Annotated in this window: 99 protein-coding genes, 1 tRNA gene and 2 pseudogenes (1 of these 102 running past the window's edge); 49 read left to right on the forward strand and 53 right to left on the reverse strand. The window is 66.8% G+C overall.

Annotated elements, in window-relative coordinates:
* The 3 genes from ACNJ7E_RS26985 to ACNJ7E_RS26995 all read left to right on the forward strand — a co-directional run.
* Positions 1 to 1,295, forward strand: a 1,295-nt coding sequence (locus ACNJ7E_RS26985) for an aspartate aminotransferase family protein (protein ID WP_418341392.1), incomplete at its 5' end; no start/stop codon positions are given.
* Positions 1,292 to 2,785 carry a gamma-aminobutyraldehyde dehydrogenase gene (locus ACNJ7E_RS26990; RefSeq protein WP_418341393.1) on the forward strand — a complete coding sequence of 498 codons (1,494 nt, stop codon included), beginning with the start codon at positions 1,292 to 1,294 and terminating at the stop codon, positions 2,783 to 2,785. The genes ACNJ7E_RS26985 and ACNJ7E_RS26990, both read left to right, overlap by 4 nt.
* 124 nt (positions 2,786 to 2,909) lie before the next feature.
* Complete coding sequence (locus tag ACNJ7E_RS26995) at positions 2,910 to 4,100, forward strand: TerC family protein (RefSeq protein ID WP_418341394.1); 1,191 nt, start codon at positions 2,910 to 2,912, stop codon at positions 4,098 to 4,100.
* A gap of 80 nt (positions 4,101 to 4,180) precedes the next feature.
* Here the strand turns inward: ACNJ7E_RS26995 and ACNJ7E_RS27000 are convergent, their stop codons facing one another.
* Positions 4,181 to 4,624 (reverse strand): SPW repeat protein, encoded by a 444-nt coding sequence (locus ACNJ7E_RS27000; protein WP_011597573.1) that lies wholly within the window; start codon positions 4,622 to 4,624, stop codon positions 4,181 to 4,183.
* A 167-nt stretch (positions 4,625 to 4,791) separates the two neighbouring features.
* Between ACNJ7E_RS27000 and ACNJ7E_RS27005 the strand changes: the two genes are divergently transcribed.
* Positions 4,792 to 4,950 carry a hypothetical protein gene (locus tag ACNJ7E_RS27005; RefSeq protein ID WP_280780789.1) on the forward strand — a complete coding sequence of 53 codons (159 nt, stop codon included), beginning with the start codon at positions 4,792 to 4,794 and terminating at the stop codon, positions 4,948 to 4,950.
* A 48-nt stretch (positions 4,951 to 4,998) separates the two neighbouring features.
* Positions 4,999 to 5,301: a hypothetical protein gene (locus ACNJ7E_RS27010; protein ID WP_418341395.1), complete on the forward strand. Its 303-nt coding sequence runs from the start codon at positions 4,999 to 5,001 to the stop codon at positions 5,299 to 5,301.
* A 27-nt stretch (positions 5,302 to 5,328) separates the two neighbouring features.
* Here ACNJ7E_RS27010 and ACNJ7E_RS27015 read toward each other — a convergent pair whose 3' ends face one another.
* The gene (locus ACNJ7E_RS27015) at positions 5,329 to 5,697 is read right to left on the reverse strand and encodes a hypothetical protein (protein WP_418341396.1); all 369 of its coding nucleotides are present in this window, start codon (positions 5,695 to 5,697) and stop codon (positions 5,329 to 5,331) included.
* Positions 5,698 to 5,886: 189 nt separating this feature from the next.
* Here ACNJ7E_RS27015 and ACNJ7E_RS27020 point away from each other — a divergent pair, with 189 nt between their 5' ends.
* Positions 5,887 to 6,633 carry an alpha/beta hydrolase family protein gene (locus ACNJ7E_RS27020; RefSeq protein WP_418341397.1) on the forward strand — a complete coding sequence of 249 codons (747 nt, stop codon included), beginning with the start codon at positions 5,887 to 5,889 and terminating at the stop codon, positions 6,631 to 6,633.
* A gap of 24 nt (positions 6,634 to 6,657) precedes the next feature.
* On the opposite strand, the gene ACNJ7E_RS27025 is transcribed toward ACNJ7E_RS27020, so the two are convergent.
* Together ACNJ7E_RS27025 and ACNJ7E_RS27030 are read right to left on the reverse strand one after the other, a co-directional pair.
* A complete protein-coding gene (locus tag ACNJ7E_RS27025; RefSeq protein ID WP_317567863.1) occupies positions 6,658 to 7,137 on the reverse strand; it encodes a chromosome condensation regulator RCC1 in 480 nt (159 codons plus the stop codon).
* A 110-nt stretch (positions 7,138 to 7,247) separates the two neighbouring features.
* Positions 7,248 to 7,778 (reverse strand): ester cyclase, encoded by a 531-nt coding sequence (locus ACNJ7E_RS27030; RefSeq protein ID WP_283351812.1) that lies wholly within the window; start codon positions 7,776 to 7,778, stop codon positions 7,248 to 7,250.
* Positions 7,779 to 7,929: 151 nt separating this feature from the next.
* On the opposite strand from ACNJ7E_RS27030, the gene ACNJ7E_RS27035 reads away from it, so the two are divergent.
* On the forward strand, positions 7,930 to 8,655 hold the full coding sequence (locus ACNJ7E_RS27035; protein WP_082764733.1) for an HAD family hydrolase: 726 nt from the start codon (positions 7,930 to 7,932) through the stop codon (positions 8,653 to 8,655).
* A 2-nt stretch (positions 8,656 to 8,657) separates the two neighbouring features.
* A complete protein-coding gene (locus ACNJ7E_RS27040; RefSeq protein ID WP_418341398.1) occupies positions 8,658 to 11,000 on the forward strand; it encodes a glycoside hydrolase family 65 protein in 2,343 nt (780 codons plus the stop codon).
* 12 nt (positions 11,001 to 11,012) lie between these two features.
* Here ACNJ7E_RS27040 and ACNJ7E_RS27045 read toward each other — a convergent pair whose 3' ends face one another.
* Both ACNJ7E_RS27045 and ACNJ7E_RS27050 read right to left on the reverse strand, forming a co-directional pair.
* Positions 11,013 to 12,428, reverse strand: coding sequence for a tyrosine-protein kinase domain-containing protein (locus ACNJ7E_RS27045; protein ID WP_418341399.1), 1,416 nt, complete (start codon positions 12,426 to 12,428; stop codon positions 11,013 to 11,015).
* Positions 12,429 to 21,332 (reverse strand): amino acid adenylation domain-containing protein, encoded by an 8,904-nt coding sequence (locus tag ACNJ7E_RS27050; protein WP_418341400.1) that lies wholly within the window; start codon positions 21,330 to 21,332, stop codon positions 12,429 to 12,431.
* A 185-nt stretch (positions 21,333 to 21,517) separates the two neighbouring features.
* On the opposite strand from ACNJ7E_RS27050, the gene ACNJ7E_RS27055 reads away from it, so the two are divergent.
* Both ACNJ7E_RS27055 and ACNJ7E_RS27060 read left to right on the forward strand, forming a co-directional pair.
* Positions 21,518 to 23,350 (forward strand): DUF4012 domain-containing protein, encoded by a 1,833-nt coding sequence (locus ACNJ7E_RS27055; RefSeq protein ID WP_418341401.1) that lies wholly within the window; start codon positions 21,518 to 21,520, stop codon positions 23,348 to 23,350.
* Between the two features lie 43 nt (positions 23,351 to 23,393).
* Positions 23,394 to 24,491 (forward strand): glycosyltransferase, encoded by a 1,098-nt coding sequence (locus tag ACNJ7E_RS27060; protein WP_418341402.1) that lies wholly within the window; start codon positions 23,394 to 23,396, stop codon positions 24,489 to 24,491.
* Between the two features lie 13 nt (positions 24,492 to 24,504).
* Here ACNJ7E_RS27060 and ACNJ7E_RS27065 read toward each other — a convergent pair whose 3' ends face one another.
* The 9 genes from ACNJ7E_RS27065 to ACNJ7E_RS27105 are packed head-to-tail and all read right to left on the reverse strand — an operon-like array spanning position 24,505 to position 34,419.
* Positions 24,505 to 25,788 carry an oligosaccharide flippase family protein gene (locus tag ACNJ7E_RS27065; RefSeq protein WP_418341403.1) on the reverse strand — a complete coding sequence of 428 codons (1,284 nt, stop codon included), beginning with the start codon at positions 25,786 to 25,788 and terminating at the stop codon, positions 24,505 to 24,507.
* Positions 25,785 to 26,432, reverse strand: a complete 648-nt coding sequence (locus ACNJ7E_RS27070) for an LbetaH domain-containing protein (RefSeq protein ID WP_418341404.1) — start codon at positions 26,430 to 26,432, stop codon at positions 25,785 to 25,787. Before ACNJ7E_RS27070 ends, ACNJ7E_RS27065 begins: the two co-directional genes overlap by 4 nt.
* Before the next feature lie 21 nt (positions 26,433 to 26,453).
* Positions 26,454 to 27,665 (reverse strand): Coenzyme F420 hydrogenase/dehydrogenase, beta subunit C-terminal domain, encoded by a 1,212-nt coding sequence (locus ACNJ7E_RS27075; protein WP_418341405.1) that lies wholly within the window; start codon positions 27,663 to 27,665, stop codon positions 26,454 to 26,456.
* The gene (locus ACNJ7E_RS27080) at positions 27,662 to 28,756 is read right to left on the reverse strand and encodes a polysaccharide pyruvyl transferase family protein (RefSeq protein WP_418341406.1); all 1,095 of its coding nucleotides are present in this window, start codon (positions 28,754 to 28,756) and stop codon (positions 27,662 to 27,664) included. The genes ACNJ7E_RS27075 and ACNJ7E_RS27080 overlap by 4 nt, the downstream gene beginning before the upstream one ends.
* Complete coding sequence (locus ACNJ7E_RS27085) at positions 28,753 to 30,102, reverse strand: hypothetical protein (protein ID WP_418341407.1); 1,350 nt, start codon at positions 30,100 to 30,102, stop codon at positions 28,753 to 28,755. Before ACNJ7E_RS27085 ends, ACNJ7E_RS27080 begins: the two co-directional genes overlap by 4 nt.
* The gene (locus ACNJ7E_RS27090) at positions 30,083 to 31,087 is read right to left on the reverse strand and encodes a glycosyltransferase (RefSeq protein ID WP_418341408.1); all 1,005 of its coding nucleotides are present in this window, start codon (positions 31,085 to 31,087) and stop codon (positions 30,083 to 30,085) included. The genes ACNJ7E_RS27085 and ACNJ7E_RS27090 overlap by 20 nt, the downstream gene beginning before the upstream one ends.
* Positions 31,084 to 31,797, reverse strand: a complete 714-nt coding sequence (locus ACNJ7E_RS27095; RefSeq protein ID WP_418341409.1) for an acyltransferase — start codon at positions 31,795 to 31,797, stop codon at positions 31,084 to 31,086. The genes ACNJ7E_RS27090 and ACNJ7E_RS27095 overlap by 4 nt, the downstream gene beginning before the upstream one ends.
* Positions 31,794 to 32,912, reverse strand: a complete 1,119-nt coding sequence (locus ACNJ7E_RS27100) for a glycosyltransferase family 4 protein (RefSeq protein ID WP_418341410.1) — start codon at positions 32,910 to 32,912, stop codon at positions 31,794 to 31,796. The genes ACNJ7E_RS27095 and ACNJ7E_RS27100 overlap by 4 nt, the downstream gene beginning before the upstream one ends.
* Positions 32,896 to 34,419 carry a sugar transferase gene (locus tag ACNJ7E_RS27105; protein WP_418341506.1) on the reverse strand — a complete coding sequence of 508 codons (1,524 nt, stop codon included), beginning with the start codon at positions 34,417 to 34,419 and terminating at the stop codon, positions 32,896 to 32,898. Before ACNJ7E_RS27105 ends, ACNJ7E_RS27100 begins: the two co-directional genes overlap by 17 nt.
* 526 nt (positions 34,420 to 34,945) lie before the next feature.
* Between ACNJ7E_RS27105 and ACNJ7E_RS27110 the strand changes: the two genes are divergently transcribed.
* The gene (locus ACNJ7E_RS27110) at positions 34,946 to 35,779 is read left to right on the forward strand and encodes a sulfurtransferase (RefSeq protein WP_418341507.1); all 834 of its coding nucleotides are present in this window, start codon (positions 34,946 to 34,948) and stop codon (positions 35,777 to 35,779) included.
* A 7-nt stretch (positions 35,780 to 35,786) separates the two neighbouring features.
* Here ACNJ7E_RS27110 and ACNJ7E_RS27115 read toward each other — a convergent pair whose 3' ends face one another.
* Both ACNJ7E_RS27115 and ACNJ7E_RS27120 read right to left on the reverse strand, forming a co-directional pair.
* Positions 35,787 to 36,800: a cation diffusion facilitator family transporter gene (locus ACNJ7E_RS27115; protein ID WP_418341411.1), complete on the reverse strand. Its 1,014-nt coding sequence runs from the start codon at positions 36,798 to 36,800 to the stop codon at positions 35,787 to 35,789.
* On the reverse strand, positions 36,797 to 37,204 hold the full coding sequence (locus tag ACNJ7E_RS27120) for an ArsR/SmtB family transcription factor (protein WP_280780768.1): 408 nt from the start codon (positions 37,202 to 37,204) through the stop codon (positions 36,797 to 36,799). Before ACNJ7E_RS27120 ends, ACNJ7E_RS27115 begins: the two co-directional genes overlap by 4 nt.
* Positions 37,205 to 37,321: 117 nt before the next feature.
* Between ACNJ7E_RS27120 and ACNJ7E_RS27125 the strand changes: the two genes are divergently transcribed.
* The 3 genes from ACNJ7E_RS27125 to ACNJ7E_RS27135 are packed head-to-tail and all read left to right on the forward strand — an operon-like array spanning position 37,322 to position 40,232.
* Positions 37,322 to 37,831, forward strand: coding sequence for a MarR family winged helix-turn-helix transcriptional regulator (locus ACNJ7E_RS27125; protein WP_016883656.1), 510 nt, complete (start codon positions 37,322 to 37,324; stop codon positions 37,829 to 37,831).
* Positions 37,828 to 39,771 carry an MDR family MFS transporter gene (locus tag ACNJ7E_RS27130; protein ID WP_280780767.1) on the forward strand — a complete coding sequence of 648 codons (1,944 nt, stop codon included), beginning with the start codon at positions 37,828 to 37,830 and terminating at the stop codon, positions 39,769 to 39,771. Before ACNJ7E_RS27125 ends, ACNJ7E_RS27130 begins: the two co-directional genes overlap by 4 nt.
* 5 nt (positions 39,772 to 39,776) lie before the next feature.
* The gene (locus ACNJ7E_RS27135; protein ID WP_005238131.1) at positions 39,777 to 40,232 is read left to right on the forward strand and encodes a GtrA family protein; all 456 of its coding nucleotides are present in this window, start codon (positions 39,777 to 39,779) and stop codon (positions 40,230 to 40,232) included.
* A gap of 32 nt (positions 40,233 to 40,264) precedes the next feature.
* Here the strand turns inward: ACNJ7E_RS27135 and ACNJ7E_RS27140 are convergent, their stop codons facing one another.
* Positions 40,265 to 41,677, reverse strand: a complete 1,413-nt coding sequence (locus tag ACNJ7E_RS27140; RefSeq protein ID WP_418341412.1) for an alkaline phosphatase PhoX — start codon at positions 41,675 to 41,677, stop codon at positions 40,265 to 40,267.
* Between the two features lie 192 nt (positions 41,678 to 41,869).
* Between ACNJ7E_RS27140 and ACNJ7E_RS27145 the strand changes: the two genes are divergently transcribed.
* The 3 genes from ACNJ7E_RS27145 (at position 41,870) to ACNJ7E_RS27155 (ending at position 43,732) form a co-directional block, all read left to right on the forward strand.
* Positions 41,870 to 42,187 (forward strand): ArsR/SmtB family transcription factor, encoded by a 318-nt coding sequence (locus ACNJ7E_RS27145; protein WP_005573288.1) that lies wholly within the window; start codon positions 41,870 to 41,872, stop codon positions 42,185 to 42,187.
* Positions 42,184 to 42,684: an SRPBCC family protein gene (locus ACNJ7E_RS27150; protein ID WP_061043870.1), complete on the forward strand. Its 501-nt coding sequence runs from the start codon at positions 42,184 to 42,186 to the stop codon at positions 42,682 to 42,684. The genes ACNJ7E_RS27145 and ACNJ7E_RS27150 overlap by 4 nt, the downstream gene beginning before the upstream one ends.
* Positions 42,685 to 42,745: 61 nt before the next feature.
* A complete protein-coding gene (locus tag ACNJ7E_RS27155; RefSeq protein WP_317567855.1) occupies positions 42,746 to 43,732 on the forward strand; it encodes a sigma-70 family RNA polymerase sigma factor in 987 nt (328 codons plus the stop codon).
* 3 nt (positions 43,733 to 43,735) lie between these two features.
* On the opposite strand, the gene ACNJ7E_RS27160 is transcribed toward ACNJ7E_RS27155, so the two are convergent.
* Complete coding sequence (locus ACNJ7E_RS27160; RefSeq protein WP_418341413.1) at positions 43,736 to 44,140, reverse strand: VOC family protein; 405 nt, start codon at positions 44,138 to 44,140, stop codon at positions 43,736 to 43,738.
* 96 nt (positions 44,141 to 44,236) lie between these two features.
* Positions 44,237 to 44,908 carry a type 1 glutamine amidotransferase gene (locus tag ACNJ7E_RS27165; RefSeq protein ID WP_418341414.1) on the reverse strand — a complete coding sequence of 224 codons (672 nt, stop codon included), beginning with the start codon at positions 44,906 to 44,908 and terminating at the stop codon, positions 44,237 to 44,239.
* Positions 44,909 to 45,242: 334 nt separating this feature from the next.
* Between ACNJ7E_RS27165 and ACNJ7E_RS27170 the strand changes: the two genes are divergently transcribed.
* Positions 45,243 to 46,634, forward strand: a complete 1,392-nt coding sequence (locus ACNJ7E_RS27170) for a WS/DGAT/MGAT family O-acyltransferase (protein ID WP_418341415.1) — start codon at positions 45,243 to 45,245, stop codon at positions 46,632 to 46,634.
* 2 nt (positions 46,635 to 46,636) lie between these two features.
* On the opposite strand, the gene ACNJ7E_RS27175 is transcribed toward ACNJ7E_RS27170, so the two are convergent.
* Positions 46,637 to 46,933, reverse strand: coding sequence for an Rdx family protein (locus ACNJ7E_RS27175; RefSeq protein ID WP_011597547.1), 297 nt, complete (start codon positions 46,931 to 46,933; stop codon positions 46,637 to 46,639).
* Positions 46,934 to 47,071: 138 nt separating this feature from the next.
* Between ACNJ7E_RS27175 and ACNJ7E_RS27180 the strand changes: the two genes are divergently transcribed.
* On the forward strand, positions 47,072 to 47,197 hold the full coding sequence (locus ACNJ7E_RS27180; protein ID WP_005257351.1) for a hypothetical protein: 126 nt from the start codon (positions 47,072 to 47,074) through the stop codon (positions 47,195 to 47,197).
* A 39-nt stretch (positions 47,198 to 47,236) separates the two neighbouring features.
* Here ACNJ7E_RS27180 and ACNJ7E_RS27185 read toward each other — a convergent pair whose 3' ends face one another.
* Entirely contained in the window at positions 47,237 to 48,010 is a 774-nt protein-coding gene (locus ACNJ7E_RS27185) for a serine aminopeptidase domain-containing protein (protein WP_280780760.1), read from the reverse strand.
* Between the two features lie 137 nt (positions 48,011 to 48,147).
* On the opposite strand from ACNJ7E_RS27185, the gene ACNJ7E_RS27190 reads away from it, so the two are divergent.
* The 5 genes from ACNJ7E_RS27190 to ACNJ7E_RS27210 are packed head-to-tail and all read left to right on the forward strand — an operon-like array spanning position 48,148 to position 54,272.
* A complete protein-coding gene (locus tag ACNJ7E_RS27190) occupies positions 48,148 to 49,125 on the forward strand; it encodes an ABC transporter permease (RefSeq protein ID WP_280780759.1) in 978 nt (325 codons plus the stop codon).
* The gene (locus ACNJ7E_RS27195; RefSeq protein ID WP_317567850.1) at positions 49,122 to 50,048 is read left to right on the forward strand and encodes an ABC transporter permease; all 927 of its coding nucleotides are present in this window, start codon (positions 49,122 to 49,124) and stop codon (positions 50,046 to 50,048) included. The genes ACNJ7E_RS27190 and ACNJ7E_RS27195 overlap by 4 nt, the downstream gene beginning before the upstream one ends.
* On the forward strand, positions 50,045 to 51,901 hold the full coding sequence (locus ACNJ7E_RS27200; RefSeq protein ID WP_418341416.1) for a dipeptide ABC transporter ATP-binding protein: 1,857 nt from the start codon (positions 50,045 to 50,047) through the stop codon (positions 51,899 to 51,901). Before ACNJ7E_RS27195 ends, ACNJ7E_RS27200 begins: the two co-directional genes overlap by 4 nt.
* A gap of 30 nt (positions 51,902 to 51,931) precedes the next feature.
* On the forward strand, positions 51,932 to 53,617 hold the full coding sequence (locus ACNJ7E_RS27205) for an ABC transporter family substrate-binding protein (RefSeq protein WP_280780756.1): 1,686 nt from the start codon (positions 51,932 to 51,934) through the stop codon (positions 53,615 to 53,617).
* Between the two features lie 49 nt (positions 53,618 to 53,666).
* Positions 53,667 to 54,272 (forward strand): hypothetical protein, encoded by a 606-nt coding sequence (locus ACNJ7E_RS27210; RefSeq protein WP_418341508.1) that lies wholly within the window; start codon positions 53,667 to 53,669, stop codon positions 54,270 to 54,272.
* Between the two features lie 4 nt (positions 54,273 to 54,276).
* Here the strand turns inward: ACNJ7E_RS27210 and ACNJ7E_RS27215 are convergent, their stop codons facing one another.
* The 7 genes from ACNJ7E_RS27215 to ACNJ7E_RS27245 all read right to left on the reverse strand — a co-directional run bounded on the left by ACNJ7E_RS27215 (position 54,277) and on the right by ACNJ7E_RS27245 (position 63,815).
* Positions 54,277 to 54,645, reverse strand: coding sequence for a hypothetical protein (locus ACNJ7E_RS27215; protein ID WP_280780755.1), 369 nt, complete (start codon positions 54,643 to 54,645; stop codon positions 54,277 to 54,279).
* A gap of 116 nt (positions 54,646 to 54,761) precedes the next feature.
* Positions 54,762 to 56,027, reverse strand: coding sequence for a zinc metalloprotease (locus ACNJ7E_RS27220; RefSeq protein ID WP_418341417.1), 1,266 nt, complete (start codon positions 56,025 to 56,027; stop codon positions 54,762 to 54,764).
* Positions 56,028 to 56,049: 22 nt separating this feature from the next.
* Positions 56,050 to 57,990, reverse strand: coding sequence for a DNA/RNA non-specific endonuclease (locus tag ACNJ7E_RS27225; protein ID WP_418341418.1), 1,941 nt, complete (start codon positions 57,988 to 57,990; stop codon positions 56,050 to 56,052).
* A gap of 83 nt (positions 57,991 to 58,073) precedes the next feature.
* Positions 58,074 to 61,031, reverse strand: a complete 2,958-nt coding sequence (locus ACNJ7E_RS27230; protein ID WP_418341419.1) for a CHAT domain-containing protein — start codon at positions 61,029 to 61,031, stop codon at positions 58,074 to 58,076.
* A gap of 12 nt (positions 61,032 to 61,043) precedes the next feature.
* Positions 61,044 to 62,444, reverse strand: a complete 1,401-nt coding sequence (locus tag ACNJ7E_RS27235) for a lipase/acyltransferase domain-containing protein (protein ID WP_418341420.1) — start codon at positions 62,442 to 62,444, stop codon at positions 61,044 to 61,046.
* Positions 62,445 to 62,567: 123 nt separating this feature from the next.
* On the reverse strand, positions 62,568 to 63,137 hold the full coding sequence (gene dcd, locus ACNJ7E_RS27240; protein ID WP_005238072.1) for a dCTP deaminase: 570 nt from the start codon (positions 63,135 to 63,137) through the stop codon (positions 62,568 to 62,570).
* 9 nt (positions 63,138 to 63,146) lie between these two features.
* Entirely contained in the window at positions 63,147 to 63,815 is a 669-nt protein-coding gene (locus tag ACNJ7E_RS27245) for a TetR/AcrR family transcriptional regulator (RefSeq protein ID WP_418341421.1), read from the reverse strand.
* 86 nt (positions 63,816 to 63,901) lie between these two features.
* Between ACNJ7E_RS27245 and ACNJ7E_RS27250 the strand changes: the two genes are divergently transcribed.
* Together ACNJ7E_RS27250 and ACNJ7E_RS27255 are read left to right on the forward strand one after the other, a co-directional pair.
* Positions 63,902 to 64,726 (forward strand): oxygenase MpaB family protein, encoded by an 825-nt coding sequence (locus ACNJ7E_RS27250; protein ID WP_418341422.1) that lies wholly within the window; start codon positions 63,902 to 63,904, stop codon positions 64,724 to 64,726.
* 96 nt (positions 64,727 to 64,822) lie between these two features.
* Positions 64,823 to 64,896 (forward strand) — tRNA-Gly (locus ACNJ7E_RS27255).
* Between the two features lie 462 nt (positions 64,897 to 65,358).
* Here the strand turns inward: ACNJ7E_RS27255 and ACNJ7E_RS27260 are convergent.
* The gene (locus ACNJ7E_RS27260) at positions 65,359 to 66,537 is read right to left on the reverse strand and encodes an ROK family transcriptional regulator (protein WP_418341423.1); all 1,179 of its coding nucleotides are present in this window, start codon (positions 66,535 to 66,537) and stop codon (positions 65,359 to 65,361) included.
* Positions 66,538 to 66,677: 140 nt separating this feature from the next.
* Here ACNJ7E_RS27260 and ACNJ7E_RS27265 point away from each other — a divergent pair, with 140 nt between their 5' ends.
* From ACNJ7E_RS27265 to ACNJ7E_RS27310, 10 genes are all read left to right on the forward strand, one after another.
* On the forward strand, positions 66,678 to 67,946 hold the full coding sequence (locus ACNJ7E_RS27265; RefSeq protein ID WP_418341424.1) for a DUF1479 domain-containing protein: 1,269 nt from the start codon (positions 66,678 to 66,680) through the stop codon (positions 67,944 to 67,946).
* 45 nt (positions 67,947 to 67,991) lie between these two features.
* A complete protein-coding gene (locus ACNJ7E_RS27270; protein WP_418341509.1) occupies positions 67,992 to 69,482 on the forward strand; it encodes a sugar porter family MFS transporter in 1,491 nt (496 codons plus the stop codon).
* 102 nt (positions 69,483 to 69,584) lie between these two features.
* Positions 69,585 to 71,111 (forward strand): aldehyde dehydrogenase family protein, encoded by a 1,527-nt coding sequence (locus tag ACNJ7E_RS27275; RefSeq protein ID WP_317567791.1) that lies wholly within the window; start codon positions 69,585 to 69,587, stop codon positions 71,109 to 71,111.
* A gap of 98 nt (positions 71,112 to 71,209) precedes the next feature.
* Complete coding sequence (locus tag ACNJ7E_RS27280) at positions 71,210 to 72,814, forward strand: GMC family oxidoreductase (RefSeq protein ID WP_418341425.1); 1,605 nt, start codon at positions 71,210 to 71,212, stop codon at positions 72,812 to 72,814.
* 272 nt (positions 72,815 to 73,086) lie between these two features.
* Entirely contained in the window at positions 73,087 to 74,133 is a 1,047-nt protein-coding gene (locus ACNJ7E_RS27285) for a LacI family DNA-binding transcriptional regulator (RefSeq protein WP_418341426.1), read from the forward strand.
* 81 nt (positions 74,134 to 74,214) lie between these two features.
* Positions 74,215 to 75,837, forward strand: coding sequence for an acyl CoA:acetate/3-ketoacid CoA transferase (locus tag ACNJ7E_RS27290; protein ID WP_418341427.1), 1,623 nt, complete (start codon positions 74,215 to 74,217; stop codon positions 75,835 to 75,837).
* Positions 75,834 to 76,670 carry an enoyl-CoA hydratase/isomerase family protein gene (locus ACNJ7E_RS27295; protein WP_418341428.1) on the forward strand — a complete coding sequence of 279 codons (837 nt, stop codon included), beginning with the start codon at positions 75,834 to 75,836 and terminating at the stop codon, positions 76,668 to 76,670. The genes ACNJ7E_RS27290 and ACNJ7E_RS27295 overlap by 4 nt, the downstream gene beginning before the upstream one ends.
* A gap of 50 nt (positions 76,671 to 76,720) precedes the next feature.
* A complete protein-coding gene (locus ACNJ7E_RS27300; RefSeq protein WP_418341429.1) occupies positions 76,721 to 78,160 on the forward strand; it encodes an MFS transporter in 1,440 nt (479 codons plus the stop codon).
* 29 nt (positions 78,161 to 78,189) lie between these two features.
* On the forward strand, positions 78,190 to 78,984 hold the full coding sequence (locus ACNJ7E_RS27305) for an HAD family hydrolase (protein ID WP_418341430.1): 795 nt from the start codon (positions 78,190 to 78,192) through the stop codon (positions 78,982 to 78,984).
* A gap of 122 nt (positions 78,985 to 79,106) precedes the next feature.
* Positions 79,107 to 80,117: a LacI family DNA-binding transcriptional regulator gene (locus ACNJ7E_RS27310; protein ID WP_317567784.1), complete on the forward strand. Its 1,011-nt coding sequence runs from the start codon at positions 79,107 to 79,109 to the stop codon at positions 80,115 to 80,117.
* Between the two features lie 62 nt (positions 80,118 to 80,179).
* Here the strand turns inward: ACNJ7E_RS27310 and ACNJ7E_RS27315 are convergent, their stop codons facing one another.
* Together ACNJ7E_RS27315 and ACNJ7E_RS27320 are read right to left on the reverse strand one after the other, a co-directional pair.
* Positions 80,180 to 80,983, reverse strand: coding sequence for a sugar phosphate isomerase/epimerase family protein (locus ACNJ7E_RS27315; RefSeq protein WP_418341431.1), 804 nt, complete (start codon positions 80,981 to 80,983; stop codon positions 80,180 to 80,182).
* Position 80,984: 1 nt separating this feature from the next.
* Complete coding sequence (locus ACNJ7E_RS27320; protein ID WP_418341432.1) at positions 80,985 to 82,142, reverse strand: dihydrodipicolinate synthase family protein; 1,158 nt, start codon at positions 82,140 to 82,142, stop codon at positions 80,985 to 80,987.
* Between the two features lie 130 nt (positions 82,143 to 82,272).
* Here ACNJ7E_RS27320 and ACNJ7E_RS27325 point away from each other — a divergent pair, with 130 nt between their 5' ends.
* The 3 genes and pseudogenes from ACNJ7E_RS27325 (at position 82,273) to ACNJ7E_RS27335 (ending at position 85,017) form a co-directional block, all read left to right on the forward strand.
* On the forward strand, positions 82,273 to 83,070 hold the full coding sequence (locus ACNJ7E_RS27325) for an SDR family NAD(P)-dependent oxidoreductase (RefSeq protein WP_418341433.1): 798 nt from the start codon (positions 82,273 to 82,275) through the stop codon (positions 83,068 to 83,070).
* Positions 83,067 to 83,900, forward strand: a pseudogene (locus ACNJ7E_RS27330) (aldo/keto reductase). The gene ACNJ7E_RS27325 and the pseudogene ACNJ7E_RS27330 overlap by 4 nt, the downstream one beginning before the upstream one ends.
* Positions 83,887 to 85,017, forward strand: coding sequence for a glycerate kinase (locus tag ACNJ7E_RS27335; protein WP_418341434.1), 1,131 nt, complete (start codon positions 83,887 to 83,889; stop codon positions 85,015 to 85,017). The pseudogene ACNJ7E_RS27330 and the gene ACNJ7E_RS27335 overlap by 14 nt, the downstream one beginning before the upstream one ends.
* A 669-nt stretch (positions 85,018 to 85,686) precedes the next feature.
* Here ACNJ7E_RS27335 and ACNJ7E_RS27340 read toward each other — a convergent pair.
* Positions 85,687 to 89,058, reverse strand: a complete 3,372-nt coding sequence (locus ACNJ7E_RS27340) for a choice-of-anchor I domain-containing protein (protein WP_418341435.1) — start codon at positions 89,056 to 89,058, stop codon at positions 85,687 to 85,689.
* A gap of 13 nt (positions 89,059 to 89,071) precedes the next feature.
* Between ACNJ7E_RS27340 and ACNJ7E_RS27345 the strand changes: the two genes are divergently transcribed.
* Complete coding sequence (locus tag ACNJ7E_RS27345) at positions 89,072 to 89,689, forward strand: hypothetical protein (protein WP_418341436.1); 618 nt, start codon at positions 89,072 to 89,074, stop codon at positions 89,687 to 89,689.
* Here the strand turns inward: ACNJ7E_RS27345 and ACNJ7E_RS27350 are convergent.
* The 3 genes from ACNJ7E_RS27350 to ACNJ7E_RS27360 all read right to left on the reverse strand — a co-directional run bounded on the left by ACNJ7E_RS27350 (position 89,668) and on the right by ACNJ7E_RS27360 (position 94,284).
* Positions 89,668 to 92,217, reverse strand: a complete 2,550-nt coding sequence (locus ACNJ7E_RS27350; protein WP_418341437.1) for a helix-turn-helix transcriptional regulator — start codon at positions 92,215 to 92,217, stop codon at positions 89,668 to 89,670. The two genes, ACNJ7E_RS27345 and ACNJ7E_RS27350, sit on opposite strands and share 22 nt — an antisense overlap.
* Positions 92,218 to 93,184: 967 nt before the next feature.
* Positions 93,185 to 93,526: an MmcQ/YjbR family DNA-binding protein gene (locus tag ACNJ7E_RS27355; protein WP_280780710.1), complete on the reverse strand. Its 342-nt coding sequence runs from the start codon at positions 93,524 to 93,526 to the stop codon at positions 93,185 to 93,187.
* On the reverse strand, positions 93,517 to 94,284 hold the full coding sequence (locus tag ACNJ7E_RS27360; protein WP_418341510.1) for a helix-turn-helix domain-containing protein: 768 nt from the start codon (positions 94,282 to 94,284) through the stop codon (positions 93,517 to 93,519). Before ACNJ7E_RS27360 ends, ACNJ7E_RS27355 begins: the two co-directional genes overlap by 10 nt.
* Before the next feature lie 164 nt (positions 94,285 to 94,448).
* Here ACNJ7E_RS27360 and ACNJ7E_RS27365 point away from each other — a divergent pair, with 164 nt between their 5' ends.
* Positions 94,449 to 94,805, forward strand: a complete 357-nt coding sequence (locus ACNJ7E_RS27365) for a nuclear transport factor 2 family protein (RefSeq protein WP_418341511.1) — start codon at positions 94,449 to 94,451, stop codon at positions 94,803 to 94,805.
* A gap of 59 nt (positions 94,806 to 94,864) precedes the next feature.
* Here ACNJ7E_RS27365 and ACNJ7E_RS27370 read toward each other — a convergent pair whose 3' ends face one another.
* Positions 94,865 to 95,287: a cyclophilin-like fold protein gene (locus tag ACNJ7E_RS27370; protein ID WP_418341438.1), complete on the reverse strand. Its 423-nt coding sequence runs from the start codon at positions 95,285 to 95,287 to the stop codon at positions 94,865 to 94,867.
* 339 nt (positions 95,288 to 95,626) lie between these two features.
* Complete coding sequence (locus ACNJ7E_RS27375) at positions 95,627 to 96,118, reverse strand: SRPBCC family protein (protein WP_418341439.1); 492 nt, start codon at positions 96,116 to 96,118, stop codon at positions 95,627 to 95,629.
* Positions 96,119 to 97,219: 1,101 nt separating this feature from the next.
* On the opposite strand from ACNJ7E_RS27375, the gene ACNJ7E_RS27380 reads away from it, so the two are divergent.
* Positions 97,220 to 97,660, forward strand: coding sequence for a hypothetical protein (locus ACNJ7E_RS27380; RefSeq protein ID WP_418341440.1), 441 nt, complete (start codon positions 97,220 to 97,222; stop codon positions 97,658 to 97,660).
* 383 nt (positions 97,661 to 98,043) lie between these two features.
* Here ACNJ7E_RS27380 and ACNJ7E_RS27385 read toward each other — a convergent pair whose 3' ends face one another.
* Together ACNJ7E_RS27385 and ACNJ7E_RS27390 are read right to left on the reverse strand one after the other, a co-directional pair.
* The gene (locus ACNJ7E_RS27385) at positions 98,044 to 98,466 is read right to left on the reverse strand and encodes an MmcQ/YjbR family DNA-binding protein (protein WP_105423485.1); all 423 of its coding nucleotides are present in this window, start codon (positions 98,464 to 98,466) and stop codon (positions 98,044 to 98,046) included.
* Positions 98,467 to 98,548: 82 nt separating this feature from the next.
* Positions 98,549 to 99,010, reverse strand: a complete 462-nt coding sequence (locus ACNJ7E_RS27390; protein ID WP_418341441.1) for an MFS transporter — start codon at positions 99,008 to 99,010, stop codon at positions 98,549 to 98,551.
* 59 nt (positions 99,011 to 99,069) lie between these two features.
* Here ACNJ7E_RS27390 and ACNJ7E_RS27395 point away from each other — a divergent pair, with 59 nt between their 5' ends.
* Positions 99,070 to 99,339: a GntR family transcriptional regulator gene (locus tag ACNJ7E_RS27395; protein WP_418341442.1), complete on the forward strand. Its 270-nt coding sequence runs from the start codon at positions 99,070 to 99,072 to the stop codon at positions 99,337 to 99,339.
* Here ACNJ7E_RS27395 and ACNJ7E_RS27400 read toward each other — a convergent pair.
* The 3 genes and pseudogenes from ACNJ7E_RS27400 to ACNJ7E_RS27410 all read right to left on the reverse strand — a co-directional run.
* Complete coding sequence (locus ACNJ7E_RS27400; RefSeq protein WP_418341443.1) at positions 99,327 to 100,238, reverse strand: hypothetical protein; 912 nt, start codon at positions 100,236 to 100,238, stop codon at positions 99,327 to 99,329. The genes ACNJ7E_RS27395 and ACNJ7E_RS27400 overlap by 13 nt on opposite strands.
* 92 nt (positions 100,239 to 100,330) lie before the next feature.
* Positions 100,331 to 100,483, reverse strand: coding sequence for a hypothetical protein (locus ACNJ7E_RS27405; protein WP_418341514.1), 153 nt, complete (start codon positions 100,481 to 100,483; stop codon positions 100,331 to 100,333).
* Positions 100,484 to 100,597: 114 nt separating this feature from the next.
* Positions 100,598 to 101,078: pseudogene (locus tag ACNJ7E_RS27410) on the reverse strand (hypothetical protein); the annotation flags it as partial.
* Positions 101,079 to 101,183: 105 nt separating this feature from the next.
* Between ACNJ7E_RS27410 and ACNJ7E_RS27415 the strand changes: the two are divergent.
* From ACNJ7E_RS27415 to ACNJ7E_RS27425, 3 genes are all read left to right on the forward strand, one after another.
* Entirely contained in the window at positions 101,184 to 101,963 is a 780-nt protein-coding gene (locus ACNJ7E_RS27415; protein ID WP_317570050.1) for an acetoin reductase, read from the forward strand.
* Positions 101,964 to 102,055: 92 nt separating this feature from the next.
* Positions 102,056 to 102,289 (forward strand): hypothetical protein, encoded by a 234-nt coding sequence (locus ACNJ7E_RS27420; RefSeq protein WP_105417380.1) that lies wholly within the window; start codon positions 102,056 to 102,058, stop codon positions 102,287 to 102,289.
* 471 nt (positions 102,290 to 102,760) lie between these two features.
* Positions 102,761 to 103,105, forward strand: a complete 345-nt coding sequence (locus ACNJ7E_RS27425) for a hypothetical protein (protein WP_418341444.1) — start codon at positions 102,761 to 102,763, stop codon at positions 103,103 to 103,105.
* A 94-nt stretch (positions 103,106 to 103,199) separates the two neighbouring features.
* Here ACNJ7E_RS27425 and katG read toward each other — a convergent pair whose 3' ends face one another.
* From katG to ACNJ7E_RS27455, 6 genes are all read right to left on the reverse strand, one after another.
* Positions 103,200 to 105,428, reverse strand: coding sequence for a catalase/peroxidase HPI (gene katG / locus ACNJ7E_RS27430; protein WP_418341445.1), 2,229 nt, complete (start codon positions 105,426 to 105,428; stop codon positions 103,200 to 103,202).
* A gap of 36 nt (positions 105,429 to 105,464) precedes the next feature.
* Positions 105,465 to 105,908 carry a Fur family transcriptional regulator gene (locus ACNJ7E_RS27435; RefSeq protein WP_005243590.1) on the reverse strand — a complete coding sequence of 148 codons (444 nt, stop codon included), beginning with the start codon at positions 105,906 to 105,908 and terminating at the stop codon, positions 105,465 to 105,467.
* A 115-nt stretch (positions 105,909 to 106,023) separates the two neighbouring features.
* Complete coding sequence (locus ACNJ7E_RS27440) at positions 106,024 to 107,040, reverse strand: hypothetical protein (protein ID WP_418341446.1); 1,017 nt, start codon at positions 107,038 to 107,040, stop codon at positions 106,024 to 106,026.
* Between the two features lie 266 nt (positions 107,041 to 107,306).
* Positions 107,307 to 107,462 (reverse strand): hypothetical protein, encoded by a 156-nt coding sequence (locus tag ACNJ7E_RS27445; protein ID WP_418341447.1) that lies wholly within the window; start codon positions 107,460 to 107,462, stop codon positions 107,307 to 107,309.
* 54 nt (positions 107,463 to 107,516) lie between these two features.
* Positions 107,517 to 108,185: a response regulator transcription factor gene (locus tag ACNJ7E_RS27450; RefSeq protein ID WP_418341512.1), complete on the reverse strand. Its 669-nt coding sequence runs from the start codon at positions 108,183 to 108,185 to the stop codon at positions 107,517 to 107,519.
* Positions 108,186 to 108,202: 17 nt separating this feature from the next.
* Entirely contained in the window at positions 108,203 to 109,378 is a 1,176-nt protein-coding gene (locus ACNJ7E_RS27455) for a sensor histidine kinase (protein WP_283330944.1), read from the reverse strand.
* Between the two features lie 180 nt (positions 109,379 to 109,558).
* Here ACNJ7E_RS27455 and ACNJ7E_RS27460 point away from each other — a divergent pair, with 180 nt between their 5' ends.
* Positions 109,559 to 109,975 carry a hypothetical protein gene (locus ACNJ7E_RS27460; protein ID WP_283330943.1) on the forward strand — a complete coding sequence of 139 codons (417 nt, stop codon included), beginning with the start codon at positions 109,559 to 109,561 and terminating at the stop codon, positions 109,973 to 109,975.
* Between the two features lie 22 nt (positions 109,976 to 109,997).
* Here the strand turns inward: ACNJ7E_RS27460 and ACNJ7E_RS27465 are convergent, their stop codons facing one another.
* Together ACNJ7E_RS27465 and ACNJ7E_RS27470 are read right to left on the reverse strand one after the other, a co-directional pair.
* On the reverse strand, positions 109,998 to 110,780 hold the full coding sequence (locus tag ACNJ7E_RS27465) for a TIM barrel protein (protein ID WP_283330942.1): 783 nt from the start codon (positions 110,778 to 110,780) through the stop codon (positions 109,998 to 110,000).
* A 5-nt stretch (positions 110,781 to 110,785) separates the two neighbouring features.
* On the reverse strand, positions 110,786 to 111,841 hold the full coding sequence (locus tag ACNJ7E_RS27470; protein ID WP_418341448.1) for a Gfo/Idh/MocA family oxidoreductase: 1,056 nt from the start codon (positions 111,839 to 111,841) through the stop codon (positions 110,786 to 110,788).
* Between the two features lie 142 nt (positions 111,842 to 111,983).
* On the opposite strand from ACNJ7E_RS27470, the gene ACNJ7E_RS27475 reads away from it, so the two are divergent.
* The gene (locus ACNJ7E_RS27475; protein ID WP_418341449.1) at positions 111,984 to 113,009 is read left to right on the forward strand and encodes a LacI family DNA-binding transcriptional regulator; all 1,026 of its coding nucleotides are present in this window, start codon (positions 111,984 to 111,986) and stop codon (positions 113,007 to 113,009) included.
* 15 nt (positions 113,010 to 113,024) lie between these two features.
* Here the strand turns inward: ACNJ7E_RS27475 and ACNJ7E_RS27480 are convergent, their stop codons facing one another.
* Together ACNJ7E_RS27480 and ACNJ7E_RS27485 are read right to left on the reverse strand one after the other, a co-directional pair.
* Positions 113,025 to 113,390, reverse strand: coding sequence for a VOC family protein (locus tag ACNJ7E_RS27480; RefSeq protein WP_283330940.1), 366 nt, complete (start codon positions 113,388 to 113,390; stop codon positions 113,025 to 113,027).
* Positions 113,391 to 113,399: 9 nt separating this feature from the next.
* A complete protein-coding gene (locus tag ACNJ7E_RS27485; RefSeq protein WP_317570044.1) occupies positions 113,400 to 114,320 on the reverse strand; it encodes a LysR family transcriptional regulator in 921 nt (306 codons plus the stop codon).
* Positions 114,321 to 114,442: 122 nt separating this feature from the next.
* Here ACNJ7E_RS27485 and ACNJ7E_RS27490 point away from each other — a divergent pair, with 122 nt between their 5' ends.
* Positions 114,443 to 115,343: the 5' portion of a CitMHS family transporter gene (locus ACNJ7E_RS27490; RefSeq protein WP_418341450.1), read on the forward strand. The gene runs 410 nt beyond the window's last position; only the first 901 of its 1,311 coding nucleotides appear in the window; its start codon is at positions 114,443 to 114,445; the stop codon falls past the right edge of the window.

The raw sequence follows: 115,343 nt of genomic DNA on the forward strand, positions 1-115,343 counted from the left end.
AGAACATCACGCCGCCGATCATCACCCGCGGTGAGGGCGCCCGGATCTGGGACACCGCCGGCAAGAGCTACCTCGACGGGCTGTCCGGGTTGTTCGTCGTCCAGGCCGGGCACGGCCGCACCGAGCTCGCCGAGGCCGCCGCCAAGCAGGCCGAACAGCTCGCGTTCTTCCCGCTCTGGTCCTACGCCACCCCACCGGCGATCGAACTCGCCGAACGCCTCGCCGGCTACGCCCCCGGCGATCTGAACCGGGTCTTCTTCACCACCGGCGGCGGCGAGGCCGTCGAAAGCGCCTGGAAACTGGCCAAACAGTACTTCAAGAAGGTCGGCAAACCCGGCAAACACAAGGTCATCTCCCGCTCCATCGCCTACCACGGCACCCCGCAGGGCGCCCTCGCCATCACCGGCATCCCCGCCCTGAAGGCCCCGTTCGAACCGCTCACCCCCGGCGCGTTCCGGGTCCCGAACACCAACATCTACCGCGCCCCCGAACCGCTCGGCTCGGACCCGAAGGCGTTCGGGATCTGGGCCGCCGACCGGATCGCCGAGGCCATCGAATTCGAGGGCCCGGACACCGTCGCCGCCGTCTTCCTCGAACCGGTGCAGAACGCCGGCGGCTGCTTCCCGCCCCCGCCCGGTTACTTCGAGCGGGTCCGGCAGATCTGCGACGACTACGACGTGTTGCTGGTCTCGGACGAGGTGATCTGCGCGTTCGGCCGGATCGGGTCGATGTTCGCCTGCGACGACTTCGGGTACGTGCCCGACATCATCACCTGCGCCAAGGGCCTGACCTCCGGGTACTCGCCGATCGGGGCGATGATCGCCTCGGACCGGCTCTTCGAACCGTTCGCCGACGGCACGTCGATGTTCGCGCACGGCTACACCTTCGGCGGGCACCCCGTCTCGGCGGCGGTGGCGTTGGCGAACCTGGACATCTTCGAACGCGAGGGCCTCAACGCCCACGTCGCCGAGCAGGCACCGGCGTTCCGGGCCACCCTCGACAAGCTCACCGACCTGCCGATGGTCGGGGACGTGCGCGGGGAAGGCTTCTTCTACGGCATCGAGCTGGTCAAGGACAAGGCCACGAAGGAGTCGTTCACCGACGACGAGGCCGAACGGATCCTGCACGGGTTCCTCTCCACCGCCCTGTTCGACGCCGGCCTGTACTGCCGTGCCGACGACCGCGGCGACCCGGTCATCCAACTCGCCCCACCCCTGATCTGCGGGCAGACCGAATTCGACGAAATCGAACACATCCTCCGCAGCGTCCTCACCGAAGCCTGGACCCTGCTGTGAACCACCAGGACCTTCCCGGGATGTACGTCGGCGGCCGCTACCGGGACGGCCGAGCGGCCGAGCGGTACGAGGTGCTCGATCCGGCCACGGGCGAGGTGATCTCCTCCCGCACCGAGGCGTCGGTGGACGACGTCGACGACGCGGTCGCCACCGCGAAGACCGCCTACGCGGAATGGTCGACGACGAGCCCGGGCGAGCGTTCCGCCGTCCTGACTCGATGGGCCGCCGAGCTCACGGAGATGTCCGACGACATCGCACGCACCGAAACCCGGCAGACGGGCAAACCGATCAAACTGTCGACCGAGTTCGACGTTCCCGGGTCGATCGACAACGTGTCGTTTTTCGCCGGCGCGGCCCGCAACCTGGAGGGAAAGGCGTCGGGCGAGTACTCCCCCGACCACACGTCCACCATCCGCCGTGAACCCGTCGGGGTGATCGGCTCGATCGCGCCGTGGAACTATCCGCTGCAGATGGCGGCGTGGAAGATCCTGCCCGCGGTCGCCGCAGGCAACACCATCGTGCTCAAACCGGCGGAGATCACTCCCCTCACGTCGCTGCTGTTCGCGGAGGCCGCGTCCCGAGCCGGAATGCCGGACGGCGTCGTCAACGTGATCACCGGCCGCGGCGTGACGACCGGCTCGTCGCTGGTGTCGCACCGGGACGTGAGCATGGTGAGTTTCACCGGCTCGACACCCGTGGGACGGCAGATCGCGGGCGCCGCGGCGGGCAAACGACTCCACCTGGAACTGGGCGGGAAGGCCCCCTTCGTGGTGTTCGACGACGCCGATCTCGAGGCCGCGATCAACGGAGCCGTCGCCGGTGCCCTCATCAACTCGGGCCAGGACTGCACCGCGGCCACCCGCGCCTACGTGCAGCGGCCGCTGTACGACGACTTCGTCGCGGGAGTGGCATCGCTGATGGACACCGTCCGACTCGGTGACCCGTCCGATCCCGGCACCGACATGGGTCCGTTGGTGTCGCGGCGACAACAGCAGCACGTCGCCGGGTTCATCGAACGCGCCCGCGACACCGGGGCGAAGATCGTCCGCGGCGGATCCGTCCCCGGGGGCGACCTCGCGTCCGGCTTCTACTACGAGCCGACGCTCGTCGTGGGTGCCGACCAGTCCAGTGAGATCGTGCAGCGGGAGATCTTCGGCCCGGTTCTCGTCGTCCTGCCGTTCGAAAACGATCCGGACGGAATCGCGCTCGCCAACGACACCGACTTCGGGCTGGCGGCGTCCGCGTGGACACGGGACCTGTACCGGGCCCAGACCGCCTCCCGCGACATCGCCGCGGGCTGTGTGTGGATCAACGACCACATCCCGATCCTCAGCGAGATGCCCCACGGCGGGTACAAGGCGTCCGGTTACGGCAAGGACATGTCGACGTATTCGCTCGACGAGTACACCAACGTCAAGCACGTCATGTCCGACATCACCGGAACCGCCAGGAAGGACTGGCACCGGACGGTGTTCGGCGACCGACGATGAGCCCGGTCGCCGGGACGGCAGCTCGTGTGCCGTCCCGGCGACAGCGGCGGTTCTGCCAAGTCGCGCCCCGCGCGCGACTACGCTGACGAACAGGCGCGTTCGCTTCAGCTGAAAGGCAGAGACGATGCATGTGACCCCGTTCGCCTGGATTGTGACGATCATCGTGATCGTCGCGCTGCTCGCGTTCGACTACTTCTTCCACGTCCGCCACGCGCACATCCCGACGCTGAAGGAAGCGGCCATCTGGTCGTCGATCTACGTCGGCCTCGCGCTGCTCTTCGGCGTCGCGGTCCTGATCTTCGGCGGCGTCGACATGGGTTCGGAGTACTTCGCCGGCTACGTCACGGAGAAGGCGCTGTCCGTCGACAACCTCTTCGTCTTCCTCATCATCATGTCCAGCTTCCGGGTGCCGCGCGAAGATCAGCAGAAGGTCCTGCTGTTCGGCATCGTGTTCTCGATTTTCGCCCGGACCGCGTTCATCTTCCTCGGCGCCGCGCTGATCAATTCGTTCGCGTGGGTGTTCTACTTCTTCGGCCTGATCCTGCTGATCACCGCCGGCAACATGCTGCGACCCGAGACCGAGGATTCGCACTCGGCCGACAACTTCATCATCCGGATCGCGAAGAAGTTCATGCACACCACCGAGCACTACGACGGCGACAAACTCTTCACCGTCGAGAACGGCAAGCGGGCGATGACGCCGATGCTGCTGGTGATGGTTGCGATCGGCGGCACCGACATCCTGTTCGCGCTCGACTCCATTCCCGCGATCTTCGGCCTCACCCAGAATGTCTTCGTCGTCTTCACGGCCACCGTGTTCTCGCTGATGGGTCTGCGGCAGCTGTACTTCCTGCTCGACGGTCTCCTCGACCGCCTGATCTACCTGTCGTTCGGACTGTCCGCGATCCTCGCGTTCATCGGGGTCAAGCTGATCCTGCACGCGCTGCACGAGAACAACCTGCCGTTCGTCAACGACGGCGAACCGGTGAACGTCATCGAGATCAGCACGTTCGTGTCGCTGGCCGTCATCATCGGCATCCTCGTGATCACCGTGGTCGCGTCGCTCACCAGCAAGAAGGGCAGGGCGCAGTCCGCGATCGCCGGTGCCCGGCGGCACGCGATCAACTACCTCGACCTCGACTACACCGCCGACCTGGCAGAGCGCGAACGCATGTATGACAAGTTGCTCAATGAGGAGGAACAGCTCAAGAAGCTCGACCCGAAGTTCAAGAAGATGGTCCGCGAAGAAACCGCACTCATGGACCTCATCAAACGTTCCCACCAGGAGCACGACGCGTTCCTCAAACAACATTAGGTGAACTCACAGAAGCGCCCACCGAGTCGGCGGGCGCTCCTGTGACTCGTGCCCCATCCCCATGAAGGCACGCGCCGCGACTACCTCCTCCTCATCCGCATTCCGCCGTCCGCCATGCCCATGGCGGTGATACCGAGACCCAGCAGACAGACGACGATGCCGCAGATCACGTTCGACCAGATCATTCCCGCCGTGGTGGTTACTCCGACGACCAGCCACGGGCTGACGATCATCCACAGACCCAGCAGCGGCGCGACGAACGCCATGCCGTGCGTGCGGGAGTAGGCCGACGTGAAACCGACGGCGAGCAGTGCCACCGCAACACCCGACAACAGGTTGCACATCGCCAGGCCCGACTGGCTCGCGAACCCGACAATCCACGGCGATGCCGCCATGTAGAGGCCCGCCATGAACATCAGGCCCTCGGTGACCTGCGTCATCGGCTGTTCCGAGACTCGGTCGTAGCGAGCCCGCAACTCGGCGATATCAGGGTGTCTCTCGATCGACATACCTGGTGTCGTCATCACCCACCTCCTTGAAAAGAGAACCAATCCCTACCGAAGGGGGTGCCCCGAACTTGGCAGGGCAAACCAGCGATAACCAGGTAATTTTTGCGAGTTTGTGCTACCGACCAGTCCCCACGGACCGCGGCGCCCTTGGGCAAGCGTCCAGGGGCGGGCATACTCGAATTGTGTGGTGGATTGCCTGGGTCGCGTTGGTGTGGATAGCGCTGTCGGTGCCGCTCGCGATCCTCATCGGGAAAGCGATACGGCAGAAAGACCTGCACGAACTGCCCGCCAAAGAGGACGCGACGAGTAAGAACGACCCTCCCGACCGAACGGTCGCATGACCGCGCCCCACCGGGTGCGTTCCCGCTGCAGCTTGGAAGAATGACGGGATGGCGCTGCCCTTCTATCCACTCGTGTTCATGAACCTGTTGTTTGCGGCGACCACCCTGTGCCTTGCACGACCCTCCCGCGCAGCCGCCGCAGCCACCGTCGCTGCCGCCGTGCTGTGGATATTCGGCAACGGTCCGCTCGAGGGCGGCATCCTATGGAAACTCAACTCGTCGCACGGCTTAACTGTGTCCGACCTGCTGTCGGCGGTCGCACTCGGAATCGCGATCTGGGGGTTCCACCAAGCTGGATGGTGGAACCCGCTACCGAGGCGCTCTCGACGCCTCGTCCACAAACGGTTCTGAAGCACCCGACGACTCACTGCTCTTCGATCACGCGCCGCCGCGATGCATTTCCGCAGGTATGACCGCCGATTCGCGTATCCGCGACCGGACACGGGCGGTGACCTGCCAGATCAGGGTGGTGTCGTGGACGCTGATGCACGGCACGCCGAGCGCACGGGCGTGCTGAACGGCAGCCAACTCCTTCGGCGAACAACGTCCGTCCAGGATGTCCTCGGTGACGATGACGCAGAGCACGTCACCCTCGAGTTCGCGGATCGGTTCCATTCCGTGGAGGGCCACCCATTGCCGGACCATCGCCCACTGCGATACATCGTTGTAGCGGGTGGGATTGCCGACGAACAACACGCGGCGAGACCGCCGGGCTCGGGCGACCTCGATACTGGAGATGGGTGACATGCCGAAGGCTCCTGTCCACGTGAACGGCTGATCCCGGTACGGGACAACTCTCTCCCGGCGCGGCGCCGACGTCTGTCCCCCGATCAGGCGGTGCATCGGATGAATCTCGACTCCCCCGGTCAGGGGACACCCCGCACGTGAGTGGCACAGTGTGCTCGGGTGCGCATCGGCACTCACATGGGAGGTTGCATGATCACTGTTCTGTGCTGCCGCGGCATCGGTGAGGATCGGGGCGTCAACATGCTCACCAACACGACACAATTGCTGGATCCCGCACGGTTCGTCGTCAAGCAGGTTCCGTGGGAGGCAAGTTACGGACCGGTGCCCGATCCGGGTGGTTCGGCGTTCGACAAGGCACTGTCCGAAGGACGCACGCTCTTGTTGCGGATGATCGCGGAGGACCCGAATCCCGTTGTTCTGCTCGGCTACTCGGGAGGCGCTGCGCTCGCCGGCAACGTGGCAGCCGAGGTGGGGCGGGGCCTGTACCCTGCCCTGGACGTTCGCGGGGCCGGTCTGATCGCCGATCCGCTGCGGCCTGCGTCTCCGGACCTGCCGGGCTGGGGTATCGCGGGGCAACGCCCGATCACGGGGATGCCCGTGTGGCAGATCGCCGACCCGTTGGACGTCATCTGCTGCTGTCCCGGCAACTCGCCGCTGCGCACGTTCGCGGACCAGTCGGCGGCCTTCTCACTCGCCGATCCGGCGGCATGGGTGGCGGAGCTCCTCGTCCGGCTCCGTACCCGCCGGTGGCAGGCGGTGATTCTGAACTGGTGGCGCCCGTGGACGGTGTGGCAGCAATACGCCGAGGCCATCGACGACGTGAACGGCTACCTGTTCCGGGGCGACCACACCAGTTACCGGGTGCGGCTCGCCCCGGGCACCGACCGGACCTACTGCGCGCTGCTCGCGGATCGCGTCAACGAACTGACCGAGTGAGTGTGCCCGCGCAGGCGGAGTGCATCAGGGATTCTCGGGTGTCTGTTCCTCGTTTCCCGGCGGATCCTCGCCCTCGGCCTCGGGATCTTCTCCCTCGACCGGCGGCTCGGTCTCCTCGACGGGAGGCTCCTCCTCGGCCACCGGCGGTTCCTCTTCGGCCACGGGTGGCTGCTCGGATGCGGCGGGCTGCTCGACCGCCGGCGGAACCACTGCAGGCGGCGGTACCACCGGCGGCGGTTGCTGCTGGCCTGCGACCGGAGCCTGCCCACCCCCGCCGGAACCGCCCTGCCCGGTCCCCGACGAACCGCCGCCGCCTCCGTTCGACTCGGGCGCGACAGCCGGCGGTGCGAGCTCCGACGTCGGCGGAGTGGTCGTGGCGGCGGCGGGTGTCGCCTTTGTAGTCGAGCTGGACGTTTCGGACGTCGGCGTCGGTTCGCCGTCGGACCCGCAGGCCGACAGCGTCAGGAGCGCACAACTTGCCGCGATAACCACCGAGCGTTTCAAGGACCGTCTCCTTCGTTCGAGTATCTATCGATCGAACGGAACATACGGTCCGTTTGGTACGTTTCGGCGTTTTTGCGAGGAATCGTCACCCTTTCGACACGAACGGCGGCTCAGCTCTGCGCGTTTCTGCGCGCCGCACGCTTGGCCCAGGCATTGCGGACCATCGACAGCGGCGTCGGCGGCACCCAGCCCAGCTGGACCGCCTGACCGAGGTCGTCCCGGGTGGCCCAGTGCTCGATGACGCGGCCGTCTTCGACGCGCAACCAGTGCGACTGGTTGACCGCCAACGATCGCCCCGTGGGCGCGAACACCTGATCGATCGATCCCTGCTCGTCGTAGACGACGAAGGGTCCGACGTGCCTGCCCTTCATGATCGTGTAGACGACGGCGAGGTCGCCCTCGACGACGACATACTCGACGTCGAACCGCAGCTCGGCGAACGCGGAGCGCAGCCACACCGCGGTAGCGTAGAACGCGTCGGGTCCACGCCCTCGCGTCCGCGGGGGTTCCGTCGCGCTCTCCCGGTTGAATGCGTCCGAGTGGACGACGGAGTCGAAATCGGCGCGGCTTCCGTTCGCCATGATCTCCATCGCGCGAACTGCGAGGGATTTCACTTGCTCCGACGGGGCCGGTTCCTCCATGTTCACGGTGCACTCCGCAACAGTCGGTGGGAACTCTCAGTATTCGACCGCCATCGACTGGAAGTCAACGACCTGATGCAGGTCCGTTCGGTACAGGATTTCCGCGCGCCTCAGCAAAACCGCCGTCGACGGCGGTACCGTCGGGGAGGTGATGGGACTGCCTGATGCGATCTCGGCCTGCTTGTTCGATCTCGATGGTGTGCTCACGGCAACGGCGGTGCTGCACCGGAAGGCGTGGAAACGCACGTTCGACGAGTTCCTGAAGCATCGCGAGGGCGCCAACTTCCGGCCGTTCACCGACCAGGACTACTACGACTACGTCGACGGACGTCCCCGCGCCGACGGGGTCCGGACCTTTCTCACGTCCCGCAGCATCACGTTGCCGGAGGGATCGCCGGACGATCCACCCGGCGCCGAGACCGTGAACGGTGTCGGGAACAGCAAGAATCGGCTGCTGCTGAAAGTCATCGAGGAAGAGGGCGTCAGCCCCTACCCCGGTTCGGTCCGCTACATCAGCGCGGCGTACGACGCCGGCCTGAAGATCGCCGTGGTCACGTCGTCCGCGAACGGCAAGGCCGTCCTCGACGCGGCCGATCTCAGCCGCTACGTGCACGTCCGCATCGACGGGGTGGTGATCAGCGAGCAGGGCCTCCGCGGGAAACCCGCGCCGGATTCGTTTCTCGCGGCCGCCCGCGCCCTCAACGTGCATCCCGATCAGGCGGCCGTGTTCGAGGATGCCCTGTCCGGAGTGGAATCGGGACGGGCAGGCGAATTCGGCTACGTGGTCGGGGTGAATCGGAACGATCAGGCCGAGGCGTTACGCGAACACGGCGCCGACGTGGTGGTGAACGACCTGGCCGAACTTCTGGAAAGGTGAGCATGGACGACACGGGCTACGAGATCTCGCCGTGGCAGCTGCGCTGGCGCGGACTGGATCTGGAGGCACTGCACGCCACCGAATCCACCTTCGCACTGTCCAACGGACACATCGGGATTCGTGGCACGTTCGAGGAGGGTGAACCGCGCGGTCTCCCCGGCACCTACCTCAACGGGTTCTACGAGCAACGTCCCCTGCCGTACGCGGAGGCGGGTTACGGCTACCCCGAAGACGGGCAGACCGTCGTGAACGTGACCGACGGCAGCATCATCCGGCTGCTCGTGGAGGACGAGCCCATGGACATGCGGTACGGGAGTGCACCGGCGCACGAGCGCGTCCTCGACTTCCGCTCGGGCACCCTGCGCCGCACCACCGAGTGGACGTCGCCGACCGGACGCCGCGTGCGAATCCATTCGGAACGACTCGTCTCGTTCACCTCACGCGCGGTCGCCGCCATCCACTACGAGGTCGAGCCACTCGACGGGGACATCGAACTCGTCCTGCAGTCGGATCTGCTCGCCAACGAACACATCCCCGCCCGCACGGACGACCCGAGAGTCGCTGCCGCCCTGGACACTCCATTGGTCTCCGATTTCGCTGCCGCCCACGACTTCAGGGCGGTACTCGCCCACCACACGCGTGCGTCGGGACTGCGCATGGCCGCGGGGATGGACCACGAGGTCGACTACCCCGCCAACGGGCGGTGCAGCATCGAGACCGAAGAGGATCTGGCCCGGCTCACCGTGGCCGTCGACATCCCCCAGGGTGAGCGCCTGAAGGTGACGAAATATCTGGCGTACGGATGGTCGGCGCGGCGGTCGACTCCGGCCCTGCGCGGCCAGGTGGAGGGGGCGCTCGCCGGAGCACTCGAAACCGGCTGGGACACCCTGCTGAAACGCCAGCGCGAGTATCTCGACGCCTTCTGGGAGACGGCGGACGTCGAGATCGACGGCGACGCGGAACTGCAGCAGGCGGTGCGGTTCGCGCTGTTCCACGTGCTGCAGGCCGGTGCCCGCGGTGAGTCTCGTGCGATCCCGGCGAAGGGCCTGACCGGGCCCGGGTACGACGGTCATGCGTTCTGGGACACCGAGTCATTCGTCCTCCCCCTGCTCACGTACACGGTGCCGGACTCGGCCCGCGACGCACTGCGCTGGCGGCACTCCACGCTCGACAAGGCGAAGAACCGCGCCGTACAACTGGGGCAGGCAGGCGCCGTGTTCCCGTGGCGCTCGATCAACGGCGAAGAATGCTCCGGCTACTGGCCCGCGGGAACCGCGGCCTTCCACGTGGGTGCCGATGTCGCCGCTGCCACGTCCCGGTATCTGGCCGCGACCGGGGACGAGGAGTTCGAAGCCGAATGCGGCGTCGAACTGCTCGTGGAGACCGCCCGGCTGTGGACGTCGCTCGGCCACCACAATGCGCAGGGCGAGTTCCGAATCGACGGCGTCACCGGGCCGGACGAGTACACCGCCGTCGCCGACAACAACGTGTTCACCAACCTCATGGCGCAGAAGAATCTGCACGACGCGGCGGCCGCCTGCGAGCGACGCCCCGGCCTGGCGCGCGAACTCGGTGTGGACGACGAGGAAGCAGCGCTCTGGCGAGACGCCGCCGAGCACATGCGCATTCCGTTCGACGACGCTCTCGGCGTCCACCAGCAATCCGACGCCTTCACGCACCACGCCGAGTGGGACTTCGAAGGCACACCACCCGAGCACTATCCGCTGCTGCTCCACTACCCGTACTTCGATCTCTACCGCAAGCAAGTGGTGAAGCAGGCCGACCTGGTGTTGGCGATGTATCTTCGCGGCGATGCCTTCACGGACGAACAGAAGATCGCCAATTTCGCCTACTACGAGGCCCTGACGGTTCGGGATTCGTCCCTGTCGGCGTGTGTGCAGTCCGTGATGGCAGCCGAGGTCGGGCAACTTCAACTCGCCTACGACTACCTCGCCGAGGCCGCCCTGACCGATCTCCACGACCTCCATGCCAACGTGGAGAACGGATTGCACATCGCCTCACTCGCCGGGACGTGGATGGCGTGCGTCGCGGGATTCGGTGGAATGCGCGACCACGGCGGCAACATTTCGTTCGCACCGCGGATACCACCGCAGCTGGTCAATCTGTCGTTCCGGATGACGGTGCGGGGTAGCCAGATCCACGTGGACGTCCGCGCCAAGACCGCGACCTACCGGCTGCTGTCCGGCGAACCTGTTCAGCTCGCCCATCACGGTAGCCCGTTCACTCTCGACTCCTTTCCGGTGACGCGGCCGATCCCGGAACTGCCAATTGCCGCGCCTGTGCGGCAACCGTACGGGCGGGCACCCGCGCGCCGGGGCGGCTGAACCGGGACTCGACTACACCGTCGCGGCTGGGTGCGGTTCCAGGTAGTCGCGGTAGGCATCCTGGCCGCGGGTCCCCTCGCGCGCACCCACCAGCACTCCGCCGAGGATCGTCGCGCCGACGCCGCGCAGGTTGTCGGCAGCCTCGGCAAGGTGCTGACGCTTCGTCTTGCCGTATCGGGCCACGATCAGCGCACCATCCGAGATCGCGGACAGAGCCGCGGAATCGGTGACCGGGAGCAGCGGGGCGCCCGCGAACACCACGTAGTCGAAGCGGTCTCGCAGGGTAGCCACGACCGATCTCGCAACAGCGGAGCCGAGAAGCTCGCTGGGATTCGCCGGCAGCGGCCCGGACGGTAGCAGAGACAGATTCTCGTACGTCGTGGTGCGAATTGCTTCCGCCAGATCGGCTTCGCCACGCAGCACCGAACTCAGTCCTGCGCCGGATGTACCCCGGATTCCCAGCGTCGACGCCACCAGCGGTTTCCGGAGGTCCGCCTCCACGACGCACACGCTCTGGCCCGCCGCCGCCAGGGCGACACCGAGATTGAGCGCAGTCACGTCCGACTCCTCGCCCGGTGACGGGCTGGCAACGACGATGACGTGCGGGGGGTTCGCCGCATCGGCGAACTGCAGATTGGTGCGCAGCTGCCGGTGAGCCGCTCCCACCGGGGACGTCGCATCCGACAGATCCACGACGGCACCGGACGATCCCGCACCGTCCGGGATGGCGCCGACCAGTTGAGCGCCGATCTGTCCCTCGGCCGCTCGCCGGTCCTTCACCGTCGCGTCGAGCCAGTCGCGGATCACCGCGAGCGCGATGCCGAGAAGGAGTCCGACGGCGAGGCCGAGCACCACGTTCCGGTTCTCCGACGTGGGCAACGCCTCGGTGGGTACCGTCGCATTCTGCTCGATGGACACCCGCGCAGGCTTCGGATCGGGATCCTCCATGGTGATCGAGTACCCCGACTCCGCGGTAGCGGGGCTTGCCAGGACCTGCGGCGGCTGCGCTTCTTTGTTCGCCGCCGCGGCCTCGATGTCGGTCGTCGCCAGTTCGTCCATCATCGACACGAACTGCTTCGACAGCGTGTCGGCGATGTCGCGTGCCCGTTCCGGCGAGGTGTCCTGAACCTTCACGTGCAGCAACAGTTCGGGCACCGGCGTCGCTTTCACGTTCGCGACGAGTTGGGCCGGTGTCATGTCGAGATCGAGTTCGTCGATCGTCCGTTGCGCCAGCTTCTTCCCGGTCAGCAACTCGGCGTACGTGGCGAGGCGGGGCTGGGTGGACGAGACGTACAGCAACGTCGAGGTCTGGTACAAGGGCTTCGTGAACAGCGTCGGAATGAACGCGCCCAGCGTCACCACCACCGCGGTGACCGCGACGATCTTCCAGCGCTCCTTGACGATGCGCACATAGTCCTGGATGTCCACTTACACCCTCTCTTTCCGTTTCACTTCACGTTCACGCAGTACCGCTCCGACCACTTTCAACGCCGCCTGGGACGTCATGTGCCAGTGCCCGCTGTCGACGACGTGCTCACTGATGCTCCCTACAACGTAGGGCTCCCAGCCCGTCACCGCGCGATTGGCGCTCGAAGTTTCCTGCCCCGCCGCGAAGAACAGGACGTCACCGTGGAAGACGCGGGGTACGTGCGTCCTCGTCAACTCGTGGTGTCGTCCGGCTCCGCCGATCAGTCTGTGGAGATGGGCCGGGGTGATCGCCGACAGCGGCCCACCCAGCCTGCCCAGGAGGTTCACCGCGGCTTCGGGGGTGAGATCCGCGACGGGGAATGGCAGGGAGTCCTCGAAACCCAGTCCGGCGAGCAAGTCCTCGGCACCGACGGGAAGCGCTTCAGACGCAGTGTGCTCCGTACGGCTGTCGAGCATGACCAGAGTCGCGACTTCTTCACCGAGCGATTGGAGTTGGACGGCCATCGCATGCGCCAGCACCCCGCCGAGGGACCAGCCCAGAAGGTGATACGGCCCCTCCGGCTGTACGGTGCGGATCTCCTCGACATACCGGGCCGCGAGTTCGTCGAGTGACGAGGGCGACGGTCCGGCAGCCGTGACGGCGGGCGACTGAATTCCGTAGATCGGGTGTTCCGGATGCAGATGCGAGGCCAGACCCGAATAGCACCAGGACAAGCCCACGATGGGATGGACGCAGAACAGGGGTGGGCGTGTGCCCACCGTACGAATCGGGAAGATGACACCGAGTGCCTCGTCCTCGTCGGATTCGGGCGAGTCCATGCGCTGCCCGATCGAGTGTGGCGTCGGATCCGACATCAGCGTGCGCAGCGGAACCGCCACCCCGGTCTCGGCTTCCAGCCTGTTCAGCACCCGCACTGCCAGAAGTGAGTTGCCACCCAGTTCGAAGAAGTTGTCGTCGGCACCGACCCGGTCGATACCGAGTGCCTCGCCGAAAGCTGTCGCAACGGCGACCTCGGAGGCGGTCTGCGGGGTTCGATACGCACGGGCCTCGAACCGCGGCGACGGCAACGCCTTGCGGTCGAGTTTCCCATTGGGGCCCAGTGGAAACTCCTCGAGCACGACGATTCTGGTAGGCACCATGTATGACGGCAGGGCGCGCCTCGCCGTCGCCTTGATCAGATCTGGATCCAGTGCTCGTCCTGCTGCGGCCCGCACGTAACCGACGAGGTGCTCCCCCGCGCGAACATCGTCGACCAGGACTACCGCTGCTCGCGACACCCCTTCCGCGCGTTCCAGCACCGCCTCGATTTCACCGAGCTCGATCCTCAGGCCTCGCAACTTCACCTGAAAGTCCGTGCGACCCAGGTGTACCAGTCGTCCCGATCCGTCCCACTTCACGAGGTCTCCGGTGCGATACATCCTGCTTCCGGCGGGCCCGAAGGAATTGGCGACGAAACGGCCCGCCGTGAGGTCGCCCCGGCCGACGTACCCTCGGGCGAGCTGGGCGCCCGCGAGATACAGCTCGCCCGCAACACCTGCGGGCACGGGCCGAAGACGCGTGTCGAGCACAAAGACCTGTGTGTTCCAGACCGGACCCCCGATCGGCACCTGGGCTTCCGGCCGGCCGACGATCTCATTTGCCGTGGTCGTCACGGCCGCCTCGGTGGGACCGTACGTGTTGTGGAACGCCCCGGGTGCGAACGCCAGAACGTTGGTTGCGAGCGCGGGTGACAGTTCCTCGCCGCCGGCGAAGACATGGCGCACGGAGGTGAGGCAATCACCGTGGCCATCCGCGAGGAAGGCTGCCAGGACCGAGGGGACGAAGTGCACCATGGTTATTCGACGATTCCGGATCACCGAGGCGAGATAGTCGACGTCGCGGTGGCCCCCGGGTCGCGTCACCACAAGCTGTGCACCCACACACAGCGGGAGCAGGCACTCCCAGACAGACACGTCGAACGTGGACGGTGCCCGCAGAATGCCTCGATCGTCTGCGGTGACGTCGTACTCGCTTCGGAGCCAGTGCAGCTGATTCACGATGGCGCGGTGGCTCACCGTCACGCCCTTGGGTGTGCCGGTCGAGCCGGACGTGAACATCGTGTACGCGATGTTGTCCGGGCGCAACGGCGCCAACCGGTCCGCGTCGGAGATCCGGTTCGGGCTGGATCCGGACAGGTCGGCAGTGTCGATCTCGATGTGAGGGACACCGGGCGTTGACGGCAACCCGACCGTCGACTTGGTCACGATCAGCCTCGGCGCCGACGCCTCGATCACGGCGGCGATGCGTTCGCCGGGATGCTCCGGGTCGACCGGTACGTATCCGGATCCGGCCTTCAGGATCGCTAGTGTCGCCACGACCAGTTCGAGTGAACGCTCGACGGCCAACGCCGCCAGCGTGTCCGGTCCGATACCGTGGCCGATGAGAAGTCGCGCGCACCGGTTCGCACGCTCGTCCAGTTCGGCGTACGTCATGACCTGACCCTCGAAAGCCAGAGCGATCGCGTCGGGGGCACGCCGAACCTGGACGTCGAACAGGTCGACCACCGTTTGGGGCCGGATCTGCACCGCAGTGCAATTCGGCCGCACGAGGATGTCGGACGTTTCCGTCTCCGTGAGCAGGCCGATGTCACCCACACTGCTCGTGGGGTCTGTCGCGAAGGCGTCGAGGAAGTGCTCGAACAGCCGGGCCATTCGCTCGGCTGTCTTCGCGTCGAACAGATCCGTCGCGTAGGTGAGCCGGCCCGACAATCCGGCGCCCCTCCCCTCCCCGTCGTATCGATCGGACAGGGAGAAGTCGAGATCGAACTTGGTGACGGCGGCGTCGAAGTCCACCGGAGACAGCGTCAGTCCGGGCAACTCCCAGGTCGCCTCGACCTGGTTCTGAAACGCGAGCATGACTTGGAACAGCGGCGAAAACGATTGCGAACGAGTCGGGTTCATCCGTTCGACCAGCTGCTCGAACGGCACCTCGGAATGTGCCAGTGCACCGAGGTCGGTCTCCCGGACGTGCTCGAGCACGTCGGACAGTGACTCGTCGAGATCGATCCCGGTGCGCAGAACGAGAGTGTTGACGAACATCCCGACGAGTTCGTCGAGTTCCCGCTCACCTCGGCCGGCGACCGCCGTGCCCAGCGCGACATCCGACGACCCCGACAGGCGGGCCAGAAGAACCGCAAGTGCGGAGTGGACGACCATGAACAGCGTCGCATTGTGCTGCTGCGCAACCAGAGTGAGACTTCGATGAGTCTCTGCGCTGACGTTCAGCCGCACAGTCGCACCCCGGTACGAGGCCACGGACGGGCGAGGCCGGTCGGTGGGCAGGTCGATCACGTCGGGAGCCCCGGCGAGGGCACGTGTCCAATAGTCCAGCTGCCATGCCGCCCGGGAATGGGGATCGTCGCCGGAACCGAGTGTCTCACGTTGCCACAGAGCGAAGTCCGCGTACTGGACGGGGAGCGCGGTCCACGTCGGTGCGACTCCACGGGCGCGTGCGTCGTAGGCCATGGCGACATCACGTGCCAGGGGCGCGAGAGAGAAGCCGTCGGCACTGATGTGATGAACCGCCATCACGAGAACGTGTTCGCGCTCGCCCACCTTCAGGAGTCGGCCACGAACCGGAACGTCGGCGGTCAGGTCGAAGCCGGCCGACAGGAACGAGAGCACCTCTCCGTCGACGGAACGCTGTGGGACCTCCACGGGCGTGAGATCCAGATGCACCTCACCGACAGGCAGGACCACCTGAGCGGGAACCCCGTCTAGGGCGGGGAAAACGGTGCGCAGCGATTCGTGGCGACCGAGCAGGTCACGTGCCGCGCGCCGGAGCGCGTCGACGTCCAGTGCGCCGGTCAATCGCACCGCGAGCGGGAGGTTGTAGACGGGCGACTCCGGATCCACCCGATTGAGGAACCACAGCCTCTGCTGCGCTGGTGACAACGGAATCCGGTCCGGCCGGTTACCCGCGACGAGGGGAACCCGGCGGCCGGTTCCTGCCTCGGCTTCGACCCTCGTCGCCAACGCCTCAACCCGAGGCGCCTCGAACAGCATGCGCACCGGAATGTGCGCATCGACAGCCGCGCCCAGCCTGGCCGCCACTTGCGCTGCGATCAGCGAATTGCCGCCGAGCGCGAAGAAGTCGTCGCCCAGACCGACGGACTCGAGGCCGAGCACCTCCGCGAAGACTTCGGCCACCACCTGTTCCACCACCGAATTCGGTGCCCGGAACTCGTGGGATTCCAGCACCGGCACCGGGAGCGCGTCCAGGTCCGTCTTTCCCGAAGCGGTAAGGGGGAACCCGTCGAGAATCACAATCGTGGTGGGAACCAGGTAGGACGGCAGGACCTGCGCGAGTGATTCACGGACCCCCTCGACGTCGAGGGGACCGCGCGGCACCACATACGAAACGAGGGCGTCGACGCCGATCGCGTTGGGACGAGACACCGTCACGGCGCTCTCGACGTCCGCGACGCGAGCGATCGCGACATCTATCTCACTCGGCTCTATCCGGACCCCGCGAATCTTGACCTGCCTGTCGACACGCGCGACGAAGGACAGTCGGCCGTCGGCGCGCCGATGCACCAGGTCCCCCGTCCTGTAAATGCGAGAACCGTTGCCCGAAGCCACGAACCGGGACGCGGTTCGCTGCGATGCCCCCAAGTATCCCCGAGCAAGTCCCGCGCCACGTAGATACAGCTCTCCGACGCCACCCACCGGAACCGGCCGCAGACGTGGGTCGAGGACTACCGCAGTGGTGCCGGGAACGGGGGCACCGATGGTCACCTGGTCGTCGACCTCGGCGAGAGTTGCGACCACCGTGGACTCGGTGGGCCCGTACGCGTTGAGCATCCTTCGTCCGCGACTCCACTCGGCGGCGAGCTCGGCCGTCAGCGCCTCGCCACCGACTGCGACGACCCGGAGAGCGCCCAGTTCCGAGGACTCCAGCGACCCGAGTACGGCCGGCGTCGACAGATAGTGCGTGACGCGGAGGTCGGTCAGGACGTCCTGCAGGTCGGGTCCGGCGTACACGTCGGCCGGAGCCACGACCAGGCAGGCCCCCGCGCCGAACGCCAAGAGGATCTCCAGCATCGCCGCATCGAACGTGGGGTTATACCCTTGCAGGACACGAGAATCCGAGCTCACGTCATACCTACGCATCGCCTCGTCGACCAGCGAGGACAATCCGCGGTGCGTCACCATCACGCCCTTCGGGGCCCCGGTCGAACCGGACGTGTAGATGACGTACGCCAGCTCGTCCGGGCACACCGGTACCGTCATCGGGCGGGGCGAGTCGAGCCCTGCGTCCGCCACGGTCAGCCACGAGATCGCCGGGGCCACCGATTCGGATTCGACGACATCCCTGCCGATCCCCACCTGCACGCCGGCCTCGCCGAGGACCGTCGAGAGTCGTTCCGCGGGGTGCGTCGGATCGACGGGAAGGAAGGCTGCACCTGTCTTCGTGACCGCCCACAAAGCGGTCACGAAGTCGACGGAGCGTGGTAGCGCCAGCGCGACAACGGTTCCGGGCCTCACACCACGAAGGACCAGTTCGTGTGCAAGGGCATCGGACCTCTGTGCAAGCTCCCGGTACGAGAGCGTCACGCCGCCGTCCGTCAGGGCAGGCGCGTCCGGATGCGCGAGCGCCGTGGCGGTCAGGATGCCGGCGAGAGTCTCTGCCTTCGCTGCTCTTTCACCTTCGATGGCGGCTGCCGCGGGCAGTGGGATCTCGCCGATCACGGCATCCGGGTCACTGGTGACGGCCACCAGCAACGGGACGAATGCTTCCGCGAGCGACCGAACGGTTCCGGCGTCGAAGCGAGACTGCGAGTATGTAATCGAGGCACCCAGCGTTCCCGGTTCGCCGCGCCCCTCGGCGGCGACGAACGAGAACTCGAGCTCGGACGGTGTCGTTCGGTCGGCTGTGTCCTCGCCGGAGTGAAGGGACAGGATCACCTGTGGCCTGCGACCGCCGAAGAGTTCGTCGTCGGGGTCGAACGGGACGGCTGCGTACTCGAAAGCTGCGGAGTCGAACTCGTGAACCTGTTCGAGCAGCGTCGTGAAGGATAGGTCACGGTCGACAGTCGTGCGCAGGGGAAGGACGTGCCCGCGCCCGACGTGGTTCACGCGTCCACCGACGACAATGTCGCTGTGGCCGCCGAAGGACGCGAGCAGCACCGCCAATGTCCCGTGGAGGACTTCGAACAGCGAAGTCCCACGGTCCCGGGCCAACTCGGCGCAGCCGTTCCAAGTCTCGGCCGGGACGGAGAATTCGTGCACGGTCGAGCTGCCGTTGCCGCGTCCTGCGAGGTCGGTCTGCAGGGGCGCGGCGGAACCCACACCGCGCAACGCCTCCGCCCACCACGCGATGCCATCGTGCAGCGCCGAGTCTTCGGCCGGCTCGACGTACTCGAGCAGGTGGTCTTCCGTCCACCTGGCAAGATCACCCGTCCGATACATACGTGCGTATCCGGGGTCGAACGGGTTCGCCACGAATCGGGCTGCGGTGTCGGCCGGTCGGCCCGCGTAGCCGCGCCCGAGGCTCGCGCCGGACAGGTACAGATCGCCGACGACGCCGACCGGCACCGGCTTGAGTGCCCGGTCCAGTACCACCGCCGATACTCCCGAGATCGGTCGTCCGAGAGTCTCCGGCGACGCGGGCGTTCGTTCATCCGTGGCTGCGGCCCACACCCCCGAGTCTCCCGGCCCGTACAGATTGAGCACGGTCCGGCCCGCACCCCAGCGCGAGACCAGTTCGGCCGGGTATCCGCGACCCGTGAGGGCGAGTACCTCGAGCCTCTCGAGGCCGGTCGGGTTGGTAGCGGCCGGAGCAGCAGGCCCCGAGGCCCAGTGCGTGACACGTTCGCGGCGCAGGAAACGGGACAGTTCCTCTCCGCCGCGGAGTTCGCAGGGGGCGATCACCAGGGTCCCGCCGCACACCGCGGCGACGAGTGCGTGCAGGGACTGCCCGCACGACCGATGCCCGGCCATCAGGATGCGGGAGCGCTCATTCGCACGATAGACGCGAACGAGCCCGGCGGCGCGCGCGGCCAGAGCCCGGTGGCTGATCGTCACCCCACGGGCCCTGTCGGTGGAGCCGTGGACCACGCACGCCGTGTGATCGAGCGACAGCGGTCGAACGCGGTCGGAATCGGTGATCGGTGTCGAATCGCCGGGCAGATCCGCCACGTCGATCCAGGCGATGCCGGCCGGCACGACGGAGTCGTCGACGGCAAGGACGGCCACGGCGCCCGAAGCTGTGAGCAGATCTTCGATCCGTTCCCCGTCGACGTGGGGATCGAGTGGAACGGCGGCGGCCCCGCATCGCGCCACGGCCCACACCGCGACCACCTGTTCCAGCGACGCGGGCACGATGACCGCAACGGCGTCCTCCGTGCCGATCCCACGATCGATCAGTCGGCGGGCGAGTCTGTTGGAACGATCGTGTAGCTCCGGATAACTCGTGTCGACCCCCGCCGCACGAACCGCCACACCACTCGAGTCAGCAGTCGCGTCGAGTAACTCCGGCAAGGTCACCGCAGCCGCCGGGGCAGGTCCACTCGCAGGGACGAGCGAGTCGTGTTCACCCCTGGTCAGCACTGCCGCGTCGCCGACTTCGCCAGTGGGCGCTGCGCCCACGAACTCGGTGAGGAACGACATGAAACGCGCGTGATGACGTGCGAGCTCGTCCTGCTCGTACAGCGCCGGATTGGCCTCGAAGTCGACACGAATGCTGTGTCCGGTTACCGCCGGGTAGATCGCGAGGGTGAGGTCGTCCACAGGTCCTGCAGTGAGGACGGTGAATTCACCGAGAACATCACCCCACCAGGTCTCCTGGTGAAACATCATGATGTTCACCATCGGACCGAAACTGCTGCGACCGTCCGAGTTGACCCGCATGTCGTGAAGGATGTCCTCGTAGCGGTACCGCTGATGCCGGAGTGCCCCGGTCAGTTCCAGCTGGACGCGGCGGACGACGTCCTCGATGCTGCTGTGCGGATCGATACGGACCCGAAGCGGCACCACGTTCGCCACGCTGCCGCCCGACCGTCGCGCCGATGCCGTCGTCCGCGCCGAGACCGGCAGACTCAGGACGATATCGGCACTTCCCGTCATTCGCGCGAGATACGCGGCGAAGGCCGCCACCACGACCGGAACCTCCGACGAGTGCCAGCGCCTGGCAAGTGCGCCGATACTGTCGGCCAGTTCGGTTTTCATCACCCCGCTCTCGAGGAGTGACACTGCCGCGGGATAGGCCTTCCGGTCGGTCAACCGGGCCGGTTCGGGGAGACCAGCGGTCCGTTCGGCCCAGTACTCACGGTCGAGCTGGAATCTGTGTGTGGCGGGGTACTCGTCCTCCGCTTCGTAGAGTTGACGCAGGTGAAGTGCCTTTGACGGCGGTGCTTCCGTGCGTTGGACGGCGTGCGTGTACAGCTCTGCGACACGGTTCATCAAAACCATTGCGCCGTAGCCGTCGAGAATCAGATGATGCGCGAACGTGGTCAGGAAGTAGTGTTCGTGGCCTACGTGCAGAAGTTCCGCCGAGATCAACCTGTCACGGTAGACGTCCAGGGGCCTGCGCCGGCGTTCGTCCATCCTCCGATGAGCCTCCGCGACCGGATCCTGGTGCAGTCGTAGATCGACATACCCCAGTTCGTCTTCGATCGTCTCGTCCGCCAGCTGAAATGGCTCGCCCGCGTATTCGACGAGGCGGATTCCGGGCGATTCGATATCGAACGATCCCTGCTCGGATGCCCATTTGAGTGCGCCGACATCGACGTGACCCCGTAGTTCGACGTATTGGGCCACCAGGATTGGCACCGTCGGGTCGAGTTGCTGCGCGAACCACAACCCCTTCTGCGCATGGGACAGCGGGAAGGCTCGCGCGTCGCGCTCACCGGCATCGTCACGCATACGCACTACATTCCCCCCAGCCACAGTTTTGAAATACCCGATCCGAGCGGCACTACACCTATGGGTGTCGAAGAGTCCGTATCGGAGACCATACTCGGATACCGCCCTGGTTCAATTCGTTCGGTGCGCGCCGCGACCTATGTCACAGATATCCTTTCGCACAGACAGAATAGGAGTCGCACTGCATGGGCACGAACGACAAGAGCGTTTCGCACGTGGAAGATTCACCGTCCGGTGATGCCGTTCCCAGGCCCGCGCGACGCCGTCGGCGATACGTACTCGCGGGTACAGGCGTCCTCGCACTGGCCGTCGTTGGCTGGTTCGGCTACTCGGCCTGGGACGTTCAGGCCGACCTCACCGGGGCCAGGGACAACGCCCAACTCGCCAAGAATTCGCTCTTGGGAGGCGACACCGAAGGCGCCCGGAACGCTGCCGCCGAAGCCGTGAATCAGGCTGAAAGTGCGCAGGTCAGCCTACATTCTGCGCCGTGGCGACAGCTCGCGGGATTACCCGGGGTCGGCGCACCTTTCGAGTCGATCCAGAAGATGTCGGACGTCGTCGTCGGACTCACCCGGGACGTGCTCGCTCCGGCGGTGGAGACCGGAACCGCCCTGTCTCCGGGCGACCTGATCTCGGACGGCGGGAAGGTGAAACTGCAACCACTTCGGGAGGCTGCTCCGGCTCTGAAGCAGACGTCGCTCGCGGCACGCGCTCTCGCCGACCAAGCCCGCCAGGTGCCAGGCGCGGGCTATCTCGGGCCCCTCGACGACGTGCGTTCGGATCTGCAGAATCAGACCGGCGATGTGGCGAAACTGTTGGAGAACACGGCAATCGGGGCCGACATCCTCCCCGCAATGCTGGGCGCGGACGGACCGCGAAACTACTTCATGGCCTTCCAAACAAACGCCGAGGCGCGTGGAACCGGCGGACTCGTCGGTGGATACGGCATCATTCGAGCGAACGATGGTGAGGCGCAGGTCGATACACTCGGAAAAAACACTGAGGTTTCCTATGAGCACCAACCACTGGACCTAGGGTCTGATTTCAACGGGCTTTACGGGAGCTACAACCCGTCCACCGACATCCGAAACAGCAATCTCAGTACCCACTTTCCTTATGCCGGACAGATCTGGCAATCACTGTGGGCGCAGGAATCCGGAGAAGAGGTCGACGGTGCGATAGCGACAGACCCAGTGGCACTGAGTTACGTGCTCGGCGCTGTGGGGCCGGTCACCATGCCGGACGGTGAAATCGTCGACGCCGGGAACGTCGTCGAACTCACCGAGTCCACCGCATACATCCGGTACGCGGGTACCAGCGACTCCGAGATCGTCGCCAACAACGTCGCCCGCAAGACGTATCTCCAGACGATCGCCGCGAAGGTGGTCGAGAAGATGACCGGGAACATCGAGTCACCGCAACTGCTTCTCGACGCCATCGGCAAAGCGGTGAGCGAGCGCCGGATCGCGGTGTGGAGTGCTCACTCCGAGGAACAGGCCGTCCTGGCCGACACTCCACTGGGTCACACGGTGCCCGAGGACGATGCACCGTACGCGAGCGTCGTCGTCAACAACAACGCCGGCAACAAACTCGATTACTACCTGACCCGGGAAATCGAATACACGGCGCAGACGTGCACCGGCGACACCCGAACGTCCGAAGTGACGGTGCGCCTCACCAACAATCTCCCGGCAGGCGACTACCCGCGATACGTCGCGGGCACCTACAACAGTCGTAAGGTCCCGCCCGGTACCAACGTCGCGATGATCTCCCTGCTCGCCACACGCGGGGCGAAACTCGACAAGGCCACCGTCAACGGCAGGCCCGCGTTCACCGTCAACGGCAACGAGCTGGGGCACCCCGTGTTCAGCATTCCCACCACCGTGCCCCGGGGCGAGACCGTGGAACTGCGTTACGCCTTGACTGAGCCTGCCGTGCCCGGTGCTGCGCGGGTACCCATCCAGCCTCTCGTGGACGATCCGAAGGTCACCGTGAAAGTCCCTGCGTGCGGCGACTGATCCTCGTACTGCCGTTCCCACCTCCACCTGTCGAAGAGGACTCATGAAGAAGTCGGTTGCCATTCTCGGAACCCGCGGTTACCCCAGCTACTACGGCGGTTTCGAGACACTCGTCCGCCAGTTGGCGCCGTATCTCGCCGAACACGGGTGGTCCGTGACCGTCTACGGCAGAGCGGACTCCACCCGCACGGACGATCCCCAGGCCGATCCGCGGATCGACGCCGTCGTCACGCGCGGCGTGGAATCGAAGTCACTCAGTACGCTCTCCTACGGCCTCACTGCGGCCGCGCACGCGTCGCGTCGCCGTCCCGATGTCGCGTTGATCATGAACGTGGCCAATGGGTACTGGCTCCCGCTCCTGAAGGCACGCGGGATACCCACCCTGATCAACGTGGACGGCATCGAATGGGAACGCGCCAAATGGGGTGGGCTGGCGAAGTCGGTGTTCAAGGGCGGCGCCCATCTCACCGCCAGGCTGGGCGACCGGCTCGTCTACGACTCGAAGGAACTCGAACGCCGGTGGTCCGAGCAGTTCCGGCGCGACGGGCTGTTCATCCCCTACGGCGGCACCGTCCCGCCGGAACTCGACCCGGTCGAGGGTTTCGGTTCCCGGTCGTATGCACTGATGGTCGCTCGGTTCGTTCCGGAGAACACGGTCGGCGAGTTCTTCTCGGCCGCCCAGCGTCTGAGCGACGAATGGGACGTCGTCATCGTCGGATCCTCGGGATATGGAGGTGAGTTCGACGCCAGGGCGGCACAGCTCGCCGCGGGGTCCGAACGCATTCACTGGCTGGGCCACGTAAGTGACGACGACAAATTGTTCGCCCTGTGGCAGCACGCGGGCGCCTACTTCCACGGACACAGTGTGGGCGGTACCAACCCCGCGCTGGTCCAGGCAATGGCCTGCGGGGCCCCCACAGTGGCCCGCGACACCGTCTTCAACCGCGAGGTGCTCGGCACCGCCGCACGATTCGTCGAGCCGGACAGCGACTCCATCGCGCGGGGGATGGCGGAAGTGCTGTCGGATCGTGCACTGCAGAACACGCTGAGCTCCGGAACGCTTGCGCGACAGGCCACCGACTACACCTGGGAAGGTGTGTGCTCGGCATATCACGAGGCCCTGCTCGACCTCGCCCGGTGAGGGGGCGAGTCGGTCAGGCTCGGCGCAGCAGACGCGCCACCGATTCCGTGAAATCCGAAGTCCGCACCCGCAGATCTCCGATCGGCACGTTCAGCGACACCAGAAGGAATGCAAACAGGATCAGGTAGGACACCGACGATGCCGCCGCGGCACCCACCGCGCCGAACGGCGGCCCCAGCAGGTACAGAAGTGCGATGCCCGCGACCAGAGCAATGATCTGCGCGATCGTCATGCGCACGCCTCTTCCTTCGGCGGCGAGGGCCATCGAGCACACGTAGGCCGCCAGCATGGCACCGCCACCGATCACGCTCACCACGGCCACTCGAACCGCCGGCTCGAAGGCGTCGCCGAATACGATCGGGATCCCGACGTAGGACGCGACCGCGACAACGGGGGTGCTCAGCAAAGCAAGGGCGACACCGACCCTCGCAGCCTCGGCCTTCAGCTTCGTCCGCTCCGCCCCCTCGGCGCGGGCCACGAGCGGAAAGAACGACGCCCCCAGCGCCTGCCCCAGGGCGAGTGGGACGGCCGCGACGGTCACCGCGACGGAATACATGCCGGCCTGCGCGGCGCCGAGCAGCGGTAGGACGAGCACCTGGTCGAGCCGGCTCGACGCGGATTCGGCGACGGCGCTGCCCGCGTATCGCATCGCCCCTCTGCTCAGCGAGCCAAGCGGGTGATACGCACCCCGGACGGACGTCCTCGTCAACACCAGTGCCACGACGAAGGTTCCCACCGTTCCCGCGATGTTCGCTGCCAGAACGGTTGCAGTCGTGGCGAGTCCGAGGATCCACCACACCAGCACGAGCGAGACGTAGATCGCCGGGTAGGCAATTCTCACGACGAGGACAGCCCGGTAGCGAAGGTGCGCCACCAGGACGCTGCTGTCGCACATCCAGCTCATGACCAGAGGACTGAGAGCCAGACCCACAGCGGCCACGGTCCGCGCCGAGTCCTCGAAATCGGCAAACAGAGTCAGCCAGGCGACGATCGCGACGGGCACCGCCAGGAACACGCTGAGAGCGCAGAGGACTCGGGCGCTGCGCAGTGCCGCCTTGCCGTCCGTCGTCGCCGCCATCCTCCGCACCTCGAGTGGCATTCCGAAGGCGAGGACGATAGGCACGATGAAGAAGAGGGCGATCGCCGCCGCCGTCTCGCCTCTGCCGTCTGGACCGATCGCACGCGCGACGATCGGTGCGCTGAGGAGTGAGAGCGCGGCGGCCCCGAGGTTCCCGACCACCAGTTGCACCGGGGAATCCGCGACCACGAGGGTGCGGAGTCTGGCGGATGCCGTCATCGGACGCCTCCGAGGCTGTCCAGGGCTGCCCGGCACTCTACCGGGCCGAGTTCCCAGGGTCGGGAATCGAGCAGTCGCCGACGCTGATCGTCCGTCAGGCGCTCGGCGATCTGCCGCGCGGGAGTGCCCACCACGACGGCGAAGTCGGGCACATCCCTGGTGACCACGGCACCCGCACCGACTACGGCTCCGATCCCGATTCGCCGGCATCCCGGCAGAATCGTCACGTTGGCGCCGATCCACGATTCGTGCCCGATCTCGCACCCGGTCCGCTCCACGTCGGCCTCGGGTGGAACCAGTCCGAGTGCGGGGTTGTACCAGAACGGGTGCATGCTCAGGGAGTCGACGGGGTGCGCGGCGCCGAGCCTGCGCACGTTGGGGCCGATGGACACATACGACCCGATGACGGTGTCTCTGTCTGCCATACCGGGTTCGAGCAACGACCCGTAGGAATAGTTTCCCACGCGCACGCCGTAATGCCTGTCGAGGATTGCACGGAGGGAGAGTGAGGTGAACTGTCCGCCTTCACTGCGCGTGACGAGCGCGAGAAACCGTCGCTTCAGGGGCAGCGTGGCGAAGTGTCGGGCCACGAGCCGGCCACACCAGCGCTGCTGCATCTCCGTCGGCACCGTCGATCCACCCATCTACTCGAACCCCTGTCCGGCTCAACCCGAAATGGTGCGGACGAACGTGCCGGCCGCCGAGCGCAGCGCCGCGACAGGGTTACGGGCTGCGAGTGCGAGCAGACCGTACCCTGCGTACCGGGGAACTCGCCGACCACCCGCTATCCGGCCGAGCAACCTGCCCGCCAGAGTCTGTTTGCGCCCGACCTGTAGTGGTTGCACGGGCAGGACGCTGTCGATGTCGATCTCCTCGAGGTGCAGTATCCCGCAGCGCTCGGCCTCGAGCAGCAACTTGTGACCGCGCCGGGTTCGGGCAATCGCGACGGACACACCGTCCGCATCGTCGAAGACCGGATAGCCGCGCTCGTCGCACCGCCAGTAGTCGCCGACTGCGATGTCGGCGTGCCCCCCGGTTCCGTCGACACAGAGCTTGCACCGCCATTGGAGCCGACGTCCCAGATGCTGCCCCCACGACTCGTCGTACGACAGTTCCCGTACATCCGATTCCGAGTGAACGGCGAACGTTCCCGGCCAGCCGTTGCCGCGGTAACGCAGTGCGGTGACCACGTCGGTGGTGAATCCCAGTTCCTCGACAAGGGTGTCTGTCGCCTGCTGGCTGGGGGTACCGGCGCAGAAGAACGAGAGAAGGATCGGATGGTCCGCCTGCGGCGCGCCGATCGCGTCGAAGTATTGCCGCGCGGCTGTCGCTTCGCAGGGTTTGCCGATGAGCGCGTTGCCGGCCGCCGCGGATGCCAGGAGCGGCAGGTTGCTGACCGGTGCGTAGCGGGATCCCGCCGCCCGCAACGCCTGATCCTTGGAGACGATCTGGATCGGCACACTGCGAGTCGGACTCGCCCCGGGGCTGCTGCCGATGACCGACCGCGTCCGTCCCGTCTCTACCAGCCACGCAGCAAGTGCAGTGAGAACTCCCCCGCTGCTACCTGATTCACGGACATCGTCATCGATGGCCCACGACTTCCACACCGAGACGTGGCTGCCGAAAACGGCATGTGCGGTGGCACCGGACTGTTCGGGTGCGCGTACCCGCCTGCCGGGACACGTGGCCTCGAACAGTGCGCGTTCTTCGCGATCGGCGTCGGGTTCGCCCCCGGCCGTGGTGAAGGACGGGCGCATGTACCCTTCCGTGTCCAGCTGCATTTCGATGCGGGAGGACACGAGCGTGCATCCGCCGCAACCGGTGCAGTTTCCGTTCACGACGACGCGGCGGACCGCGTCTTCGAGGGTGCGGGTCACGGCGCCCCTACCGATTGCAGAGATGCGACCGCGGCATGCAGGCGTTCCTCGGCGAGGTCGTGGACCCCCTTCAACTGGTTGCCGACGTCGGCCCCTTTTCTCGTCGTGATGACGTGGGCTGTCACCTCGCCCGGGTTCTGCTCCAGCGCGAGGTCGACACTCAGATCCCAGCCGAGGTCGGACATCAGGGGGGCGAATTTGCGCGAGTACGCCCACGGAATGGCTGGTGTGCCCATCGACAGCGCGTTCAGGCACGCGTGCATCCGGGCGCCGACGACCCACTCCGCCGAACCCACCGTGGTCCTGACTTCGTCGAGGGTGCGCGGAACGACGACCTCCATTCCGGAACGGAACTCGGCCTCGAGTTCCCGGACGGCCGCCACGTCGTCGTCGACGCTGACGGCGTCCACGACGTGTGCGAGCAGGCTGACCTGCCGTCCTGCCGAGCGCAACTCGCCGAGCAGGGAGCGGACGGAGTTGCGGTAACCGGCGGAGTCGCCGTGCCGATCCGAGAACCACAGCAGACCCGACACGTTGACCACCACGTCCCGCGACTTCGGGACCTCGGTGCGCGGCAGTGCGAATACGACGTCCGTCGCGCGCGCATCGACGGGCCGACCCAACGTCGCCGAGTACTCGGCACTGACGTCGTCGCGGGACTGCACGACCGAAGCTCGGTCGAGGCAGTACTTCCCGCCGCGTCGTCCGGCTGCAGTGGTGAACGGCCCTATCGTCTGCGGCCCCATCGCGAGGGGAATCCCCAGTTTCGCGGCCGACCTGCTGGCGTACACCATGAAAGCGTGGCGCTTGAGGCCGTAGATGTCGGTGAAGCTGTCTCCTGCCCCCGAATCGAGAATGACGTCGTATTCGCGGAGTTTCGTCTTGATCGGACCGTTCCGCCTGCCGAGGTCTCGCGCGATCGACCGGGTGGTGAACGAGACGGGAGAGTCGCCGGGCATGTAGTTCTGGAAGTCGACGACGGTGTCAGGGCCCCACGCCCGGGTCGCGAGTTCTGCCAGGCCTCGAGCCAGCACCTGAACACCGAAATTGGCCGATCTGGTATCGGCCCACAACACGAGTACCTTCGTCATGCGGCCGCCCCTGTCAGTTGAGATTGTCGATCGTGGCGGAAGCGGTGCGGTTCCGATTCTCTCCGTCTCGCACCGGTGAGAGAAACCATTCCGACGAAGAACCACAGCAGCGCACCGAACTGGGTGATCAGTGCGACCGTGAAGAGAGCAGGCACGACGGCTGCCACGCCGATCATCGGCGGCGTCGCGGTTCGGCTGATCACACGGACCGCGAGCCACACCGTGCCGAGGATCGCCGCCGCCGCGACGAAGAGGCCGAAACTCAGACCCAGCAGCACGAACGTGCTGTCGATCGATTTGAACCCGCTGAAGTAGGGAACCCCGTCCGATTCGAGGTACCCGTTCGCGATTCCCATCGGATTCATCGTCGGGATCAGGCCGTTCAGTTTCGATCGATACTGGGCGCTGTCCTCCGCCTCCGAACCCGCCTGTTCGAAGATGCCGACGATCCAGGGACTCGCCAGCGCCGCACCCACGACACCGCCCGCGAGCACGAGCATCCCGCTCCTCGAATCGCTTCTGCCCTTCATGAAGAACAGTGTCAGGAACACGGCGAAGGCGGCACTGATCATGCCCGAACGACTGAACGACACCACCGCCGCCGCCAGCATCAGCGCGATACACACGACCTTGACGCGCGTCCGGAAGGTCGTGGCGAACACGATCGGGATCGCGAGTGCGACCGAATTGGCGAGTGCGATGGAGTGCCCGAACGCCCACTCCGAGCGGATGATTCCTCCGCGCAACTGGGAATGCCCCCACAGCCGGTACTGCACGGTCGCATTCGTCAGTTCGTAGTACGGGTTCCAGCGCAGGACGAATTCCGCCACCGCACAGACCGCCACGACCGTGAAGAGAACCGCGATGACGCGATAGGTGAAGTCGGTGCCCACGCGCTGAACCAGCAGCCGCCCCACCAGGAACGACAGCAACCACTGCGACAACGCGCTCGTCACGTCGCCGGGACGAGCCCAGCCGACGACGACGAGAATCGCGCAGCACGCGAAGAAGACGAGGATGCACACGTCGATCTTGTTGGGCTCCCACCGGTTGAAGAGCAGCATCGCCCCGAGAACCAGCAGCGACATGAGAGCGGTCGGAGACAGATAGAAGGGGTCGGTGGCGCCGAACCAGAACGGGACGAAGCACACGACCAGGAGCCACAGCGTCAGCGCGATCCTCGGATGACGGCTGCACAGAACCGAGATCGCGATGCCGGCGAGTACCGCGAGCGTGACGGTGACTCCCAGCAGGGACGGTAGAAGCAACGCGAGGACGAGAACCCCGGGGACGAAGCAGGTGGACGGTGACAACCGGTTCACCGCGTCACTTATTGGCGTGCTCACGATCGATCACCTCCCCGCTTTCTGTGTCCTTCGGCGGGTTCGACGGCACCCGCAGGAGGTCCCGCGCATACCAGGAGAACTTTCGGGACTCCTCCAGCCAGGACTGCCGCCGGGGCCGGTCCTGCACGGCGCGTACGCGATACGCAGCCGACCGAGCGAGCAAACCGCCGCTCACCGCGAACTTCCACGACAGATTCTGGATGCGCGAACGAGAGATCCTCCACTTGTACAGGTCGTACAGATTGACAACCCACGCCGAGTTCGGCCTGCGGTCACCCGACGGCGCCGAGCTCTCGCCGATCGTGTGCTCACCCGACGCCTCGGCGGACATGACGATCCGGTGGCCCGCATCCTGGACACGGAGGCAGTATTCGAGATCCTCCGCATACATGAACCAGCGAGTGGTCAGGCCGCCCAGATCGCGCCACAGCACGGCGTGTGTCATCAGACAGGCCCCGGAAACCCAGTCGACGTCCCTGCTGACGAACGAATTCCGCTTCAGAAGGTAGAGACCCTCGAGAGCCCCCGACGTCGAGGACAGTCGCGACAAGCCGTAGTAGTGGCAGAAGACGCGCCACAGGTCCGGACGGCGGCCGCCCTCCCGGATGGTGAGGCGATCGCCCGGCTTCTCCAGGACGGGGGCCGCGATGCCTGCTCCGTCGTCGAGAACCCGGCTCAGTGCGCGCACGTCGGCGGGGTCGATGCGGGCATCGGGGTTGAGCAGCAGCAGGTGCTCACCACACGCCTGCGCCGCGGCCGCGTTCACTCCGCGCGCGAACCCCAGATTCTCGGAACTACGGACGACCCGCGCACGGGGCGCGACGCGGTTTACCGTGTCGAGAGTGGCGTCGTGCGAGTCGTTGTCGAGGACGACGACCTCGATGTCGGGTTCGTCGGCAAGCGGTTGGAGGCACCGGCCGATCACGCCCGCGCTGTTGTACGTGACCACCAGCACCGAGACGCGAGCCCTGCGTTCCTCACTCATGCCGTTTTACCGCCCTTTTGGCGCCTGCTCCCGACTATCCTGGCAGGTGAACCGACGGCCACACTCCCCGGAGGGAGGTCACCGGTCACCACGGACCCCGCGCCGACAACCGAACCGTCACCGATGGTGACCCCGGCGACGACGACCACCCCTGCTCCGAGCCAGCAGTCGTCGCCGACCGTCACGGGCAGTCTCTGTTCACCTTGAAGTCGAATGGGCGTGTTCTCGTCGGAATACTCATGGTTCTCGCTGACGATCACCACGTTCGGGCCCAGGAGGCAGTCACGTCCGATCACGACGCCGCCCTGACCCCAGAGGGTGTTGTACATACCCACAGCAGTCCGATCGCCGATCACGACCCCGGTCCCGGGATTCGCGATCACCCCTGATGCCGCGATGGTCGCACCTCGGCCCACCGTGACGTTGTCACCGAGTTCGATTCCGTTCCGGGAAAATGCCTCGACCCGGACGTCGTCACCGAGGCAGACGCCCTTGCCTACCCGGAGGAACGCTGCACCCGTCACCGTCACGCGCCGTCCACGGAAATGCAGGGTGGACGCACCCGCATAGCGTGCCCCCAGCACCAGACCGCGTGCCGCCTCGATTCCCTTGCGCAGCGCGAATCCTGCCACGACGGTCGCGGGTACGTCCGCCGGAAGTTCCCGGCCGCGCAGGTGCAGGTACGCGTTGCCGAGCAGGTTCACCGTCACCGCGTCACACCGTCGATCGAGTGGGAGACATGACGCAGTTCTTCACGCAGCACTCGAATCACTTCCGGCCAGTCGTTGTCTGCCGATTCCCAGGAACCAGTCCGTCGCGGATGCCCCGGTTCAGCCTTCGTGAGCGCCGCCATGGCGGCCGCGATCCGCTCCACGTCGAGTGGATCGACGTAAGTGGCGCCTGCTCCGAGTGTTTCGCGGAACACATCGAGGTCGCTGACGAGGACACGGGCGCCGAAGGCACGCGCCTCCACGGGTGGGAGCCCGAACCCTTCGCCCAGCGACAGGCAGCAGAAGTAGTCACAATTCTCGTAGAGCCACCGCAGTTCGCCGTCGGACAGGCGCCCGGTGAAGATCACGCTGCCGTCGTCGACGGCGGCGTGAGTGGACGCAGGAATCGGTGCGTTCTTTCCGGAGGCCTCACCGACCACGACCAAGGGGTACTCCGGGGTTATCAGCCCCGAGCCCACGCCCGCGTCGATGATCCGCTGGACGTTCTTGCGCACATTGAGTCGTCCCACCGTGAGAACGAATTCGGCGCCGGTCGAGACGACGGGCGGTGCCACCGGCTCGGCAGAGAGCAGTCCGCGGGCCACGCCGAGTCCGGAGGTTGCGACCCGCCCGATTTCCGGGTTGTGGGAACGGATCCGCACCCGTTCCGCCCCGGAGGACGTGACGACCGAACCCGCGCGGCGGGCGAGCCTCGGAATGAGGGAAAGGTATGCGCGTTCGACCCGCGTGAACCATTCCGGGTTGGACTGGAACAACACGTCGTGGACGTACACGACGGACGGCGAGCCCACCGGGGAGAAGTTCTGCGCCAGCACCGCATCGACGTTGCCGATCCTGCGCGCGACAAACGGCAGTTCCACGCTGTTGATCAGGGGATGCACTCTCGAGCGAGTGGGTACGACGCGGACTCCGTCCGGGACAGTCGCTCTCGCGGAGTCGACCCCGCCGGCGGGGACGGCGAGAAACAGCTCGTCTCCCGGATAGGACTGCGCCCACTGACCGATGGCCTCCCGAAGGACCAGTCGGCCGGAGGGCGGTCCGTCGACCCACCAGTACCCGTCGAGCAACACCCGCATGTCAGTACGCGCCGTCACTCGCCACCACAGCCCTCAGGGTCTTCGCAATGATCAGCATGTCGCCCACCATCGACCAATTCTCCACGTACGACAAGTCGAGCCGCACCGATTCCTCCCACGACAGGTCCGAACGGCCACTTACCTGCCACAGGCCGGTGACACCCGGTTTGACCAGAAGCCGGCGGTGAACGTCGCCGTCGTACGCCTCCACTTCCCGGTGCAGCGGAGGACGCGGACCGACAATACTCATCTCCCGTCGCAGCACGTTGATGAACTGCGGCAGTTCGTCGATGCTGAACCGGCGGAGCACTCGTCCGACACGCGTCACGCGGGGATCCTCACGCAATTTGAACAGCACCCCGGCACCCTCGTTGCGGTCCATGAGCGACGCCACCTGCGTGTCGGCGTTCTGCACCATCGAGCGAAACTTCAGCATCTGGAACGGCTTCCCGTCGAGGCCCATTCGTTCGGACCGGTAGAGCACCGGCCCCCTGCTGGTCAGCTTGACCGCCAGCGCTGCAGCGAGCATCACCGGTGTGACCAGGACGAGCGCGAACAGGGCGAAGGCGATGTCGAACGACGTCTTCCCGAACTTGCTCGCACCGTGGTAGCTCGGCTTCTCGACGTGGATCAGCGGCAGACCGGCCACCGGCCGAATCTCGAGGCGTGGCCCCGACACGTCCATCATTCCCGGCGCGACGACGAGATCGACCTCGTGGTTCTCGAGATCCCACACCATCTGCCGCAGTCCGTGATGCCCGAGATGCTCGGTGGCCGTGACCGCTACTGTGTCTGCGCCGGATTCACGCAACGCTTCCACCACATCGTTTTCACTACCCAGCACCGGGATGGCCCGGCCGCTCACCATGATGTGCTCGTCGAATCGACGGGGATGACCCGGAATACATGCTCCCACCACGAGAAAACCGTCCGCGGTACCGCGATCGAAGGACTCGGCGAGGCTGCGCACCGAATGGTGGGCACCAACAGCGAGAACGGACGTCCGGAAGTGACCGTGCGCCCGCTTGTACGACACCACCCGGCGCCACATCCACCGGCTGACCAGCAGTCCCACCAAGCCAGTGGGGAGCGCGATCGCAAGGTAGAGGCGGGCGAGATCGAGCCGGGCGAGTAGCGCTGCGATGGCGATGATCCCGAACAGGCGCATGGTGGCTGTCGCGATCCGCCGGTACTCCTCCGGTCCGCTGCCGATCACCCGTGGTGAGCGGGCGTGGAACACGGTAAGCATTCCCAGCCACATCGCGATCAGCGCTATGGAAATGAGTGTGTAGCTGACGTTGTCGAGGGACTGCGAGTGAACCAGGGCGTCGGAGCCGCCGAATCTCCACCACTGTGCCGTGGCGACTGCGGCCGTCACGACCAGAGCATCGGTGACCGCGAGGCGCCGAATGTAGGCGGTCTGCCAGCGACGGCGGACGGCGACGTGTGCATCCCCGACCACGTGGGGGCCCGGGTTCGAGGCATGTGCGTCCACCGTGCTACGAACGGTCGAACTGGACGCCATCATTGCTTCGCCTCCGGATCAAGCTCTCGGGATTCGGAACTTGCATGTGGTGTTCATATGGTGTTGTTGCCGTGATGATGATTGCAGACCGGACAGTCTCCTGCTCACTCTGTGGCGATCTTCACCACGCCCGCGCGAATACCCGCGAGTAGCAACAACTTCTGATCCACGAGCCACCTCACGGTGAATCAGCGAATGAGCCGACCTCGCGCTCCGATCTCGCACGAGAAACCAGCGCCACATCCAGTTTTCGGATCATTACGGTACCCTCATCGCGCGATATCACTGCGTACCAATCCACTTCCCCGCGCGGTTTCGTCACCGTTGGACGAATTCCGTTCGCCAGACGTGTCGCCGTGTTCCCCTGTAGCGTCAGGCACGACCGTCCCATTTGCGCCTATTCGACAACTTGACCGACACGCCGCAGCTCTGGGCTCGACGGAGTCGGCCAGCCCGGGCACCGCGGCCGCGAGCAGCAGCCCGGCACACCGAACCTGCGTTGTGCGACAGTGGTGCGATGAGCACTGTGGTGACGATCGACGAGTTGGCGGAATCGCTGAACAGCGCCGCTCCGCCGGTCCTTCTCGACGTGCGGTGGGCGCTCGGCGACACCGAAGGCAGGCAGCATTACCTCGACGCGCACATTCCCGGTGCCGTGTTCGTCGACCTGGAGACCGAACTGGCCGCCCCGGGAGCCCCGGAACTGGGCAGGCATCCCCTGCCGACGGTGACGGACCTCCAGGACGCCGCGCGCCGGTGGGGTGTCCGGGCCGGCAGCCCTGTCGTGGTCTACGACGCCACCGGGAACCTTGCCGCCGCGCGGGCATGGTGGCTGCTGCGCTGGGCCGGAGTTGCCGACGTGACGATGCTCGATGGCGGTCTCGGCGCGTGGACGTCGGCGGGCCATCCCGTCCGATCCGGCGACGAGCGCCCACCACTGCCCGGTGACGTCGTTCTCACTGCGGGCCACCTGCCGACGCTGACCGCGGACGAGGCCGCCGAATTCGCCGACCACGGCCACCTTCTCGATGCCCGTGCCGCCGAGCGGTATTCGGGCGCGACCGAACCCATCGATCCCCGCGCCGGGCACATTCCCGGTGCCCGCAGCGCCCCGACGTCCGAGAATCTCGGGCCCGACGGACGGTTCGCGCCTGCCGAGGTGCTGCGCGAACGATTCGCCGCGGTCGGCGTCGAGCCCGGACGTCCCGTCGGCGTGTACTGCGGATCGGGTGTGACGGCGGCCCACCAGGTTGCGGCGCTGGCGCTCGCCGGCGTCGACGCCGCCCTGTATCCGGGGTCCTGGTCGCAGTGGTCATCCGATCCCGGGCGGCCGGTCGCCACCGGCCCCGACCCGCGGTGACGGCGAGTCACGCCGTCTGACCGGCCGTCTCCGCGTCGTGCGCCGGATAGGCGTGGATGAGGGCGGTACTCAGCTTCGGAACCGCGTGGGTGAGTGTGTGTTCGGCGGTGTGCGCCACGCGGTGCGCGTCGCGCAGGCTGGTCGAAGGGTCGACGTCGAGTTCGGCGTCGGCATGCAGGTGGTGCCCGATCCACCGCATCTTGACGCTGCGCACCCCGACCACCCCCGGTTCGGCGGCGAGGGCCCGTTCGGCGGTGTCGACGAGTTCCGGGTCGACGCCGTCCATCAGCCGCCGGAACACGTCGCGTGCCGCGGTCCGCAGCACGAGCAGGATCGCGGCCGTGATGACCAGGCCCACCACCGGGTCGGAGAGCGGAATCCCGACCGCGACACCGCCGGCGCCCAGTACCACGGCGAGGGAGGTGAATCCGTCGGTCCGTGCGTGCAACCCGTCGGCGACGAGCGCGGCGGAGCCGATCCGCCTCCCGACCCGGATGCGGTACAGCGCCACCCACTCGTTGCCGGCGAATCCGATGACACCGGCGAGGGCCACCCACCCGAGGTGGTCGATGGGCACCGGATCGAGGAGGCGGCGGGTCGCCTCCACACCCGCGACGACCGCGGACAACGCGATCATCACCACGACGAACAACCCAGCCAGGTCTTCGGCCCGGCCGTAGCCGTAGGTGAATCGCCGGGTGGCCGCCCGCCGTCCGAGGGCGAACGCGATCCACAGCGGAATCGCTGTCAGCGCGTCGGAGAAGTTGTGCACGGTGTCGGCGGCGAGCGCGACGGACCCGGACAGCGCCACCACGATCACCTGAGCGAGGGCGGTGACTCCCAGCACCACCAGGCTGATCTTGACCGCCCGGATCCCGATCTCGCTCGCCTCGAGCGCGTCGTCGACGCTGTCCGCGGAGTCGTGGCTGTGCGGGGCGAAGATCTCGCGGATCGCCCCGCGGACGCCACCCGAATCTCCGTGGCCGTGGCCGTGCCCATGGGAATGTCCGTGGCCGTTCACGAGCCGTCTCCCTCCGCGGCGAGGTCCGCGTCGTCGTGGATCACCTGCAGATCGCCGGTGGCGCGGTGATGTCCCGGGATGCCGGGGCCCGCGTGCTCGGCATTGAACACGGCGTCGGTGACCAACTGCTGCACGTGCTCGTTGGCGACGCTGTAGTAGATGGACGTTCCCTCCCTCCGCGTGCGCACCAGCCGCGCCATCCGGAGCTTCGCGAGATGTTGCGAGACGGACGGTGCCGGCTTCCCCACCCGTTCGGCCAACTCGTTCACCGACAGCTCGCCTCCCACCAGTTGCCAGAGCACCTGCACCCGGGTGGCGTCGGCGAGCATGCGGAAGACCTCGACCACCAGCCCGACCTGGTCTTCGTCGAGTCGGCGCCGACAAGCGCGCTTATCTGCATTCATACGCAGATAATAGGTCACTTTGTTTTGTGATGCATCAGACACCGAATCGACTTACTTGCTTGCGCTAACGATGTATATAGTTGCTTGCATCAAGTAAGTCGTCCTTCAGGGGTTGCCATGTCCGTCTCGTCAGTGCCTACCGTGCCGTCCGTATCTCTCGGCACCACCGAAGCGCTCATCGACGAGGTCTTCCTCTTCGGCCGCGTGCTTCGCGACGCCCTGGTGTCGGAAGGCGACGGTCACATCCCGCGCGCGTTGACGGGGGTCCTCCTCGTCCTCGCGGCTCGGGGGGAATGCCGGCAGAACGAACTCGCCACCGAACTGTGTGTCAGCCAGTCCTCACTCAGTCGCCAGATCACCGATCTGGTGGACGTCGGCTACGTCACCCGCCACTCGGATCCCGCCGACGGACGCGCATTCCGAATACGCGTGTCGCCGGAGGGAATGGCGTACGTCAAGCACGTGAGAACACAGCGAGCGGCACGAATGCAGAAGTTGATGACCGGCTGGAACGAAACCGAGGCAGCGATTGCCCTCGAATCCATCCGGCACCTGAAGGAAACACTCTTCGATCCAGAACACCGGATCGTTACGAGCTCGAACCCGATTGGAACACAAAGCGTATGACCGAAACACAGACTCGGCCGCCGGTTGAAGAAACGACGGCCATGACGCACCGCCAAATCCTCGAAGCCCTCACGGGCCTGCTCGCCGCGCTGTTCACCGCGCTGCTGAGCAGCACGATCGTCGCCACCGCTCTCCCCACGATCATCGGTGACCTGAAGGGCACGCAGACCGCGTACGCCTGGGTCATCACCAGCGCGCTGCTCGCCAACGCCGCCTCGACACCCATCTGGGGCAAGCTCGCCGACCTGTTCAACAAGAAGGTCCTCGTCCAGAGCGCGATCGTCATCTTCGTCATCGGTTCGGTGATCGCCGGCTTCGCACACAACGTGCCGATCCTGCTCGCCGCACGCGTCATCCAGGGCATCGGCATGGGTGGCCTGACGGCTCTCGTCGTCGCCATCATCGGCACGATCGTCGCTCCCCGTGAGCGCGGCCGCTACTCCGGCTACATGGGTGCCGTCATGGCCGTGTCGATGTCGGGTGGCCCGATCCTCGGCGGCGTCATCGTCGACAGCCCCCTCGGCTGGCGCTGGTGCTTCTTCGTGTGCGTGCCGCTCGCCGTCATCGCACTGTTCCTGCTGCAGCGCACCCTGCACCTCGCGACCGAGAAGAAGGACGACGTCTCCATCGACTGGCTCGGCGCCCTGCTGCTGACCGCCGGTGTGTCCATCCTGCTGATCTGGGTCTCGTTCGCCGGCAAGGCCGGCTACTACGAGTGGTTCTCCCGTGAAACGGTCATGTACGTCGGATCCGGTGTGCTCCTGCTGGCCGCGACGATCCTCGTCGAAGCCAAGGCCAAGTCGCCGATCATCCCGCTCAAGATCGTCACGGAGAAGACCACCGGACTCGCCATTATCGCGTCCGTCGCCGTCGGTGTCGGAATGTTCGGTTCCACCACGTTCCTCGGCCAGTACTTCCAGACCTCGCGTGGCTACACCCCCACGATGGCCGGAGTGCTCACGATCCCGATGGTCGCCGGCATGCTCCTCGGCACGGTCGGATCCGGACAGCTCATCACCCGCTTCGGCAAGTGGAAGCCGTTCGTCGTCGGCGGCGCCGTCCTCATGATCGTCGGCTTCGGATTGCTCGGCACCATCGATCACGAGACCAGCCTGACCCTCGTCGGCGCGTACATCGCGATCATCGGTCTCGGCATGGGCATGCTGATGCAGAACCTGGTCCTCGCGGTGCAGAACACCGTCAGCGTCCAGAACATCGGTGCGGCATCCAGCTCGGTTGCCTTCTTCCGGACCTTCGGTGGCGCGATCGGCGTCTCGGTTCTCGGTTCGGTGCTGGCCACCCGCGTCGCCGACCTGTCGGCCGACGGTTTCGCGAAACTCGGCATCCCCGCCGGGTCGAGCAGCGGCGGCGGAAGCCTGGACCTGACGTCCATGCCCGCCCCCGTGCAGGGTGTCATCCGCGCCGCATACGGAGACGCGACCGGCCGGATCTTCCTGATCGCCGCCGTCGTCGCCGTCATCACCCTGATCGCCGTCATCCTGCTGCCCAACCGCCCGCTGCGTCGCACCATCGACCTGTCGAGCGAGCAGGAGCCCATCCAGGAACCCGAGTACGCCCCCGTTCCGGAGTACGCACTCGAGCCCGACACGGCGCCGATCCAGTCGTCCGACGTCCGCGGCGGCAGGCACGAGGCCCCCGCCGATCAGCGTCAGCCCTTCGCGGGGTTGAGCGCCGACGCCCGGGACCGTCTCCTGTCCATGCTTCTGCCCCAGCCGGAGCAGACGCTGGAAGCGATCGACGAAGCGGAGAAGATCCGCGACGAGGTCAACCGCCTGCGCAACGATCTCAACGCCAAGCTCGTCGAATTCGACGCGGTCTGGGATCGCCTGCGCGAGCTGGGACTGAGCGAAGAGCAAGTGGCCGGCGTCCTCGGCGGCGGCCACGTGACGGACACCGGCAACGGTGCCCTCATCCGCTGAATGAGATGATCGTTCAGTTCCACGACGCCGTCGGCCCGCCCACGTATCCCCCTCTACGTGGGCGGGCCGGCGGCGTGTTCGCTCAATTGACCCGGTTCACGCTGGTGGGCACCTCGAGCAACGTGCTCTACGCTCTCGCGTTCTTCACCCTCGACATGTACGGGTCGTTCGTCGCCAACCTCGTCGGCGTGGTGACCAGTTCGATGCTGGCCAACGAACTCCACCGGCGGCTCACCTTCCGTGCCGTGGACCGCGTCCGCTGGTTCGTCGCACAGTGGGAGGGCGGAACCCTCGCGCTGATCGGCCTGGCCGTCAGCTCACTCGCGCTCGCCCTCCTGCACATGCTCTTCCCCGGCGCCGACGGTCCGGCGCAGGTCGCGCTCGTCATCGCCGTCAGCGCCGTCGTCGGCGGGCTGCGGTTCCTCGCACTCCGTGGTTGGGTCTATGCCTCCGGCCCGTGAGTACTTGTTAACCGCCCGTGGTTAACAAGTACTCACGGCAGGGGACGGTGCCACGGACCCGTGATCGCCAGTGTCAGCCCCGGCGACTGGATGTTCGCGAACAGGATCTTCCCGTCCGCACTGAATGCCGGACCGCAGAATTCGCTGTCGTTCAACTCGTTCCGCGCCATCGCGAACGGCTCACCCTCCGCCGTGACGCCCACGAGGTGGCTGATCCCTTCGCCGTCCTCGGCGAGGATCACGCCGCCGTACGGCGAGACGGTGATGTTGTCGGGCCCGTCGTAGTTTCCGGTGTCGACCGCGGGATCGGGATTGACGCCGAACAGGGTCTTCAGCGTGACGGTCTGCTTCGCCGGGTCGTAGAACCACACCTGGCCGTCGTGCTCGGCGACGCTGCCGTCGCTGGTCCGCGCGTAGCTCGCGACGAAGTAGGCGCCGCCGTCGCCCCACCACTGTCCCTCCAGCTTGCGGCTCCGGGTGACGACGTCGTTCCCGAACTGCTCACGCACCGGCGTGCTCGTCGCGTCACGGTCCGGCACACCCACCCACTGCACGGCGTACACGGTTCCCGGCTCGGTGGCCTGCGACAGGTCGGGGACGTGCGTTCCGCCCTGGAAGCACGCCATCGCCTGGAGAGCACCCGCGGCGTCGCCGCCCGGAGACTGCGCGAGTTCGCGCAGCGCGTTCGGCCCGCCCCGGAAACCCTGCGGCGGCGTCCACCGGTAGTACAGGCCGTTCGGCCCGGACGCATCCTCCGTGAGATAGATGGTGCTCGACGCCGGATCCACCGCCACGGCCTCGTGCGCATACCGGCCGAGGAACTTCAGCGGCACAGGACTTTTGCCCCTGTTCGCGTCCTGACTCGCCGGGTCCACCTCGAAGACGTAGCCGTGGTCGAGCAGGAACCCGTCCTCCCCCGCGCGAGCCTCCGTCTCCTCGCAGGTCAACCACGTCCCCCACGGGGTGATGCCGCCCGCGCAGTTGTTCACGGTGCCCGCGACGCTGACGTACTGGCCCTGCCGTGCGCCATCGGCGCCGACCGCGGTCGTGGTCGTACCGCCGCGCGCGCCCGTGTCGTACGTCAATCCGTCGAGAGCGGGCACGCCGAACGGTTCGTCGCTGCCGATCTCGTGATTGGTGACGAGTGTGGAACCGCCGGGTCGCGCGAACACCCCGATGGCGTCGGGATCGCTCGGCACCGGTACACCACCGTCCAACTGCGTCTCACCCGACCGGGAGACGACGGTGTACGAAAAACCCACCGGGAGCGAGAGAATGCGGTTCGGGTCGGGCACGAGCGGTCCGTAGCCGATCGCCTGTCCCGGCGCCGCGGACGCGAACGCCGGCAGGACGAGGGCGTCGACGCTTCCGGCGAGTGCCACACCGAGGCCGGTGAGCGCGGTGCGACCGAGGAACCCGCGGCGGTTGAGTGGTGCAGTGGACACTGTCTGAAACCTCCATGGTGACGAACCGGGACCCTCGGACGGTAGGGACCGGACTGCCCTGGTTCGTGGACGCACCGTGGCGGGCGCGTGAACCGGGCGAGAACTTCCCCTGTGAGTACTTGTTAACCGCCGGCGGTTAATAAGTACTCACGGGCGTTGACATGTGACCAAATGGTCACCTATTCTCGATTCATGGACGACGATCACGTCTTCAAGGCGCTGGCCGATTCCACCCGCCGCCTGATACTCGACCGATTGTTCGCCCAGGATGGTCAGACGCTCACCGAACTCGAGTCGCAGGTCGAGATGACGCGATTCGGGGTCATGAAGCATCTGCGTGTGCTCGAAGACGCGGGGCTCGTCGTCACGCGCCGCTCCGGCCGGGAAAAACTTCACTACCTCAATCCTGTGCCGATACAGCTGATCCACAACCGGTGGATCGACAAATACACCGAGCGTCACACCAGTGCGCTCGCTCAGCTGAAAGCCGAACTGGAGGAAGAGAAATGACTACCGCCGACGCATTCCAGATCTACGCGGTCTACATCAAGGCGACGCCGGAGGCCATCTGGGACGCCATCACCAAACCCGAGTGGTCGCAGCAGTACGGTTACGGTGGTCTGGTCGACTACGACCTCCGCGCGGGCGGCGCGTTCCGATCGCGCGCGGACGACGCGATGAAGGAGTACCCGGGCGTGCCGGACGTGATCGTCGACGGCGAGGTGATCGAGTCCGATCCGCCGAAGAAGCTGGTGCAGACGTGGCGGATGCTGATGGACGCCGACAACGTGGAGGGATTCACCACGCTCACCTACGAGATCGTGCAGTCGAGCCGCCCCGGTGTCGCGAAACTGACTGTCACACACGACCTCACCAACGCACCGGGCCTGGCCGAGATGGTCGCGGGCAGGCGGGAGTCCGAGGGCGCGGGCGGCGGCTGGAACGAGGTGCTGAGCGGAATGAAGACCCTGCTCGAGACGGGGCAGCCGATGGTGAACTGGGGCTGACCCGCGGGTCGGCGGGCGCGAGGGCCCGACATCTGTCGGACGGCCGCAGTAAGCTCCAACCATGACGGCTGCGCAGTCGCTCGACGGGGATTTCCTCGCACTCGCCGACCCTTACCGGCGCGAGTTGCTCGCCCATTGTTATCGCATGATGGGCTCGCTTCACGACGCCGAAGACCAGATGCAGGAGACCTTCATCCGGGCCTGGCGGGGGTACGACGGCTACCAGCAGCAGGCGTCGCTGCGGACGTGGCTGTACAAGATCGCCACCAATACGTGCCTGACGGCCCTGCAGAGCAAATCCAAGCGTCCGCTGCCGAGCGGGCTGGGGGCTCCCGACTCCGACCCGACCGCCGACCTCGTCGAGCGACACGAGGTCCCGTGGCTCGAACCGCTCCCCAACCGCCTCATCGACGACGACGCGAACGATCCCGCCACCGTGGTGACGTCGCGCGAGTCGGTGCGGCTGGCGTTCATCGCCGCCCTTCAGCATCTTCCTGCACGTCAGCGCGCGGTCCTCGTCCTCCGCGACGTGTTGCAGTGGAAGGCGTCGGAGGTCGCGACGGCTCTCGGTACCACCACGACAGCGGTGAACAGCCTGCTGCAGCGTGCACGTGCGCAGCTCGAACTGGCCACGCCGACGGCCGACACTCTCGTGGAACCGGAGTCCCCCGAGGAGCGCGACCTCCTCGACCGCTACGTCGCCGCGTTCGAGGACTATGACATCGACGCGATCGTCGAACTGTTCACCAAGGACGCCGTCTGGGAGATGCCTCCGTTCGACGGCTGGTATCGCGGGGGCGCCTCGATCGGCACCCTGATCAGCGGAAACTGTCCGGCCAAGGCTGCGGGCGACATGCGTCTGGTGTCCACGGCGGCCAACGGACAGCCGGCCCTCGGCCTGTACATGCGCGGAGAGGACGGCGTCCACCGTCCGTTCCAGCTCCACGTCCTGGACGTCACGGCTGACGGGGTCTCCCATGTCGTCTGCTTCTTCGACGTCGATCTGTTCGAGAAGTTCGGACTACCGGAGACCCCGCCGCCCGCCTGACCCCTACGCCGGCACGGCGGCCGGATCCATCCACATGACCTCCCAGACGTGACCGTCCAGGTCGCGGAACGCGCGCCCGTACATGAAGCCTTCGTCCTGGAGCTTGCCCCACGACGTCCCGCCGGAGGCGAGGGCCTTGTCGACGAGGCTGTCGACCTCCTCGCGACTTTCGGCCGAGATACACATGAGGGCCTCGACAGACTTCGAGGTGTCGCAGATGCCGCCCTCGATGAAGTCCGTGAACCGGGACTCGACGAGGAGCATCACGGACGTGTGCTCGTTGATCACCATGGCGGTGCAGGAGTCGTCGCTGAACGTGGTGTTGAACTCGAAGCCGAGTCCGCCGAAGAACGTCTTGGTCGCGTCGAGGTTCTTGATCGGCAGGTTCACGAAGAGCATCCGGGACATGTGATTCTCCTTCTCGGGTTCCGCCCAGTGCGGAAGGTCATCGATACAGACCGCGGCGGTGCGCAAAACTCATCGGCGACCGCTCGCCCGATCCTCTCAGCTGTCGGCGAGGTCGAGGAACGAGCCGATCATGATCCGCCCGGCCGCTTCCACGTCGGCCATGTGCTCCCCCGACGGCGCGGTGTCCGGCGGCATGTGGGCCTGCATCACCGGTAGCTGCCCGCGGGTCAGTTCGACGTGGAACTGCAACCCGTACGCGCGGCGGCCGATCGCGAAGGCCTGATTCTCGTAGAGGTGACTGCTCGCCAGCCCGATCGCGCCGTCGGGGAGGTCGAAGGTGTCGCCGTGCCAGTGGACGACGGGCACCTCGGCGCCGGCCGAACCGAACACGGGGTCGCGCGTCCCGTCCACGGACACGGTGACCGTCCCGGCGCCGTTCTCCGGGGTCGGCCCCCGGCGGATCGCGCCGCCGAACGAGGCGGCGAGAAGCTGCGCGCCGAGGCAGATTCCCAGCATCGGAAGCCCGGCGTCCACAATTTCTTTGATGAAGTTTCGCTCTCGCGGAAGTTGCGGGTGGGTAACGTCATCGAGTGCGCCCATCGGACCGCCCATCACCACGACGCCGCCGACGTCGTGAACGGCTGGGAGTTCCGACGCTCGGTACATGGGGTACTCGGTGTACCGAATTCCCCGCTCCGCCAGCAAAGTACCGACGAGCGCCGGTCCTTCGAACGGCACGTGCTTTACAACCGCCCATGGCTTGTTCATGCCACAATTCTTACCGAGTAGGGACTTTCGACCCTATGCAGGCCCGGATTCGCGAATTCCGCACTGAGTGCACAAAATTCGGATGTTCACACGGAGTTCACGTTCGGTGTACTCCACCCGAATGACACCATCCAAACTGGACGCTTGTCTAGTGGCATGGCTCACGCGAAACCTGTAGAAATACGACGTCACGCTTTCGTGACCCGTCCCATATCAATTAGTTATCCGGTGGTGGTCCCTGACAAACGGAACGTCACCATCTCCCGTTACCTCAGACCACAGACGAGCCCTCCCGCGATCCGGGAAGTCGTCTACGGGATGGAAAGGGCCCTAGATGCCGCTCCCCATGTCCCCTCTCGACTCGATGTTCCTTCTCGGCGAGTCCCGTGAGCACCCGATGCATGTCGGCGGCGTAGAGATCTTCCAGCTCCCGGAAGGCGCCGACACCTACGACATGCGCGCGATGCTCGACCGCGCCCTCGCCGACGGCGAGGGGATCGTCACGCCCCGGCTCGCCAAGCGAGCCCACCGGTCCTTCTCGACGCTCGGTCAGTGGAGCTGGGAGACGGTGGACGACATCGACCTCGGTCACCACATCCGGCACGACGCGCTGCCCGCCCCCGGAGGCGAGGCCGAGCTGATGGCACTGTGCTCGCGGCTGCACGGCTCGCTGCTCGACCGCAGCCGCCCGCTGTGGGAGATGCACCTCATCGAGGGACTGAGCGACGGACGGTTCGCCGTCTACACCAAGATCCACCACGCGGTCGCCGACGGCGTCACCGCGATGAAGATGCTGCGCAACGCGCTCAGCGAGAACTCCGAGGACCGGGACGTGCCTGCCCCGTGGCAGCCGCGGGGACCGCGGCCGCAGCGGACGCCGTCGAAGGCGTTCAGCCTGTCGGGTCTGGCCGGTTCCACGTTCCGCGCCGCCCGCGACACGGTCGGTGAGGTCGCCGGGCTCGTGCCCGCGCTCGCCGGCACCGTGTCCCGCGCCTTCCGTGACCAGGGCGGCCCGCTCGCCCTGTCCGCACCCAAGACCCCGTTCAACGTGCCGATCACCGGTGCCCGCCAGTTCGCGGCGCAGTCGTGGCCGCTCGAACGTCTCCGGCTCGTCGCCAAGCTGTCCGACACCACCATCAACGACGTCGTGCTCGCGATGTCCTCCGGGGCGCTCCGCAGCTACCTCGAGGATCAGAACGCGCTGCCCGCCGAGCCGCTGATCGCGATGGTGCCGGTGTCGCTGAAGAGTCAGCGCGAGGCGTCGAACGGCAACAACATCGGGGTGCTCATGTGCAACCTCGGCACCCACCTCCCCGACCCGGCGGATCGCCTCGACACCATCCGGACGTCCATGTGCGAGGGCAAGGAGGCGTACGAGACGATGAGTGCCACGCAGATCCTCGCGATGAGCGCTCTCGGCGCGGCACCGATCGGCGCGAGCATGCTGTTCGGGCACAACTCGCGGGTGCGCCCGCCGTTCAACCTCATCATCTCCAACGTTCCGGGCCCCAGCTCGCCGCTGTACTGGAACGGGGCGCGACTCGACGCGATCTACCCGCTGTCGGTGCCCGTCGACGGCCAGGGCCTGAACATCACCTGCACCAGCAACGACGACATCATCTCGTTCGGGGTCACCGGCTGCCGCAGCGCGGTGCCCGACCTGAAGTCGATCCCCGGTCGGCTGGGGCACGAACTGCGCGCCCTCGAGCGCGCGGTCGGAATCTGACCCTAGGGACTCTTACGGTCGCTGTGCCCGAGGTGGCGGTCTGGTGCCACCCGGTCCCGGACCAATTGCTTGAGCACGGTGATGTCGGGGAAGCCGCCCTGCTCCTTGCGGTCCCAGATCAGTTCGTCGTCGACGGTGATGCGGAAGATCCCGCCGGTGCCGGGGACGAGCGCGACCTCGCCGAGTTCTTGCCCGAACGTGCCGAGTAGTTCCTGCGCCATCCACGCTGCACGTAACAGCCACTGGCACTGGGTGCAGTAGGTGATCGCGACCCGGCCGTCCGTGCTGCTCGTCGTCATCGTGCCAGGTTAACCGAAGGTGCTCCCCCGCTTGCTGTTCGAGTTGCACGGAGGACACCTGTTCGTCATGCGGACGTCAGCATCGTGAGGCAGACTGTCGATCGCCATGCTGTGCCACCTCGACGAAAGGAAGCCGCCATGTCCACCGCGCTCGAAGAATCGCGTCGCCACGCCATCGAGCTGACCAACGAGAAGATCCAGGCCGTCAAGGACTTCTTCACCAACATCTTCCGCCTGGACACCACGCACCGGACCGAGGCCTGAACACGGGGGGAGGTCTTCGCCGAGAAGGCCTCCCCGTGTTCACCGGATCCTCTCGAAGAACTGCACGACCTCCGCGGTGCGGAAGTGGTCTTCCGAGACGTGCGGTCCGCTCACTTCGACGAACTCGACGGCGTCCGAGCCGCGGCGGAGCATCTCGACCCACGGTCCCGTGACGCCGGCGATGTTCGCCACCTCGTCCTCCCGCGACGCGTACACCCGAATCGGCACTCCGACATAGTCTCCCGGCTCGTGCCGGACGGCGTCCCAGCGCTCGGTCTTCGATTCGAGGTCCTGCCCGTCCGCGGACAAGCGGAAGGCGTCCCGCACGGTGTCGCGTCCGTGTTCGCCCCGTTCCCACACTGCGCGCAGCGACAGCGACGGAGCGATGAACACGGCTCCGTCCCACGCGACCTCCCGCAGGCGTACGGCGTTGGCGGCGGCGTTACCACCCATCGATTCGCCGATCAGGAAGCGGCGTGTCACCGGCCACCGATACGACACCCACTCGTCCAGTGCGACCACCGCGTCCTGCGCCGGCCGGTTTCCCCACTGGTCGCCGTGCAGGTACGGGCTGGCGACCAGGTAGCCGGCGTCCAGCAAGCCGTCCCGCAGGCCGGCGCGGTCGCCGATCGACCTCTCGTCCCCCGTCCGCCCGTGCAGGTAGTACGCGACCGCGGACGGCGTCACCCCGCGCGGCACCGCGACCACCGCACGATCGCCGGAGCGCGGGACGGTCACCGCGTGCTCCTCGTACGTCGTGAGGTGTGCCGTGCGCCGCGTCAGCGGTTCGGCGGACCCGGCACGAAGTATCACCCCGCCACGCTAACAAGCGGGGACGCGACGTGCCTGGCGGCGATCTCCGACCCGGCGCCGGTTTCGCCGAGACGAGCTGACGTCCGACGCCACGCTCCTATAATTTCAAGCCTGAGCCCTAGTTGTGAGGGGGACGGATGGCCGGCTTCCTGCTACGACGAGCGCTCAACTACGTGGTGCTGTTGCTGCTGGCGTCGTTCCTGACGTTCAGTCTCGCCTCGCTCACGTTCCGTCCGCTCGACAGCCTGGAGCAGCGCAATCCGCGGCCACCGCAATCGGTGATCGACGCGAAGGCCGCCGAACTGCATCTGGACGATCCGATCCCGGTGCGGTACGCGAACTGGCTGGGCGGCGTGGTCCACGGCGACTTCGGCACCACCATCACGGGTCAGCCGGTGTCGGACGAGCTGGGTCGCCGGATCCTGGTGAGCATGCGGTTGCTGATCCTCGGTTCCGTGATCGGAGCGGTGCTGGGTGTTCTGATCGGCGCCGCCGGTGCGATCCGGCAGTACAAGTTCAGTGACTATTTCAGCACCGTCCTGTCGCTGCTGATTCTCAGTGCGCCGGTGTTCCTCGTCGCGACCCTGCTGAAATACGGTGCTCTCCAGATCAACTCGGCCACCGGCAACCAGATCTTCCTGTACACCGGCGAATCCTCGGCCAGCACGATCACCGGGTTCTGGCCGCAGTTCGTCGACCGCGTGCAGCATCTCGTGCTGCCGACCATCGCGTTGGCGTTGGGCAGCATCGCCGGTTACAGCCGGTACCAACGCAACGCGATGCTCGACGTTCTGGGGAGCGACTTCATCCGGACCGCCAGGGCGAAGGGACTGACCCGGCGGGCGGCACTGCTCAAGCACGGGCTTCGGACGGCACTGATCCCGATGGCGACGCTGTTCGCCTACGGATTCGGGGCGCTGGTCGTCGGCGCGACGTTCACCGAGACGATCTTCGGCTGGCACGGCATCGGCGAGTGGATCGTGATCGGCATCGACAATCAGGACACCAACATCGTCGTGGCGATCACGTCGTTCACCGGGCTGATCGTGCTGTTGTCGGGACTCCTCTCGGACGTGGTGTACGCGGCGCTCGACCCGAGGGTGCGTGTCGGGTGACCGAGATCCAGATCGCGTCCACCGATGCGGCGGTGTCGGCCGTCGGTCGCCGGACCCTGCTGTGGCGGCGGTTTCTCCGGAACAAGCCCGCCATCGCCGGGGTGTGCGTCCTGGTGCTGCTGTTCGTGGGCAGTTTCGTCGGACCGTACCTGCTCCCCTACGACTATCAGCAACTCGACTACACCGCGCTGCTGCAGCCGCCCAGCGCCGAACATCCGTTCGGCACCAACCAGATCGGCCAGGACGTTCTGGCCCAGACGTTGCGCGGGCTGCAGAAGTCGCTGATCATCGGGATCTGCGTCGCGATATTCTCCACCGCCATCGCGGCGCTCGTCGGTGCCCTGGCGGGGTATGTCGGCGGCTGGCCGGATCGGGTGATCATGTGGCTGGTCGACCTGCTGCTCGTCGTTCCCAGCTTCATCATCATCGCCGTGTTCACTCCGCGGCTGAAGTCCTCGAGCTCGATCGCCCTGCTGATCCTACTGCTGGCGGTGTTCGGCTGGATGATCACCGCCCGGATGGTCCGGGGAATGACGCTCAGCCTGCGCGAGCGGGAATTCGTCCAGGCGGCCCGGTACATGGGCGCCCCCACCCACAAGATCATCACCAGCCACATCGTCCCCAACATCGCGTCGATTCTGATCATCGACGCGACCCTGAACGTCGGTGCCGCGATCCTTGCCGAGACCGGGCTCAGCTTCCTCGGGTTCGGTGTCCAGAAGCCGGACATCTCTCTCGGGTCGCTGATCGCCGACGGCACCGAATCCGCCCTCACCTACCCGTGGCTGTTCCTGTTCGCGGGCGGACTGCTGGTGATCACCGTGCTGTCGGCGAACCTGGTGGGCGACGGTCTGCGCGACGCGGTCGACCCCAGCTCGACGCGCGCCCGGTCCCGCAAGAGGAAGACGAAGGCGACGCGGTGACCGGGCAAGCGCTGCTCGAGATCGAGGACCTGCGGGTCAGCTTTCCCAGCGAGGAAGGCCGGATCGAGGCGGTGCGTGGTGTCAGCTACAGCGTCCCCGACGGCGAGGTGCTCGCCATCGTGGGTGAGTCGGGTTCGGGCAAGTCGGTGGCGTCCCTCGCCGTGATGGGTCTGCTGCCCGAGCACGCGCGCGTCACCGGCTCCATCCGGTTGCAGGGCCGCGAGCTGCTGGGCATGGGCGACAAGGAGCTGTCGGCGCTGCGCGGGAAGACGGTCAGCATGGTGTTCCAGGACCCGCTGTCCGCGTTGACGCCGGTGTACCGGGTCGGTGACCAGATCGCCGAGGCGCTGCTCGTCCACGGCCGGGCGAGCAGCAAGAAGGATGCCGCGCAGCGTGCTGTCGAGCTCCTCGACCTGGTCGGGATACCCGATCCGGAGGTGCGCGCCAAGGCCTTTCCCCACGAGTTCTCCGGCGGCATGCGCCAGCGCGTCGTGATCGCCATCGCCATCGCCAACGACCCCGCGCTGATCATCTGCGACGAACCGACCACCGCCCTCGACGTGACCGTGCAGGCGCAGATCCTGAACCTGCTGCGCAAGGCCCGCGACCTCACCGGCGCCGGCGTCGTGATGATCACCCACGACATGGGCATCGCCGCGACGCTCGCCGACCGCGTGGTGGTGATGTACGCGGGCCGGGTGGTGGAGTCGGCGCCGGTGCGCAAACTGTTCGCCGAGCCCCGGATGCCCTACACCGCAGGGCTACTCGTGTCGGTACCCCGGATGGATGCGCCGATCCGGAGCCGCCTGGTCTCGATCGCCGGTGCCCCGCCCGCGCTCCATTCGCTGCCACCGGGCTGCACGTTCGCGCCGCGCTGCCCGCTCGCGGTCGACGCCTGCCTGCTCGCCGAGCCGGAACTCGTCTCGACCGGACCCGGTCATCAGGCTGCGTGCATCCGCGTCGACGAGACGGACACCCGGGACCTGTTCACGGCGTATCGGCGGGACCAGCCGGCACCCGCCCCCACCGCGGAGACGGCACCTGAACACCGCGTGGTGCTGCAGGTGACCGATCTCGTGAAGACGTATCCGATCACCAGCGGTCTGGTGTTCCGCCGCAAGCGGGGCGAGATCCGGGCGGTCGACGGCATCAGCTTCGACATCCGCGCGGGCCGCACGCTGGCGCTGGTGGGTGAATCCGGCTCGGGCAAATCGACCACGTTGACGCAGATTCTCGACCTGGCCGCGCCGGAAGCCGGTTCGATCGCGGTGCTGGGCGCTGACGTCGCGGCGCTGAGCCCACCCGAGAAGCGTGCGATCCGGCGCAAGATGGCGGTCGTCTTCCAGGATCCGACGGCGTCACTGGACCCCCGGCTGCCGGTGTTCGACGTTCTCGCCGAGCCACTCCGGCTGGACGGTCGCAGGCGTGAGGAGGTCGGCCGCCGGGTACCGGAGTTGCTCGACCTCGTCGGGTTGCGCCGCGAGCACGCCGATCGCTATCCGGCCGATTTCTCGGGCGGCCAGAAGCAGCGGATCAGCATCGCCCGGGCGCTCGCCCTCGACCCGGAACTGCTGATCCTCGACGAGCCGGTGTCGTCGCTCGACGTCTCGATCCAGGCCGGGGTGCTCAACCTCCTGCGCGATCTTCAGGAGCAGCGGGGCATGTCGTACCTGTTCGTCTCCCACGACCTGTCGGTGGTCCGCAATATCGCGCACGACGTCGCGGTGATGTACCGGGGCAGGATCGTCGAGTCGGGGGACGCGCAGACGATTTTCGAGGATCCGCAGCACGAGTACACCCGGGCGCTCCTCGAGGCAATTCCCGTTCCGGATCCGACGTTTTTGGCACACTAGCCTCAGCGAACTTCGAGGAAGGGCACCCCCATGAGGATTCGTTCGGCGCGCACCCGCCTCGCGGTATCGGTCCTGGCCCTCGGCCTGTTTCTCGGTGGCTGCGGGGGCTCGGACACCGGTGATGTCGAGGCCGGATCCGGGTCGATCGGCACCACCAACGACATCAACCCGCACGACCCCAGCGAGCTGCGCGACGGCGGAAACCTGAGGTTGGCGTTGTCGGGTTTCCCCCCGAACTTCAACACGCTGTCCAACGACGGCAACGACACCGAGATCGGCGCCATGCTGAAGCCGATGATGCCCCGCGCGTTCAGCACCGACGCCTCGGGAGCGCTGTCGGTGAACCACGACTACTTCACCGACGTCGCGCTCACCGGCACCGATCCCCAGCAGGTCACGTACACGATCGACCCGAGGGCGGTGTGGTCCGACGGCACCCCGATCACGTGGGCGGACATCCAGTCCCAGGCCGCGGCGCTCAGCGGTGAGAACAAGGACTTCCTGATCGCGAACACGTCCGGGTTCGAGCGGGTGGACAGGGTCGAGCGCGGCGTCGACGACCGTCAGGCGGTGATCACGTTCGCCGAGCCGTACGCCGAATGGAAGGGCCAGTTCGCGGGCAATTCGATGCTCTACCCGAAGTCGGTGACCGCGACCCCCGAGGCGTTCAACGAGAGTCTGCGCGACGGGGTCACGCTGACGTCGGGACCGTTCCGGATCGCGTCGATCGACAGGGCGCAGAACCGAATCACACTGGGCCGCAATCCCGCGTGGTGGGGCAACACCCCGAAACTCGACACCATCACCTACAGCGTTCTCGACGACGCCGCGCGCATTCCCGCTCTGCAGAACAACGAGATCGACGCGTCCGGACTGGGCACCATCGACGAGGTGAAGACAGCACAGGGATCGGCAGGAATCGCGATCCGCCGGGCGCCGGGAAACCAGTTCTCGCACATCACGTTCAACGGCGCGGAGGGATCGATCCTCGCCGATCCGGAATTGCGGGTGGCGCTGTCCAAGGGCATCGACCGGCAGGGCATCGCGACCGCGATCCAGAACGGTCTGGTCGACGATCCCCAGCCGCTGAACAACCACATCTACCTCAACGGTCAGGAGGGCTACCAGGACAACAGCGCAGCCGTCTCCTACGACCCCGAGGAGGCCGCGAGGCGGCTCGACGAACTCGGCTGGACACTCGACGGCGAGTTCCGGGAGAAGGACGGGCGCAGGCTCGAGATCCGCGACGTGATGTACCAGTCGACCACCTGGGTCCAGATCGCGCAGATCCTTCAGCAGAACCTCGCGCAGATCGGCGTCAAACTGAACATCGACACCCGCGGCGGCACCGGATTCTTCACCGATGTCATCCAGCCCGGCGACTTCGACATCGCCCAATTCTCCTGGGTGGGTGACCCGTTCCCGCTCAGCGGCCTGCCCCAGATCTACGCGTACAACCCCGACGACCTGCAGGGCAACTACGGCCGGATCGGTTCGCCCGAACTGAATGCGCTGATCGAGCGGACGATCTCGGAACTCGACCCGCAGAAGGCGATCGAACTGGCCAACGAGGTGGACACCGCGGTGTTCGAGGAGGGGTTCTCGCTGCCGCTGGTGCAGGCGCCGGGCAATGTCGCGGTGCGCGACAACCTGGCGAACTTCGGTGCCGCCGGCCTTGCGTCCTACGACTACACCACGATCGGCTTCCTGAATTAGCGGGTTCGTGGCCGTCCGCTACCCCGTTGCCGTCGGCGCGTGTGCGCTGGTGGTGTGCGGCGCGTTCGCCGTGGTCGCTGACGCCGATCAGCTCAGCGCACTGGTCGTGGTCGCGGCGACGGTGCTCGGTGTCACCGGCTACACGTGGTTCGCTGCCACCCGTTCGGGGTCGGAGCCGGGTCGGCCTGCCACCGTGCACCGGGTACGCCAGCAGCATCGGCTGACCAGCAGGTCCTGGATCGAGGTTCGTGAGGAACCGGGTTCGTTGTGGATTCCGGTGTTCTTCGATCCCGTCCTGGTCACCCTGCCGACCCCGACAGCGGCGACGGTGCACGGCGCGGGGCGTCGCCGTGTCGTCGTCTGGGAAGGCCGTCGACTGCTTCCCTCCGGTCGAGCGCGTCGCTCGGAGCCGGCCGGGCGGTTGATCGACAACCCGTCTCGTCCGGATCCGGACGGTCCGGTGCGCGCGCGGGTGGCCGCTCGGCCGGTCCGCCGGCTCGTCCTCGACGCCCAGTTCGCGGTGGCGGCACCGTTCGTCGGGGCATTGTGGGTCTACGTCGCGGGCGGCGGGGTCCCGGCGTTCGCCGGCGCGACGTGTGTGGCGGCGGCCGTCGCGGTGTGGTTGGCGGCCGTCCGCGGCTCCGACCCCAGCTGAGGGGTCAGGACATGGTGACGCCCGCGCTGACGAAGCACGGCAGCAGTCCGGCGATCTCGCTCAGCACGGGGCCGAATCCCACGGCTGCGGGCACCGGGTCGTTGACGAACGCGACACCCCGGAACCCGGTGGTGAGGTTCGTGAACTGCACGACGGCGCCGTTCCACTGCGCGAGCGGCGCGGCGGTGGTGTACCGGATCCGGTCGGGCGCGACCCGCTCCGCGTTGAACGTCAGCCACGCGCCGGGGGCGCACGTCGACATCGAGCCGGGAACGAAGGGCGCCGCCGAGACGGCCGCGGGCACTGCGAACGACAGTGCACCGGCGGCGGCGATCACTGCTCCCAACCGGCCCACCATTTGTCGAGTAGACATCGGAATTCCTTTCGGGGCGCGCCAATCCGTCTCCCCGAGTACGGCGGAACCGCGTCACTGAGTGTGAATACCAGGTCAGAGAATTATATCTCCGCAGGTACCTCCCACCGCCAGGGTCAGAAGGCGTCGCCCACATCCAATTCGAGGCGGTCCTCGTCGAGCCGGACCACCCGGACGGTGCGCGAATCGCCCGCCGCCGTGGTTACCTCGAGCCGCCCGTCGTCGGCGGGCACCCACGTCCCCTCTCGTGCCTCGTTGGCGTCTCCCCGGCCGATCGCCCAGTCGACGAAGGAGCCGTCCGGCCGGAATTCGATACCTCCGCGGCCCCGTGCGCGCGGGAAGTCGTATCCGGCAGGCCGGTAGACGCGGAGGCCGTCGTGGTCTTCCTCGAACGAATGCCCCCAGCGGCCGGCGGCGGCCCGGGCGAGGACGGCGGACGATGCCGGACTCGCGGCCCGCCCGGTCCACAACTGCTTCCGGACGCCGTCCAGGCACGCTCCCATCCGCGCGCCCTGCCCCTTGGTGAACATGACCATCCCGGCGTCGTCCGTGTAGTCCATGTAATCCATGAACAGGTCGCCGTGGGGGCCGTTCCCGCAACTGATGTGCGGGAATCGCGGCATCCCGACGTTCTGCCCGCCCTGATTGGGGGTGTCGCCGACCTCGTCGGAGCCCCGGCACCCGGTGCCGTCGTCACCCCAGATGTGGAACAGATTGAAGTAGTGCCCGATCTCGTGGGTCGCGGTGCGCCCGAGGTTGAACGGGGCCCGTGCGGTGCCCGTAGTCCCGAACGCGGTATAGGTGATCACGACGCCGTCGGTGGCGACCGGACCGCCGGGGAACTGCGCGTATCCGAGCAGACCACCGCCGAGCGCACAGACCCAGATGTTCAGGTATCTCTGCGTCGGCCACGGATCGGCGCCGCCGGTCTCCGCGGATTTGACGCCGTCATTCTGGTCGAACGCGTCGACTTCGGTTGCAGTTCGGGTGATTCCGTTCGTCGCCCGCCCGTCCGGATCCGTGTCGGCGAGATAGAACTCGATTCCCGCGTCGCCGACCAGATACTCGAACACGGACGGAACGGTGTCCACGTCGTCGTTGGTGGCCCGGAAATCCTTGTTGAGCACCGCGATCTGGCTCTCGATCTGCGCGTCGGAGATGTTCTGCGCCGCAGCCTTCCACACGACGTGAACGACGACCGGAATCCGTGCGACGCCGCGGGCGGCGATCGACTGCAGCGATTCCAGGTCGATGGTCTGGTTCTCGATCTCCGATCGGGCGATGCGATACGACTCCGACTCGGTCAACAACCGGCGGTGGACGTCCATCGCCCCACAGGTGCGCTGCGTGGGCAGATCGACCTCTGATTCGTTGGTGCTCATGGTGTCGGGCTCCCTTTCGGTTTCAGAGGATCAGGTCCTGGGGACGGATCAGTTCGCGGGGCAGGGCGCTCGCCTCGATCCGCTCGAGCGGATCGGCCGCGATGTAGGGATCGAGGACCAGACCGGTCAACTGGGCGATCCGCCGCACGGGTACCTGGAACGTGCGGTACGCGCCGTAGGAGAACGCCTCCTCCCCGTCGGCGAATTCGTCGAGCAGGGCGGCCTGGCTGAGCAGGTATCCGGTGACCGAGAGACCGCCGTCCTGCTTGACCATGGCCACCGTCTTCCAGAACTGACGCGGCAGCGCCACCCCGCGGTATTCGGGGTCGTCGGGCGCGAGAACGGGTCCGGTGACGACGCTGACGGCGAGACCGGCGTTGTCCGCGTTCTTCAGGACGTAATCCTCGAGGCCCAGCCACAGGGTCTGGCCGGCGTTGAAACTGTGATGTTGCGGAGTGCAATTGGTGAAGTGGAACGTGTCGTCGTTCGCGGCCTTGGCGAGCGGTCCCCACGCCGGGTCGAGTCGGCGCACGAGGTGTCCGCGGTCGAGCGGATTGTCGCGATACACGTCCTCCCCCGTCTGCTGATCGGCCGGAAGTCGCGGGTCGAGAATCCAGCTGTCGCTGTCGCGCCGCGGGCTCTGCGACTGCGTTCCGTCGATGTTCACGGCAGTGAACAGCGCCAGCGCCCGGTATCGGTGCATCACGACGCTGAAGTGGTGGTACGTCAACTGCGGGGACGCGACCGACGGTGTCCCGGGCCGCGGAAGGGGTAGCGGCACGCGCAGGAAGTTCGCGTCGTACCCCCCGCGCGTGCTGTAGTCCGGGTCGATCGAGATCGCCTCGGGCTCAGGCGGTCGCCGGGTGGCGGCCGGTGAGTCGACGGAGCCGAGACGCACCGTGATCTCGAGGGGAACCCGGACGGTCACTTCCCGTTCGTGTTCGACGGCCGGGGATTTCGTCGGTGCCGTCCGCTCGGCGCGGACCATGTCGTCGACGAGGTCACGCGACTGCGGGGTGAGGTTCTGCGCGCGCACGTATTCGAGGATGCGGCTGATGCGCACGCCCTCGTTGAGGACACCACCGAACTCGGTGTGCTGCGGCGCCCGCACGCTCGCGTGATGCAACGCGACCACCTCCCACTGATCGTTAAAGACCGGCGAACCCGAGGATCCGGGTTCGGTGTCGGCCGAGTAGTGCAGAAACCGCTCGGGTATGTCGACGATACGGTTCTCCCGCAGGGCAATCTGCTTCTTCTCGCCGCGGGGGTGTTGCACGATGGTCACGAACTCGCCGATGACGGCCTTGCCCTCCGCCTGGATCAGCGGGTTGAAACCGAACTGGGCGAGCGTTCCGGGTTCGGCTCCGACCGCGACGAGCGCGAAGTCGCGGTCCCGGTCGGCGAGATAGAACCGACCCGGGTCCAGCGGGAACATCTGCACGGGGTGCGGTTTTCCGTCGATGCCGTCCTGGTAGTCGAACTCGATCACGCTGCTGCGGGCCGTGTCCGCGTTCGGCAGCACGTGATGGTTGGTCAGCAGCAGCGTGGGTGAGACGAGGAAGCCCGTGCCGTAGCCCTGCAGGGTTCCCCGCGCGTCGCGGATGTTGACGCGCCCGATCGACCGGGCGGCGGCTGCGCCGTCATCGAGGTATCGGACGCCGACGAAATCGGCTGTGTTGATTATTTTCTCGAGTAACCGATCCGGGAGGGCGTCGGACTCCCAGTCCCCATTGCCGTAGTAGCGACCGAGCCGGTCCACGCGCTTCGCGATCCGTTCGGGAGTATCCGCGGCGGCGACGCCTCCGGGGCCGTTGAGTGCGTCCACGTGCTCGCCCCGCTGCGGTGCCCGTTCGCGGGCACGCAGTTCCGCCGCATCGCGTTGTCGCTGCCATTCCGCCTCGAACGTTCCCCCGGGAATCGCGCGCTGCGACTGTCCGTCTCCGATGTTGTCGACGATGGTCATGACTCGGTCCTCACGTAGGTCGGGCGGCTCGTTCTGTGATTGCGAGCCTGCTCGTCGCGGGCACGTCGGTCATGCGTAGTGGGCTACTCGTTTCTCGGTCCGACCACGGTGTCGGCGCGTTCGTACTGTTCGATGCCGTTCCGGACGACCCGTCGGATGCGGTCGCCGTCGGCCACGAGGTCGTCGAGGAGGGGTACCGCCAGTTCCGGCCGGATGGGGGTTTCCGCGAGGAGTTGCCCGAGTTCGAGTGCGTCCGACCCGAGCGCGCCGACGATGACCTTCCGCCGCGCGGAATCCAGCGCCGCCTCGACGTCGAGTTGCTTCGCGGTGTCGCCCCGCGCCGCCGGTATCGGTGTCGCCGTCTCGACCAGCAGCGCCCGGACCTCCTGCGCCGTCAGGTCGCGGTCGGTCGCCCACACCAGCATCGCGGTAACCGCCACGTACAGCGCGGCGAACGTCGTGCCGTCCATCTCCGGTCGATCGACGAGCTGCTCGCACGCTGTCCCGGTGATCGTCCGCGGCGCGTAGATGTCGGGTTTTCCCGCGTCGGGGAAGTACGGGGTTTCGTGGGTGAGTGTGCCGTCGTCCTCGACGGCTCCGACGGCGAACGCGTCCGCACTCCAGGCCGGATATGCCGGTTCGTCCGAGTGGTCGCCCGAGGCGATCACCAGCCTGCCGTCGCTCACCAGGTGCGCAATCACCGCATTCTGCGCATCCGAGGGCACCGCGTTGCCGTAGTCCAACACCAGGATGTCCGCGTCGGCCAGGGCCGCGTCCTCCATCCACCGACAGACGTCGCGCTCGGACGGGACACCGTCGCCGAAGGCCAGCTCCCCGGGAAGGAGTTCGGCCAGTGCCGATTCGCCCTCCCCCGTCTCTCCGGCTACTACCCGCCCCGGAACCCCGTGCTTGATGGCGCACTGCGTGACAGAGACGGCGATCTCCTCGCGTCGGCCCACCGTGAACGGACCCGCGACCGCCAACCGCAACGCGCGCCGCACCGGCGACGATGCCGCCGCCTCCGCTTCGGGCACAGCGGTTTCGGCGCCGAAGAAGTCGGACCCGTTCGATACCTGGGGCTCCGCTTTCGGGGCGCCGACACCGAGTTGCCGGACGAGGACCGGCAGGTCCCGCGGGTCGAACGTGCCGTTCCGGGCGGCGAGATCGGCCAACTGCTCCCACAGTTCCAGGTGCCGCACGTCGGTGTAGAGCCGGGACAGGTCCTTCTCCGGATAACGGGTCAGGGTCGGCAGATTGCGCCGGATCCATTGCCACACTTCGGGCCACGACAGGGCGTCGAGGCGGATCGTGCGCACCTCCGAGGGGCGGAGCGGTCGCGTCAGTTCCACGAGGTCCGCGGTGGCCGCCACCGCGAGCCGCGCCTTGCTGCGCCGCTGCGTCAGCAGGACCAGCGCGTCGAGGAGGCCCGGGGCGCCGGGTGCGTCGCCGAGCAGCAGGTCACCGTCGTCGATGACGATCGCGACCGGGACTTCGGTGAGGTCGCCGAGTAGTCGCTCCCACCAGTCGCCGGCGCTGAATCTGCCCGGCCGGGCGGTGCGCACCCCGACGTCGCGCATCAGCTCGTCGACGAGGCGGGCCAGTTCGCGGACCGGGTCGGGTTCCGCGAGCAGCCGGTTCGCGCTGATGTACAGATGTGCGATCTGCGGGTCGAGCTCGTCGAGCACCCGGTCCAGAAGCGAGGTCTTTCCCGTCGACGGCATTCCGACGACGTGCAGCAACCGCGCCGGCGTCTGCCCGGACAGCACGTCCACCCCCTCGCGCAGCTCCGCGAGGCGGGAGATGAAGCGAAGTTCGCCCTGATGGATACCGAGCCGCAACCCGACCCGCCGGGACGGTGGCTCCGGCCGCGCCCGCGCCTCCGGGTCGACGATCGCGCCGGGCTCGCTACCCCCGACGAACAGGCACGGCACCGCCCAGTCGAGCAGCGGGTCACCGCTGTTCTCGTCGCCGTTGATCGCGAGCCGCGCCAGCCGCAACGCCTCGGCGACAGGCTGGCCGGCGGTCAGTGCCTGGTAGAAGAAGCGCGTCAGCAGTCGCTCCGTCCGGAAGGGCAGCACCGCCTGCATCCCGATCACCATCGGGCATGCATCACGCACGCAGATGTCGGCGGACGACAGCGGACCGGGCCATGGGTCGTCGTCGGCGGCACCGGCCGGCGCGCGTGCCGTCTCACAGCCCGCGAACACGGCCAGCCGGAGGTCCGGGAGTTGCTGCAGCAGCAATGCGAATTCCTGACTGGGCAGCAGCCTCCCGCGGCCGTTGCCCTGCTCCAGCTTGAGCCCGTCCGGATTGGCGTGGCCGAGGTAGTGGAAGAGGTGAAAACCGCGTCTCTGCATGCCCATTCGACTGCGGAGCCGTTCGACCGACGGACGGTCCTCGACCACCACACGGAGCAGACCCCGGTCCACCAGGGGCCGCAATTCCGACAGAAGGCTACGTTTCTCGGCATACAGGTCGAACGGGGCCTCGGAATCCTCGGGGCCCTCCCGTAAGGGGCTCGACATCACCAGCAGGAGGTTGAGCGGCGGCTCGATCGGCGTCTGACGCAACGGATAGGTGCGCGACCGTCCCGACCGCACCACGTGGACGTCGCGCGCCATGGCGAGGAACTGGTCGGGTCGTTGCGGATCCAGCAGCAACTCCCACGGCCAGGCGCACACTTCCTGCGGCGCGGCGAGGACGCGCAGGAGGAGCTGAGTTCCCGTGGTCCGGGCCAACCCCCGGCTCTGCTGCAGCAGCGTGACGATGTCCGGAACCCCGAACACCAGATCCGTCAACACCTTCCCGACGTCGAGCGCATGGGTTGCGGCGTCGGTGCGCGCGTGCCGGACGGTGTCGGTCAACCAGTCGGACGGTGTGTCGATCGTCTTCCCGGTGACGTCGTTCGGCAGTTTCCATTCCGGGATCGGCCGCCGCACCGCGAAGACCGAACCCATCCGCGACTGCGCCGAGAGCCAGACGTGGTCGCCGGCCCGGAGAACGCTGATCTCCAGTGCCTCGAAACCGGGTGTCGGTCCCATACGTCCGCGCTCCTAGACGTCCACGGACCGGGCGATCTCGTCGAGGTCGACCACACTCGCGACATCGGTGACCGGGTGCACCCCGGGCGCGCGCGCGGTGATCCTGTAGTCCTGGGCGGTCAGCCCGTCGAGACTGGTCTGCTGCCAGCCGTCCGCGGTCGACACCAGCGGGTGTTCCCGGCTCGGACCGCCAGCCATCGGCTCGACCGTCGCGAGAAGCCGAGCGCCCCCGGCGCCGGTGCGCGCCCGGATCACCAGCGGCTCGGCGGTCGTGACGTCGTCGACTTCCAGCGCGACCGATTCGTTCACCGCTGGAAACACGTTCGGAGGCGCGAGCGTCGCGGTGTTCAGGATTCCACCCACATGGTCGAGCACCGGGTCGTCGTTCTGAAGCGAACCGTGCCGCTGGCTGAAGAAGGCCGCGTTCTTCCATCCCGTCATGAGTTCGTGCGGGGTGGACGACAACTTCGGCACGGTGCCGTCGCCGCCGCTCTCGTCGGGTCCGCGCACGGTCATCGTCTCGACCTTCGTCCCGGCGAGCCGGGCGGCCCACTTGGTGGGCTGGAAGTCGCCGATCACCGGCCGGATGTCGTAGCCCTCGTGTCCCGAATCCAGCCGTGCGTCGACGGCGTCGCGCAGACCTCGGTGCAGGCGCACCGCCGCAGCCATCCGGCCGGCGTCGAGACCCGTCCCCGACCAGTCGAGCTTCTCGTCGTCCAGCGCGAGCCACGACCCGTCGTCGCCCGCCATGCACCGATACGACGGCAGCAACTGGTACGCGGACGTGAACGATCGGATCAGCGCACTGAGGTCGACGGTGAACGGACCCCACCCCTTGCGGAACCCGTTGACGAGGAAGTCGAGTGCATTGACCGAACCCGAGTACGGGGTGCCGAAGGTGACGAGGGTGCGGGTATCACGCCACCCGTCCAGGAATTCGAGGAACAATCGAGCGACGATTCCGCCCATGGAGTGGCACACCAGCACGAGCTTCGCGTCCGCGTTCCCCGACTTCTCGCGCCACCGCGTCAGCCAGTCATGGGTCCGTCGGGCCAGGGCGCGGGCCGCCACCCGGTTGTCGCGCCGCCAGTCGTAGGGGAACTCGAAATAGTTGTCACCGGGAACCACCCCGAATCGGCGGACGACGTCGTCGCGGAATTTCGTGTACCCGTCGATCTTCCAGTCCAGCCCGGGAACGAAGTGGAAGTCCGGGACCAGGCGGGTGGCCACGACGCCGTCGCCGAGGTCGTCGACGTCCGGATCGTCGCCGTCGAGCTTCAGGCGTTTGATGTTCCCGCCCAGCGACAGCACGCCCGCCAGCGCCACGCCCGGTGTCGGTGCCCATACGTCCTTGCCGTCACGGGCGAGGACCGACCCGCCGATGCCGGGCAACAACACGACTACGTCTTTCATGGCGGCCTCCGGGATCGAACGCCCAGGAGAGGGCGGCTTCGAATCCCAGTCTTCTCTCACCCGCCGCAATACACACGAGTAGCGGACCACTCGGTTTGCAATTTTTTCGTCGGGCCGCGGGGCTCAGCTCTGCGCGAAGTTGAGGTAGGCCTTCGACGGCGTCGGGCCGCGCTGGCCCTGGTACTTGGAGCCGACAGCGGAGCTGCCGTACGGGTGTTCCGCTGCGCTCGACAGCCGCAGCAGGCACAGCTGGCCGATCTTCATGCCCGGCCACAGGGTGATGGGCAGGTTCGCGACGTTGGAGAGCTCCAGGGTGATGTGCCCGTTGAAGCCGGGGTCGATGAACCCGGCCGTGGAGTGCGTCAACAGTCCGAGGCGGCCGAGCGAGGACTTGCCCTCGAGGCGTCCCGCCAGGTCGTCGGGCAGCGAACACACCTCCAGAGTGGAGCCGAGAACGAACTCACCCGGGTGCAGGACGAACGGCTCCCCCTCGGCCGGTTCGACCAGCGTCGTCAGCTCGTCCTGCCGCTGAGCTGGGTCGATGTGCGTGTACCGGGTGTTGTTGAACACCCGGAACAGGCTGTCGAGGCGCACATCCACGCTCGAGGGCTGGACCATCGAATCGTCGAACGGGTCGATGCCCAGACGTCCAGCGGAAATTTCGGCACGGAGATCGCGATCGGAGAGGAGCACAGGTAGAGGTTAACGGGTGTGGATGGCCATCGAGAGCAGCAGTTCGGTGCAGGTGTCCACGAGCTCGTCCTCGGGGAGGGTCACGGTGCCGTTCAACCATGCCGTCAGGGTCTGCGCCAGGCCGCCGACCATGAAGTGCGCGGCCAGGTCGAGTCGCGGGCTCTCGGCCACCTCGTAATACCCGACCGTCTGCTTCGTGACCAGGCCCGCGAACAGCCGCGAACTGTCGAGGCGGCGCTGCGCCAGCACCGCGCTCGACTGCGCCACCGAGAACATGAGACGGCCCTGACGCGGATCTTCGGCGACCTCCCGCACGATGTTGTGGACGCCGGCGCGCACGATGTCGCGTTCACCCGGCCCGGCGTTCGACACGGCGTCCAGGGTGCTGGTGGCGATCCGCTCCACGACGTGGTCGTAGACGGCGACGGTGAGCGCGTCGCGGTCGGTGAAGCTCTCGTAGAAGTAGCGGGTGGCGAGTCCGGCCTGCTTGCAGACTCCGCGCACGGTCAGGGCGTGGTCGCCGTCCGCGCTGCCCAGCAGGTCGAGTCCCGCCTCGATGAGCTGACCGCGCCGTTCCGATTTCCGCTGGTCACGCTCCTGGCCGCCATAGACGCGCCCACCGTCGCTCGTCGAGTGTCCGACGTTCGCGTTCACCGGTGCGGTAGTCATGCGGACCATCTTTCCACCGGACTCTGGACGGCGGACATATATGTGAGTACGGTCGTGTTCAGATAGTGAATCCGTGGTGGGGAGAGGGAACACAAATGTCGACGTCACTCGAAGTACCGGACCGTCTCGATCAGGTCATGGACGGCGCCGGACTACTGGCAGGCGCCGCGAACATCATCATGCAGCTCGCCCATCCCGGGGTCGGGTACGGCGTATACGAGAGCAAGGTCGAGAGCGGCCAGCTGTTCAGGCATCCGATCAAACGGACCCGCACCACGCTGACCTACCTCGTGGTGGCGGCCCGCGGCACCGACGAGGAGAAGGCGGCCTTCCGCAAAGGCGTCAACCGCGCCCACGCCAAGGTGCGCTCCACCCCCGACAGTCCCGTGCAATACAACGCGTTCGACCCCGAACTGCAGCTGTGGGTGGCCGCCTGCATCTACCGGGGGTTCGAGGACGTCAACCGCGCCCTGCACGGCGACCTCTCCCCCGCCGCCGCCGAGTTCTTCTACAAGGAAGGCGCCACGTTCGGCACCACCCTCCAGGTACCCCCGGACATGTGGCCCGAAGACCGCATCGCATTCGACGAGTACTGGAACAAAGCCCTCGACAAGGTGTCGATCGACGACACCATCCGCGAACACGTCCTCTCCATCGCACGCCTCGAATTCCTGCCCGCCATCGTCTCCCACCTGTTCGGCCGGCTCAACATGTTCTTCACCAACGGCTTCCTGCCCCAGCAGTTCCGCGACGAAATGCACCTGACATGGACCGACAAGGATCAGCAGCGCTTCGACCGGACCCTGCGCACCATCGGCACCGTCAGCAGGCGCATCCCTGTCCGTATCCGGGAGTTCCCCTACAACCTGCTCATGTTCGATCTGCGACGCCGAATGAAGGCCGGCAAACCCCTCGTATGACACACCGCGTGTGCACCCGGGTAGTCCGGATCACCATCTGATAATGTTTCCGCCGCAGGGTGTTGGGCCTGCCTACGGGCGCCCAATATCGTGCGCGCCGATGTAGTTCAATGGCAGAACATCAGCTTCCCAAGCTGAATACGCGGGTTCGATTCCCGTCATCGGCTCCATCCACCACCCATCGCGCCACCATCCAGCCACCACCCTCTCCACCGCACTCCCTCCATCCAGCGCTCCTCTCACCACCGCCCGGCGCCGCGCCTGAACGAGCCCCATCCGCACGGCCCGCCATCCACTGACCGACCGACTGCATTCCCCGCCGTCCACGCCCCATCCACCGTCTCCGGGCCGATACATGCGAACCGCCCGAGTTTGGCAGACATCCGGGTACACGAACGGCGCTCCATGTCGGTTTCAGAAGCCGACTGCACACTGTCCGGGAAACACTCGTAATCACACGACGTCGTGGCGACACGTTGTCGAATGCCAGGTCACCAAGTTGGTCGCCCACGCAATCGCCCAAGCGAATCAGCACAACGACACAGACCCGGGCGATCGTAGCTACAGACCGTGAGAGACCTTGTGCCGCACTCATAATCACTCGGTTCAACCCGTACGCCCCCGGCCACGGGTCAGTCCGACGCCGCCACCTCCGGGGTGGTGGCGCCGGTGCCCCCTCGGTGCTGGTGCGCAAACTCGAGCGCTCCGATCGCGGCTCCTTGCAGCGGCGCGGTCCGACCGAGCGGGCTCATGCTCACCTCGACGTCCGAGAGCGCAGTATCGGCGATGCGTCGGCTCAGGCCCTCGGTGATGCGTGCGAATTCCGACAGCGGTCCGCCGATGACGATCCGTCCGGGGTCGATGGCGGTGGTGACGTTGACGATCGTGTGCGCGAGGTCGTCGAGGATCTCGTCGGCCGCGTGGTCGGGGGCGTCGGTGTCGAGCAGGGCGCGGGCGCGGACAAGGTCGATCGACCGCCCGTCGGGGGTGCCTATGAGCGAGTGGCCGAGACGGCTCATCAACGTCTCACCGGAAGCCATTCTCAGGAAGGCTATTTCGCCTGCAGTCCCGCTGGATCCGCGGTGCAGACCACCAGAGAGGAAAAGCCCGGCACCGACACCCGCCCCCAGGTACACGTACAGGAAGTTATCGGCACCTTGCGTGGATCCGGTCCGGCTCTCGGCGATGGTTGCCCAGTTCACGTCGTTGTCGATGATCAGCGGTTCGGCGGCGTCGATATGCAAAGCCGGGGCGAAGTCGGGGACCGATCCGGTGAAGGGTGCGTCCGGCAACTGTCGGACGGTGTGAGTCCGGGGATCGATCGGTGCTGCCACGGAGACCGCAGTGGCCAGTCGCGGCGTGCCGACGTCGGCGGTGCACTGCGCGATCAGGTCTCGGGCGTCGGCAATAGCGGCGAGCAGATTCTCGTCGTCTGCCTCGATCTGACGCTCACACACCGCGGCGCCCTTGTGGTCGAGCGCCTTCACCGCCACATGCCCGCGCTCGAGCACGACTCCCAGGGAGTGTCCGTAGCGCGGGTTGACGTCGTAGAGCACCGCCGAACGCCCGCGCATTCCCGTAGCGGTCTGCCCCACCTCGACGATCAGCCCGGTCGACAGCAGTCTTTGTGCGGATTCAGAAATCGTGGGTTTCGAGATCCCTGTCGACTTGGCGATTTGCGCCCGCGACGAGGGCCCTTCCCGGAAGAGAACATCGATGAAAGTGCTGTCGGTCAGCTGCGCGAGCGTGCTCGGCAGCGGGGCGGCGACTGGAGTCGCAGCGCGGCGGAACGCGCCGGTTGAAGCCACCACCTGTTCACTCCTGCCACTACTCCCACTGCGGGGCCTTCCCGCACCTTGTCGATCCTACTTTAGTTAGGGCTCTTTACATGTGATGCATGTCTCGCTAGTCTAGCTTTCGTAAAGGTTGTTTACGAAAAGGGTGTGAGGTCATGAACACGCACGTTGCCGAGCGAATCGAACAAGTCCCCGAGGATGTTCCCGGCGCGATCCGCGCGGTCAAGGCGTCCCTGCGAGCGCAGATCGGCGACGTCGAGGCAGCGTTCCGTCAGGTCGAGACGTTCATCGAGAAGGAGATCGAGGACATCCGCGCCACCAAGGAGCGCGGCGAAGAAGTCTGGCCGGTCATCGACTACGACCAGATCGCGTCGAACGGGGTGACCGATACCCAGTTGCAGCAGATTCACCGGCGCGGCTGCCTGGTCGTGCGTGGCCACTTCCCCGAGCAGACCGCCCGCAGCTGGGACCGCCAGCTGGTCGAGTACGTCGAGGAGAACGATTTCGATGGCAAGTACCGCGGCCCCGGTGACGACTTCTTCGGCACCCTGGCCGCGTCTCGCCCGGAGATCTATCCAATCTATTGGTCCCGCCCCCAGATGGAGGCCCGCCAGCACGAGCGGATGGCAACCGTGCAGTCGTTCCTGAATCACCAGTGGAAGTTCGTGTCGCAGGGCACCACCTGGTTCGACCCCGACCAGGACAGCATGTACCCGGACCGGATCCGTCGCCGCCCTCCGGGCACCACCTCCAAGGGTCTCGGCGCCCACACCGACTCCGGCGCGCTCGAACGCTGGCTGCTGCCCGCTTACCAGAAGGTCTTCCGGCACGTCTTCGACGGCGACTTCGACCGCTACGACGCCTGGGACGCCGCCTACCGCACCGACGTCGACGAATACGCCGGTGGCTCCACGATGTGCTCGGTGTTCCGCAGCTTCCAGGGCTGGACCGCGCTGTCGGAGATGCGCAACGACCAGGGCGTGCTGTGCACCGTCCCAATCCCCGAGGCCATGGCCTACATCCTGCTGCGCGCGCTGCGCGACGACGTCCCCGACGACGAACTGTGCGACATCACCCCGCGGCGAGTGTTGCCGATCAACGACAAGTGGCACCCCCTGCTGATGCAGGGTCTGTCCGTGATCCCCGATCTGAAGCCGGGCGATTCGGTGTGGTGGCACTGCGACCTCATCCATTCGGTGCAGCCGGTGCAGAACCAGCAGGGCTGGGGCAACGTCATGTACATCCCCGCCGCCCCGATGTGCGAGAAGAACGCTCACTACGCGACCAAGGTCGCCCAGCGGTTCCTCGCCGGCGAATCCCCCGACGACTTCCCCGAAGAACACTACGAAGCGGACTGGACCGGCAGGTTCACCGAGAACGACCTCAACACCATCGGCCGCCGAGGCCTCGTTCTCGACCGCTGACCCCGCCCCTCCCCACCTTCCACCCCCTTTGGAGTTCCCGTGCACATCCCCATTGACGCGGCAGGTTCGTCCGCGCCCGAAGAAGACGGCCAGGCGTCGCGTCGCCTGGTCGGCATGGCCGCCGTCGCAGCCCTCGGCGGATTCCTGTTCGGATTCGACAGTGCGATCATCAACGGCACCGTCGACGCGATCCGCCACCAGTTCGACCTCTCCCCCGCGGTGCTCGGCTTCGTCGTCTCATGCGCACTGCTCGGCGCCGGTGTGGGCGCCTGGTCCGCCGGAATCTGCGCCGACCGGATCGGCCGCGTCCGCACCATGGTCGTCGCCTCGATCCTGCTCACCGTCAGCTCGATCGGCTCCGGTCTCGTCTTTGCCGTCTGGGACCTGATCGCCTGGCGGTTCCTCGGCGGCGTCGGCATCGGCTTCGCCTCCGTCATCGCCCCCGCCTACATCGCGGAAATCTCCCCGGCACGCATCCGCGGCCGCCTGGCCACGATGCAGCAGATGGCCCTGGTGATCGGCATCTTCCTCGCGCTGCTCGCCAGCGCTCTGTTCGCCCATCTCGCCGGCGGTGCCGCGAAGGAACTCTGGCTCGGACTCGATGCCTGGCGGTGGATGTTCATCTCCGCCGCGGTCCCCGCGATCGTTTACGGCGTCCTCGCGGCCCGGCTGCCCGAATCGCCCCGTTACCTGGTGAACAAGGGCCGCATCGACGAGGCCGGCCAGGTGCTGCGCGACGTGCTCGGTCTGGTCGATGCCGCCAGCACCCGCAAGATCCACGAAATCCAGCAGACCGTGAACACCGAACGCAAGCAACGCTTCTCGGACCTGCTCGGCGGCAAGTTCTACTTCCTGCCGCTGGTGTGGGTAGGCATCCTGCTCTCAGTGTTTCAGCAGTTGGTCGGTATCAACGTGATCTTCTACTACTCGACCACCCTGTGGCAGTCCGTCGGCTTCCAGGAATCGGACTCCTTCCTGATCTCGGTGATCACCGCCGTGACCAACATCGTGGCCACCGTCATCGCGATCTCGCTCATCGACAAGGTCGGACGGCGGGCCCTGCTGCTCTTCGGTGCCGGCGCGATGACCCTCTCCCTGTCCCTGATGGCGGTGGCGTTCGCGCAGTCCACCGTGGTCGACGGCGTGACGACACTCCCGTCCAGCTGGGGCACCGTCGCCCTGATCGGCGCGAACGTGTTCGTCATCGGATTCGGCGCGAGCTGGGGCCCGGTCGTATGGGTGCTGCTCGGCGAAATGTTCCCCAACCGCATCCGTGCCCTTGCCCTCGGCCTCGGTGCCGCGGCCCAGTGGATCGCCAACTTCGTGGTCAGCACCACCTTCCCCTCCCTCGCCGCGTTCGGCCTGCAGTACGCCTATGGGCTCTACGGCGCCTTCGCCCTGCTCGCGCTGATCTTCGTCTGGAAGATGGTGCCCGAGACCAAGGGACGCCAACTCGAATCCATGGACGAACTCGCCGGCGAAGACGAACTGCCCACGCACCCACACCATCAGCCCGCGACCACACCGGTGAACTGAGGTTCCGCTTCTCCCACACCCCTCCTCGTACCCACCGAGTAAGCGCTTACCAATACGGGTGTTCTGTGTACCCGTCTTCGAACCCAAGGAATGGCTGAAACCATGGCTACCGCCACTGACACCACCCCCCGCGCCGCCGCGACCCACGAGGTCCGCACCTACGGGCACTTCATCGACGGCGCCCCGACCACCGCCGGCGCGAACATGATCGAACGGCACTCCCCCGCCGACGGCGCATTGCTTGCGACCTACACCAACGGCACCCGCGAAGACGCCGAGCAGGCCATCCGATCCGCCCGCACCGCGTTCGACGAGGGCTCGTGGCCCACGTTGACCGGGATGCAGCGTTCCCGGGTGCTCACCACCGCCGCCACTCTGATGCGTGCCGAACAGGACGCACTGGCCCGGATCGAGGCCGAAGAGACCGGCAAACCCCTCGCCCTCGCGCAGGGCGACATCGCGGCCAGCATCGAATTGTTCGAGTACGCGGCCGCCCTGGCCGCGACCGCCCACGGTGAGGCGCACACCGAACTCGGCGAGAACTGCACCGCCCTGGTGGTGCGGGAGCCCGCAGGTGTCGTCGGGATGATCACTCCCTGGAACTTCCCGCTCCTGCAGGTAGCGCAGAAGCTGCCGTTCGCGTTGGCCGCCGGGTGCACCGCGGTCATCAAGCCCTCCGAGTTCACCTCCGGCACCACCCTCGAGCTGGCCCGGATCGTCACGGCGGCCGGCGTGCCGGCGGGCGCGGTCAACGTCGTCACCGGGGAGGGCGGCACCGTCGGCGCCGCGTTCTCCGAAAGCGACCTGATCGACCTGCTGTCCTTCACCGGCAGCACCGCCACCGGCCGCAAGATCACCGAGGCCTCCGCCGGCAGCATCAAGCGGCTGTCGATGGAACTCGGCGGCAAGGCCGCGAGCATCGTCTACGAGGACGCCGACCTCGACGACGCCCTCGACGGAGTGCTCTTCGGGGTGCTTTTCAACCAGGGCGAATGCTGCGTCTCCGGGGCTCGGCTGCTGGTGCACGACTCCATCGCCGACGACTTCGTCGCCCGCGTGGTCGAGGGGATCGGGAAAGTCACCGTCGGCGCACCCACCGCCGAGGGCAGTGAGGTCGGGCCGATGATCCACGCGGGCCACCTCGACAAGGTGCTCGGATGCGTCGACACCGCGGTGGCGGACGGCGCGACCCTGCTGGCCGGCGGCACCCGCCTCAGCGGCCCCGGGTTCGAGCACGGCAATTTCGTTGCCCCCACCGTCCTGGACAACGTCACGGCCACCGCACCGGTGTTCACCGAAGAAATCTTCGGCCCCGTCCTCACGGTCACCCGCTTCTCCGACGTCGACGAGGCCATCACCCTGGCCAACGCCACCGAATACGGTCTGGCCGGCTCGATCTGGACCAAGAACATCGACAAGGCACTGACCACCGCCCGCCGCATGCGCAGCGGCCGGGTCTGGGTCAACACCACCATCGACGGCGCGCCTGCCCTGCCCGCCGGTGGAATGAAGCAGAGCGGCTACGGCCGCGAGATGGGCCAGGCCGGATTCGACGAATTCACCGAGCTCAAAACCATCCAGATCCGCACCGGCACACGCACACCCGTGTTCCCTAACTGGACCAGCTAGCCGCCTCCCGCACCCCCGACGCCGGTGCGCACACCCACCGACTGCCCATCACGCACTACACACCGCTGAGACGGTGTGCTCGACCCGAGGAGAATTCCGTGGACACCACCCAGGTCTACGACTACATCATCACCGGCGGCGGCACCGCCGGCTGCGTCCTGGCCGCCCGGCTGACCGAAGATCCGCAGGTAAGGGTGCTGCTGCTCGAAGCCGGCCGCGGTGACCGGCACCCCTTCATCCACGTCCCCGCAGGTTTCGCGAAACTGACCGGCAGCAAGTACGACTGGGGCCACACCAGCGTGCCGCAGAAGCACTGCAACGACCGGGTGATCCCGCTGGCGCAGGGCAAGGTCCTCGGCGGCGGCGGGTCGATCAACGCACAGGTGTTCACCCGCGGCGCCCACGAGGACTACGACGAGTGGGCCGCGAAATTCGGCTGCGACGGCTGGTCCTACGACGCGATCAAGAAGTACTTCCTGCGGGCGGAGTCCAACGAACGACTCTCCGCCCCGCTCCACGGCACCGACGGCCCGATCGGCGTCTCCGATCTGGTCAACCCGCACCCGCTGAGCAGGGCGTGGGTCCAGGCCGGCCAGGAGTACGGGCTGCCCTACAACAGCGACTTCAACGGCGAAAGCCAGTACGGGGTCGGCTATTACCAGACGACCACCAAGAACGGGCGGCGATGCAGCGCCGCCGTCGGCTACCTCGGCCCGGCTCGGGGGCGCCCCAACCTCACCCTGAAAACCCATGTGACCGTTGCCCGGATCGTCCTCGACGGTAGCCGCGCCACCGGCGTCGAATACGTCGAGAACGGTGTCCGCACGATCGCCAAGGTCGACGGCGAGGTCCTGGTCACCAGCGGCGCCTACGGCTCACCGAAGCTGCTGCAACTCTCCGGCATCGGCAATGGTGACGACCTGACCGCCGCTGGTGTACCGGTCCGGCACGAGTTGGCCGGGGTCGGGCGTAATCTGCACGATCACTGCGACCTCGACATCATCTATGAGCTCCGCGAGTACCAGAGCATGGACCGGCTCAACCTGATCCGCCCCGGCACCGTCAAGGCCGGACTCGAATACCTCGCCTTCCGGAAGGGCCCGCTCGCCTCCACCATCGTCGAAGGCGGCGCGTTCTCCTTCGGCAAGGCCAAGGAAGCAATCCCGGACCTGCAGTTCCACTTCCTGCCCGCCGCCGGCGTCGAGCAGGGCATCGCCGCGATGCGCCCCGGCTACGGCGCAACCCTGAACTCGTACTTCGTGCGCCCGCAGAGCCGCGGCTCGGTGCGACTGGCCTCGGCCGACCCGACCGCACCTCCGCTGGTGGACCCGAACTTCCTCGCCACCGACTTCGACGTCGAAGCGAGCATCGAGGGCGTCAAGCAGTCCCGGGAAATCATGAGCCAGCCGTCGATGGCCAAGCACATCAAGGCCGAACACCTCGCCGGCGGAAAAGCGCTGCGCACCAAGGACGACTACGTCGACTTCGTCCGCTCCCACGGGCGCACCTCCTACCACCCCGTCGGCACCTGCGCGATGGGCACCGACACCCACTCCGTGGTCGGACCGGACCTGACCGTGCACGGCCTCGAAGGCCTGCGCGTGGCGGACTCGTCGGTCATGCCGCGACTGGTCAGTTCCAACACCCAATTTCCCACCATCATGATCGCGGAAAAGGCCGCAGACATGATCATTTGCGGCTGAGGCGGCCCAGCACAGCACACCTTGACCGGCCGAGCCGGGGTCGCGCCGTCGACCCCGGCTTTCGTCGTGCCCGGTTTCGGAGCGTGGGCAAGAACAAACCCGAAAGACTCCTTTAGATCGATCCAGACTATATACGCGCAGATCACGACTCTTCTCCCGATCCAAGTTCTATCTAGACCCGTGACGTGGGAAAACAACCTCTTGGATCGATCCAGGCAATCGTGTATGGTCTGTATCGCAGGTCACACAGAACAAGAGAAGGGACCGAGGCAATGGGGCGAGTCACGCTCTCCGACGTCAGTCGCCACGCCGGCGTGTCCCGGTCGACCGCATCCTTGGTACTCAACGACAGCCCGAGCGTCGCACCGGAAACCACACGCCGCGTACGCGAGGCGATGAAGGCGCTCGGATACGTCTACAACCGGCACGCGGCGATGCTTCGCAATCCTCGGTCGATGACCCTCGGCCTGGTGGTCACCGAGGTGCAGAACCCCTACTTCGCCGAACTGGCCATGACTTTGGAGGACGTCGCCGACCGCGCCAACTACGCCGTCTTCATCGGCTACAGCCGCGACGACCCGGCCCGCCAGCGGCGGTTGCTCGACCGGTTCGTCGAGCGCAGCATCGACGGGTTGATCCTGTTGCCGGCCGGCGACACCCAGGCCTCGGAGATCGACGACCTGCTTGCGTCGAGCGGCATCCCCCTGGTCCTGCTGGCCCGGCACTTCGATCTCAGCCATGACTACGTCGGCGCCGACAACGTCGAGGCCGGACGGCTACTCGGCCAGCACCTGCGTTCGATGGGCGCGCGGACGGTGGCCATGGTCGGCGGCCCCCAGCACACCTCCGCCCGCCGCGAGCGGGAGCAGGGTTTCCTCGCCGCCATCGACGGATCCGACATGACGATGTATCCCACCGACGGACTGTTCGGGGAAGCCACCCCGGACGGCGGTGCAGATGCCACCCGCCGACTGCTCGACCGCGGCGAGATCCCCGACGCGATCGTGGCCTACAGCGACATCGTCGCCGTCGGCGTCTACGCCGAACTCACCCGCCGCGGACTCGAACCCGGCCGCGACATCGCCGTCGGCGGCTTCGACGACATCGCCGGATCCGCCCACCGCACACCGCCGCTGACCACCGTCGCCACCTTCCCCACCAAGATCGGGGAGAAGTGCGGCGAACTGATCCTCGAACGCCTCGGCCAGGCTCAGACCCCGGACGGCGCTACTGCCGTCTCGCCGTACAGCCATCAGCTCGTCGAGCCCGCGCTACGAGTGCGCGCCTCCACCGCCGCCTGGCGCCCTCGCCGCCCATAGGCCACCGCACCTCCGGATACCGCCCCACCGATCGTCAATATCCATGACCGACAAGTAAGCGCTTTCACAGCTAGGAGCCAGATGATGCACACCCCCCGCGTACTCTCCGCCCGACAGGCCGCCGACCTCGTCCAGGACGGCGACATCGTCACCGTCAGCTCGTCGTCGGGACTGGGCTGCCCGGATGCGGTGCTCGGCGGCCTCGGACAGCGCTACGAAGAGACCCGGTCCCCGAAGAACCTGACCAGCGTGCACCCGATCGCGGCCGGCGACATGTGGGGCATCAAGGGCATCGATCACATCGCCCGGCCCGGTCTGTTGTCTCGGGTGGTCGCCGGTTCGTATCCATCCGGCCCCTCCTCGGCGGAGCCGCCCCGGATCTGGCAGATGATCGAGAACAACGAGATCGAGGCCTACAACTTCCCCTCCGGTGTGCTGTATCAGCTGCACCGCGCCGCCGCCGCCAAGCAACCCGGCGTGCTGACCAAGGTGGGACTCGACACCTTCGTCGACCCACGGATCAGCGCCGGCCGGATGAATACCATCACCCCCGATGCCTTCGTCCGAGTGCACGAACTCGACGGTCAGGAATGGCTGTTCTACGACGCCCTCGTTCCGGATGTCGCGATCATCCGCGCCACCACCGCCGACACCCACGGCAACCTGACATTCGAGGAAGAGGCGTCCCCGCTCGGCGCCCTCGACCTGGCCTACGCCGCCCACAACAACGGCGGCGTCGTCATCGCCCAAGTCAAGTACCTGGCCGAGGGCGGCAGCCTGAGCCCACAGGCAGTGCAGGTCCCGGGCATCCTCGTCGACGCCCTCGTGCTGGCCCCGGATCAGCTGCAGACCACCCAAACCCAGTACGACCCAGCCATTTCCGGCGAGTTGCGCCGCCCGTTGAGCACCCTCGAGCCGGTGCCGTTCACCCTCGAGAAAATCATGGCCCGCAGGGCCGCGGCCGAACTGCAGTCCGGGGAGATCGCCAACCTCGGCTTCGGGGTGTCGGCGCTGGTGCCGCACGTGCTGGTCGAGGAAGGGCTCGCGAACGCGGTGTCCTGGGTGATCGAGCAGGGCCCGGTCGGCGGTGTTCCTCTGTTGGACTTCGTCTTCGGTGTCGCTCAGAACCCGGACGCGATCATGCAGAGCTCGGACCAGTTCACCCTGCTGCAGGGTGGTGGCTTCGAGCACTCGCTGCTCTCGTTCCTCGAGATCGACCGGCACGGCAACGTCAACGTGCACAGCCTCCCCAAGCGCCGGCACGTCACCGCCGGTATCGGCGGATTCGCCGACATCACCTCCTCGGCCCCGTCGATTGTGTTCGTCGGCTCCTTCACCGCAGGCCGCCGCGACATCGGGATCGAGGACGGTGCCCTGCAGATCCGTGCCGACGGCCCGCATACCAAGTTCGTGAACGAGGTCGACTCCCCCACCTTCTCCGGCAAGCGCGCCCTGGCCAACGGGCAGAAGGTTCTCTACGTCACCGAGCGGGCGGTGCTCGAACTACGCCCGGAGGGGTTGACCGTCATCGAGATCGCCCCCGGCGTGGACCTGCAGCGTGACGTGCTCGGCAAGTCCGAGTTCGAGCTGCTCGTCGACCCGAATCTGACGACCATGTCCGCCGAGCTGTTTGTCCCCCAGCTTCAGAACCTGATCCTGTCCACGCTGCCCGAGCACCCGCGGATGCAGGCGGTGCAGGCATGACCGCAACCACCCCGACCGAGGAACACCGCATGAACTCCACCGACGTCCACACCGACACCGGCCGGATCGCCGTCAGCTACACCCACGAGGGCCGGGTGGCGACGGTGCTGATCGACCGCCCCCGCAAGCTCAACGCCCTCACCCTCGAACTCCTCGACGCCCTCTATACCGAGCTGCGGGCCGTCGAGCATTCCGACGCCCAGCTCGTGCTGCTGAAAACCGCCGGCGAGAAGGCCTTCTGTGTCGGCGCCGACATCACCCAGTTCGCCGACTTCACCCCTGTCCAGATGTGGAAACGCTGGATCGCCGAAGGACACCGGGTGTTCAACTTCCTCGCCCAACTCCGCCAGCCGACGATCGCGGTCGTCGACGGCATCGCCGTCGGCGGCGGACTGGAACTCGCCTTGGCCTGCGACCTGCGGGTCGGCGGCCCCGGCGCCCGCCTCGGGCTGCCCGAAACCAGCCTCGGCACCATCCCCGGATGGGGCGGAACCGAGCGGCTGACCAACGTGATCGGCGCCGCCCGGGCCAAGGAGCTCATCTTCACCCGCCGCCAACTCGACGCCGAGACCGCGCTGGCATGGGGCCTGCTCACCGCGGTCGCCGAACGCGACGGCATCGACGCGGCAACCGACGAGCTCGTCGACCGCATCCTCGAAGGTGCCCCCGCCGCGGTACAGGTGAGCAAGCAGCTTGTCGACGCCGCCGCAGTCGGCGCACCGTCGGCCATCCTCGAAGCCCTCGCCAGCGGATTCACCGCCTCGACCCACGATTTTGCGATCGGGGTCACCGCCTTCCGGAATAAGACCGCACCCATCTTCACCAACTCGTAGACCCCTCGCGCCTTCTCGACACAGCGAACCCTCTTCAGGATTGGCAGACCATGACCCTCAATCCACACTCACCGTCCACGGCCGACCCCGAAACGCATACCGACATCCCGGTGGTCACCACCAAGGACCTCCGCAAAGCGGCATGGGGCGCATCGGTGGGAAGCGCCCTCGAGTACTACGACTTCGCCCTCTACAGCCTGGCGTCCGCGCTGGTGTTCGGGCCGCTGTTCTTCCCGAGCGAGAACGCCTCGACCGGACTGGTCCTGAGCTTCGCCACCTACTTCATCGGCTTCGCCGTCCGCCCGCTCGGCGGCGTGTTCTTCGGCCGGCTCGGTGACCGACTGGGCCGCAAATTCGTACTGATGGCCACCATCATCATGATGGGTGCGGCCAGCACCTGCATCGGCCTGTTGCCGACCTACCATGGCAGCGAAGGCGACTGGTACTCCGGCGGAGTCGGCATGCTTGCCCCGGCGCTGTTGATCCTGCTGCGTATCGTCCAGGGGCTCGGCGCCGGCGCCGAGATGGCCGGCGCTTCCATCCTGATGACCGAGTACTCCCCGCCGAAGAAGCGCGGCTTCTACGCCTCGCTGCCGTTCCTCGGTGTGCAGGTCGGCACCGTGACCGCGGCCCTGGTCTACTTCCTCGTCTACCGCGGACACAGCGAGATCACCGACACCTGGCTCTGGCGGGTGCCGTTCCTGGCCAGCGTCGTCATCCTCGGTGTCGCGATGTACCTGCGGGTCAATCTGAAGGAGTCCCCGACCTTCAAGAAGCTCGAGGTCCGCGACCAGATCGCCGAGCGGCCGCTGCACAACCTGCTCGAGCATTCTCGCCCGTCCCTGCTGCGGGGCATCGGGTTGCGCCTGGCCGAGAACGGCTCGTCCTCGATGTACCAGGCCCTCGCGGTCGCCTACGTCACCAGCGCCGCAGTCGGCATCAAGGGCCCCATCGGTGCCCTCTCCCTGGTGTTCGCCGCCTCCCTCGGCTCGATCGTGATCCCGATCGCCGGCAAGCTCTCCGACCGGTTCGGCCGGGTCAAGACCTACCGCGCATTCGCCTACTTCCAGCTGGTCTCCGCGTTCCCGATCTGGTGGGCACTGTCCCAGGGCAGTGTGGTGCTGACCATCGTCGTCATCTCCCTGGCGCTCGGGATCGGGACCTGGGGGATGTTCGGCTCGCAGAGCGCCTTCATGTGCGAGCTGTTCGGCTCCCGCCAGCGCTACCTCGGCGTCTCCGTGGCCCGGGAGATCTCCGCGGTGCTCTCCGGCGGCATCGCCCCACTGATCGGGGCCTGGATCATCGCGGCGGTCGTCGCCTCCGACGGCGGCCCGGACGTCCCCGGCGCCGGACTGGGATCGTGGGTGTTCATCGCCGGATACCTGTGCATCCTGACCCTCATCACGATCGGCACCACCTACATCACCCCCGACCCGATCAACCGCGATCTGGACGACCCACGCGACGCCATCACCGCCGCCCGCAGCTGAATCAGCCGCGAACCGACGACAATCACAAAATGACCGATACCGGCCAGGGGACAGCATCGCTGCAGCTGGCCGGCATTGGTCTTTCACCGCCGCCATCGACAGACGAAAGCCGGTTCGACGAGATGCGAGACGACACGAATTCTCCACTGCGAGCGGTGCTGTGGGACATGGACGGCACCCTCGTCGACACCGAGCCGCACTGGATGCAGGCCCAACGGCGCCTGGCGTCGGAGCACGACGTGGAGTGGACCGCCGCCGACGCCGCCTCCACCGTCGGCCAGCCGATGACGGTCTCCGCAGGCAAGCTGCAGCACCGTGGCATCGCCCTGCCGGTCGCGACGATCGTCGACATGCTGGTCGATGACGTCGCCACCGTCATCAGCCGTGAGGTTCCCTGGCTGCCCGGGGCGCAGCGCCTACTCGGCGACCTCGCGGAGGCAGGCATCGCCTGCGGGCTGGTCACCATGGCCTACAGTCCGGTCGCGCACCGGGTCGCGGCGGCCGCACCCGGTAACGTCTTCAGCACCGTGGTCGCCGGGGACGATGTCGAGCGGGGAAAGCCCTACCCCGACCCGTACCTGCAGGCGGCCGCCGCGCTCGGAGTTCGCGCCGAGGATTGTGTGGCGATCGAGGATTCGCTCAACGGAACGCTCAGCGCCGAATCAGCGGGAATGCCGGTCCTGGTCGTACCCGGCATCGTCTCCGTACCGGCCGCACCCGGGCGCCATTTCACCAAGTCGCTGGCGGAAGTCACCGTCGACTCACTGCGCGATGCGCACGGTGCCGCATTGCGGCACGACCGATGGCGAGCGCCTGACCAGTGAGGATGCGCCCCGCGTCGTCATCAATCGTTCGAACAGGTATCCTTTGTAAACGCTTCCATTCCGGTGGATCCCCAACTCCCTCACCGAGGGTAGCAATCAGGACGAGAGATACAGAGGACCCGATGGCCGAACAGACCCGAGCATCGGTGGCCCGTCGGCCGACGATCACCACCGTGGCGAAGGCCGCGGGAGTGTCGATCGCGACCGTCTCTCGTGTGATGAGTGGAAGTTCTGCGGTGACACCGGATTTGGCCGCTCGAGTGCAGAAGGTTGCCGAGGAGTTGTCCTACCGGCCCAGCAGTGCCGCACGAGGTCTCGTGCTCGGATCGCTGCGGAACATGGGCGTGATCCTGCCGGATCTGGCGAATGCGTATTTCTTCGATGTGGTCAAGCAGATGCACCACGGTGCCAACGCCGACGGGTATCGGATGCTCGTCGCGGACTACTCCGGTGCAGCGGCGGACGAGTTCGCCACTGCGCTGGATCTGCTCGGCCAGGTCGACGGGCTGATTCTCTTGTCGTCAAGGATTCCGACGGCCGGGCTGAAGGAGCTTGCCCGGCAGTCGACTCCGGTGGTGCTGGTCAATCGGATCGAGCTCGGGGTGGATATCCCCATGGTGGCGATTGACAACTTCACCCCGATGATGGAGCTGTGCGGGCATCTGGCGCAGCTCGGTCACCGCCGGGTCGCGTACATTGCCGGCTCCGAGCTGTCGTGGCAGAACCGTGAGCGCTGGCGCGGAATCGAGATGGCGAAGGTCTTCGGGATCGAGGCCGTCAAGGTCGCCTCGGACGGCACCATCGAGGGTAGTTATGGGGTAGTCGAGGAGGCGCTCACCCATGAGCCGACCGCACTGATCTGCTTCAACGACCTCTCTGCGCTCGGGGCGATCTCGAAGTTGCGTGAGCTCGGACTACGCGTACCAGACGACATCTCGGTCACCGGTTTCGACGACATCGCGATTGCCCGCCACATCGACCCGCGCCTGACCACCGTGGTGAGCCCGAAGGCCCAGCTCGGCGACCAGGCGTGGGCGTTGATGCATGCGGCATTGGAGCGCGATCCCAGCGCGGCGCCGCCGCTGCTGGCCGCCGAGATGGTCGTCCGGGATTCGACCGGGCCCGCGAAGTGACACCACCCTGACCATGGCCACCGCCCCCGCCGCACGAGAGGCCCGCGACATCTCATCGATATTCAGATGCGGACAAGACCCTCAGTAGCGGCGCGGACCGCGTCTTTCGGATCCTCGGCCCACCACCGGTCGCTGAGAACCTCGACCTCCACGAGCCCGTCGTACCCGGCGCTCCGACAGTCGGCGACGAATCCGGTCATGTCGATGCAGCCTTCGCCGGGCATGCCGCGGCTGCTGAGTTCGCCGTGGATCGGGGTGACCCAGTCCGCCAACTGCACCGAGAACAGGCGTTCGCCTGCCCTGGTGATCTGCTGCGGCAGCGCCGCGTCCCACCACACGTGATACGAGTCGAGGGCGATCCCGACGATGTCGGATCCGATCGCCTCGACCATGTCGTTGGCCTCGCCGAGTGAGGTGATCACCGACCGGCTGGACGCCATCATCGGGTGCATCGGCTCGACCGCGAGCCGCACCCCCGCCGCCCGGGCGTATGGCTCGAGTTCGGCGATGCCGTCGCGGACCTGCCGCCTCGCGTCGGCGAGGTCGCCGTGGGCGGGGCCGCAGACCAGCACGAGGCAGTCGGCGCCGAGGGCATGGGCCTGGTCGACCGCCACCCGGTTGTCGTCCATGGCTTCTCGCCGCAGCCGGGCGGTCGGTTGCGGGAACATTCCGCCCCGGCAGACGCTGGTGACGCGCAACCCCGACTGCCGGAGCCGGGCCGACGCGGCCACCAGGTCCACGCCGTCGAGGACGTCCCGCCACAGGCCGACGCCGGCGAATCCCCACTGCGCGGCGAGGTCGGCGACCTCGGTGAGGCCGGCGCCCTTGACGGTGACGGAATTGAGACTGCACTGCGCGAGGTCCATGTCAGCGGATTCCGTGCACGGCGAAGTACGCCGACGCCCGTGCGGCGGTGAAGTCGGGATCGGTGAACAGGCCGATCGCGTCGGCTGCGCGGACCAGTTCGGCCAGGTGGGTGAGGCTGCGGCCGGTCTCGAAGCCGCCGATCATCCGGAAGTGCTCCTGCTTGCCGTTCAGGTACGCCAACCAGGCGACACCGACCTTGTAGTACTGCGTGGGGGCGGCGAACAGCAACCGGCTCAGGGTTTCGGTGGGGCCCAGGATGTTCCGGAAGCCCTGCTCGTCGCCGGCGTCCAACCGTGCGAACGCGGCGGAGGCGAACGGGCCGAGCGCGGCGAACGCCCCGAGGAGAGCGTCACTGGTGTGGGTGCCGTCGCCGGCGATCAGGTCGACGTAGTTGTAGTCGTCGCCGGTGAACACCCGCACCCCGGCCGGCATCCGCTCACGCAGGGCGATCTCGAGCGCCGGGTCGAGCAGGGACACCTTGATGCCGCGCACGCGCTCATGGTGCGCGTCGATGATCTGCAGCACGGTGTCCATGGCCGCGCCCGGATCCGCGAATCCCCAGTAGCCGTCCAGGGCGGGATCGAACACCGAACCGAGCCAATGCAGGACCACCGGGCGGGTGGCCGCCGACAGCACCGCGTCGTACACGGCGAGGTAGTCGTCGGGTCCGGTCGCGGCGCGGGCGAGGTGCCTGCTCGCCATCAGCACCACCTCACCGCCCGCGGATTCGATCGCCTCGACCTGTTCGAGGTAGGCGTCGCGGATCTCGTCGAGCGAGGCGGTGTCGGTTTTCAGTTGATCGGTGGCGACTCCGACCACGACCTTCCCGCCGACCGACTTCGCGTCGGTGAGGGTGCGGACGGCGAGTTCCTTCGCCGCGGCCCAATCCAGTCCCATGCCGCGCTGGGCGGTGTCCATCGACTCGGCCACCCCCAGTCCCAGCGACCACAGATCGCGGCGTAGTTGCAGGGTGGCGTCCCAGTCGATCTGGTCCGCGGCATTCTCCGCCGACGCCCGCAGCGGGTCGGCGACCACATGCGCGGCCGCGTACACCGCCCTGCTGGTCGGCGGGGTGGACCGGGTGCCGAGCCGTGCCGGCTCACTCAGCACGAGCGTGCTGGTCGTGCGGTCGGCGGAAGGGAGAACTATCGAGGCCATGTAAAAACTCCTGAAATCGCTTTCTTGCTGAAGTATGGATCACCATATACTGTGATGAACATCGAGGTCCAGACCACATAGGGCCTCAATTCATAGACTGAAAGCAGTTTCCGGCGCGGGTAGGTCAGGAATGTCCACCGTCGCCGCGCCACCCGAAGGGAGCCACACTGTGGGCGCATCAACACAGGTCACCGAGTCGTCGGAATTGACGGGCAAGGCCGCGATCGTCACCGGCGCGGCCGGCGGAATCGGTTCCGCCATCGCCCGCAAGCTGGCAGCCCGCGGCGCCCAGGTGGTCGGCGTCGACGCCGACCCAAAGATCACCGACGTCATGACGCAGATCGGCGGACACGGCCTGTGCGGCGACCTGACCGATCCGGATTTCAGCGCCCAGGCCGTCGATCTCGCCCAGCAGGTCGCCGGACGCCTCGACATCCTGATCAACGCCGCGGGAATCCAGCTGCGCACCAACGCCATCGACGTCGACGAGGACGGCTGGCAGCGACTGGTCGATGTGAACCTCTCCGCGGTGTACCGGCTGACCCGGCAGTCGATGAAGTCGCTGATCGACAGCCGCGGCAGCGTCGTCAACATCGCCTCGCTCTCCGCCGACCGCGCTGTCCCGGGCATCGTCCCCTACGGCGCGACGAAGGCCGCTCTCACTCAGCTCGGCAAGGGCCTGGCCGTCGAACTCGGGCCGCAGGGCGTGCGCGTGAACACTGTCTCGCCGGGATACATCGAGACCCCGATGACGGCGGAGGTGCTCGGGCAGGAAGAATTCCGTGCCCAGAAGCTGAGCCGTATCCCGTTGCAGCGGTTCGCGGACGGTGACGACGTCGCCGACGTGGTGCTGTTCCTCGTCTCCGACGCCGCACGGTACGTCACCGGCGTCGTGCTGCCCATCGACGGCGGGTACTCGATCACATGACCGCGGCGGCAACCGTTCCCTCGATCACCCTGAACAACGGTGTGACCATGCCCGCCATCGGATTCGGCGTGTTCAAGATCCCCGATGAGGACATGAACGCGACGGTCGGACATGCCGTGACCGCCGGATACCGCGCCTTCGACACCGCCCCGATGTACGGCAACGAGCACTCTCTCGGTCGCGCGCTGGCAGGCTCCGGTATCAGGCGCGACGAATTGTTCGTGACCACCAAGGTTTCCAACGAGGACCAGGGGTACCGGTCGACCCTCGACGCAGTCGACGCGAGTATCGGCCGTCTCGGCCTGGGCTACGTCGACCTGTGCCTGATCCACTGGCCGGCGCCCGCGCGCGGCACCTACCTGGAGACCTGGCGGGCACTCGAACAGCTCTACGCCGCGGGCCGGATCCGGGCGATCGGCGTCTCGAACTTTAAGCCCGATCACCTGCATCGCCTGATGGAGGTCGCCGCGGTCGCGCCCGTGGTCAACCAGATCGAACTGCACCCGCTGCTGACCCAACCGGCGATGCTGGACCTGCACCGGACCCTCGGCATCCACACCCAGGCATGGGCGCCGCTCGCGCGCGGCCGGCTACCCGGCAACGAGGTACTCCAGGTTCTCGCCGACCGACACGCGGTGTCCCTCGCTCAGGTGGTGCTGCGCTGGCACCTATAACTCGGGACAACGCCGTTGCCGAAATCGGCCTCACCGGAACGGATACGCAGCAACATCGACGTGTTCGATTTCCAGCTCAGTCCCGACGAGATGGCACAGATCTCGGCGCTGAATCGGAACGAGAGAACAGGGCCGCACCCCGATGACGTCCACTGATCATCCCGAGTCGAGGAAGAGCGCCCCGATGCGCGTCGTCTTCGCCCCCGACTCGTTCAAAGGCTCGATCAACGCGATCGACCTAGCTGATGCACTGGCCGCCGGGTGGGCGTCGGTGCGCCCACACGACGAACTGGTACTCCTACCGCAAGCCGACGGCGGGGAGGGCACCCTCGACGCCATCGCCTCCTGCCACCCGCACGTCACCTGGCACTCCGTGTCCGGAGTCCGCGGACCCGACGGCCGTCGGACAACCGGCAGATGGCTGCGGCTCGACGACGGAACCGCGGTCGTCGAACTGGCCCAGATGAGCGGCCTGCCACTGATGAACGCCCTCGACGCCGGCGGCGCCTCGACCACCGGTCTGGGACAGGTGATCGCCGCCGCCCTCGACGCCGGCGCCAAGTCCCTGCTCATCGGCCTCGGCGGGTCGGCGTCCACCGACGGCGGGGCCGGCGCACTCCGCGCCCTCGGCGTGAGACTGCTCGACAGGCACGGCCGCGACATCGACGACGGCGGCGCAGCCCTGTCCGAACTCGACACCGTCGACGTCGACACGCTGCGGGTGCCCCCACCCGGCGGCGTGGAACTGCTGTCCGACACCACCGCCGTCCTGTGCGGCTTCCACGGCGCCGCACACGTCTTCGGCCCGCAGAAGGGTGCGGACCCGCAGCTGCGCGACCTCCTCGACGCCGCCCTGCAACGGTTCGCGGACCGCCTCGGCGCCGTGACGGCCGTCCGACCGGATCAACCCGGCGCCGGCGCGGCCGGCGGTACCGGATTCGGTCTCGCGGCCTGGGGCGGGCGCCTCGTCCCCGGTGCGGCGCGCATGGCGGACCTCACCGGCGTCAGCGACGAATTCGGCCGCGCAGACGTCATCGTCACCGGCGAAGGCCGATTCGACGAGACCTCGCTGACCGGCAAACTCGTCGGCTCCGTACTCGCGCGGTGCGCGGACACCAATACCCGATCCGTCGTCGTCGCCGGCCAACTCGCGGCCACCCCACCCGACGCGTCCATCTCACTGACCGCACTGGCGGGCTCAGCCGAAAACGCCATCGCCGAGACCGAGCGCTGGGCCCGGCACGCCGGCACCGCCGCCGCCGAAATGTTCTGACCTGGAACCACGTCGCACCGCACGTCCACACCATTTCGAGGTAGAAGAAGACAGTGATCGAGATCGATCCAGCGGCTACATCCCAGATGCACATGGCCGCAACGACATCGACGGGCTCGACTCCCCCGGTCTCCGTCTGCGGACCATCAGTTGTGAGCAGAATCGTGCAGAGGTTCTGAAAGCGAGGTGCGGACCGACGGCCTGGGTATCGGTACCGGGTCGAATTGAGGACCCGGGATGGAAACACGACTCGTGATTCTCTGCGCCCACCCAGAACGATCTGCAGCGATCACCACCGTTCGCCTGGAGTGCGCGACCGTGCCCGCAGCAAAGCGGAATCAGGTGTGATTAGAGGCCCCTCTTACGTGTGATTACCGGCCAGTCAGTTCATGGAGCTACCAACACCCGCATCATCGCTCGCCATAGGTGAACACCCCCGAGTCCATCCGTTCCACCCACTCCACCCATTTCGACCCGACGAAATACGGCCCGTGTTCGTTAGACGGTCCCCTGGACGGATCTCAATGGCCGGTTCGGGACGGTTTTCGCTGCGGTTCCGCTGGACGACTACGGATTCGGTTCCGACTGCCGCCAATCGCGTCCGACGAATCGGCCCCCGCTCCCGCAAGGAATCGGGGGCCGTTCGCGTCCTCCAGCGTGTCGGTTCGGTCAGGTGAGCACAGCGGTGGGTGCGCCGCCCGGGGCGCCGGTGACGGCGTACACGGCGCCGTCGGCGTAGTCGGTCACGTACAGCGTTCCGGCGGTATCCGGATCGACGAGCAGGTATCGGTAGGGTCCGTACGACCCGGAGGTCGAGCCGTCCGGGTCGGTCACGAAGGTCCCGAGGACGGCGTATGTCGAGGTGTCGACTACCGAGACGGTCCGGCCGTCCGCGCCGGAGACGTACAGCAGATCACCGTCCGCGCTGATCGCCACGTCGTGTGCTCCCTCGGGCAGCCGGATCGTCGCGAGCTGGGTCCCGTAGGTGGCACTGGACGGGTCGACGTCGATCACCGTGACGACCTCGTATCCGCCCGTCACGCGCCAGGTCCGTCCGGTGCGGTCGACGATGAAATGTCCGTTGGAGTAGCCGCCGCTGGCAAGCTCCACCGTTCTGACGTGGTACGTGGCATAGGCTCGGGTGCCGTCCGCGTTGACAGCGACACTGCTGGTGACCTCGGTGAACTCGCTGCTCGAGCGGGTGAGGTCCCACACCGGCCCGACGGTGACCTCCGCCGTCCTGGTCATGGATTCGGTGTCGATCACGGTAACGGACGCGCCGCTCGTGCCGTACAGGTGACGGCCGTCCCCGCTGACGGCCAGATCGGTGAAGTATCCGAGGGGCTGAGAGGTGATCACATCGTTCGTTGCGGTGTCGACCACCGACACCGTGCCGTCCTCACCGCTGGCGTAGAGGCGCGTGCCGTCGGGGCTGACGGCCAACTCCTGCGCCAGGGAATAGCCCTGGAAGTCGGGGGAGGCGGGCAGCCAGATCGTGTCGACGACGGTGTCGGTGGCCGTGTCGATCACCGAGATGGCGCCGGTATAGGGGCTGTTGACGTACACCCGGTCGATCGCCGGGGCGGCCGCGATGTTCGACGACGCCCAGTCGACCGCGATCGGCGCCCCGACGACCGTGTTGGTGTCGCGGTCGACGACCTGCACGAAGCCGTCCTCACTCACGACGTACAGCCGGTCGCCGACGAGAACCGCGCCGGTCGGGCTGCCTCCCGCCGGGATCGATGTCGAGTCGACCTCGAGTACATCCGGAACCTGCGTCGGTGAGACGGAAACGGTGACAACGATGTTCGTCACCGCTTGGCCGTCTGCGAGGGCGATGGTGAAGTGGTCGGCGTCCTCTCCCGGCGTTTGCAGGGCGAGGTCGCGGGCGGCGACGGTCGGGGTGTACGTGAATGTCGAGCCGTCGGAGGTGACCGATCCGGACCCGGGCGCAGCATTCGTGAAGGTCACCGGGTCGCCATCCGGGTCCTTGGGGTCGACGAGGGTGACGACGACCGCGCCGTCGGACGCCCGAGGTGCGCCGGCCGTCCAGCTCGCTGTGGGCGCGGAGTTCACGTGGGTGAGCGTCAAGGCCCGCACCCGCCCGTCGACCGCGTCGGTGACGAGCATCCGGGAACCGTCGGCACTCAGCGCGATGGAGTGGTCGCCGGACTCGGCGGGCGAGTCGATGGTGAGGGTGGACACGACGGTGTTGGTGCGCGTGTCGATGACGGTCAGCCTGTCCGGATTGGAGACGACATAGGCTGCGCTTCCGTCGGGGGTGACGCGCACGGCGGTCGGCTGGGAACCGACGGCGACGGTGGCGACGACGGTGTTGGTGGCGGTGTCGATCACCGAGACGCTGTTGTTGGCGCGGTTGGTGACGTACGCGCGAGTGCCGGCAGGGTTGACCGCGACAGCGTTGGGTGTGATGCCGGTCTTGACGGTGGCGACGACGGTGTTGGTGGCGGTGTCGATCACCGAGACGCTGTTGCTGCTGCGGTTGGTGACGTACGCGCGAGTGCCGGCAGGGTTGACCGCGACAGCGTTGGGTGTGATGCCGGTCTTGACGGTGGCGACGACGGTGTTGGTGGCCGTGTTGATCACCGACACGGTGCCGCTGCCGCTGTTGGTGACATACGCGCGGGTGCCTGCAGGGTTGACCGCGACGGCGCTGGGCGTGGTGCCGGTCTTGACGGTGGCGACGACGGTGTTGGTGGCCGTGTTGATCACCGAGACGGTGCCGCTGCCGCTGTTGGTGACGTACACCCGGGTCCCGGTGGGGTTGGCCGCGACGCCGGTCGGCGAGGTTCCGACGGGTACCGAGCCGACGACGGCGTTGCCTGCGTCAAGCACGGATACGCTCTTCGAACCCTGGTTTGCCACATAGGTTCTGGTGCCGGCGAACACCGCACCGGACGGGTTGGACCCGACAGTGGTGGACTGCGCGACCTGCATCCGTGCCGCAGACACCGGCACCTGTACGGTCACCGGGTTGCTGGACTGCCCGGAGGACACGGTGACGGTGAACGAGTCGTAATCGACGCTCGGGTCCAGCGCGGCCGCCTGGCGCGCCACCTGGGTGGGGGTGTAGGTGAACCCGCCGGTCGCGTCGACGGTGACCGTTCCGCGGCTCGGCGGTCCGGTGACCGTGTAACCGAGTTGGGTTCCAGGCGCATTGATCGAGCCGAGTACCGAACCGGTGCCGCGGTCGGGCACACCGACTATCGGCCCGGCAGTGGCTGCCGAGCTCGTGCCGGGGGGTGCGGTGCTCACGGCGGCGAACGATTCGATCGGCTCGCTGGTCGTGACGGGGGCGGCAGTTAGCGCTCGGCTCGCATCGGCGGTGATTGCCTTCTCCTGTCGACGGCACCATGCCGCGGCCAACGCCCAGAACGTCGGCGACTCGATCGGTACGGTTGGGTCATTCGACAGGAACGGACGTAGCCCGAGAGCTCCGAGCACCTTCGACACGACGCTGGATGCGACGTCCACCGCCGGGGTAGGGAGGGACGGGGCCAATGTCTGCGTCCCGACCTGCGGTGCATCGGCACGGGTGTCGGATACCCGGCGTGTCAGGGCGGTCGTCCCGTCGATCGTGGTGATCGCGGGAGCCGTCGCCGTCGCCGGAACTGCGTCCGGAATCGCTGCCGGCGCAGCCGGGACGGGTCCGCTCGCTGCCGGGTCCTCCGCCATGGCGGCCGGGTCCGGTGCCGTGCGGGAGCTGCCCGTCACCGCGGTGGTCGGGGGGTTCGGCGCAATGGCGCCGCCCGCAGGTGCGCGGTCGTGACCCTGTGCCGGTGTCGATGACGGGGACGAATCCGATGGCTCGGTGACTGCTCCAGCCGGGGTCCGGTCGGCCGGCGCGATGGCGGCACCGGACTCGTCGATCGTGTCCGGTGCCGTGGTGGCAGAACTCGATCCGACCTGCTCGGACTCGTCTGCTGTCGTGCCCGAATCCGGAATGCCACCGCCGTTCGCCGTCGACGAGCTGTCGGGTGTCGTGGGGTCGGATGCCGTGGCGGTGTCGGGGGTCGTCACGCCGGACCCGTTCGTGTCGTCGTTCGAGGTGGCGGACGTGGAGTCGGTGCCCGTGGTGGAGTGGGTATCGGTGCCGGAGGCGGATTGTGAATCCGTGCCGGACGTGGATTGCGAATCCGTGCCGGACGTGGATTGCGAATCCGTGGCCGAGTCGCCTGTCGTCGACGATCCGGATCTGCCGCTCGACGAGTCCGAGTCGGTACCCGATGTGCCGGAGGACGCCCTGTCCGACGAAGTCCCGTCCGTGGATCGGTCCGTGGAGCTCCGGTCGGACGATGTCTGGTCGGAGGAGTCGGAAGTCGACGACGTGGACGAGTCGCCGACGGACGGTGCTGCCACTGCGATGCCGGCCGGCGCGACCGCAAGCCCTATGCCCACTGCCACCGCCAGCTCGCCGAGGTGCTTGAGGTGCTTGTCGTTATTCATGGGTTACTCCTCCATGAGGACGCTTCGAACTGCAGTCCGGACGCACCATCCGGGCGCTGCGCTGGCTTATCGCCTCGAAGCGCTTCTCGAGTTTCATGGGACAGCAATGATCGTCACGCTCAGTCGCGGATCTGAACCGCGTAGTCGACTACGCGATTTTCTGGTTACTGCGGCGACGCGCGATCAGCGCAGTCTGGCGTGGTAGCGGTGGCCTTCGACTGTGCGGATGGAGACTCCGAGGCGTTCGGCGATCTCTTTGTTGGTGAAGCCTTGGGAGACGAGGGCGACAATTTCGCGCTGCCGCCTCGTGAGTGGGGTGGTTTCGACGGCATGGCGCAGTGCGGGGGTGTTGAGTCCGCGGTGGGTGCCTGCCAGCGTCCTGGCACGTTCGATGGCTGTCAGTGCGGAACCGTGATGTTGCTGTTCGCGGAAGAGGGTTCCGGCTTGGGCGGAGGCATCGGTCGCTGCGACGATGTCACCGATTTCTTCGTACCGCCGTGAGGCCTCGGCGAGTTTTTCGCCGTTGACGCTGGTCAGACCGTTGGCATGCAGTGCAACGGCGTGGACCCGTGGCCCGTCGACGAGGCCGGTGAGCTCGTTCAGCCGGTGTGCTGTGGTGCGATCGCCGAATTGCGATGCGGCTTGCAGACACAGGAGTTCTTGGCCGAAGTGGCCGCGATCGGCCGCGATGGCAGCCGCCTTCCGGGCGAGGCGGATTGCCTCCGCGATCATCTCCTGGGCGGCCGCAGCCCATGCTTTGGCGAGGGTGCACGCTGATCGGAGGAATCCGTAAGGATTCAACGTGTCGAGATCGCGCACCAGCTCCGCTGCGCGTTTCCCGTCCCCGCGATGCGATAACGCGAGAATCAGGTAAACCCGACAGCTGACGACAGCTGATCTGTCGTACGTGGTGGTACGGAATTCGCAATCCACCCTGTTCAGCACCTCGAGCGCAGCGGTAAGACGACCTTGGGACAGGTCAACGTAGCTGTGGAGCAATGAGACAAACAAACCTACGGTTCCGGGAGTGTTCGCGGCATACTCGACAAACCGGGTCATGACTTGTTCCGCGTCCTGAAGGTACCCCGCGATGAACATTGCCTCGATATGGAAGTAGACGATCCCGTACTCCAGCGCGGAAGCATCACTAGATGTCGCGACTAAAGCGGAGGCCCGTTCGGTCAACGGAAAAACCTTGGCGGCATTTCCCGAGTAACCGTGGGCAATGACCAGGGCGCATGAGGTGAGCACGAATGCCATATCGCTCGGCGCAGCCTGAAAGACCACGTTTCCTGCGGCGATCGCGTGGTCAGGTCGGCCTTGCACCGATTCGAGGAGTGCTTCGAATGCGGCTAGCTCGGATGATTTGTGGTTATAGGGCGCTACCTTGGCGATTGCCAGTTCTTGCATCGCCCGTTCGGGATCGCCGAGGCTCCAGCAGAGGGTACCGACTCGCATAACGGACAGTCGCCGTTGCTCCTCGATCGTCAGCGTGTTCTGATCAAGCGCCTCGAGCAGGGTGAATGCATCCTGTGCCCGACCGACGTAATTGAGCACCCAGTAGTGCAGCATCGCGCCTTGAAAGCCGCTGTCAGATATATGTCCGGCGTCCGCGAAACGAAGGGCGAGGAGAGCATCGTGGAGCCGCAGTGCCGTGGCGGTGGCGGCGAGGTAAAGCCCCAGGTCGGGCGGCAGGTCGGATTCGAGTCTCAGTAATGCGCGTCGCAACAAAGCTGCGGGTGCTGGATCAGCGCGGGTGGAAAGAGCGGTTGCGAGACGACCGCGCAGGCGGCGCAGTTGTAGGAGGTTGCCAGTGCTGCGACGGACTTCACCGTAGAGGGGGTGGCTGAGGCGGACGGCGATATCGCCGTTGTCGCTGGTCATGTCGATGAGGCCGCGGGAATGCACTTCCTTGACCGCATGCGGGCTGGTGAGGATTTCCAACACCGTGCCGTCGATGGGTTCGCCGATCGCGAGGTAGTCGAGGACTTCTGCCGTGTCATCGGTCAGCGAACCAAGCTGGCCGGTAATGAGTTTGGCGAGGGTGGGTGAGACGACGGGTTCACCGCTCCACCGCCAGGTGCCGACGTCGCTCACGAGCCGTCCGGCGTCCCGTTCCTGGCAAACGAGATGCCGCAGAAACAGCACATTGCCGCGGGTCAGGTTCCACAGTTCGGCCGCCGTTGCGGGGGCGACGGGCCCCGCGAGCGCTTGCGAAAGCAAGCGTTCAGTGTCGTTCTCACGCAAGGGATCTAAATCGATCCGGTTGAGGAACCCGTCTTTCCAGAGGGCGGTGATGGTGTCGGGGGCCGGTTCTGTGCTGCGCACGGTGAGCACGACCCTGGCAAGGCCGCGCTGCACGAGTTGTTGGATGACGACGACGGACAGGTCGTCGAGCAGGTGAACGTCGTCGACGGCCACGACTACGGGCTTGTCGCCAGCAGTGAGCGCTTCGATGACGGTATGGATGACCATCATCGGGTCGGCCTGCGAGATCGGCGCCCATTGAGCAAACGCTCCCAACGGAAGAGTTCGGGCCGAGGCCGTAGCGGTGACCCACCGGACGGCGTGCCGTTTGGCAAGCACGGCGACGGCGGCACTCGCCAACCGACTCTTGCCAACACCGACACCGCCCGCCACAAGAACCCCAGAATCATCACCAGAGTCTTCGATAGCCGCCCAGATGCGCCGCAGTTCCTCATCCCTGCCAATAAGCGGCCAGACACCGTCCACGGCCCAATCTTAGCTACTGCGTTAGTAGGCGCGGGAAATCATCGATCCCTGATGTTTCGCGTTTTCCGGCGGTAGTTGGCGCGACGGATCCTCCACCTGAGCGAACCGGTAGCTGTCGACGGTCGACACGAGCTGTGAAATGCGTGGTGCCCACACGAGGACCCGCACCAACTCGAGGTTCGGCCCGAACGCCGACACTCAGTCGCCGGGCCGGCACCCTCCTCGACCATCTCACAGCCAGCCTGGCTCGGGACGATCGCCTGGCGATTCATCGAAAAGCTATGGAAAGCGGTAGAAGACAAAGACTCGCCCTACATATCACCAATCAGTTCTCGACCACCTACCCGCGCCACAAACCCACGCATTCGAAGGCCGAATCCCCCGAGTAAGAACTAAACCGATGCGCCAGAGCTAGATCCACCGAAAACCTGACACTCCCCCAGCCGTTCCATGAGGTCGGCATGCAACTGATCAGTCATAACTCACAAGTCTCCGGCACACCCGCACGAAATCGCCCACCCATACAACCACCGTGTGTCCCGCCGGGACAGGAACTTAAGGAACTTGGTGGTCCGGATCGAACCCAACCCCCGGCCGGTACTACAGGTGTGCGCCAACGAAGTGGTGGTCGGTCGACTCCGGCCGCACCCACGATGTACAAACAGCATCCCTCCGAAACATGTTCGGGTCGAATAACTTTACGAAACACATCTCAGCCGGTCCCCGGGACCATCGGGTAGCTAGCCCACAGGTCAGTCGTGGGTGAAGAACAGTTCCACCCCGATCACGAACCACGCCACCAACACCGCCATCGGCAAAGGACGCGCACACCAACGGCAGGGCGCACCGGCAGGCGGGCCGCCAGGGAACCGCCGCCAGCCCGAACGCCCCCACCAGCTCACCCAGTACAACTTCGCGAGCGCAAATGGAGGAACGGCGGTCTCCATCATTCGGAGCAGGGCATCAGTCACCCCTCGTAGGCGGCAGCCACCTTCTTCGGCACGCACATGCGCCACGCGTCGACCAGCAGCTCGCGCAGCTCCTCGACGTCGAGGGCATCGAGCCGTACGCAGACCCACCGGTACCGCATGTCGGAGGGGCGGGGCATGAGGAACTTCTCGGGCTCCGAGGCCACCAGCGCCGCCCGCTCTTCCCTGGGGAAGCCGAAACCCATGATCGAGTCGTCGTGGTAGAACGCCGCGTAGACCAGGCGCCCGACCCGGAACCTCACCTCGTCGCGAACGAGCGCCTCATAGGAACGAGGCAACGTGGCGGCGATCGCCCGGGCCTCGTCGATCGTCACCCCCATCGGCGGCGCAGCACCGCGGCGGTGCCGTGGTCAGCGGGCAGGAACGCCTCGAGGTGCAACTCGGCGAGCGTCACGTCGGCGGCGGACGCGAACGACGTGAGCGTCGTGATGAGCCGGAGGTCGCCATCGACCGAGCCCAGCTCCAGCGGCACCGCGAAGCCGAGCACCTCGGCCTCCTCGGGCAGCGGCGGAAGGTAGGACTCGAGCTCGGCGAGCAGCGCCTCCAACGCCGGGTCGGGGCTCTGCGCCAGCTGAGCCCGCAGGTGCTCGGTGATGTGCCGGCCCCACTCCGGCAGGTTGCGCACCCGGGGCGCGTTCCCATCGGGGTGCAGGGCCAGGCGGAACACGTTGACCGGTGGTGCGAGCAACGCGGGGTCGACGCCTTCTTCGAACACCTCGAACGCCCGGTTGGCGGTGACGAGGATGCCGTGGGGCCGCACGACCATCGCCGGGTACGGGAGATGTCCGTCGAGAATCGTCTCCAGCGCCTGGCGAACCGGGCGGAGCGCCTCGTCGTCGAGCGGTGACTCCGGGAACGCCGGGGCGAAGCCGGCAGCGAGGAGCAACTCGTTGCGCTCCCGCAGCGTGAGCTCCATCGACTCCGCCAGCCGCAACACCATGCCCCGACCCGGGCGGGAGCGGCCCTGTTCGATGAAGCTCACGTGCCGCTGAGTGGTGCCCGCCCGAAGCGCGAGATCCAGCTGGCTCATCCGGCGGGCCGTGCGCCAGCGCCGGAACTCACTCGGGAACCGCGTCATCACCGATTAATCTTCGCTCACCCCCGGGGGTCGATGCCATTCCTTCCAGGGAGTTGCAGCAGTGACTCCGCGGCAGACGATACGGCCATGACCGACACAACAGCAGTCACCGATCAATACACGCCGCGTTCCTCGAACGGGCACCCGACAAACTCGTCGACCTCATCGCCCCCGACTGCGTGATGGAGGGCACCCGCCCGGAACCCGACGGCAACCGATGGACCGGCTACGACGAATGCCTCGCGGGCTGGCAGGGATTGGCCTCCGACCCCGCCATCGGGTTCACGGTCGAGCACGTCGACATCGACGGCGACCGAGCCGTCATCCGTTGGAGGATCACCGGCACCGAGAATTATCGGGGCGTGAATCTCATGCCGCGTCGAGCCGCCCTGCTCGGCGGACCCGCGACTTTTTCTCGGACCGAGCGGTGGCGGTTGGATGATGGAACTACTCGTTGGAGGCCTCGGGACACTCCTGTGCGCGAACGCTCGCATACGGACTCCCTCACTTACGTGAGGTAAGTGTCCATCTCGCTCAGGGCGCTGAGCACGAACTGCGCTGCCAGCCGGCCGCCATTTAGTTAGGTATTGACGGGCAGGCTAAACGCGGCCGTGACGTTCCCCGGGTGGTCGACGGCGTCCATACCGGAATCGGCTCGGCCGACGATCTGGATGTCGGCGAACTGTTCGTCACCATCGCCATAGAACAGCGCCAACGCATTACGAGGCGCCCAATACACGATGTCGCCGCGCCGCGGAGTGCACGCGGTCAGCCGCGAGTTCCCCGGCCGGGAACCAGGGCGAGCTCGCGAACGAATGCGACGGCGACACCGGAGGCGCGAGCGCCTGGGCGACGTCCACGGGCAGCAAACTCTTGTTCCGGAGTGCTGGCAGTGGCCCACTCTCCTGAGGTGAGGATCCAAGCGAACACGCGCCGACCAAGACGGACGCCATTTCGAGTGCAGACAGCAGCGACCGGGCTGGCCCAGGGCTGCGCCGGGCATCGGTGCTGGTGTCCGGCCCGGCCCGGCCCCCGTAGCAGGGCTTGGGTGCGGTCTCGTGGAGTGAGGGTGTGAATCCGGAGGAAGCTCGCAGTTCAGGGGCAATACTCGCTGACCAGCGTTGGGGTACAATTGAATTCGATTCCGGGGGCAGTTGTGGGGCGCGGGTGCCCGTACACAAGCCGATACTCAGCGGGGGGTCGCTCACGCTCGGCTTCGCTACACAGGCTCCGACATCCATCCTTCGCCGCTCACCCCGCCCGAGCACGTTCCCGACAGTGGTCGGCCCGCCGTCACGTCCGGCTTCTCCCCACTGTTCGGGAGACGAGCGCTGACCGTAGATCAGCCCTTCGCTTCGCGGACGTCCTTTCCCTGCTCGGCAAACGCCTTGAAGTCCTGCATGTGCTGTTGCGACTGCTTGCGGAAGGCGCCGGGCATCAGGAGCCCCACCAACCGCATCAGCAAGCCGCTGAACCGGTATTCGCTCTCGCTCACCCAGAGCGTCATCCCCGGACCGGCTTCGGTCAGCCGGTCGCGCACGGCGCTCCACATGCCCTCGCCGACGATCTCGCGGTCGAAGTGAACGACGCTCCCTTTCGGGATCCCGCGCAGGTCTGCCGGTTCCCGACGCGTGATGGTCTCGGTGCACTCGATCTTCTGCTTCCCCATCTGCATCACGACCCGCGATGTGGTACCGACCTGTCCGTGCACCCCACTCAGCGGCTCGTGCAGCACCAGACCCCGCAGCCACTTCGGCAGGTGTGCCGAGTCGGCGAGCAGCTGTGCCACTGTCTCCCGCGGCAGGGCGATCTCGATCGAGACGGTGTTCTTCATGGCGGAGCGCTCCTGGGTCCCGAGTAAAGAGGCCCACGCTAGCAGCCTCGCTTCATATTATGAGGTCACGGCATGTTCAACGATCCCCCGGTGCGCGTGGTCGCGTGGTCACGGCGGGTGTCGCCCTGTCAGCGGAGGGCGAGGGCGCGCTGCGGCCGGCGTCGCACACGGCGACGTGCGGCTCGCCCAAGTGAGCACTTCTCCAACCTGGAGATGAGCGGACGATAAATAGGCTGCGCAAACCAGGGCCTCAGGTCACTTGCCAGAGTAGGTTTTCGGAAATCGAACCATTCTCCCTCCCGGTCGGCGAATCCTTGACCGAGACATTCGTGGAACCCGACAAGTGCAGACGCTCTGGCGCGTCGCCGACGTCCTCATTCCCGCCACGACGACCCGGCCCGTGAGGCCGCCGCGAATCTGCCCCAGGTAATTGCCTCGATCAACGCGGCACGGACCGCGTGGGCGCGTCCGAGACAGCGTTGCCGGCGAAGAACGATTCCATCGCCGCATTGTCACCACATGCCCTAGTCGTCCCCATTTGATCCTTGTAAACCACTGCAGGCCAACAATTCTACGAGTATTTCAGAACGGAACTGGGTGCCTGATCGCGCAGAGGTAGTGCTCTGCTCTGCCCTCATCAGTCCAGTGCTCGGCGGGGCATGTCCCTACACGTAGAGCTGGGGGAACGTCGGTCAACCGCTGCGCCTGTCCGGCTACAACGAGGTGATCGGCAACAGACCGACGTCGAGCACCAGCAGCGAGGGCGGCATCTCGGCCTCCTCCGCGCACCAATGACGATTAACCCAAGAGAAAGTCCATCCCAGCAAAAATAGCGATTTGATGCCAGACGCGGGGCGCGTACCGTACTATGTGTGGCTTCTTGGCGCCACTCGTCGCCCGGTGCCACGCCGAACAAACCCGAAGATTGGAGCAGAGATGCGTGTCTTGCGTGCGTTTGTAGGAGCGGTCGCTTGGGTTTTCCTGGTTCTGGCGTTATCTCTTCACGCGCCCGTGCCGACTGCTCAGGCTGAGTGTATGAGATTGCCATATTTCACACAGTCCGGGTATGCCAACTTCGATTTCCCCCCGCGGGTCGTCACGGTGCTGAACGAGAGCGAGATCGCGGTGGAAGGCGTCGCGCCGTTCGAGGCCAAGCCCGCGAAGACCGGTCTCTATCTGCCAATCGGCTCGCAGACCAACCATATCGACGCGTGCATGGGCGTGTTCTACCCCGGCGGGCCGAGGTTCGTCAGCAAGACCGGGAACTCTGTTTTGGTTCAGGATATTTGGCTGCGGATGGACGGCGCTTACGGGACTGTGACGATCAACGGGGTCCCCCAGGGCGAGAGGATGGTCGCCACCTACAACGTGGGTGAGATGATGCCGACGGTCATGACGCCGCATGGTGGCGGGATCGGCCCCACGTATTGGCCGTTCCGCTTCTCCCCATATTTCGCGCAGGCCCTCAACGAGGCTGCAGGCGCCAACCTCTTCATGGCTGGTGAGTTGTTCGCCAATCTCGACGCCGTCGGGAAGTTCTGACACGAAGCAGACGGAAGAGACGGCCGGTCGGCTCGCGGTAGCGCCGCCAACCGCCGGGTCCGCGGGTCGCTATGCGGAACGAAGGCGGATGCCCGGCGCACGTACGCAACTGCCGCTGGTCGATTCCACGCCAGATGACGCGACTACCGCGGGATCGGCAGTCCTCGATACCTTCGAGCGCGTTACGACGACGGCCTTGTACCACGCCGGCACATCGGGCCGTGGCTGGAACGCTTGCGCAGCCACATCCCGCACAGTCGCGCGGAGGTTCAGAAGCAGTCCGGGTTGTGTCGAACCAGATCCTCGCGGCATCGCCGCGTTCTGCGTGCAGTGCACTGTCTGGCTACGTGACGGGAATCTTCGGCAACCGGGAAGAACCGTCGCTACGACAGACGGTGCGCGGCGAGCCATGCCGAAGCCCTGGCCGACGATGCCCGACAGAGCCACGCATCCTGAACCACCTCGGTCAGTTCCTGCAGTGTCAGATCGCCAATCCGACCTGCCCGCAACAGCACCGACGGATGTCCGTCGAAATGCGGCGTGGTAAAGAACGGCGACGCCGGGTCTTGAACCATTGCTTGCTTGTCGGACTCGGAGGGCACCCAGAACACGATCACGTCCGTATACCGTTCACCGGTACGAGGGTCGAAGGCATCGGGGCGAGGCGTTCGGAAGAACACGAACGATTTGCCGCCGACCTGATAGACAGGGTTGCCCCGCGGCCCACATTCGACCGTGACATGGGGCATACCCAAGGCCAACTCGTGCACATCGTCCACCCGTGCGCGGCGCGGAACTGCCGTCATCGCAACATCATAGAACGGGACCCACAGGCTCGTGAGAGTCACGTAGGAACTATGCGGAACGAGGGCATTCGGGGTGCCGCGGTCAGATTCGCGCGGACTCGGCCAGAGACTTACCCCGTGTCTCAGGGGCCCAGGCGACACTGACTGCGAGGCCGGCCAGCGCGACCGTGGCAGCGCCGAGCATGGTCGGGCCGACGCCCCAGCGGTCCAGCGCGACCGGGACCAGGTAGGTGCCGAGGGCGCCGCCGACTCGGCTGAGCGATGAGGCCAATCCCACCGCGCTGCCTCTGAATTCGGTCGGGAAGAGTTCGTTGGGGTACACGAGCTGAAGGACCTGGGCGACGCCGGTGAAAATCGCATAGGTCGCGAACAGGCACAGGATGACAGAAACGGGACTGCCCGGGAACAGTCCCAGCAGGAGCAGGGTCAGTCCAGACCACGCGAAGCTGTGAATCAGCAGGGTGCGGCGACCCAATTTGTTGATGGCGGTCAGCGCGATGATGCAGCTGACCAGGAGCAGGATAGTGATGACGGCGGATCCCATGCTCGCTGTTCGACCGTCGAGACCTCCGGTGGCAGGACGCCGTCGCTACCGCAGCCGACATGCCGAGAATCGAGAAGATGTTCTTCCGCCTGTCGCTGCAGTTGCGGATGTTCGTCTCGCTTCTCGGTCTGGAATACGCGTACTCGGTCGATGAGATCGTCGCCGACAATACCGCGATATTCCATGCTCTCGAGGCCCAGGATCCCGACGAGGTGACGCGGCTCTGGCGCCGCAAAATCGACAACGCCGTGACCTACATGGTCGAACAGCTCGGCCATCTCGACGTCAATGCATCTCGCCGGACTCCGGAATCGAGTCACTGGAAGTAGGACGCATAGTCGCTGAAAGGAACCTGGCCGGTGGGGCTCGAGTGTAGTGCGTCGGCGACCGGCGACGGGATGGGAGCCCAGTGGGCAGGCATCGCCGCCGCCAGGGAAGGATTCAATATGTAGAGCAGGGCAAAGTTCACTATCCAGAGCGGCGGCGCCATCGACATGCCTACCTCCGAACTCACACCCCCCTTGGTGTTCGTCACCAGTTGAGCTGCGCCCGAAATCTGTTGCGCTGCGAAGCCGTAGACCGCTTGCACCGTGTACGCCGACCGGTAGAGCGCTATCAAGGTTCCTGTCGCATCGTTGTTCCTCAACCAGGTGCCCACGAAACCGCCGGGCGCGATCAACGAGTTCACCTGCCTTGTCGGGGCGTCCGCGTTGGCCGGACTCTCCAGCAGTCCGCTGGTGTTCACGTAGAGCCCGTAGCTGGCCAGAACCGACGGTGTCGGGTGGCCATCGACGTCGGAATACAGGGGACGGCCGTTCGTGTTGGTGAGGATCTGGGCGCACGCATCGATCACCTCGGCGGCTTCGCGGCTGCCGCCGACTCCGCCGCCGCTGAGGAGGTCTCGATACTGCTGTTCGGATAACGCGTCAGCCCTGGTGAGCCCCACCTGGCCGGCAATCTCGTCCGCCGCTTGCTGACCGAGTGGCTGGTTGAGCTGCCCAGGGTTGGTCACCTGCGTCGGAGCCAGGCTCTCGTAGCCGGGTGCCCCGGCGAAGGGGATCGCGAACCCGGTGTCGACGGTGTCTGCCGCTGCTGGGTCTGCGCCGGCTGTCTGGGTCGCCGTCAGGGAGAAAATGCACACTCCCACCAGTGCCAGTACCGAGATGGTCCTGCGAGGGGAGGTTGCTCCGCGTCGATGGCCCGGACCCGCTAACCTTGTGCCGCGCATACGTCAACCTCCCGGAACACCATCGGGCGAGCCCACACCAGCTTGCGTTCCAGTCAAGCGCCGCGATCGATACCGTGTCAATCCCTCCCGAACTACGAGTCGGTGGCGTTGCCGAGTTCGACATGTTCGAGCCACACTCTCTCTTCGAACCCACCCCGGGCGGCGCGTTTGCGGTCGGCGGCCAGGTAGTCAGAGTCGTCGACCAGCCGGTGCCAGTGGGGTCGGTCGCCGTTGGCGGCGATCACGTCAGGAATCCTGTCCCTGACGAGCTTTCGATGAACCTCGACCGCGTCGTTGTTCGCATCCCGCGATCGAACCATTTGCAATCGGCTGCAACGTCTATTGCGCACGTCATAGCTCCGGTCGGGAACGGCCAACCCGCGTGCGTGGGCGACCCAGCCGTGCCGGTCCACCACGACGGCAGGCCCTGCGGTCGCCCCGAGAGCACCGGGGCGGCATGACCGCGGAGCTTCTCGAGAGTGATCGTGTGCTCCTGCCACAGTGTGGCCTCTATGAACCCCAGTGCGTCGACGGCCTTCGCACGCCGCGCGCCCCGTCGCGCCAGAGCACTACCCCGTCGGCGTCCGCGATCACCACGATGGAATTCGCGTCTTCGGCTACCTGGGTCAACGTGTTGCGAAGCTCGGGGACGACCGACCGCAGGGCAGTGCGCGTCCACCGGGCTTCGACCTCGGCGTAGTCGGCCAGCACCACGTCCCCACACACCCGGTCGGGGCTCACGCCGTCTGCTTGCAGCCGGGACCACGCCCGAGCCGACCGCGGGAAGGCGGTGCCGAACCAGGGGCGGCTACCTCCATTTCCATTGGGGGCGAACGTAATCGACGGTCTACTCGACCACACTGCAACCGAGTGCAACCCTTGCAACCGCGCCGTGGACGATGCTTGGCTCATCTGTGAGGAGATCACAACAGGCAGGAGTCATGGATGAGCATAAAGGGCAAAGTCGCTCTGGTCACCGGCGCGGGGCAGGGCATCGGACGCGCGATCGCATTGCGATTGGCGTCGGACGGCGCCGACATCTCGCTCGTCGACGTCAACGGCGACCGGGTCGATGCGGTGGCCGACGAGGTCCGGGCGGTAGGAGTGAAGGCGATCTCACTGGTCGCCGACGTGACGGACCGCGATCAGGTGCAGTCTGCCGTCGACCGGACCGAGCGCGAACTGGGCGGCTTCGACATCATCGTCAACAACGCGGGAATCGCCCAGGTCAACCCGATCGCCGACGTGACACCGGAAGAGGTCTCACGCATCCTCGCCGTGAACGTCGAAGGCGTGCTGTGGGGTATCCAGGTCGGGGCAGCCAAGTTCCGGGAACGGGGACACGGCGGGAAGATCATCAACGCCTCGTCGATCGCCGGCCACGAGGGATTCCCGATGCTCGGCGTGTACTCGGCGACCAAGTTCGCGGTCCGCGGCCTCACCCAGGCCGCGGCGAAGGAGTATGCGTCGGACGGCATCACCGTCAACGCCTACTGCCCCGGCGTCGTCGGCACCGACATGTGGGTCACCATCGACGAACGCTTCGCAGCCCTCACCGGCGCGCCGAAGGGCGCCACGTTCGAGAAGTTCGTCGGCGGCATCGCCCTCGGTCGCGCGCAGACGCCCGAGGACGTCGCCGCCTACGTGTCGTATCTCGCCGGACCGGATTCCGACTACATGACCGGGCAGGCGGGACTGATCGACGGCGGCCTGGTGTACCGATAGGCCGCCACTCGCAGCGGGGTTTCACACCCGGATCCGCGGGTAGACGGACGTAGGGTGATGCGACAGCGCGTCCGGGGACGAAAGGGGCAGCCGTGGACGTCGACGACCTGGTCGAGCGCACCGGTCGGTTGCGGTTCGATCTGCAAGCACTCGAAAACCGCATCAAGGAGTTGACCGACGCGTTCGACCTGCTCGACAGCACAAGCGACGGCGCCTCGCGCGAACAGGTGATCGACAGCCTCAGCGATGCCCGGCTCGACCTGAGCACCGCGGACAGGCACCTCGAGACCGCGGTGCGTAACGCCGAGAGACTGTCGACCGGCTGAACCCTGCGCCGGACGACGGGCTCGTCATGTCGTCGACCCCCGTGCACCCCAGACAACCCGATCCCACCAACTGCTGAGCGGACTGGGGTCCGGCCACCGGATGGGCTCGTCCTCGCGCAGTTCCGTTACTCGGCGTTGCGCACTCTGATTCGATGATCCGCCTTCTTCTCGACGCACAGCTCTGCACCTCCCGAATTCCTGCGCGCCCGTCACGGCGGCGGGCGCGGCCCACTGTGCAATCCGGAATTTAGCACCGCGGCGTCCGAACGACCAGCTTTCCGACGCAGTAACCACTTGATAGCGACCGTCCAGGTTTCGGCGGGCAGCATCGAAACTGGCACTCAAGACCGCCGAGTGCTAAATTTCTTCTGCACAGTGGTGGATGCGCTCGCCGAGGTGGCGGGCCATTTTGACGATCACGGGAGGTGTGTTGCTGTGCTGCGTTCCGATCGACTCGCCGAGGCTCGGCCGATGACCCGATCTTTGCTGGAAGTCCACAACGGATCGTCGCGACACAATCCCGACGGCTCCCCGGCACGATTCTCCCGGCTCGCCAGTCCACAGCACCTGCGGGGCGAACGCTGGAGCGACATCTCGGTCATGCTGGGAGCCCTGTCGATAGTGATGTTCTGGATGTTCGGATTCGGCGTCGTTCTCGGCGTCTGCGCCATCGCTGCCGGCATCGCCGCCAACCGGCACCCTGCCGTCGAAGGAAGCGAGCCGAAGTCCCTGGAAGCACTGCTGGGCATTCTCACCGGCGCTTTCGGAATCGCCGCCGGCACAGTCTTTCTCACCGCGGCACTCCCACACCTCTGACATACGCCACAAATCTGGCCCGACCCCCGTCGAGTATCCACTCGCGGGTGCCGGGCCAGACGACGGTTGATCGGCCGAGGCCGATCAACCATGATCAGTCGAGGTCGAACCGGTCGAGGTTCATCACCTTGTTCCAGGCAGAAACGAAGTCCTGCACGAACTTCTGCTGCGCGTCGTCGGTGGCATACACCTCGGCGAGAGCACGCAGTTGCGAGTTCGAACCGAACACGAGATCGACCGCGGTGGCGGTCCACTTGGCGTCACCCGTGACACGATCGGTGCCCTCGTAGACGTTCTCGGCCGAGGCCGCTCCCTTCCACACCGTACCCATGTCGAGGAGGTTGACGAAGAAGTCGTTGGTCAACGCCTCGGGCCGGTCGGTGAAGACACCGTGCTTCGTTTGGCCGAAGTTGGCGTCCAGTGCACGCAGGCCACCGACGAGAACCGTCATTTCCGGAGCGGTCAGGTTCAACATGTAGGCCCGGTCGACCAGAAGCGCCTCGGCAGGCAACTTCTCCCCCGCCCGGAGGTAGTTGCGGAACCCGTCGGCCCTCGGCTCGAGCACGGCGAACGACTCCACATCGGTTTGCTCCTGTGTGGCGTCGGTACGACCCGGCGTGAACGGGACCGTGATGTCGTGACCGGCGTTCTTCGCCGCCTTCTCGACCGCCGCGGCACCCGCCAGAACGATCACGTCCGCGAGTGAGACCTTCACTCCGCCGGACTGCGACGAGTTGAAGTCCTGCTGGATCTGCTCGAGGGTCTGCAGGATCGTGGACAGCTCGGCGGGGCTGTTGATCTCCCAATCCTTCTGCGGCGCAAGCCGGATCCGCGCCCCGTTGGCGCCGCCACGCATGTCGGTGCTGCGGTGGGTGGCTGCCGACGCCCAGGCGGTGGACACCAACTGGGAGATGGACAGGCCCGAGTCGAGGATCTTGCCCTTGAGCGCAGCGATCTCGCTGTCGCCGATCAGCTGGTGATCGACCGCGGGGACCGGGTCCTGCCACAGCTGCGCCTCCGGCACCCACGGGCCGAGGTAGCGCGTGACGGGTCCCATGTCGCGGTGCAGCAGCTTGTACCAGGCCTTGGCGAACTCCTCGGCGAACTCCTCCGGGTGGTCGAGCCAACGCCGGGTGATCTTCTCGTAGGCCGGGTCGATGCGCAGCGAGAGGTCCGTGGTCAGCATCGTCGGAGCACGTCCCGCCGACGAATCGAACGGGTCGGGAATCGTGCCCGCGCCTGCGCCGTCCTTGGCGGTCCACTGCCAGGCACCGGCGGGACTCTTGGTCAGCTCCCACTCGTAGCCGTACAGGACCTCCAGGAAGCTGTTGTCCCACTTCGTCGGTGTGGGGGTCCACACGACCTCGAGACCACTGGTGATCGCATCCTTGCCCACGCCGGTGCCGTAGGCACTCTTCCAACCCAGGCCCTGCTGCTCGATCGGGGCGCCTTCCGGTTCAGGACCGACCAGGTCGGCGTCGCCTGCGCCGTGCGTCTTGCCGAAGGTGTGGCCGCCTGCGATCAGCGCAGCGGTCTCCACATCGTTCATCGCCATGCGGCCGAACGTCTCCCGGATGTCGCGGGCGGCTGCCAGCGGATCCGGCTGGCCATTGGGCCCCTCCGGGTTCACGTAGATGAGACCCATCTGCACGGCCCCGAGCGGACCGGACAGTTCGCGATCGCCGCTGTAGCGCTCGTCGCCCAGCCAGGTGTCTTCCGGACCCCAGTACATCTCCTCGGGCTCCCAGATGTCCTCGCGGCCGAATCCGAACCCGAAGGTCTTGAACCCCATCGACTCCAGGGCGCAGTTGCCGGCGAAGACGAGGAGGTCCGCCCACGAGATCTGCTTGCCGTACTTCTGCTTCACCGGCCAGAGCAGCCGGCGGGCCTTGTCGAGGCTCGCGTTGTCGGGCCAGCTGTTGAGGGGGGCGAAACGCTGAGCGCCCTGACCGCCACCGCCGCGACCGTCCGCGATGCGGTAGGTGCCTGCGGCGTGCCAGCTCATCCGGATGAAGAGGCCGCCGTAGTGGCCGTAGTCGGCGGGCCACCAGTCCTGCGAGGTCGTCATCAGATCGATGACGTCGCGCTTGAGTGCCTCCACGTCGAGCTTGGCGAACTCCTCGGCGTAGTCGAAGTCCACGCCCATCGGGTTCGACTTGGACGTGTGGGCGTGCAACACCGACAGCTCCGGCTGGTTCGGCCACCAGTCGCGGTTCGTCCTCGGGCGGTGCGCCGCCGGAGTGGGAGACGGGATTACGGGGTTTTCACTTTCACTGGTGCTCTGAGTATTTCCCTCATGAGCGACCGGGCAGCTATCGGACACAACATTCCTTCCGGGAGAGACCAAACTGGGCTGTGGTCATGGGTTCGATCGAGACGTCTGTGAAGTCGAGCAGTCGGGGCACAGACCCCAGTAGATGACCTCGGCCTCCTCGACGAGGAAACCGTTGTCGTCGGACGCGGTCAGGCAGGGCGCCTCGCCGACAGCACAGTCGACGTCCGCAATGACCCCACACGACCGGCAGATGACGTGGTGGTGATTGTCTCCGACCCGCGACTCGTACCGAGCAACGGAGCCGGGCGGCTGAATCCGCCGCACCAATCCCACAGCGGTCACTGCGTGCAGCACGTCGTACACGGCCTGCCGGGACACCCCTTCCAGAACGGTGCGCACCGCTCCGAAAATCGTCTCCGTATCGGCATGTGGACGCGCGTGCACGGCCTCCAACACCGCGACCCGCGGGCGGGTCACGCGAAGCTCAGCCCCGCGCAGCAGCGCTGCGTAATCCGGCATCGACGGCACCCACCCACTATGACTTACTTTTCTGGACTCAGCCAAGACTTTGCGGAAACTATTTGCCGTGACTTCGACTCACGCACAACTGGCCCGTTGGCCGACCACGGCTCTGACGAACTCTTCAGGGAAGCTCGAAGGTGACGACGACCGAGGGCCTCGAATCCGTCGAAGACAGTCCGATCGTGCCGCCCGACGGCACGAGGGAGAGTCCGCCACCTCCGCCGCCCGGTGGCTCGTTCGCCTCGCCGGTGCCACCGATCCGTCCCCCGGCGGCGCCTCCGCCGCCGCCGTACCAGCCGGCCCCGCCTCCGCCCCCGGCCCCGATCCCGTCGCCGACGGCCTCCGGTAGCGTCGCACCGGAACTTCCTGCGCTGCCGCCGTATCCGGGACCACCGGCAAGGCCCGCCGGGCTCGACCCGTCGGATCCGAACACGGGCTGTCCGCCGCCTTCCGCGAACGAGCCGTAGCCCGACGGCGTCGCGCCGCCGCGCGCACCGGCTCCCGGCGCTCCCGCGTCGCCGCCGGGCGACACCAACCCGCTCGCGGTCGACGCGCCGCCGCCTCCTCCCGCCGCGATGACCAGCGGCAGTTCGATTCGATGCGGAACCAGCACGCTCGACCTTCCGGTGTCGAGGACGACAGCCGAAAGCCCTCCCCCGTCACCGCCGTTCACGTTCGGCGGAGTGGTGTTGCGGCGCCAGTCGGTGGTTCCGCCACTGCCCCCGCCGCCCTCGACCTGTGTCAGAGTGTCCGATCCGCCGCCGTGCCCGTTCTCGCCGACCCGGACGTACACCGTCGATCCCGGAACGAGCCAGGCGTCACCACCGGCTACCGCTCCCCGGCCGCCGGGAGCGACCGTGCTGCAACAACTGTCACCGCCTCGGCCGCCGACCGCCTCGATGTGCACCTTCCAGACGCCGTCCGGAATCCTCAGTGGAACACCGTGAATACCACCGGAAGGAGGCGCTTCGCCGGTGTTGTCGGTGTACGTGCAGGTGACCGTCTTCTGGGACTGGACGCACTGCGACGGCAACTCCGCCGCTGCCACTCCCGAACCCGCGAAGACCGCCAGCCCGCCGGCGGCGGAACCCACCGCCGCGGCCATACCGAGACGCCGCACCTTCGACACCGACCCCATACGCTCACCCTCCCCGGTCGCGCACCGGCCCTGTGACCGGTTCCCACTCGACTGTAATCGCGCACCTCATCCCACGCACGATTCTTCGATACGGCACGGCCGCAACGTGACTGGGAGTGCCCGTCCCTTTCAGGTGCGAGCGACGACGGGAGAGGTCAATAACGTGGTGATCCCGAGAATGAGTGTTGACGTCCGGTCCCGCATTCACCTTCGGCCTCCCTCCACGCGATTCGTCGTCGCCGGTGTGCGCCTTGCGTGCGAGCCTGTCAGTACCAGTACTGTCGTCCGCCGACCTTGCGGCCCCGCAATCCGACGAGCAGGAGAACGAGGCCGAAGACGCCGACGACGAGGCCTGCGATCCACAGTGACGAGATCTTGACGATCAGGCCGATGACGATGAGAACCACACCGATTGCGATCATGATCGATTCCTTCGTGGGGGTGAACGAATACTAAGCGCAGAATGCGGCCCGGCGTCAGGAAACGCGCTCCGGCCCGGTGTCGCCCGGGGAGACGATGCCGTGATCGAAGGCGTACACGATGGCGGCCGCGCGGTCGCGGAGATCGAGTTTGAGGAAGATGTGCCCGACGTGACTCTTCACGGTCACGCCCGAGATACCCAGCTCACGCCCGATCTCACTGTTGCTGTGCCCACGCCCGATGAGCGCGAGCACATCGAGTTCCCGCGCAGTCAGCTCGCTGAGGTGGTTCCGGCCCCCATCGGACGACGGCGCGACGGTGCGGTACGTGGCGAGAACGCGTCCGGTCACTGCGGGGTCGAGGCAGGCGCCGCCCTCGGCGACGGTGCGTACGGCACGAATCAGGTCCTCTGCAGGCGAATCCTTGAGGACGAAACCCGCCGCACCCGCGCGGAGCGACCCGGACAGCAGTTCGTCGTCGTCGAACGTGGTGAGCACCAGCACCGGCGGCGGCTGCGCTCCCGACCGGAGATCGCGGGTCGCGCGGATGCCGTCGACCTTCTTCATCCGGAGGTCCATGAGCACGACGTCCGGGGTGTGCTCCGCCACCGCGCCCGGCACCTCCGAGCCGTCGGCGCATTCGCCGACGATGATGAAGCCGTCCTTGCGCCGCAGGATCCGGCGCAGCCCCGACCGCACCAGTTCCTGGTCGTCGACCAGCAGCACCCTGATCTCCGGGCCCGTCACGACAGTCCCGGGATGTGACGGAGAATCGCTGGCCGGCAGGAGTCTCGGGGCAATGGAACCGCGGCGTGCACCGACCATCCCCTGCCGTCCGGGCCGGCGCGGAATGTGCCACCGAGCAGCGCGGCGCGCTCACGCATGCCCCGCAGACCGGAACCGAGTGAGCCGTTCGGTGGGGTCACCCGACCTCGGGTCGGGTTGTGGATATCCAGCGTCACGCGTTCCGGCTCGATCGTGAGTCGCACGTCGGCACTGGCGCCGGGTGCATGTTTGGCGACGTTTGCCAGCGACTCCTGCGTGATGCGGTAGATGCCGAGACCAACTGCGCCGGTCACGGCAGAGAGGTCCCCGCGCATGTCGAAGGCCACCGGCAGACCCGCACGGCGGAAGTCGTCGATCAGATCGGGAAGATCGGCGACGCCCGGCTCGGGACGGGTGCCCGCCGGACCTGCGTCGAGCAACCCGACGGTGCGCCGGATGTCGGCCATCGCCTGCCGCCCGAGTCGCTCGGCGTCGGAGAGCGCGTCCACTGCGTCGTCGACGTCCCGGTCCTGCTCGAGCGCGCGACGGGCCGCGGTCAGATGCAGCAGCGTGATGCTCAGCGAGTGGGCTATGACGTCGTGAACCTCGCGAGCGATTCGCTGGCGTTCACGGGTGGCGGCCTGCTCGGATTGGATCGCCTTCGAGGCCCGCTCCTGATGAAGGAGGCGCAACTGTGTGAGCATCAGGTAGCCGAAGGCCCAGCCCAGCACGACTCCGGCGAGAGCGTAAGGCGCACCGTCGAGTCGGCCCGTCAGTGCAAACGCAGTCAGGACTGCCATCGCCGCAGCCAAGGTGGCGAGACTGACGGCCAGTGACGCCGTTGCCGCGACCTCGGCGGTGAGGATCACCAGGATGAGCGGAGCGAAGTCGAACGCGGTGTCGGGCTGCTGCAGAAGCAGCAGTGCGGCCGCCGCGATGACGACGACGGCCAGGAACGGACGCGGAAGCACCGCTCCCGGTCTGATCATGTCTCCCGCAACAGGGGTCACCGCGGCGACCAGGCCACACAGCAGGACCCACCCCGGCGGCACGAAGCCGTCGCGTTGCGCGACAGCGGCACCGGCGATGACAACGACGGCGATGTGCGCGAACACCGGCACAGCGAGCGGATAGTCGTACTCACTCTCCGCCACGCGTCGACGAAAAAATGCCGTCACCTGCACACGACCAGCGTAGGCGAAGACCCACCCACACCGCGTCCTCTCCGGAGCGGAGATCCCTCCGCCCACGGTAGGAGACGAGAACGCGACCGTGGCACGGCGAAACCGCTGCTGCGGATCCGTAGCGTTGCCGTCATCAACGAAACTACGGAGGTGGCCGAGATGTCGTGGAACGATTTCCGTGCACGCCGGGCGGTACTGGAAGAAGTCCTGGGGCGGGCGCACGCCGACCCCGCACAGGCGTTGCGGTTCGACGAAGTACCCGGCGCGATCGAGCTTTTCGGCTCGGCCGACAACATCCTTCTCGCACTTCAGCACCGGTGGAGCAACCACCTCGCGGCCCGCCTCGACCAGGCGGTCGAGGACGGCACCCCCCTGAATGCGACGTGGAAAGCGCTGGCCGCCGAGCAACCGGCGTTGCGCGCGCTCCTCGACACCGCGGCCGCCTCCTCCCTGCCGCTGCGCGGGTCCCAACGCGCGGAGCAGCGGATGATCGAGGCCCACCACACCGGACGTCTGTCCGGGCAGCGGCCGATCGGCGCGCGAACGCCGACGATGACCCCCGCGTGACAGACGGGCGGCCAGTGCATCCCTACGGCTGCGCGAATGCCGCCTCGAACGCGTCGAGCGCGTCGTCCGGATCGTTCTTCGCCCACCCTTCGAGTCCGACGACGCCCGTGTAGCCGAGGTCGCGGAGGGCGGCTGCGACAGCCGGGTAGTGGATTTCGCCGGTTCCGGGTTCGCAGCGTCCGGGGACGTCGGCGACCTGGATCTCCCCTATGTAGGGCAGCGCCTTTCGGACGAGTTCGATGAGGTTCCCCTCGCCGATCTGGGCGTGATAGAGATCGAGATTCATGCGCAGGTGGGGGTTGTCGACCGCCCGGACGAGAGCGAGAGTGTCGGCCGCGGTCGCGAACGGGGTGCCGGGATGATCGACGGCGAGGTTGAGGTTCTCGAGCGTGAACACCCGCCCCGCCTGTTCGCCGAGTTCGGCGACCTTCCGCAGAGTGTCGGCGGCGGTCAGCCACATTGCGGGCGTGACCGTTTCGACCGGTCGGACGGGCAGTCCCCGGTTGTCCAGCCCGGTTCCGTGCAGATTCAGTCGCGGGCAGTCGAGCCGCTTCGCGACGTCGAGGGACTGCTGCGCCGTGGTGAGCAGCGCCTCGACGCCGTCGGGTTCGGTGAGGTTGCCCTCCAGATAGCCCGTCATCGAGGAGAATTCGGCGCCGACGGCGGCGAGAGCGTCGATGTCTTTGGTGGACCAGTCCCAGATCTCGACCTGGAGACCGCGTTCGGCGATGCGGTGCACGCGGTCCAGGAACGGCAGGTCGAGGTAGATCATTTCGGCGCTGGCGGCGAGCGTGTACGTGGCCATCGGTGTCACCGGTCCAGGTCGACGGAGGAGCCGGTCTCGACGCTGCGGACGGCGGCGAGTGCGATCGACAGCGCGGTGCGGGCGTCGTGGCCTGTGACGACGGCCGGTGTGTGGGTGCGGATCGCATCGACGAAGGCGGTCAGTTCCCCCACGTACGCGGAGTGCAGGAGGTCGGTGTCGCGGCGCGCGGTGTCGGCGTGCAGCCCGTCGGGGCCGTAGTAGGTCATGTCGGTGCTGAGCCCGCTGCCTGCGGTGATCATGCCGCCGGAGCCGAACACCTCGGCGCGCACGTCGTATCCGTACAGCGCACTGAAGCTTGCCTCCGCCGTGGCGATGGCGCCGTTGTCGAACTGGACCGTCACCACTGCGGTGTCGAGGTGGCCCGAGCTCTTGGCGTCCGGTCGTACCAGGGCGTCGGCCACGGCGTGCACCCGCACCGGGCGTGCGCCGGGGTTGAGGAAGCAGAGGGTGTCGAAGTCGTGAATGAGCGTTTCGAGGAAGATCGTCCACTGGGGAACGCGTGCCGGATCGGCGGTGTACGGCCCGGGATCGCGGGTCAGCGAACGCAGCAGCTGCGGGGTTCCGACCTTCTGCGCGTCGATCGCGGCGCGGGCGGCGGCGAATCCGGGAGCGAATCGGCGATTGAACCCCACCTGCAGGACGATGCCGGCGTCGGCGGCCGCCGCGATGGCGCGGTCGGCGTCGGCGAGGGTCACTGCCATCGGCTTCTCGACGAACACGTGCTTGCCGGCGGCCGCGGCCGCGACGACCAGATCCGTGTGGCTTCGCGCGGGGGCGGTGATAAGCACCGCATCGACCTCGTCGCTGGTGAGGACGTCGTCGACGGTCGCGGTGGCGATCGGCGCTCCCAACGCGGTGGCGAGGCGCTGCGCGGACTCGCCGACCGGGTCGCTGACGGCGACGAGCGACGCCCCGGGGACCAGGCGGGCCACGATCTCCGCGTGATTCGAGCCGATGCGTCCGGCACCGATCGTCGCGATGCGGACCGGGTGGGAAGCGGGCGCCGTCGAGTGGACGGTTGCGGCTTCGCTGAGTGACATGGGTGCGCTCCAGTGCAGTGGAAGGGTGGAGGTAGAGGAGAACTAGTACGTTCTAGTTCTAGACCGTAGGACTCGTGCGATCATTGGTCAAGAGCAGCTTCGAGCGGACAGCGCGGGGCCCGGGAGGACAGGAGTCGTGCACGTGGTCGAACCGCTGGCGGGATCGACCGGTGGCGCCCGTCCGACGATGGGCGATGTGGCGCGAGCGGCAGGAGTCTCCACAGCGCTCGTCTCGATCGTGATGCGGGGAGTTCCCGGCGCCAGCGAGGCCACTCGCAGGCGGGTGCTCGACATCGCCGACGAGATGGGCTACGTCCCCGACCGTCGCGCACAGAAACTGCGCCAGGCCAGTTCCCGGTTGCTCGGAGTGGTGTTCGAACTGCAGCAGCCGTTCCACGGCGATGTCGTCGAACAGATCTACGCGGCGGCCACCCGCCGGGGATACGACGTGATGCTCAGCGCGGTCGCGCCGAGTCGTGCCGAGAAGGTCGCCGTCCAGGCGCTCTTGCGGGAGCGCTGCGAGGCCGCGATCCTCCTCGGCACCCGGTTCCACAGCGACGAGCTCGGCGCGCTGGCCGACCGCGTGCCCGCCCTCGTCGTGGCGCGCGCGAGCGGCCTGCCCGGAGTCGGTGCCGTGCGGGGCGACGACGTCGCCGGCATCACCCTGGCCGTCGACCACCTCACCGAACTCGGACACCGGAACATCGCGCACATCGACGGCGCCGACGCTCCCGGCGGTGCGGACCGGCGGGCCGGATTCCTGGCCGCGATGCACCGGCACGGACTGTCGGCTTCGGCAACGGTCGTGGCGGGCGGTACGACGGAAACCGAAGGCGCACAGGGTATGCACAAACTTCTGGAGATGGCCACTCCCCCGACCGCCGTCGTCGCCTTCAACGACCGGTGCGCCACCGGCGTGCTCGACCTACTGGTCCGCCGTGGCCGGGACGTGCCCGCGGACATCTCCGTCATGGGCTACGACGACTCCCGCCTGGCGAGGATTCCGCACGTGCAGATGACGACGATCTCCCAGGACGCGACGCACATGGCCGAGGCCGCCGTCGACGGAGCGCTGGCTCAGATCGCCGGCGACAAGGCCGTCGACCTCGTACTCGCGCCGCACCTCGTCCGCCGCGCGACCACCGGCCCTGTCGCACACCGCGACTAGATCCTCTGCCGGATACTAGGCCGACGACCAGACACCGAGTTCGTTGCCACTCGGATCGGTGAAGTGAAAGCGGCGCCCGCCGGGAAAGTCGTACGGGCCGTTGACGACGGTGCCACCGGCCGCCCGCACCGCATCCACCGACGCGTCGAGATCCACCGAGTACAGCAGGACCAGCGGTCCGCCTGCCGGCTTCCGTTCCGGAACCTGCAGCAGGCCGCCGACTTCCTCACCGTCCGCACCGACGATGCCCGCGTACTGCGGGCCGTAGGCGTTGAATTCCCAGCCGAATGCCGAGCGGTAGAACGCTTCCGCGTCCGCGAGGTCCGTGACCGACAACTCCACGTAGTTCAGTCGATGATGATCTGCGCGAGAAGGTGACATGCCGGAACTCTAGCCGGAATCGGTTCCTCGATCAGGAGTTCGGTCGGCGAGAAGCATGTTCACGAAACCGCGGGTGCTCGCCGTCTGGGGTCGGCCGGCGACCTGAACGAGGGAGATGGTGCGTTCGACCGTCGGCTGCAGGGGTATGTGGACGAGTCCGGCGAACGAGATCATGGGAAGCACGAGTTCGGGTACCGCGGTGACGCCGAGCCCGGCCGCCGCCAGTCCCGCTACCGCGCCGATGTTCTGCGCCTGCATGACGGGACCGAGTTCGATGCGTGCGTCCTCGACGGCCCGGCGGACGGGCGCCGCGATGCTGCTCTCGGGTCCGAACGCGATGAACGGCTGTCCGGCGAGATCCGACCACCGCAGTACCGGCCGGTCGGCGAACGGATGTGTCGGCGCGACAGCGCAATAGAAGGAGTCGCTCGTCAGGACGTCCTGCTGCAGGCCGGGCAGAATGCCCGAGGTGGTGACAAGGGCGAGGTCGACCGTGCCCGAGTACACGGCGTCGAGAACCTCCTGACGTAGTCCGTCCCGGATCTGGAGGCGCACGTCGGGGTGCTGCTCGCGGAAGCTCACCACATACGGAGGAAGGAACGTGGCCGCGAGCGAGGGCAGGCATGCCACGGTCACGATTCCGCGGTCACCGGTGACGAATCGTTCGATCTGCGTGAGTCCGTCGTCGAAATCGTGGAGCATCCGCCGGGCGTGCTCGATGATCTCGTGCCCGTGCGTGGTCAGCTCGACACGGCGAGTGGTGCGTTCGAACAGCGTGACGTCGAGTCTGCGCTCGGCCTCGGCGACCGAGCGGCTCAGCGAGGACTGAGACACGTCGAGTGCGTGGGCCGCCGCGGTGAAGCTCGCGTAGTCGGCGATGGCGACGATGCTCCTCAGGTGAGAAATCCCGAGATTGATGCTCATGCGCATCAGTATGGCCGGTATTCATGCTGGGATATTCATGAGTTGAACTCATGAATCGATCATTCATTGATATTTGACGCACAATTGTGAGGCGCGCGACACTGGGATTCCATTTCGAAGGAGGTCACATGGTTGCCGCGCTCGGGTTCGCCACGATCGCTTGTTTCCTGGCGCTGGCGTTCAGCCGCCGGGTCTCGGTGCTCGTCGCACTGATCCTCGTTCCCGTCACGTTCGCGATCGTGGGCGGATGGGCACCCGACCTCGGGGAGATGGTGGGCGACGGTCTGCTGAAGGTCGCGCCCGTCGCCATCATGATCGCCTTCGCGGTCCTGTATTTCAGTCTGATGGTCGACGTGGGACTGTTCGACCCGGCGATCCGCCGGATCGTCCGGTGGGCAGGGGGAAATCCCACCAAGATCGCCGTCGGAACCGCGGTGCTGACCCTGCTCGTCGCGCTCGACGGCGACGGAACCTCGACCTTCCTGATCACCATCTCGGCGTTGCTGCCCATCTACCAGAAACTCGGGATGCGCCCGGTCGTCCTGACCGGCATCGTCTGCCTGGCTGCGGGACTGATGAACATGATTCCGTGGGGCGGCCCGACCGTCCGCGCCATGGCCGCGCTCGACCTGACCAGCGCCGACATCTTCACGCCGGTCCTGCCCGCGATGGGAGCCGGGGTCCTGTGGGTCCTGTTCGCCGCCTACATGATCGGCCGCACGGAACGTAAGCGGCTCGGCGTCACCGAACTGGTGTCTCCCGCCGGCGGTGGTCCCGGCACGCCGCACGTCTCCGACGCGCCGGTGCGCACCGGTCGCCAACGGGCGGTGATGGCGTTCAATACCGTGCTCACCCTCGTTCTGATCGTGATCCTGCTGTTCCAGCTCGTGCCGCTGGAGGTGGCATTCGCCATCGCATTCGCACTCGCGCTCGCCGTCAACCGCCCGAAGTGGGACGACCAGCAGGCCCTGTTCGCCAAGCACGGCGGCAACGTCACCATGGTGGTGGCGATGATCCTCGCGGCAGGCG

The organism is Rhodococcus mengyinensis (assembly GCF_048381435.1).
In the GTDB taxonomy this organism is placed as follows: domain Bacteria; phylum Actinomycetota; class Actinomycetes; order Mycobacteriales; family Mycobacteriaceae; genus Rhodococcus_F; species Rhodococcus_F opacus_D.

Coding starts and splice junctions, on each gene's coding strand:
- ACNJ7E_RS26995 (WP_418341394.1), top strand. CDS start 2,910: ATGCATGTGACCCCGTTCGCCTGGATTGTGACGATCATCGTGATCGTC.
- ACNJ7E_RS27000 (WP_011597573.1), bottom strand. CDS start 4,624: ATGACGACACCAGGTATGTCGATCGAGAGACACCCTGATATCGCCGAG.
- ACNJ7E_RS27010 (WP_418341395.1), top strand. CDS start 4,999: ATGGCGCTGCCCTTCTATCCACTCGTGTTCATGAACCTGTTGTTTGCG.
- ACNJ7E_RS27015 (WP_418341396.1), bottom strand. CDS start 5,697: ATGTCACCCATCTCCAGTATCGAGGTCGCCCGAGCCCGGCGGTCTCGC.
- ACNJ7E_RS27020 (WP_418341397.1), top strand. CDS start 5,887: ATGATCACTGTTCTGTGCTGCCGCGGCATCGGTGAGGATCGGGGCGTC.
- ACNJ7E_RS27030 (WP_283351812.1), bottom strand. CDS start 7,778: ATGGAGGAACCGGCCCCGTCGGAGCAAGTGAAATCCCTCGCAGTTCGC.
- ACNJ7E_RS27035 (WP_082764733.1), top strand. CDS start 7,930: ATGGGACTGCCTGATGCGATCTCGGCCTGCTTGTTCGATCTCGATGGT.
- ACNJ7E_RS27040 (WP_418341398.1), top strand. CDS start 8,658: ATGGACGACACGGGCTACGAGATCTCGCCGTGGCAGCTGCGCTGGCGC.
- ACNJ7E_RS27050 (WP_418341400.1), bottom strand. CDS start 21,332: ATGCGTGACGATGCCGGTGAGCGCGACGCGCGAGCCTTCCCGCTGTCC.
- ACNJ7E_RS27055 (WP_418341401.1), top strand. CDS start 21,518: ATGGGCACGAACGACAAGAGCGTTTCGCACGTGGAAGATTCACCGTCC.
- ACNJ7E_RS27060 (WP_418341402.1), top strand. CDS start 23,394: ATGAAGAAGTCGGTTGCCATTCTCGGAACCCGCGGTTACCCCAGCTAC.
- ACNJ7E_RS27065 (WP_418341403.1), bottom strand. CDS start 25,788: ATGACGGCATCCGCCAGACTCCGCACCCTCGTGGTCGCGGATTCCCCG.
- ACNJ7E_RS27070 (WP_418341404.1), bottom strand. CDS start 26,432: ATGGGTGGATCGACGGTGCCGACGGAGATGCAGCAGCGCTGGTGTGGC.
- ACNJ7E_RS27080 (WP_418341406.1), bottom strand. CDS start 28,756: ATGACGAAGGTACTCGTGTTGTGGGCCGATACCAGATCGGCCAATTTC.
- ACNJ7E_RS27090 (WP_418341408.1), bottom strand. CDS start 31,087: ATGAGTGAGGAACGCAGGGCTCGCGTCTCGGTGCTGGTGGTCACGTAC.
- ACNJ7E_RS27105 (WP_418341506.1), bottom strand. CDS start 34,419: ATGGCGTCCAGTTCGACCGTTCGTAGCACGGTGGACGCACATGCCTCG.
- ACNJ7E_RS27120 (WP_280780768.1), bottom strand. CDS start 37,204: ATGAATGCAGATAAGCGCGCTTGTCGGCGCCGACTCGACGAAGACCAG.
- ACNJ7E_RS27125 (WP_016883656.1), top strand. CDS start 37,322: ATGTCCGTCTCGTCAGTGCCTACCGTGCCGTCCGTATCTCTCGGCACC.
- ACNJ7E_RS27130 (WP_280780767.1), top strand. CDS start 37,828: ATGACCGAAACACAGACTCGGCCGCCGGTTGAAGAAACGACGGCCATG.
- ACNJ7E_RS27135 (WP_005238131.1), top strand. CDS start 39,777: ATGATCGTTCAGTTCCACGACGCCGTCGGCCCGCCCACGTATCCCCCT.
- ACNJ7E_RS27145 (WP_005573288.1), top strand. CDS start 41,870: ATGGACGACGATCACGTCTTCAAGGCGCTGGCCGATTCCACCCGCCGC.
- ACNJ7E_RS27150 (WP_061043870.1), top strand. CDS start 42,184: ATGACTACCGCCGACGCATTCCAGATCTACGCGGTCTACATCAAGGCG.
- ACNJ7E_RS27155 (WP_317567855.1), top strand. CDS start 42,746: ATGACGGCTGCGCAGTCGCTCGACGGGGATTTCCTCGCACTCGCCGAC.
- ACNJ7E_RS27160 (WP_418341413.1), bottom strand. CDS start 44,140: ATGTCCCGGATGCTCTTCGTGAACCTGCCGATCAAGAACCTCGACGCG.
- ACNJ7E_RS27165 (WP_418341414.1), bottom strand. CDS start 44,908: ATGAACAAGCCATGGGCGGTTGTAAAGCACGTGCCGTTCGAAGGACCG.
- ACNJ7E_RS27170 (WP_418341415.1), top strand. CDS start 45,243: ATGCCGCTCCCCATGTCCCCTCTCGACTCGATGTTCCTTCTCGGCGAG.
- ACNJ7E_RS27175 (WP_011597547.1), bottom strand. CDS start 46,933: ATGACGACGAGCAGCACGGACGGCCGGGTCGCGATCACCTACTGCACC.
- ACNJ7E_RS27180 (WP_005257351.1), top strand. CDS start 47,072: ATGTCCACCGCGCTCGAAGAATCGCGTCGCCACGCCATCGAGCTGACC.
- ACNJ7E_RS27190 (WP_280780759.1), top strand. CDS start 48,148: ATGGCCGGCTTCCTGCTACGACGAGCGCTCAACTACGTGGTGCTGTTG.
- ACNJ7E_RS27205 (WP_280780756.1), top strand. CDS start 51,932: ATGAGGATTCGTTCGGCGCGCACCCGCCTCGCGGTATCGGTCCTGGCC.
- ACNJ7E_RS27215 (WP_280780755.1), bottom strand. CDS start 54,645: ATGTCTACTCGACAAATGGTGGGCCGGTTGGGAGCAGTGATCGCCGCC.
- ACNJ7E_RS27220 (WP_418341417.1), bottom strand. CDS start 56,027: ATGAGCACCAACGAATCAGAGGTCGATCTGCCCACGCAGCGCACCTGT.
- ACNJ7E_RS27225 (WP_418341418.1), bottom strand. CDS start 57,990: ATGACCATCGTCGACAACATCGGAGACGGACAGTCGCAGCGCGCGATT.
- ACNJ7E_RS27230 (WP_418341419.1), bottom strand. CDS start 61,031: ATGGGACCGACACCCGGTTTCGAGGCACTGGAGATCAGCGTTCTCCGG.
- ACNJ7E_RS27235 (WP_418341420.1), bottom strand. CDS start 62,444: ATGAAAGACGTAGTCGTGTTGTTGCCCGGCATCGGCGGGTCGGTCCTC.
- ACNJ7E_RS27245 (WP_418341421.1), bottom strand. CDS start 63,815: ATGGTCCGCATGACTACCGCACCGGTGAACGCGAACGTCGGACACTCG.
- ACNJ7E_RS27250 (WP_418341422.1), top strand. CDS start 63,902: ATGTCGACGTCACTCGAAGTACCGGACCGTCTCGATCAGGTCATGGAC.
- ACNJ7E_RS27265 (WP_418341424.1), top strand. CDS start 66,678: ATGAACACGCACGTTGCCGAGCGAATCGAACAAGTCCCCGAGGATGTT.
- ACNJ7E_RS27275 (WP_317567791.1), top strand. CDS start 69,585: ATGGCTACCGCCACTGACACCACCCCCCGCGCCGCCGCGACCCACGAG.
- ACNJ7E_RS27285 (WP_418341426.1), top strand. CDS start 73,087: ATGGGGCGAGTCACGCTCTCCGACGTCAGTCGCCACGCCGGCGTGTCC.
- ACNJ7E_RS27290 (WP_418341427.1), top strand. CDS start 74,215: ATGATGCACACCCCCCGCGTACTCTCCGCCCGACAGGCCGCCGACCTC.
- ACNJ7E_RS27295 (WP_418341428.1), top strand. CDS start 75,834: ATGACCGCAACCACCCCGACCGAGGAACACCGCATGAACTCCACCGAC.
- ACNJ7E_RS27300 (WP_418341429.1), top strand. CDS start 76,721: ATGACCCTCAATCCACACTCACCGTCCACGGCCGACCCCGAAACGCAT.
- ACNJ7E_RS27305 (WP_418341430.1), top strand. CDS start 78,190: ATGACCGATACCGGCCAGGGGACAGCATCGCTGCAGCTGGCCGGCATT.
- ACNJ7E_RS27310 (WP_317567784.1), top strand. CDS start 79,107: ATGGCCGAACAGACCCGAGCATCGGTGGCCCGTCGGCCGACGATCACC.
- ACNJ7E_RS27315 (WP_418341431.1), bottom strand. CDS start 80,983: ATGGACCTCGCGCAGTGCAGTCTCAATTCCGTCACCGTCAAGGGCGCC.
- ACNJ7E_RS27320 (WP_418341432.1), bottom strand. CDS start 82,142: ATGGCCTCGATAGTTCTCCCTTCCGCCGACCGCACGACCAGCACGCTC.
- ACNJ7E_RS27325 (WP_418341433.1), top strand. CDS start 82,273: ATGTCCACCGTCGCCGCGCCACCCGAAGGGAGCCACACTGTGGGCGCA.
- ACNJ7E_RS27335 (WP_418341434.1), top strand. CDS start 83,887: ATGACGTCCACTGATCATCCCGAGTCGAGGAAGAGCGCCCCGATGCGC.
- ACNJ7E_RS27355 (WP_280780710.1), bottom strand. CDS start 93,526: ATGGGGGTGACGATCGACGAGGCCCGGGCGATCGCCGCCACGTTGCCT.
- ACNJ7E_RS27360 (WP_418341510.1), bottom strand. CDS start 94,284: ATGACGCGGTTCCCGAGTGAGTTCCGGCGCTGGCGCACGGCCCGCCGG.
- ACNJ7E_RS27370 (WP_418341438.1), bottom strand. CDS start 95,287: ATGCCCGGCGCAGCCCTGGGCCAGCCCGGTCGCTGCTGTCTGCACTCG.
- ACNJ7E_RS27375 (WP_418341439.1), bottom strand. CDS start 96,118: ATGAAGAACACCGTCTCGATCGAGATCGCCCTGCCGCGGGAGACAGTG.
- ACNJ7E_RS27385 (WP_105423485.1), bottom strand. CDS start 98,466: ATGACGGCAGTTCCGCGCCGCGCACGGGTGGACGATGTGCACGAGTTG.
- ACNJ7E_RS27390 (WP_418341441.1), bottom strand. CDS start 99,010: ATGGGATCCGCCGTCATCACTATCCTGCTCCTGGTCAGCTGCATCATC.
- ACNJ7E_RS27395 (WP_418341442.1), top strand. CDS start 99,070: ATGCCGAGAATCGAGAAGATGTTCTTCCGCCTGTCGCTGCAGTTGCGG.
- ACNJ7E_RS27400 (WP_418341443.1), bottom strand. CDS start 100,238: ATGCGCGGCACAAGGTTAGCGGGTCCGGGCCATCGACGCGGAGCAACC.
- ACNJ7E_RS27415 (WP_317570050.1), top strand. CDS start 101,184: ATGAGCATAAAGGGCAAAGTCGCTCTGGTCACCGGCGCGGGGCAGGGC.
- ACNJ7E_RS27425 (WP_418341444.1), top strand. CDS start 102,761: ATGACCCGATCTTTGCTGGAAGTCCACAACGGATCGTCGCGACACAAT.
- ACNJ7E_RS27440 (WP_418341446.1), bottom strand. CDS start 107,040: ATGGGGTCGGTGTCGAAGGTGCGGCGTCTCGGTATGGCCGCGGCGGTG.
- ACNJ7E_RS27445 (WP_418341447.1), bottom strand. CDS start 107,462: ATGATCGCAATCGGTGTGGTTCTCATCGTCATCGGCCTGATCGTCAAG.
- ACNJ7E_RS27465 (WP_283330942.1), bottom strand. CDS start 110,780: ATGGCCACGTACACGCTCGCCGCCAGCGCCGAAATGATCTACCTCGAC.
- ACNJ7E_RS27470 (WP_418341448.1), bottom strand. CDS start 111,841: ATGTCACTCAGCGAAGCCGCAACCGTCCACTCGACGGCGCCCGCTTCC.
- ACNJ7E_RS27480 (WP_283330940.1), bottom strand. CDS start 113,390: ATGTCACCTTCTCGCGCAGATCATCATCGACTGAACTACGTGGAGTTG.
- ACNJ7E_RS27485 (WP_317570044.1), bottom strand. CDS start 114,320: ATGCGCATGAGCATCAATCTCGGGATTTCTCACCTGAGGAGCATCGTC.